This window comes from Frondihabitans sp. PhB161, assembly GCF_003814635.1.
Lineage (GTDB): Bacteria > Actinomycetota > Actinomycetes > Actinomycetales > Microbacteriaceae > Frondihabitans.
On sequence record NZ_RKQW01000001.1, the window covers coordinates 1 to 112113 of the forward strand.

The window sequence follows — 112113 nt, forward strand, 5'->3', positions numbered from 1 at the left end:
GGTGGGGGGGGGGGGGGGGGCGGGCGGGGGGGGGGGGGGGGGGGGGGGGGGGGGGTTTTTTTGGGGGGGGGGGGGGGCCCCCCCCCCCCCCGACTCCTCACAACACCCGCCCACTCCTCACGACACCCGCCCACTCCTCACAGCACCCGCCCACCCCGGCCACCGGCACGGAACACGGCGCCCAGAATTCGCCCCGCAGCGGAGAGCTAGCGCGGGCCGGCCAGACGCCTCGCCTCGCGCGCCGCCCGCCGAACCGTCTTGCGGCGCCGATCCAGGCGCACGAGCGCGATGTTCGAGACCACGGTCACCACGAGCATCACGACGGCGATGACGATGTACAGCCGCGGCAGGGCGTCGAGCCCCACGCCCGACAGCACCAGTCCGCCGAGCAGGGCGCCGGCGCCGATGCCCGCGTTGAACGACGACGTGTAGAACGAGCTCGCGATGTCGCGGATGCGGGCCGGGGCCACCTGCAACAGACGCGTCTGCAAAAGGGGCGGCAGAGCGCCGAACGTCACACCGAGGATCACGAAGACCACGAACGACGGCACCGGCTGACCCTCGAAGACGAGCAAGCCGACGACGGCGACCGCGACGAGTGCCATGACGACCGGGATGCTCAGGTCGGGGCGCCTGCCGAGCACGAGGCCGACGAGGAGGAGGCCGACGGCTCCGGCGATTCCGTAGGCGAAGAGGGTGATGCTCAGGATGTCGGGCGGGAGCTCGCTCGACCGGGTGAGGAAGGGCGCGACGTAGGTGTACAGCGAGTAGTGGCCGACCATGAAGAACCCGGTGACGATGCAGGCCATGACCACGCCGAGCACGCTCGGATCGATCTCTTCGCGCGGCGGGCGACCACCGGCGCGCGAGCCCGACCGGATGATCGGAATCGACCCGGTCGCCAGGGCACCGGGGCCGATCGGGGTCGCGCCGGTCATCGCGTCGCTGTATTCCTGGCGAAGCGTCGCGGCATCGGACGCCCCCGAGCCGACGTCGGGCAGCAGCCGCCAGACCAGAACGGCGCCGATCACCATCAGCACCGCGAGGAGGCCGAACGCCAGACGCCACCCGACCGCCTGCCCGACCGCGGTTCCGAGCGGCACGCCGAGCACGAACGCGAGCGTGCCACCGCTCGACGACACGGCGAGCGCCCTGCCCACCTGGTCGCGCGGAACGAGGTGCGCGGCGTAGGCGCCGGTGATGGCCCAGAACACCCCGTGGGCCAGGCCCCCGACGACGCGGGCGACGACCAACGTCGAGTAGCTCGGCGCGAGGGCGGTGCCGGCGGCACCGATCGCGATCACGAGGATGAGGCCGACGAGGAGGCGGTGGCGAGGGATCCGGGAGGTGAAGTGGGTGAGGATCGGCGACGTCAGCACGACGGTGAAGGCGAACACCGAGACCAGCAGCCCAACCGACGATTCGCTGACCCGAAGCTCGTCGCCCATCTCGGGGAGCAGGCCGGTCGGGAGCATCTCGCCCGAGATCGAGAGGAACGACGCGATCGCCAGCGCGATCAACCCGGCCCAGGGAAAACGGAGTGCGGTTGTCGTCGTCACCGGAAAAGCCTAGCGACCAGGGCCGACGGAGTAGAACGGAGATATGACCCTCGACGAGAAGACCTGCCGCTCTTGCGGTCGGCGTATCGAGCGGCGCGCGAAGTGGGCGAAGAACTGGGATGAAGTGGCGTACTGCAGCGACGCGTGCCGCCGCCACAAGATCAAGCCCGTTGACCGGGCTCTCGAGGCGAGCATCCAGCGCCTACTCGCGAGTCGTGCCGCCACCTCCACCATCTGCCCGTCCGATGCCGCCCGCGACGTCTACGAGGGCGACGACGACGGCTGGCGCGAGCTGATGGAGCCGGCCCGTCGCGCTGCCCGGCGGCTCGTGGCCGCGGGCGAGGTCGACATCACGCAGGGCGGCAGCGTCGTCGATCCCTCGACCGCGAAGGGCCCCATCAGGATCCGGCGCCACCGCTCCTGACTCAGCGTCACCCCGCCGCCCACCCCGACCGAGGCACCGCCGACTAGGTTTGTCGGGTGCCCGCCCTCCTCGCCCGACGCCCGTGGGTCGCGGTGCTGGTGGTCTACCTGCTGTCGCGGGTGCTCTCGACCGGACTCCTCGGATCCTTGTTCGCCCTCGCCACCTCGCAGGGCTGGTCGTTCGCGAGCGACCGGGCCGACCCTACGTTCTTTACCTTCTCTGGGTCGTGGGATGCCAGCTTCTACAAGACGATCGCCGAGCAGGGCTACCCGACGACTCTGCCGAAAGGCGACGACGGGTACGTGCAGTCGAACCCGTGGGCTTTCTTGCCGGTGTTTCCGGGCATCGTCAAGGCGATCGTCGCGGTCACGGGCCTGCCGTTCTACACGGCCGGTGTTCTGGTCGCGACCGTGTTCGGATTCGGTGCCGCGCTGATGCTTTACCGACTGCTAGCCCTCCGGGTGCCGCGGGAGCGTGCGCTCTTCGCGGTCGCGGTGTTCTGCGTCGGGCCGATGGGGTTCCTCTTGCAGTGCGCCTATGCCGAGAGCGCCTTCCTGTTCTTCTTCTTCACGGCGCTCTGGTGCCTGATGACGAGGCGCTACCTGCTGCTGATCCCCTTCGCCGTGGTCGCGGCCTTCACACGCCCCGGCATGCTGGCGTTCGCCCTCACCCTCGGCATCCACCTCGTCGTCCGGTGGCGAGAATCGAGGATCCGAGGCGGTCGCCTCCCGGTGCGCGACACGCTCCAGATCGTCTTCGCCGGCGCCGTCGTGACTGTCGCCGGCTTGGCGTGGCCCTGGGTCGCCACCGGCGTGACCGGCGAGCGCGACGCCTACCTCGACACGGAGCTGTCGTGGTGGGTGGGCTATGTCGGCCACCAGGCCTTCCGTCCGCTGACGCCGTGGTTCACGATGGCGGCGACCTGGCTGTCGTGGCCCGGCGTCCTGCTCGTGCTCCTGGCACTCGCCGCGGGGGCGTTCTGGCTCACTCGGCGGTCGACGCGCGAGCTCGGGCACGAGATCGTCGGTTTCACGACCTCGTACTGGCTGTATCTCGTCGCGGTCTTTTTGCCGCAGCAGAGTCTGTTCCGGTTGATGATGCCGGTCGCGCCGCTGCTCGGCAGCTGGCTGTTCTCGGAGACGCGGCGGCGGCGGGTGGTCGTGCTCGTCGTGGCGGTGGTGCTGCAGGCGGTGGCGCTGATTCCGCTGTGGTTCCTCGGGTACCCCTGACCCAAACCAACATATGCAGGTAGACTGCATAAGTTCCCGATCGACGCCGCCGTCGACCAGCCCGTCGACGACCTGAGTAGGCGACCACCACGACCACCACGACCACCACGAGCCCCCGCACCCGCAACACCCGCAGCACCCGCACCGAGACCGGCTTCGGCCCCCGCTTCGTCATCCCGATCCTGTTCGGCCCTCTGCTCAACCCGATCAACACCACGATGATCGCGGTCGCACTCGCCCCGATCTCTCGCGACCTCGGTATCGGCAGCGACCAGGCCATCTGGCTCGTCTCGTCGCTCTACCTCGCCTCGGCGATCGCGCAGCCGACGATGGGCAAGCTCGCCGATCGGTTCGGTCCGAAGAAGATCTTCCTCTTAGGGCTGGTCGTGGTGATCGTGGCAGGGATCCTGCCCGCGCTCGTCCCGACGTTCGGCGGCGCCCTGGTCTCGCGCGTGCTCATCGGCATCGGCACGTCCTCGGCCTACCCGGCGGCGATGAGCGCGATCCGCAACCAGAGTGACCGCCTCTCGATCGCCACCCCGCCGCTCGTGCTCGGCGGCCTGTCGATCTCGTCGCTCGTCTCGGCCGCAGCCGGCCCGCCCCTCGCGGGCGCGCTGATCGGCGCCTTCAGCTGGCACGCGATCTTCCTCGTCAACGTGCCTCTCGCGGGCATCGGGCTCATGTTGGCGGCACTGTGGCTTCCGTCGGACAGGATCCGGCCGATCCGCTCGGCGCCGCTCCCGATCGTCCAGGCCATCGACCCGCTCGGCCTCGGCCTCTTCGCCGTGACCATCGGCAGCCTGCTGGTGTTCCTCCTCGACCTCGGGGCGGGCCTGTGGTGGCTGCTAATCGTGACGGCAGTGGCTCTCGTCGCCCTCATCGTCTGGGAGCGTCGCGCCGTCGCACCGTTCATCGACGTGCGCATGCTCGCCTCCAACGGTCCGTTGACCCGCACCTACCTCCGACTGTTCCTGGTCTACGGCATCGCCTACACGATGACCTACGGGTTCTCGCAGTGGGTGCAAGAGGTCGCCGGCATCTCGTCTCAGACGGCCGGCCTGATCCAGCTGCCCGGTGCGATCCTCGCGGGCGTCGCGTCCTTCTGGTTCGCACGCAAGGCCGGCGTGCGCCTGCCGCTGATCGCGGCCGCCCTGATCCCGCTGGTCGGCGGATTCTTCGTGGTGTCGCTCACCTCGGGATCCCCGGTCTGGTTGTTCGTCGTCGCCACGATCTTCTTCACGATCCCGCAGGGGCTCGCCTCGGTATCGAACCAGGCCGCGCTCTACCGCCAGGTCGACCCCGCCGGGATCGGAGCGGCCGCCGGGCTGTCGCGCACGAGCATCTACATCGGCGCGATCGCGTCGACGAGCCTCATCGGCGTCGCGTACGGCGACCGGCCGACGACGGGCGCTCTTCACGAGCTCGGCTGGGTGATCGTCGCGATAGGTGTCGTGCTCAGCGCCCTGACGATCTTCGACCGGCGACTGAAGGCCGCGCGGCCGGCGACGTCGACGCCTGCCGATGACAGCGCCGCAGCGCGCGCCGACACGGAGCCCATCAGCGTCGCCTGAGCCGCCGCCGCTCCCCTCCTCCTTCTCCTCCCCCTCCTCCGCTCCTCCGAATTCGAAGGAAAAACCCGCGAGGCCGGACGCATTCATCCCGATCGCGGCCTGCCCGGGCGACAAATCTCCTTCCAATTCGGGAGGGGACGGGTCACCTAGGATTGACCGCGTGACCGAGACCCACTGGACCCTCACGCTCGTCTGCCAAGACAAGCCCGGCATCGTCCACGCGATCAGTGGCGCCGTCGTCGACGCGGGCGGCAACATTACCGAGTCGCAGCAGTTCTCGAGCATCGACACCGGCACCTTCTTCATGCGCCTGCAGGTCGTCTCCGACACCGGCCGCGACGCCTTCGCCGGGGCACTCGCGCCAGTCGCCGAGCGCTACGACATGGAGTGGAAGCTCGACGTCGTCGGCCGCCCCCTCCGCACGCTCGTGCTCGCGAGCAAGGCCGCGCACTGCCTCAACGACCTCCTCTTCCGCCAGCGGGCCGGGCAGCTGCCGATCGAGATCCCGCTCGTGCTGGCCAACCATGCCGATCTCGCCGAACTGGCCGAGTTCTACGGCGTGCCGTTCGAACACCGCGCCGTCGTCGGCCCCGAGCTCAAGGCCGACTTCGAGCGCCGCGTGCTCGAGGCGGTCGAAGAGCACGACATCGAGCTGGTCGTCCTGGCCCGCTACATGCAGATCCTCAGCCCCGAGCTCTGCGCCGCTCTCGAGGGCCGCGCCATCAACATCCACCACTCGTTCCTGCCCGGCTTCAAGGGCGCGAATCCCTACCGACAGGCGCATGCCCGCGGCGTGAAGCTGATCGGCGCGACCGCCCACTTCGTCACGAGCGACCTCGACGAGGGCCCGATCATCGAGCAGAACGTGGTCCGAGTCGATCACAGCCGCACTCCGGGCGACCTGGTGGCGATTGGCCAAGACGAAGAGAGCCGCACCCTCACGCAGGCTGTCCGCTGGTTCGCCGAAGACCGCGTGCTCCTCGACGGCGCTCGCACGATCGTCTTCCGCTGACGCCTCACCCCGACACACGAGCAGAGCAGACACCAGGATCCATGTTCGACACTCCCAAGAGACGCCCCGGTCGCGGAGGCGGAGACGACGGCACCGGCCACCCGATCTCGCCGAACACCGTCGTGCGCATCGTCCTCCAGGTCTTCGCGCTGTTCAGCCTGGGCCTCTGGGGATACCTGGCCTGGCCGTTCCCCTTTCCCTCGCTGTTCTTCGTCATCGGGGCTCCGCTCTTCGCCGCCGTGGTGTGGTGGCTGTTCCGGTCGCCTCGCGGCCCGCTGAAGACCGATCCGCTCGGCCGCGCCATCGTCGAGATCGCCGTGATGGGCTCTGCGGCGTACGCGTGGTTCAGCCTCGGCTATCCCCTGGTCTCGGCGGTGTTCGCCGTGGTCGCCCTCGGGTCGGGAATCATTCACTTCCGACACGAGCTTCGCGCCGCCGAGTGACGGCGCCGCTCACCCCGGCGACGGTGCCGGGCGGGCGGCGCGCGCGTCTGACATGATCGACGGATGACAACGACGTCTCTCCTCTTCATCGGCGGCACCGGCCAGATCAGTGCGGCATGCGTCCGCGAGGCGGTGCGCAACGGCCTCGCCGTGACCGTCCTCAACCGCGGCACGACGACGGCACGGAGCATTCCCGACGGCGTCGAAGTGCTCACCGCCGATGCGCATGACGAAGCGGACGTGTCTCGGATCCTCGGCGACCGCCGCTTCGACAGCATCGCCGACTTTCTCACCTTCACTCCCGATCAGGCCGCCGCCGCGGTCCGCCTCTACGGCGATCGCACCGACCAGTACCTCTTTGTCAGCTCCGCCTCGGCGTACCAGAAGCCCCCGGCCCGGCTGCCGATCGACGAGACCGTCCCCCTCTTCAACCCCTTCTGGCAGTACAGCCGCGACAAGATCGCTTGCGAGCGGTTGCTGCGCGACGAGCATGCGGCGGGCAGGATCCGCGTCACCGTCGTTCGCCCCTCCCACACCTACGACCGCACCCAGGTGCCTCTGCTCGGCGGGTGGACCGTCATCGACCGCCTGCGTCGCGGACTGCCGATCGTCCTCCACGGCGACGGCACCTCGCCCTGGGCGATCACCCACTCGGATGACTTCGCCACCGCTTTCCAGTCGTTGCTCGGCGCCCCCGAAGCGATCGGCGAGGCGTTCAACATCATGTCGCCCGAACTGCTGACCTGGAACGCGATCGCCCTCGACCTGGCCGACGCCGCCGGGGTGGAGACGCCGCAGATCGTGCACCGTACGACTCACGACCTCGTCGTCGAGGCCCCGGAGTGGGACGAGTCGCTTCGCGGCGACCGCAGCCACCCGGCCATCTTCGACACGACCAAGATCCGGTCGCTAGCCACCGGATGGGAGCCGCGCATCCCCTTCGCCGAGGGTGCCCGGCAGATCATCGCCTGGCACGACGCCGACGCCTCTCGTCGCGTCGTGGATCCGGAGGTCGATGCGCTCATTGATCGGCTGACCGGTCGGGTCGCCGTCGTCTGAGGGCTTCGCCGTGTCCTCTGCCCGTGTCCTCTGAAGAGACGACTGCGCGCGGAGGCGGCGCGCTCTAGGGTTCGGGTATGAAGTCAGAGCGTCGTCGGATCACAGAGCGCATCGCCATCGTCTCGGGGCTGGTGGGCGGCTTCTTCCTGGTCGTCGCCTTCACGCTGATGCTCACGACCGCGCCGATCGTCGCGTCGGCCATCTGCCTGCCCGTCGGCCTCGCCGGCCTCGTGCTCGGGATCGGCTTGGCCCTGCTGCTGCGCCGCGGCGTAGCGGCCGACACCTGGCCCCGGTCGGGTCGCAACGCTCCTCGCTAGGTTCCGGTCGGCGAGACCTCAAAATCGACAACCGCACGACTCGTTCAGGCGTCGTTTTTGAGGTCTCAAACCTCCATCTGCTAGAAGCGAGTTCGAATGACCCCCGACACCGCGGGCAGCGCGCGCGGCTGGCCCCGGCCCTCGTCGATCGTCGCGATGTCGGTCCACTTGTCGATGGTCGTGCACGGGTGCGAGATGCCGAGACGGACGAGGTCGCCGATCGCCAGCGATGACTCGGGCGGGAGCTCGACGAACGCGTGCTGGTCGTTGAGGCCCGTCACGCGAGCGGCCTCGACGGCGCCGGGCACACGCCTCACACCCTGGGCCGAGGTGCGGTACGCCTCGATGAGAATCGGCAGCCCCTCGTCGTCGGCGGTGTCGCGCCGGCCGACGTTGAGCAGCGCCAGCGTCGCCTCCGGTTTCGAGATGACGCTCGCCCACAGGTCGAGCGCCGGCAGGAAGCGGTCGGCATTCTCGATGCGCTCGAACGGGGTGAGTCGTCGATACAGGTCGTGGTCGTGCGTGACGTAGGCCCCCGATCGGAGGACGACGCGGGTTCGCACCCCGCGCACCCCGTCGGGGTCGTGCCGGAATCCGAGCGCCTCGACCACGCGATCGAAGTAGACGCTGCCGCCGGCCGTGAGCACGACGTCTCCGCCGAGGTCGAGCCACTGGGTGAACGATTCGCCGTCGAGCCGATCGCGGAACTCAATGAGCGTGGCCAGGTAGTCGTCAACGAGCTGGAGCGACTCGGCGTCGATACCGTGGGTCAGAGCCCCCTCGTAGCCGGCGACTCCGGCCAGCACGAGGTGGTCGGCGTCACGGACGGCCGCGGCCACGGCGAGCGCCGCGTCGAGGGTGCGAGCCCCGGTCCGACCACCGCGCGCGCCGAGCTCGACGAGCACGGGGAGCGGCCTGATCGCGCCGCCCCGATCGAGCGCCGCGTCGACGAGATGGACGGTCGAGACCGAGTCGACCCACATGAGCACGTCGCTGCCGGGCTCGACCAGAAGCAGAAGCGCGTCGGTCGAGAACGTGGTGCCGGCGAAGACGATGTTGCGAACGCCGGCCCGACGCGCGATCTCGGCCTGGTACGCGGTCGCGACGGTGATCCCCCAGGCGCCCGCATCGAGTTGGCGCTGCCAGACCTCGGGGGCCATCGTGGTCTTGCCGTGCGGGGCGAGATCGACCCCGGCCTCGGAGCACCACCGGGCCATCGTGTCGATGTTGTGGTCGAGCACGGCTGTGTCGATGGTGAGCACCGGCGTCGGCAGCTCGTCGAGCGGAATTGGCCAGGGCCGCGGGGTGAATGCGACCTTCGACGAGGACGGGAGCGTCGCCGACGGGTCTGTGCGGGGAGTCATCATCGTCCTCTTTCGGGTGGTGGCCGATGCAGAAGCGCCGTCGACGACTGCCGGGCAATCGGCGACGCGGTGAGACACAGAATGGACCCCGCAACGAGCGACGGCAAGCCCCCGTCACGACGACCGATCCCCGATCAGTGTGGGGCCGGGATCCTCGCGTTCGATTGCAACCACCGCGCGACACCGTCGTCGGCGTTCGAGTCGATGACCCCCGTTGCCCGCGCCTTCACCTCGTCGCTCGCGTTGGCCATGGCATAGGCCTCGTCGGCCACGTCGAACATCGGCAGGTCGTTGAGGTTGTCACCGAAGCAGACCACCCGATCGGCTCCCCAGGCCCTGGCCAGTTCGCGAACGCCAGCACCCTTGTCCGACCCGAGCGCGGCCACCTCGAGCCAGTGGATACCCTCGAGATACGTCTCGGGCTGCAGCGTGACCGTCAGCCGATCGCCGTAGCGGGAGTCAAGGATCCTTCGCACCGGCTCGAGATCGGCCTCCGGTGCGAGAGCGACGATCGAGAACGTGCCGTCGCGCGTCAGCTCGCTCGGGTGCGCCACGGGCCGGAATCGCGGATCCGCGCCGCGCTCCGCGAGGTACCACTCAATGCCCGGCCCTTCGGCACCGCGCACCCAGCCGACCGTGTCGGCGTGCGCCTCGGCCTCGGGCGACGAGTCGAGCGAGTAGACGAGCGGGGCGGCGCCGTTCTCGGCGAAGACGCCGAGGACCTCATCGACGAGCTCCGGGTCGATGACGTGATCGACGAGGGTCTCGCCGGTTGTGAGGTCGACGATGAACGCCCCGCCGTAGACGCACGCGGGCCCTTCGAGGTGGAGCCCCTCGGTCACCCGCCGCAGCGAGACGACGGAGCGGGCCGTCGCGATGGCGATCGGGAGGCCCTGCGCGACGAGCGAGTTGACCGTATCGACGGTGAAGGCGCTCGGGCTCGCGTCGGGCGAGAGCAGGGTGCCGTCGAGGTCGCAGACGTAGAGGGTGGTCACGCGTTCATTCTCGCGGAGGCTGCTGGGGGCTCTCGACCCCAATGCGGGGTGGACGGCGGGTCAGACGGCCAGCTGCCCGTCGCGGGCGAGCCACTCCAGGCCCTCTTCGACGGCCTGCAGCGTCGTGTAGCGGGGTTCGTAGCCGAGGATCCGGCGCCCCTTCTCGATCGACATCGAGTGGCTGCGCGAGATGTGGGCCTCGCTCGCCTCCGCCGACTCCGCGCTCACGCCCCGCCTCCATTCGGCGAACGGCTCGAACTCGAGCTGCGCCTCCTGCCCGTACCAGCGGGCGATGCCCTCGGCGAGACCGCGCAGGGTGACGGCCCGGTCGGAGACGACGTGGAAGCTGTTGCCGACCGCCTCGGTCGACCGCTCGATGGCCTTCATGAACGCCTGTGCAACATCGTCGGCGTGCACGTGGTGGAGCGTCTCGAGGCCGAACCCCGGGAGCGTGACGGGCCGCCCGTGCGCCAGGTCTTCCCAGACCGACAGGTCGAGGTTGCCCTGCGGGTTGATCATGGCCCAGCCCGGGCCGGTGATGTGCCCGGGGTGCAGCACGACCGAGCGAAGCCCGCCGGGCCGCTGCGATTCGCGCAGCAGAAGCTCTTCGATCTCGGCCTTGCCGGTGCCGTACTCGCCGAACGGGGTGCGGATCGCACTCTCGGTGATCGGGACCTCGGTCGCCGGGCCGTGCACCCAGACCGTGCCGCAGTGCAGGAGAAGAGGCGAAGCGGGCCGGAGTGCGTCGACGAGCTGCTCGGCGGAGGAGCGAGTGAAACACACCATGTCGATCACGACGTCGGCCTCGAGGGCCGCGATGGCCGGCGCGAAGGTGCGGTCGGCGTCGCCTTGCTCGCGGTCGAGCTGGATCCTGGTGACTTTCTCCCAGGCCGGGTCGTCGCGATAGGGAGCGCTCGTGCCCCGGCTCACCGCCACGACCTCGTGTCCGGCAGCGATGAGGCGGGGAACGAGGTAACCGCCGACGTGCCCGGTTGCTCCGATGATGACGATCTTTGACATGGGGGCGACGTTACGCGCGGGGCGGCGTCGGCGGTTGGTCGCGTCTCGTGCGGCGCCGCTCAGCCCGCGGCCAGCTCCCGCCCCTAGTGCCGGCGAGATGGCCTCATCGACGCCCAGCCCGGCCTGTCGCCGTCGATCAGGCCACCTCGCGAGCCTCGCCTCGCCCCATTGAGGCCACCCCGCCGAGATCGCACTACCGGTCGCCTACACCCGACACCAATTGCGATCTCGGCGCCGCCGATGCCGGCCCGCGGCCCGGCAGCGCGGCAGCCCGGGCACGCGAAACACCGCCTTCCGGGGAAGGCACCGCCCATGGGCGGTGCCGCGCCCGAAAGGCGGTGTTGTTACGCCGGGCGCCGCCTAGAGGGCAGCCAGCGCGGCGTTCAGCGTCGCCGACGGGCGCATCACGGCCGAGGCCTTCGCGTCGTCGGGCTGGTAGTAGCCGCCGATGTCGACCGCGTGGCCCTGCGCCCCGTTGAGCTCGCCGGTGATGGTCTCTTCGCCGTCGCCGAGCGCCTTCGCGAGCGTCGCGAAGTCGTCGGCGAGAGCCGAGTCGTGGGTCTGCGCGGCGAGCTCGTTCGCCCAGTAGAGCGCGAGGTAGAAGTGGCTGCCGCGGTTGTCGATCGAGCCGATGGCGCGTGCCGGCGACTTGTTCTCGTCGAGGAAGGTGGCCGTGGCCCGGTCGAGGGTGTCGGCGAGGATCTGCGCTCGGGCATTGCCGGTCGTCGCCGCGAGGTGCTCGAAGCTGGCCGCGAGTGCGAGGAACTCGCCGAGGCTGTCCCAGCGGAGGTAGTTCTGCTGCACGAGCTGCGAGACCTGCTTCGGGGCCGAGCCGCCGGCACCGGTCTCGAAAAGACCGCCGCCGTTGAGCAGAGGCACGACCGACAGCATCTTGGCCGAGGTGCCGAGCTCCATGATCGGGAACAGGTCGGTCAGGTAGTCGCGCAGCACATTGCCGGTGACCGAGATCGTGTCTTCGCCGCGACGGATGCGCTCGAGCGAGAACTTCATGGCGTCGACGGGCGACATGATCTCGATCTGCAGGCCGTCGGTGTCGTGGTCGGCGAGATAGGTCGTGACCAGTGCGGCGAGCTGGGCGTCGTGCGCGCGAGTCCGGTCGAGCCAGAAGATCGCGGGGGCTCCGGTGGCACGGGCACGAGTGACCGCGAGCTTGACCCAGTCGCGGATGACGACGTCTTTGGTCTGGCACATGCGCCAGATGTCGCCCGCCTCGACGGACTGTTCGAGGAGCACCTCGCCCGATGCAGTGGACACCGTGACGGTGCCCGCGGCTGCCAGCTGGAACGTCTTGTCGTGCGAGCCGTACTCTTCGGCGGCCTGGGCCATCAGGCCGACGTTCGGCACGGACCCCATCGTGGTCGGGTCGAAGGCGCCGTTGGCACGGCAGTCGTCGATCGTCGCCTGGTAGATGCCGGCGTAGCTCGAATCAGGGATGACCGCGAGGGTTTCGTGCTCGGCCCCGTCGGCACCCCACATGTGGCCCGACGTGCGGATCATCGCGGGCATCGACGCGTCGACGATCACGTCGCTCGGCACGTGCAGGTTGGTGATGCCTTTGTCGGAGTCGACCATGGCGAGCTCGGGGCCAGCGGTGAGGCCGGCTTCGAAGGCCGCTTTGATCTCGGCGCCGTTCGCGACCGAGTCGAGGCCGTTGAGGATCGCGCCCAGGCCGTCGTTGGGGTTAAGGCCCGCGGCGGCGAGGTCGTCGCCGTACTTCGCGAACACGTCGGCGAAGAAGACGCGGATGACCTGGCCGAAGATGATCGGGTCGGAGACCTTCATCATTGTGGCCTTGAGGTGCACCGAGAACAGAACACCCTCGTCTTCGGCGCGTTGCATCTGCTCGTGGAGGAACGTGCGGAGGGCGGCGACGTGCATGACGGTCGCGTCGAGCACCTCCCCCTCGAGCACGGGCACCGACTCGCGGAGGACGCTCTTCGTTCCGTCGGCGCCAGTGAACTCGATCTTCACCGAGCCGGCGGCTGTGACGACGGTGGTCTTCTCGTTCGAGCGGAAGTCGTCGTGGCCCATGGTGGCGACGTTCGTCTTCGAGTCGGCGCTCCAGGCACCCATGCGGTGCGGGTGCTTGCGGGCGTACTGCTTGACCGAGAGCGGTGCCCGGCGGTCGGAGTTGCCCTCGCGGAGCACCGGGTTGACGGCCGACCCCTTGACCCTGTCGTAGCGCGCCCGGATGTCGCGCTGTTCGGCAGACGCGGCATCGTCGTCGCTCGACGGCTCGTCGGGGTAGTCGGGAAGGTCGTAGCCCTGCGAGCGGAGCTCGGCGATGGCCGCCTTCAGCTGCGGCACCGAGGCCGAGATGTTGGGCAGCTTGATGATGTTGGCCTCGGGCGTCTTCGCCAGGTCGCCGAGCTCGCCGAGGGTGTCGGGAACGCGCTGCGCCTCGGAGAGCCGGTCGGAGAACTGGGCGAGGATTCGGGCCGCGAGCGAGATGTCGCGCGACTCGACCTCGACGCCGGCCTTGGCCGCATAGGCCTCGACGATGGGCAAGAAGGAGAAGGTCGCCAACCGGGGTGACTCGTCGGTCAAGGTGTAGATGATCGTGCTCATGCGAGTGGCGACTCCTTCGTTGGCGGCGATGCCTCGAGCTGCGGCCCAGGTGCATCGGACTGTCTCGATATCAAGATACCTCGCCGACCCCTGAGCCCGCTGGCATCTTCCTCCAGACTAGTGAGTGCCTCCGACGCCGCGCGATCAGCCCTCCACAGGCGACGACGCCACAGGCCGCCCGGTCAGTCGAAGAGTCACCGCGTCGCCGAACTCGAAGCGTTCCTCGACCGAGTGCTGCACCGAAACAATGGTGTCGTCGTCGAGGCGAACGGTCGTGCGGCGGAGCGATCCGAGGAAGCTCGTCGAGGCCACCGTCCCCGAGAAGTCGCCAGGGGCAGTCGACGACGCCGGCACGAACACGATGTCCTCCGGCCGCACGAACGCGAGCACCTCGCCGTTCGGCAGGGCCGGGTCGATCGACGGCAGTCGCGAGCCGCGCACGGTGACGACCCCCGACACCAAGGATCCGCGCATCCGGTTGCTCACCCCCACGAAGTCGGCGACGAACGGTGTTGCCGGGGTGAGGTACAGCTCCTCGGGCGTGCCGATCTGCTCGATGTCGCCGGAGCGCATCACGGCGACCCGGTCAGCGACCGCGAGGGCCTCTTCCTGGTCGTGCGTGACGAAGACGGTGGTGATGCCGAGTTCGGTCTGGATCCTTCGGATCTCTTCGCGGAGCGACACCCGCACCTTGGCGTCGAGAGCCGACAGCGGCTCGTCGAGCAGGAGCACGCGCGGCCGGGTCACGAGCGCGCGGGCGAGGGCGACGCGTTGCTGCTGGCCGCCCGACATCTGGTGCGCGTACCGCTCGGAGAGGTGGTCGAGCGAGACCATCTCGAGTGCTTCGCGAGCGCGGGTCGCCCGGTCCGATGCCGACACCCGGCGCATCTGCAGGCCGAATTCGACGTTCTGCTGCACGGTGAGGTGCGGAAACAGGGAGTACTGCTGAAACACCATGCCGATGTCGCGTCGGTTGACGGGCACGCCCGCCACGTCGACCCCGTCGATCCGGATGGCGCCGGCCGTGATCTGCTCGAGGCCCGCGAGCGCGCGGAGGGCCGTCGTCTTGCCGCAGCCGGAGGGGCCGAGCAGTGCGACGAACTCGCCGGGGCGGATCGTCAGCGACAGCTCGTCGAGGGCGCGGACTCCCGAGTACTCCTTGACGACGCCGAGGAGCTCGACGGTCGCGCCCTCGCCGAGGCGCTCGAGGGTGGGGGCAGGGCTGGTGGACGTCATGAGGCACTCCGGGCGGGTGTCGGTGTCGGGAGGGGCATCCTCGGCTCCGTGCCGCGAGGGCGACGGGTCTTCTTGACGCGACCGCCGGGGCGGACAGCACCGAAGCGGCCGATGATGACGAGCAGGACGAAGGCGAACACGAGGGCGGTGAGCGCGAAGATCGTCGCCACGTACGAGTCGGTCTGACTGATCAGCAACAGGGCCGTCTGGAACGTGTTCTGGCTGAGGAACGACGCGATCGTGTACTCGCCGAGCACGACAGCCACGGTGAGGAACACCGCCGAGATGACCCCGCGCCGCATGTTCGGCAGGATCACCCGGGCGATCGCCGTCGGCCAGGAAGCGCCGAGAGACCGCGCCGCCTCGGTCAGCGTGACGAGGTCGAAGGCCTGGATGTTCGTGGCGATCGGCCGGTAGGCGTACGGCAGCACGATGATGCCGACCGCGAACGCGAGAGTCCAGGGTGCACTGCCGAAGACGGCCGCCACCCGCTGGTAGACGGGCACGTAGCCGACCACGAGCACGATCGACGGGATCGTGATGGGCAGGATGCAGACGAACTCCAGGATCCGACGGAACCGGGGATACCGCAGCTCCACCAGCAGCATGGTCGGCAGCAGCACCAGCATCACGATCGCGACGGTGATGACGCAGATCACCAGCGAGTTCTGGATGCCCTGCCAGATCGGCGAGTAGTCGGTGCCGAGCGCGGGGTCGGGGTGAAAGATCGAAACGTAGTGGATGAACGAGTAGCCGCTCTTGCCCGCCAGGCGCAGCGTGAACTGGAACATCGCCGCCAGCGGCACGATGAAGACCAGCCCGACCACGATCAAGATGACGAGGCGTGCGGTGCGGCTCGGCTCGGCGCCGATGCGGGGCGCGCTCATCGCTGCCACCTCGCTGCCCGACGCTGCAGGAGCGAGTAGAAGAACATGATCACGACCATGATCACCAGCATTCCGAGGGCGAGGACGCCGGCGGAGTTCGCGACCCCGACGATCGTCTCGCTGGTGAGCTGCTGCTTGATGGCGAGCGGCACGATTCCGCCCTGGCTGAGCAGGGCCGCAGCCGTCGCGAACGACGAGAACGAGTTCGCGAAGAGAAGGAGGACGGAGCCGAAGAACGCGGGGGCGAGCACCGGCATGGCGATCTTCGTCCAGTACTGGAATCGGGTCGCGCCGAGAGTGGCCGCGGCCTCGCCCCAGGTGGCTTTGAGCCCCTCCATCGCCGGCATGAAGGTGAGCACCATGAGCGGTACCGAGAAGTAGGTATAGGGGATGATCAGGCCGGACGTCTGGTAGAGCAGCGCACCGTTCGCGTTGACGTCGAGGCCGAAGGTGTCTTTCAGCCAGAGCGTCACGACCCCCTGGAAACCGATCGTCGCGATGAACGCGAAGGCGAGCATGACGCCGCCGAACTGGGCGAGCACGCTCGAGGCGGCATCGACGACGGTGCGGAGCATGCCCTCCGCCTTCGTGCCGAGGAGCGCGAAGCAGACGAGCGCGCCGATGACGGCGCCGAGCAGGGCGCTGACGATCGAGACCAGCAGCGACCCCTGGAACGCCTTGACGATCGTGGGGTCGGTGAGAGCGGAGAGGTTCGCCAGGGTGAAGGCGCCGTCGGCGGTGAAGAAGCCGCTCGCGACCGCGATCACCGCGGGGATCGCGAGGAAGAGCACGACGTAGGCAGCGAACGGGGTGAAGCCGAGCCAGGCCGCACTGCGGCGACGAGGCCGCGAGCCCCCGGTGCCGCCGCTGTCGCCGGGCGCCGGGGCACGCCCTGCGGGGGTGCGCGGAGCGGGTGAACGCCGAGCACTCCCCGCACGCAGCTCCGACGACACGACCGATCCCACCGTGGGGGATGCCGTTTCGGGGATCGATCGTGTCGTCATGAGGTGTCTTTCTCCGGTACTAGTTGACTGCCTTGGCCCAGCCGGCGGTCAGGAGCTTGGCTGCGGCCGTGGCCTGGTCGCTGGTGAGCTGGACGAAGTCGCTGGGCGCCTCGCCGACGGTCTTCAGCGTGTCCTTGTCGACGGTGCCGGCCTTCTCCATGGCGGCGAGGGTCGCGGGGTACGCGCCGGCGGCCAGGTACAGGTTCTGCACCTCGGGGCTGTAGAGGTACTCCTCCCAGAGGCGCGCCGCAGCGGGGTGCGGTGCGTCCTTGTTGATGGCCTGGTTGTAGTACGAGCCGAGGGCGGTACCCGGGAGCACGACCGTCTTCCAGTTCGGGTTGCCGGCGGATCCTCCGGCAGGGCCCCACGCGAGGTTGTTGTAGCTCCACTGGATCACAACGGGAGTCTCACCCGAGTTGACCGTGGCCTGGGTGGGCAGCGTCGAGTTGAAGTTGCCGTCGCCCTTCAGCTTCTTGAAGAAGTCGATGCCGGGCTGGATGTTGTCGGCCGAGCCGCCGTTGCCGAGGGCCGCGAGGTAGACGGCCGAGGCGGCCTCGTTGGCCTGCGTCGGGTCGCCCTTGATCGAGACCTTGTTCTTGTAGTCCGACGAGAGCAGGTCGGTGATCGACGTCGGGGCCGTCTTGATGACGCTGGAGTCGTAGCCGACCGACATGAGGCCGGTGTAGTCGTAGTACCAGGTGCCGTCGGCGTCTTTGAAGTCGGCGGGGATGTCCGACCAGTTCGAGACCTTGTACTTCGCGAGCAGGTCGGTGTTCTCGTTGAGCACGGCCGTGCCGAGGTCGAACACGTCGGGGGCGGTCGACTGGCCCTTGAGCGACTTCGCCGCGGCAACCTCGTCAGCCGACGAGCCGTTCGGGTTCGCCGAGGTGATCTTGATGTCGGGGTACTTCTTCTCGAAGCCGGCGATGATCTTGCCGTAGTTGGCCCACGACGGGGGCAGCGTGATGACGTTGAGCGCACCCTCGGCGTTGGCGGCCTTGACGAGGGCGTCCATGCCGCCCAAGTCGGCGGCGCTGGTGGCGGTGGCGGCTTTCGAGTCGCTGGCGTTTCCGCCGGCGCTCGAACCCGTCGAGCAGCCGGTCAGCACGATGGCCACGGCCGCGGAGAACGCAAGTCCGGCGACGATGCGCTTCGCCGGCTTCGAGAACGATGTCTGCACTGTGTTTCCTCCAGGACGCCTGCGGTGGTCCGTGGTGCCGGACGGGGGGAATCCGCAGGTCGATCGGGGGCCATGGTTGCCGTCCCCCGTTACGGGGACACGCTGGCTCGGTGAATGGCTTGCGAACTCTCGGCGACCAACGGCTTGACCGTCGCCCTCGGGTTTTCGGCCCCACCTACGCTCGGAGGATGATCGAATTGGCAGTCTTTGACATGGCGGGAACCACCATCGACGACGGGGGCGCCGTCTACCGTGCGCTCTCGGAGGCCGTCACCGGAGCCGGCGCGACCCTCTCGGACAGCGACCTGCAGGCGTGGATGGGCACCGACAAGGTGCAGGCGATCACCGCCCTCCTCGATCTCGGCGGTATCTCCCCCACCGACGAGCTGGTCGCGAGCCGATTCGCCGCATTCAAGGTCGCCCTCGCCGAGGCCTACCGCACCGACCCGCCGACCGCCTTCGACGGCGTGCCCGAGGCTCTCGCTTCGCTGCGCACCCGCGGCATCCGGGTGGCACTCTCGACCGGGTTCGATCGGCCGGTCGTCGAGGGGCTGCTGACATCGCTCGGATGGACGGTGGCCGAGGATCCTGCGGCTCCGATCTCGTCCTCCACCACCGTCGACGCGGTTGTAACGACCTCGGACGTCGCCGCCGGGCGCCCGGCGCCGTACCTGATCCACCACGCGATGGAGCTCACCGGAGTGCACGACGTCGCGCGCGTGCTCGCCGCTGGCGACACTCTCGTCGACCTGCAGGCCGCGCGCAATGCCGGGGCGATCTCGGTCGGCGTGCTCACCGGGGCGCTGTCGCGGGAGGCCCTCACGGAGGGGCCGCATCACTACATCGTCGGCGGCGTGGTCGACATCCCGGCGCTGGCGGAGTGCCGGCCCGCCTGATCGGTCGCACGCTGGACCGTGTGATCGGCACAGACCCGCCTGATCGGCTCAGACCCGCACGGCCGGCGTAAACATCCCGCCTAGGGCAGGTGTCGAGGCCGGTCGTGCGGGTCTATGCCGCAGAAGCGGGTCTATGCCGCAAGCGAGGGCCTAGCCCACCTTCACCCGGAGCGTAACGATCTGGAACGGCCGAAGCTCCAGCTCGATGGCGTCGTGGGCACCCCACCTCGCGGCGGCATCGTCCGAAAGCTCCCGCTCGATCAGGTCGGTGGTCCACGCCGACGCCACCGGCACGCCGAGCCCGATCGTCGCCCGCGCGCGACCGCCCTGGGCCTCGTACAGGCGCACGATCAGGTCGCCCGAGCGGTCCTCGGCGAGTTTGACCGACTCGACGAGCACCGCCGGCGACGAGACAGTGAGGATGGGGGCCACGCCGTCGGATCCTGCGCCCGAAATGGTTCGCGCCGGCAGGTTCAGGCGGTAGCCGTAGGCGGCCGCATCGAGAACCGTGTCGGCCACGGCGAGCGCGGTCCGCAGCACGTGCACGCCCTGGTCGGCCTCGGGGTCGGGGAACCGCGGGGCCCGCAGCAGCGACTCGCGCACCAGCGTGGTCGTGCCACCGTCGTCGCGAGTCGAGCGGGTGATGTCGTGGCCGTACGTCGAGCCGTTCGCCACCGCGATACCGAAGCCGGGTTCACCGACGTGCACCCAGCGGTGCGCGATCGTCTCGAAGCGGGCGTAGTCCCACGACGTGTTGACGGCGGTCGGCCGGTTGATGTGGCCGAACTGGATCTCGGACGACGCCTGCTCGGCCCGCACGTCGAGCGGGAATGCGAGCTTCAGGAGCTTCTCGGTCTCGTGCCAGTCGATCTCGGTCTCGAGCTGCACGGCCGCCTCGCCCTCGACGAGCCAGTAGCGCTGGGTGAACGTCGACTGTCCGTGCGTGTGCACGACCTCGACGACGTCGCCCGCGATCGAGACCGAGTCGGGGGTGTCGAGTTCGAACCGGTTGTTCTTGTAGTGGCGGTCGATGTCCCACGCATCCCACTGGTTCGGGGTGTCGCGGAAGATCTGCAGGCGCGCGGCCACCTCGCCGGGGGCGACGAGCTCGCGGCCGGAGGCCAGGTGACGGACCGACACCAAGGATCCGGCGGCGTCCAGTCGCACGCTCACCAGCCCGTTCTCGAGGGTGATCCCGTCGCTCGTCTCGACCGGGCGCACGGTGCGCGCGCGTCCGTCCGCACCGGCGCCGAGCGGCGCCACCTCCCCCGCGGCCACGGGGCTCGCGTTGAAGACGAGCTCGGTGTCGCCCGACCCGGCGAGCGCGCGCTGCGCCGCTCCGATGAGCGTCTCGAGCTCCCCCGCGATGCGGGCGTAGTTCTCTTCGGCCTGCTGGTGCACCCAGGCGATCGACGAACCGGGCAGGATGTCGTGGAACTGCTGCAGCAGCACGGTCTGCCAGACATCGGTCAGCTCGTCGTAGGGGTAGTCGAGCAGGCCGCGGGCGGCGGCTGTCGCACTCCAGAGCTCGGCTTCGCGGAGCAGGTGCTCGCTGACCCGGGTGCCCTGCTTGGTGTTCGCCTGCGACGTGTAGGTGCCGCGGTGCAGTTCGAGGTACATCTCGCCCGACCAGACCGACGGGTGGGGCAGCGTCGCCTTGGCCTCGTCGAAGAACTGCTGGGGCGAGCCGATCGTCACCTTGGGCGATCCCTCGAGGTCGTGAGTGCGCTTGGCTGCGGCGAGCATCTCGCGGGTCGGCCCGCCGCCGCCGTCGCCCCAGCCGAAGAGGCCCATCGAGATGTTCGACGCGCCCTTCTCGGCGTACTGCCTCTGGGCGCGGGCCAGATCGGAGGCCGCGAGGTCGGAGTTGTAGGTGTCGCTCGGCGGGAAGTGCGTGAAGACCTGCGACCCGTCGATTCCCTCCCAGAGGAACGAGTGGTGGGGCATCCTGTTGGTGTCGTTCCAGGAGATCTTCTGCGTGAGGAAGGAGTCGGATCCTGACGCCCTGACGATCTGGGGCAGCGCGGCCGTGTAGCCGAACGAGTCGGGCAGCCAGACCTCTTTCGGCTCGTAGCCGAACTCGCGGAGGAAGAAGCCCTTGCCGTGCACGAACTGACGCACGAGCGCCTCGCCGCCCGGCATGTTGGTGTCGCTCTCGACCCACATGCCGCCGACCGGCACGAAGCGGCCCTCGGCGACTCGCTCGCGGATGCGCTCGAAGAGCTCGGGGTAGAACTGCTTCATCCAGGAGAACTGCTGGGCACTCGAGCAGGCGAAGACGAAGTCGGGGTCGACGTCCATCAGCTGCAGCACGTTCGAGAACGTGCGCGCGCACTTGCGGACGGTTTCGCGGGTCGGCCAGAGCCAGGCCGAGTCGATGTGCGCGTGGCCGACGGCTGTGATGGCGTGCGCGCTGGCGTAGGCCGGCGAGGCGAGAACCGCCTCGAGTTCCGCTCGACCCCGGCCCGCGGTGGAGGCGACGTCGTCGGGGTCGACCACGTCGCAGACCCGCTCGAGGGCCCGCAGGATTTCGGCGCGACGCGGCAGGGTGGGCTCGAGCTCGCGCATCAGACCGAGCAGGCTCCACACGTCGCGCTCCAGCTCGTACACGTCGACGTCGCGTTCGACGAGGTCGATCTGCCGCAGCGTGTAGATCGACTCGGTGCCGGCGGTCGCCTTGTCGCCGAGGGGCGTCGGAATGTAGAAGAAGTTGCCGCCGACATCGGGGTTCGACGCCGCCTCGATGTAGAAGTCGAGACGGTCGCCGGGGGCGACGTCGATCGGCACGTAGCCGTTGTAGGGCTCGATCGCCTTGACGATGGTTCCGTCCGGGCGGAAGACGAGGCCTTCCGCCTGGAAGCCGGGCTGCCGCGTGCTGAACCCCAGGTCGACGAGGAGCTCGAGAGCCGTTCCGGCGCTGCCCCACCCCGCGGGCACCTCGCCGGTCACGTGGAACCAGGTGGTCCCCCACGGCTTGCTCCACGGGGTGCCGACGGCGAAGGGCGTGAATTCCTGCGCCACCGCCTCGGCGAATGGCACGGGTTCGTCGGGGACGTCCCACGCCTCGACGGTGAGGTGGTGGGAGCGGCGGTACAGGGCCGGGATGAGCCGCTCCAAGACGAAACGGTCGACGCGGACTTCGACGGAGGCAGAGTTGTCGTGCATGGGGTGGTGCTCCTTGCAGAATTCGCGGCCGCCGGAGGGGCGACGCGAGGGCGAGAGGTGGAACGGGATCGAGGGGTTCTGCCTACCGGCCTACCCCTTCACGGCACCGGCCAGTGCGTTCGAGCCACCGAGCACGCGCGAGATGAAGACATACAGGGCGATCACCGGCACCGAGTAGACGAGCGAGAAGGCGGCGAGCTGCCCGTAGGCGACGGAGCCGTACTGCCCGAAGAAGTTGAAGATGCTCACGGCGGCCGGCTGGTTGCCCGGGCTCAGCAGCAGGATGAAGGGAACGAAGAAGTTTCCCCAGGCCTGGATGAACACGAAGATGAAGACGACTGCGATGCCCGGTCGCATCAGCGGCACGACCACCCGGGTCAGGGTGGTGAACATCGAGGCGCCGTCGGTCCAGGCGGCCTCCTCGAGCGAGATCGGCACGGAGTCCATGAAGTTCTTCGACATCCAGATCGCCATCGGCAGGCTGGAGGCGGCGAGGAAGAACACGGTGCCGGCCACCGAGTCGATCAGGTTGAGCGACACGAACAGGCTGTAGACGGGCACCATGATCGCGGTGATCGGCAGGCAGGTGCCGAACAGGATCCCGTACAGGAACGGCTTGTTGATCCTCATCCGGTAGCGCGACAGCGGGTACGCCGCGAGGATCGCCACGACGACCGTCACGATCGCGCACCCGCCCGACAGGATGAGGCTGTTCATCAGCGGAATGAACGAGATGTCGGGCGTCAGCACCTTCTGGAAGTTCTCCAGGGTGAACTCGGTCGGGATCTTCACCGACAGCGTCGCCGAGGAGTCGAACGAGGCCAGCACGAGCCAGACGAGTGGCACGGCGAAGCAGACGGCGATGATGACGAGCACGCCGTTCGAGACGAACCGCAGGTTGCGGCCGCTGGGAGAGGTCATGGCCATGGTCAGTCGACCTCCGGCTTGAGGGCCCGGATGTAGACGATCGAGAAGATCGCGCCGATGAGCAGCATGATCGTCGCGATCGCGGTTCCGAAGCCGAGTTGCGAGAACTTGAACGCCTCCTGGTAGGCGAGGATCGGCAGGGTCGAGCTGTTGGTGCCGGGCCCGCCTCCCGTCATCACGAAGATGAGCGTGAAGACCGACAGGGTCTGCAGCGTCGTCAGCATCAGGTTGGTCGAGATGCTGCGTCGGATCACGGGCAGCGTGATGTAGACGAGGCGCTTGAATCCGCCCGCTCCGTCGACCTCGGCCGACTCGGTGATCTCGGGCGGCACCTCTTGCACGGCCGCCGCGTAGACCAGCATCGAGAAGGCCGTGCCGCGCCAGATGTTCGCCAGGATCACGGCGATCATCGGGAACGTGTAGAGCCAGTTCGCGCCCTCGATGCCGAACCACGCGAGCACCGTGTTGAGAGTGCCCGTCTGATTGAAGAACGCGTACGCGGCGAACGCGGCGACGATCTCGGGCAGCACCCAGGCCGCGACGACGAACGTGCCGACGAGCGAGCGGACGACGGGGTTCGCCGAACGCATCAGGAGGGCGAGGCCGAGACCCAGGACGTTCTGGCCGATGACCGCCGACGCGAACAGGAACACCAGGGTCAGCACGATCGACTTGGGGAAGTCGGGTGAGTTGAAGAGCTTGACGTAGTTGTCGAGCCCGATGAATGACGACTTCTGCGCCGCGGCCCCGGTGAGCGAGGCGTTGGTCAGTGACCCATAGAACGACGAGACGATGGGCCCGAGCAGGAACAGCGCCAGGAGCACCATCGATGGCACGAGGGGGATCGTGCGACCGGCGGTGCGGATGTTCCGCGCTCGCGCCGACCCCGGCCGGGGCCCCTGCGACGGTGTGCCGCTGGAGCCCCGACCTCCGGCCGGATCAGTGTCTTTGCCGAGAGGGGTCGGCGCGATCGTTGCCATCAGCCCTACTTCGAGACCGTCTTGTCGGCGCCGACGATGCCGGTGAGGGCGGTGTCGTAGGCCTTCGCGGCTTCCTCGGGCGTCTGCTGGCCCGTCATGACCGCTTCCATCGCCACGGTGATCTGGTTCGAGATCTGGCTGTAGTCGGTGGTCGCGGGTCGGAAGTGCGTGTCTTTCACGAGCGACGAGAAGAACTTAAAGCTCGGGTTCGAGTCGGCGTAGTCGGGGTCGGTCGCGACGTCGCTGCGCACCGCGATCTGGCTGGCGGCGATGTCGTACGACATCGAGCCGTCTTTATCGAGTGCGTCGGCGATGAAGTCGAACGCCTTGTCGGGGTTCTTGCTGGTCGCGCCGACCGCGAGGGTCCAGCCGCCCGACATGCTGTTCACGCCGGGAGCCTCGCCGTTCTGGGTCGGCATTCCGACCTGGCCCATGACCTTGCTCCACTCGGGCCACGGGTTCGTGCCCGTCGAGAGCCAGGTGCCACTGAGCCACGAGCCGTCGAGGTCGATGGCGAGCTTGCCCTTGGGCAGCCACTCGCCGCCGACGACGGTCGAGATGTTGGTGTCGAGGGCCTGCTCGGGTGTCGGGCCCACTCCGCCCTGGTAGACGTCTTTGATGAAGCCGAGCGAGTCGGTGAAGTTCGACGACCCGGTGATCCACTTCTTCGACGCGTCGTCGTAGAGGGTGCCGTTCGGGGTGCCGTACAGGAGCATCTCGAAGCCCTGCATGGTCGAGCCCTCGCCCTGCGGCTTGCCCGAGTAGACGTTGAGCGGCACGACGTCGGGCAGCTTCGACTTGATCGTCTTGGCCGCACTCAGCACGTCGTCCCAGGTCTTGGGCTCCCACGGCACGGTCAGACCGGCCTTCTTGAAGAGGTCTTTGTTGTACCAGAGGGCCCTGGTGTCGGTGCCCATCGGGATCCCGTAGGTCTTGCCGTCGGTGCCGACGCCCGCCTCTTTGGCGTTGTCGTAGAACTTGCTCCAATCGGCCCACTTCGCGGTGTACTTGTCGAGGGGCAGCAGGTAGCCGGCCTCGGCGTCCGCCTTCACCTTGAACGTGTCTTCGTAGATGACGTCGGGGGCCGTCGAGGGCGCGCGCTCCATCAGGGCGAGCTTCGTGTAGTAGTCGTCGTTCTGGGCGGCGATCGGCTCGAGCTGCACCGTCATGCCGGGGTTGGCCTTTTCGAACGTCTTCTTCACCTCTTTGAGGTGGGCGTCGAGCTGCGTGAACGTGCCGAACTTTTGGTACGCGATCTTGATCGTGTTCGAATCGCCACCGCCGCCGGCGCTGCACCCGGTCGCGACCAAAGCTGTAGTCATGACGGTGGCCGCGATGGCGAGGATGCGGGCGGCTCGCCGCCCCCTGCGAGAAGTGGTGGTGCCGGTGCTGCTCATCATGGTGCTCCCTTGCTCCATAAGACGCCGTCTCGGCAACTCCGCCGATCCGCTCGGCATTACTCAATCGTCTTTACTAACCTCTGTCAAGACTCATTTTCGTAACGCTCCGGTTGGGATCCTGCGTTCGCTTGTGCCGTCGCCGCTCGTGCAAATTCGAAGGAGAAACCGGCGCCGGGCGACGAGAAATTAAGGATCCGACGGGGTCACCCACGCGAATCTCCTTCGAATTCGACGTCGTACCGCGAGCCGCGAGCGGGTCAGACCGAGATCAGCATCCCCGACGGCCGCGGCGAGAATGCATGGTCGAGCACCAGGCACGCGGCACCGACAGCGGCGACGTCTTCGCCGATCGCCGAACCGACGAACCCGAGCCCGCGCCGCGGGATGAGCGCGGCCGACTGCTCCACCGCCTCGGGAAGCACCTCGAGCACGACATCGCCGATCTCGTCCCAGAACGGGCCTCCGAAGACGAGCTCGTCGAGGTCCAGCAGGTTGACCAGCACGACGATCGCCCGGGCGAGGTGCAGCCCGGCCCCGTGGAGGATGCGCCGAGCGGAGTCACGCTGAGCGGAGGACGGCGTCGCCTGGGCATCGGCCGGGCCGGATCCTTCGATTTCGGTCACGTCGACGGGAGCACCGCCCGCGATGGCCGCGAGCCGGTGGAAGGCCCCGCTGACCGTCTCCATGTCGGCGCCGTCGTCGAGCGCGGGAAGCAGTCCCGCCTCGACCGCCTGGCACACCAGCGCGCGCGGCGTGATGAGGTCGCCCACGCAGCCGGCCCGCCCGCACACGCAGATCGCCCCCGCGGGATCGACCGTGATGTGCCCCGCGTCGCCGGCATTCGAGCTCGAGCCCCGGACGACGTCGCGCCCGACGACCAGCCCGGTGCCGAATCCGGTCCCGTAGTAGACGAACGCGAAATTGGCGCGCTCGGAGGCCGTCGAGAACCAGAGCTCGGCGACCGCGGCGGCCGTGACGTCTTTCTCGAGCAGCACCGGCAACCCCGTCGCCTCGCTGAGTGCTGCCCGAAGCGGCACATGACGCCAGAGCGGCAGCATCGGCGGGTCGAGGACGATGCCCTGCTCCGCGTCGATGGGGCCGGGCGAGGCGATTCCGACACCGATCACGAGCCGAGGATCCACGCCCGAGTCGCCGATCAACCGGTCGATCGAGCGCGCCATCAGGTCGATCAGCTGAACGGGCTCCGACGCGGAGGGCGTGCGGGTGCGGGAGTGCGACACGACGACCCCGCGCAGATCGAGGACGACGTAGGTGATGACGGCCGGGTCGATATGGACGCCGACCGCGTAGCTGCCGCGAGCTTCGAGCTGCAGGATGGTGCGCGGCTTGCCCGGGCCGTTGACGATCTTGCCCGTCTCGCGCACGAGGCCCGCCTCGAGGAGGCGCCTCGACACGTTCCCGATCGTCTGGGCGCTGAGCCCCGTCTGCACGGCCAGCTCGACCCGACTCAGCCCCTCGGATGCGCGCCGGATCGCGTCGAGCACGACGGCCTGGTTGTAGCCGCCGATCGCCGGGAGGTTTGTGCCGGTTCGCATGGCGTCGAGAGTAGCGGTCATCCGGCTGACCAAGGGTTCTCCACAAGGGCCGAAGGGATCCTGTTGCACCCCGGAGCCGCACGCTAGCCTGGGCACATGAGTGACCTCCGCCTCGAAGAGCTGTCGGCCAAGACCATCGTCGCGGCCAATACCCTGACCCTCAAGCCGGGCCAAGAGCAGTACGTGGCGCCCGTGTCGCACTCCATCGCCGAGGCCTACGTCAACCCGACGTCGGCGTGGCCGCGCGTCGTGCTCGACGGCGACGAGGTGGTCGGCTTCATCATGGGGCAGTTCGACCCCGACAACGATCACGAAGAGCTCCGCAGCTGCATCTGGCGCATCAACGTGTCGGCCGACGCGCAGGGCCAGGGGGTGGGCCGCTTCGCCGTGCACTCGCTGGCCACCGAGGCGCGCAACCGGGGCTTCGAGCGACTCACCGTCATCTACGAGCCCGGCGACGACGGCCCCGAGAGCTTCTTCACGCACGTCGGCTTCGAAGTGATCGGCGAGACCCCCTACGGCGAGCACCTGGCCGCACTGACCATCGCGCCGTCGCCGCACGACGACGAGGCCTGAGCCCCGACGACGCCTGAGCCGCAGCGTTCCATGCGTTCGTCCGAGCCCGGCGCCGACCTCGCGAGTCCGGCAGACGCCGACGACTGGGTCTCCCGCGTTGTCGCAGTCGTCGAGTCCATTCCCGCCGGGTGCGCGCTCAGCTACGGCGGGGTCGCGGCACTGCTCGGCTCTCGCTCCTCACGCGGCGTCGGCAAAGTGATGGCCCAGGCCGGCCGCGACCTGCCGTGGTGGCGGGTGATCCGCGCGTCGGGTCATCCACCCGAAGGCCACGAACAGCGCGCCCTCGAGATGTACCGCGTCGAGGGCACGCCGCTCCGCTGGAGCCGCACGGGCACCTGGCGCGTCGATCTCGACGCTGCCGAGTGGCGCCCCTGAGCCGCGAGCGCTCGTGGCACCACGTTTCGGGCCAAGCACCGCCGAAAGACGGTGCCCTCCCCGAAACGTGGTGTCGGCGCTCAGACCAGCGACTCCCGCCACGCCGCGTGCAACTGCGCGAAGCGACCCGTCCCAGCGATGAGGTCATCGGGCGTGCCGTCTTCGACGATGCGTCCGTACTCCATCACGAGCACCCGGTCGGCGATCGCGACCGTCGAGAGCCGGTGCGCGATGATCAGCGCTGTCCGGTCGCTCAGCAGCGTCTGCAGCGCCTCTTGCACGAGCCGCTCCGACGGAATGTCGAGCGACGCCGTCGCCTCGTCGAGAATCAGCACCGCCGGGTCGGCGATGAACGCCCGCGCGAACGAGAGCAGCTGACGCTGACCCGCTGAGACACGACCGCCGCGCTTGTTCACGTCGGTGTCGTAGCCGTCCGGCAGCGCCATGATGAACTCGTGCGCGCCGACCGCCCGCGCGGACCGCTCGATCTCCTCGCGCGTCGCGTCGGGCTTGCCGAGCGCGATGTTGTCGGCGACGGATCCCGAGAAGAGATACGCCTCCTGGGTGACCATGACGATCGCCCGGCGCAGGTCTTTCGGGTGCAGGTTGCGCAGGTCGACGCCGTCGAGTCGAATGCTGCCGCGCGAGGGGTCGTAGAAGCGCGCGATCAGCTTCGCGAGTGTCGACTTGCCGGCGCCGGTCGATCCGACGAGGGCGATGGTCTGGCCGGCCGGCACGTGCAGGTCGAACTCGGGAAGCACGACCGCGTCGCTGTTGTACGCGAACTCGACGTCGTCGAAGTCGACGGCGCCCTTCGCGTCGTAGAGGTCGGTCGGGCGCACCGGATCGGGCACACTCGGCTCCTCCTCGAGCACGCCCGAGATCTTCTCGAGCGCGGCCGACGCCGACTGGTAGCCGTTGTAGAACATCGCCAGCTCCTCGGCCGGATCGAAGAAGCGTTTCGCGTAGAGGGCGACGGCCAGCAGCGCGCCGATCTCGAGCGAACCGTCGATGACGCGGAACCCGCCGAACAGCACGACCGCGGCGAGGGTCGCGTTGCCGATCATCACGAGGCCGGGGTCGAACGTTCCGAACAGGCGGAAGACCTTCGCGTTGGCCTGCCGGTAGCTCTCGACGTACTCGCCGTAGGTGTCTTCGTTGCGCTTCTCCTTGCGGAACGCCTGCACGGCACGAATGCCCGTCATCGTCTCGACGAAGTGCACGATCACGCGCGCACTGGTCGTGCGGGTGGCACGGAACAGTCGCTGCGACCGCACCTGGAACCACCGGGTGAGGGCGAACAGCGGAATCAGCGCCACCCCGAGGATCAACCCCGACGGAGCATCGAGACTGACGAGCGCGATGGCCGTGAAGACCATGTACAGCAGACCCTGCACCAGCTGGTTGATACCCGAGTCGAACAGCTCGCGGATCGAGTCGAGGTCGCTCGTCTGGCGCGAGATGATCCGACCCGACGTGTAGCTCTCGTGGAACTCCAGGCTGAGTCGCTGCGTGTGCAAGAAGAGCCGCTTGCGCAGGTCGAACAGCACGCTCTGGCTGATCCGGGCGAAGAGCACCGTGTACTGCGCCATCATGACGGCGCCGATGATGCCGGTCACCAGATACAGGCCGACCACGACGAAGGTCGGAGCCCAGTTCTGATCGTCGAGCAGCGCCGGCAGCGCGTTGTCGATGCCGTACGCGATGAGGGTGGGTCCGGCGACCTGGGCAGCGGTCGAGAGCACCACGATGATCGCGGTGACGAGGATCCTGCGCTTCAAAGGGGACAACAAGGATCCGAGGAGACGCCGCGAACGCAACTGCAGTCGCCTGCTCTCGTCACGCGTGAAGTCGTTGCGCTCTTCGCCCTTGACGCCCTGGGTGCTTGCAGTGGTGCTCACGCCAGCACGTCCTCTCGGGTGGTCCGATCGTCGTCGTCGAGCGACGAGATCACATAGCGGTAGTGGTCGTTGGTGGCGATCAGGTCGGAGTGCCGACCGACCGCGGTGACGCGTCCGTTTTCGAGGAGCGCCACGCGATCCGCGAGGTTCACGGTCGACGGGCGGTGCGCCACGATCAGTGACGTCGTCTCGGAGAGGACCCGCCGGAGCCCCGCCTCGACGCGGGCCTCGGTGTCGACGTCGAGCGCCGACAGCGGGTCGTCGAGCACCAGCACCGACGGCCGCGCCGCGATGGCCCGGGCCAGGGCGAGGCGCTGACGCTGCCCTCCCGAGAGGCTGAGCCCCTCTTCGCCGACGGTCGTGTCGACACCCTCGGGCAGATCGTGCACGAACCCGGCCTGAGCGATGTCGAGGGCCTCGCGCATCACCCGGTCGGCCTCGTCGCCCGACAGGTCGGGTCGTCCGAGCAGCACGTTGTCGCGCACCGTGGTGCTGAACAGCGTCGCGTCTTCGAAGGCCATGCCGATGTGGCGGCGGAGCTCTTCGCGCGTCAGATCGCGCACGTCGACACCGTCGAGCAGCACTTCGCCGCCGGTGACGTCGTACAGGCGCGGCACGAGAGCCAGGAGCGTGGTCTTGCCGGATCCTGTGAGCCCGACCAGGGCCATCGTCTCACCCGGCTGGAGCTCGAGATCGACGCCGTCGACGAGGTCGGCGAACTGCGCCGGGCTGTCTTGGTAGCGGAAGTGCGTCGCCCGGAACTCGAGGTGACCGCGGGGGTTCGTTATCGTCTTCGGCTCGACCGGGTCGGTCACCGTGTTGACGCTGTCGAGCACCTCGAAGAAGCGGTCGACCGCTGTGCGGGTATCGAACGTCATCGACAGGAGGAACCCGATCGACTCGACCGGAAAGCGCAGCACGGTCGCCGTAGCGAAGAACGCGAAGAGCTCGCCGACCGTCAACTGACCTTCGGAGGCCAGCCAGATGCCCGCCAGCAGACACAGCGCGAACGCCACGTCGGGCACGAGCAGCAGCCACAGCCACAGTTGTGCGATCGCCCTCGACTTCTCGATCTCGGTTCCGCGCAGCTCTTCGGCACGCTTCGCGAAGTCGCGCAGCGAATGCTTGCCGCGACCGAACGCCTTGAGCACCCGGATGCCGTGCACCGACTCTTCGACGCTCGTCGCGAGGTCGCCGACCTGGTCTTGGCTCCGTCGCGCGATGACCGAGTAGCGGTTCTCGAACCGCAGGCCGACGACCCAAATCGGAATCGACGCGACCACGAAGATCAGGCCGAGCAGCCAGCTGTAGAAGAACAGCACCACGAAGCCGACGACGATCGTCAAGAAGTTGACGATCAGCAGAACGATTCCGAACGCGAGCCACCGGCGGATGAGGCTGAGGTCGCTGACCGAACGGCTGAGCAACTGGCCGCTCTGCCACCGGTCGTGGAAGGCCACGGGCAGGTCTTGGAGCTTCTTGTAGAGGCCGTTGCGCATGCTCGTCTCGACGTGCGTGCTCGGCGTGAGCACCAGCCAGCGACGGCCCATGATCATGACCGCCTCGACGACGCCGAGCCCGAGGACGATCCAGAACGCCGGCCACACCTGCCGTGAATCACCGCTCGACAGCGGTCCGTCGACGAGCTGCTGGAGCACGAACGGGATCAGCAGGGCGACGACGGAGGCCAGAAGCGCGGCCACCATGCCGAGGACGATGCGGGGGAAGGCGGGCTTGACGAAGGGATAGAGGCGCTTCAGCGTTCCGAACGTCGAGAGGCGGTCGGCCGTGTCGGTGCTCGTGGTGTTGCCGGTGCTCTTGTTCGTGTTCGTGTTCGTCTTCGTGTTCGTGTTCGTGTTCGTGTTCGTGGGAGGGGGATGCTGAGACATGAAGGATCCAAGTCGTGGGGCAGGGTCGACGCGGCGATCCTGAAAGTTGCGATGTGATGGGCGTGACCGTGAAGGAGGTCACGTGAACGGCGCCACGCGGGCGCGGATGGTGCTGCGGAGGCGATCGCTGGTCAGGCGGCCGAGGCAGAGTGTCGGCGAGCGCGCGGGGAAGAGGCGGCGCTGATAGCCACCGTCCGGAACGAGGTGTGGGCTGTCTTCGTCATTGTGTCCTCCCGAGGCATTCGCTTCTGCATATAGTCACGTGGCTTCATGCCGCCACTTCGAAGGTGACTGCAAGCAGCCTTACAGGATAAACCGACGCCGACGTAAACCGCAATGAAAAGTTCGGTTCTCGCGCTGCCGCCGAATTCGAAGGAGAAACGCCCGGCCGACCCCGCCCGATCGGCATGAAGTCGTCGGCGCGCTCGTGTTTCTCCTTCGAATTCGGACCCGACGCCGCGCTCCGGCAGGAGAGCCCGAAATCGGCGGAGAGGACTCGCCTAGAAGACGCCCTGCTTAGTGGAAGAAGTGACGCTCTCCGGTGAAGTACATCGAGACACCGGCGGCCTGGGCGGCGGCGATGACCTCGTTGTCGCGGATAGACCCGCCCGGCTGCACCACGGCGCGAACGCCCGCGGCGAGAAGCACCTCGAGCCCGTCGGCGAACGGGAAGAACGCGTCGGAGGCAGCTACGGAGCCCAGAGCCCGGTCGCCGGCACGCTGTACGGCCAGGTGGCAGGAGTCGACCCGGTTGACCTGCCCCATGCCGACGCCGACCGAGGCACCGCCCGAAGCCAGCAGGATCGCGTTCGATTTGACCGACCGCGACGCGATCCAGGCGAACTCCAGGTCGGCGCGCGTGGCCTCGTCGACCTCCTCGCCCGCCACTAAGCTCCAGCCCGACGACGAGAAGCCCGTGAAGCGGTCGCTGTCTTGCACGAGCACGCCGCCCGAGATCTGCTTGTACTCGCGGTCGGCGAGGGCGAACCCGTCGGGAAGCTGCAGCAGGCGGATGTTCTTCTTCGCCGTCAGGATCGCGAGCGCCTCCGGCTCGAAGCCCGGTGCGACGACGACCTCGGTGAAGATGTCTTTGACCGTCTCGGCCATGGCGACGGTGACGGTGCGGTTCGCCGCGATCACTCCCCCGAAGGCCGACAGAGGGTCGCAGGCGTGCGCGCGGGCGTGCGCGTCGGCGATGGGGTCAGCCTCATCGAGACCTCCGACGGCGATCCCGCACGGGTTGGCGTGCTTGATGATGGCGACGGCCGGACGGTCGAAGTCGTATGCCGCCCGCACCGCCGCGTCGGCGTCGACGAAGTTGTTGTACGACATCTCTTTGCCGTGCAGCTGGATCGCTTGGGCGATGCCGGTTCCGTCCGTCTCGGCGTACAGCGCGGCTGCCTGGTGCGAGTTCTCGCCGTAGCGGAGGGTGTGCTCCTGTTCGGCCGAGACGGCGAAGGTCTGATCGAACGTGGCCGAGGATCCTGCCGCCGCCGCTGGGGCATCCGTGCCGGCATCGTGCTCGGCCCGCACCCCGACACTCGCCGCGAAATACGCCGCGACCGCGGTGTCGTAGGAGGCGGTGTGGGCGAAGGCCTCGCCCGCGAGACGCTGCCGCTGAGCCAGAGTCGTGCCGCCGAGGGTGAGCGCCTTCGTGATCTGGGGGTACGACGCCGGTGAGACGGCGATCGCCACGTTGGCGTGGTTCTTCGCCGCCGCCCGAACGAGCGCCGGGCCGCCGATGTCGATGTTCTCGATCACGGTCGGGGCATCGGCGCCCGAGGCCACCGTCTCGACGAACGGGTAGAGGTTGACCACGACGAGCTGGAACGGCTTGATGTCGAGGTCGCGGAGCTGGTCTTCGTGCGTCTCGAGTCGCAGGTCGGCGAGCACGCCGGCGTGGATGGCCGGGTGCAGCGTCTTGACGCGGCCATCGAGGGACTCGGGGAAGTCGGTCACCGCACTCACGTCGGTGACCGCGAACCCGGCGTCGCGGATCGTCTGCGCGGTCGAACCCGTCGACACGATCTCGACGCCCGCCTTCGCGAGGGCCGTCGCGAGTTCGACCAGCCCGGTCTTGTCGCTCACGGAGATCAGCGCGCGCGCGATCTCGATGGCGTCGCGGTCGCGGTAAAGGCTGGGGTCGATTGCGTGGCCGCTCATGCGGGAGTCTTCTCCGTCAGGTCGATTGTTCCGTTGGCGATGTCGAGGATGCTCTGAACGAGCAACCGGCGCTCGACGACCTTGATGCGGTCGTGGAGCGTGTCTTCGGTGTCGCCGGGGTGCACGGGAATGCGCTCCTGCGACAGGATGGGGCCCGAGTCGACGCCGTTGTCGACGACGATGACGCTCGCCCCGGTCTGGCTCACTCCGGCCGCGATCGCATCACGGACCCCGTGCGCGCCGGGAAACTCGGGCAGGTAGGCGGGGTGCGTGTTGATCAGCCTCGGGCTGAACGCCTCGACGACTCGGGGCGGCACGAGCCGCATAAAACCGCTGAGCACCACGAGGTCGGGCTGCCACTGCCGAATCTGGTCGAGCAACTCGTCGCCCCAGGCCTCACGGTCGGGAAAACTCGTGAACGGCACCGAGAACGTGGCGATGCCGAATGCCTCGGCGTGCTCGAAACCGTCGGCCGCACGATCGGCCCCGACGGCTACGACCCGGGCCGGATATTCGACGTCGCTCGCGGCTTCGAGGAGGGCCCGGAGATTGGAGCCCCCGCCGGAGATGAGCACGACGAGCCTTAGCACCCGGCAAGCCTAGCGTGCGGCTCACGGCGGCCCGGGCGGTTCTCCACAGGGCTATCCGGCCCGGGAAAGCTGCTCGGAAGCGGGCCCACCAGTCGGCCCGAAATGCGGACAGCACACCAAGGCCCACCATGGTGTCGAGTCTGCGTCGTGGGCGTCAGCGGGTGAACCCGTCGAGGCGCTCGGTCGGAACGTCGTCGGGCGAGCGCGTGTCGGACGAGCGGCCGTTCGACGACCGCTTGTCGCGCGGCAGCACCGTGTCGAGGCTCGGCAGCCCGTCGGCTGTCTCGGGCGCGCCGGGCCCGCCGGCGTCACGGTCACCGGCACCACGCGAGCGATCAGGATCCGACACAGCTGACTCCGACTTCGGCTTGTCGCGAGCAGCGGACGCACGCTCCGGCAGCCTCTCGCCCACCACCTGCGCGAGGTCGCCGATCGCCTCGGCCCCCGACTTCACCACGAGGGCGAGAACGGCCGGGATGCCGACCTCCAGTGCAGCGAACAGCCCCACGACCCAGGCGTCGGGCCCCACCGACGCAAGCCGCCCCGGGCCGGCGGAGCCGGCCGAGACGCCGGCCACCCCGCCGATGATCAGACCGGCGACGACGCCCGTCGAGACGCCGACGACGGCGCGGAAGAGCAGGGAGTCGCGGGCGCCCAGAGCCCGCTCGATGCGGCCGCGCATCAACGTGACGACAACGAACGAGGCAACGACGGGAACGAGGAGGCCGACGAACGCGAAAGCCGGGGTCGACGTCGGCAGGGCGCCGAGGAACGGCACGGCCGGCATCGGGCCGAGGGTGGTGCCGAGCGGCGAGACCGAGGATCCTTCGCCGAGTGCGAAGCCCGGGCCAACGAGCCAGGACGCCACCCAGGCGACGGCGTTGGGCACCAGTGCGATCTGGCCAATCGTGAGAGCGAGGCCGCCGAGCACCCCGGCGTGTGCCCCCTCGTACAGCGAGATGATCGACGCGTAGTTCGTGAGCAGGAGGAGTGCGAGGATCGCCCCGGCGACGGCGAAGACGATGACCGCGACGGCGGCGCCCGCGCGAAGCGACACCAGGCCGATCGACCGACCGAGTGACGGGATGGCTTCTGCCCCGCGCAGAAGGAGGGCCGTGAGCGGGTCGGGTGTCGCGTCGCGGCGACGCCGGTTGACCTCGGCCGACGCGAGCAGGGGAATGGCGAAGACGAGCGTGGGCAGGACGATGCCCTGCGCGAGGGAGACTGTCGCCCCGGGACGGCTGGCCGTGGCTGTCACGATGGCCGAGGCGAGGGCGAACGCGACGACGGCGACGCCGGAGCCGATCGCGCGATGGCTCGTCTCGGCGATTCGCCGGCCCGCACGCGCACCGAGCAGCACGGTGGTGAGCGCAAAACCCAGAGCCGCTATCGAGATGACGATCGGAGCACCCGCGCCGCTGATGCCGGTCGCCGCCGCAGCCGATTTCGACAGCGTCAGGGTGAGATCGGCCCCGTGGCCCACCAGCCAGACGTCGACGCCGGCCTGCCAGAAGACGACCCAGTCGATCTGGAGCCCGTACTGGAAGGCCCAGAGGAAGGTGAGCGACACCACGGGGATGCCCACGCCGATGCCCACGACGAGCAGAGACTCGAGCGCGGCGAAGACGGCGGTGAGAGGGCGATTCATACGGCCATGACTGTACCGGGGGCCACCGACGCTGAAGGGCCGCCCCGCCGAAAGCGGAGCGGCCCTTCAGCAAGCAAGCCGCAGCCCGTGACACCGCAATCCAGCGCCGACACCGCCGATGGGCGGTCGTGCCACCAAAATGCAGTGTCAGCACCGAAATGCAGTGCCAGGCCCGAAACGCGGTGCCAGGCCCGAACAGCGGCGTCAGAGCGAGCTGTAGACCTCGCGCAGCAAGGCAGCCGTCTCGCTGGGCGTCTTGCCGACCTTGACGCCGGCAGCCTCGAGGGCCTCTTTCTTGGCCTGCGCCGTGCCGGCCGACCCGGAGACGATTGCACCGGCGTGGCCCATGGTCTTTCCCTCGGGAGCGGTGAAACCGGCCACGTAGCCGACGACCGGCTTCGTGACATTCGCCTTGATGTAGTCGGCAGCGCGCTCTTCGGCGTCGCCACCGATCTCGCCGATCATCACAATCGCCTTCGTCTCGGGGTCGGCCTCGAAGGCGGCGAGCGCGTCGATGTGCGTCGTGCCGATGACGGGGTCGCCGCCGATGCCGATCGCAGTCGAGAAACCGAGATCGCGGAGCTCGAACATCATCTGGTAGGTGAGCGTGCCCGACTTCGAGACGAGGCCGATCGGACCCTTGCCGGTGATGTTGTTGGGGGTGATGCCGACGAGCGACTCGCCGGGCGTGATGATGCCGGGGCAGTTCGGGCCGATGATGCGGGTCGCGCCACCCTTCGATTTGGCGAGCGCCCAGAACTCGGCGGCGTCTTGCGCCGGGATGCCCTCGGTGATGACGACGACGAGCGGGATGCCCGCTTCGATGGCCTCGACGACGGCGTCTTTGGCGAACGCCGGCGGAACGAAGACGATCGACACGTCGGCGCCGGTCGTCTCGATTGCCTCGGTGACGGTGCCGAACACGGGCAGCGTGACGTCGCCGTGCGAGACGGTGGTGCCGGCTTTTCGGGCGTTGACGCCACCCACGACCTGCGTGCCCGCCTTCAGCATGAGAGCGGTGTGCTTGGTGCCCTCGCCGCCGGTGATGCCCTGGACGATGACCTTGGAGTCTTTGGTGAGGAAGATCGACATTGTTCTGATCCTTTACTTCTCGTCGGCAGCGGCGAAGGCCAGCTCGGCGGCTTTGTCGGCGGCTTCGTCCATCGTCGCGACGACGGTGACGAGGGGGTGAGCGGCTTCGGCCAAGATCTTTCGGCCCTCGTCGACGTTGTTGCCGTCGAGACGCACGACCAGGGGCTTCGTCGCGGCGTCGCCCAGGATGCCGAGCGCGGCGACGATTCCGTTGGCGACGGCGTCACACGCCGTGATGCCGCCGAAGACGTTGACAAAGACGCTCTTGACCTGCTCGTCGCCCAAAATGACGTCGAGGCCGTTCGCCATGACCTCGGCGCTCGCTCCGCCGCCGATGTCGAGGAAGTTGGCCGGCTTGACCCCGCCATGCTTCTCTCCGGCGTAGGCAACGACGTCGAGGGTCGACATGACGAGACCCGCGCCGTTGCCGATGATCCCGACCTGGCCGTCGAGTTTGACGTAGTTGAGACCAGCAGCCTTGGCCTTGGCCTCGAGCGGGTCGGCGGCCTCCGCGTCTTCGAGGGACGCGTGGCCGGGGTGACGGAAGTCGGCGTTCTCGTCGACCGAGACCTTGCCGTCGAGTGCCACGATGTCGCCCTGCTCGGTGAGCACGAGCGGGTTGACCTCGACGAGAGAGGCGTCTTCGCCCTTGTAGACGTCGTAGAGCTTCACGAGCACCGGCGCGACCTTCTCGATCAGGTCGTCAGGGAATCCGCCCGCCTTGGCGATCTCGGTGGCCTTCGCGAGATCGATGCCCGTCAGCGGGTCGACTTCGACTCGGGCGAGAGCTTCGGGACGCTCGACGGCGAGCTCCTCGATCTCCATGCCGCCCTCGACGCTGCAGAGCGAGAGGTACGAGCGGTTGGCCCGGTCGAGGAGCACGGAGAAGTAGAACTCCTGCTTGATCTGGGCCCCGCCCGCGACCATGACGCGCTTGACCGTGTGGCCCTTGATGTCGAGCCCCAGAATCGCTTCCGCAGCGGCCTCGGCATCGGCGGCTGTCTTTGCGACCTTGACGCCGCCGGCCTTGCCTCGGCCGCCTACCTTGACCTGGGCCTTCACCACGGTCACGCCGCCGATCTTCTCCGCCGCAGCCCGCACCTCGGCGGGAGTATCGGCGATGATGCCGGGGAGGACTGGTACGCCGTAGGCCTCGAAGAGGTCTCTGGCCTGGTACTCGAAAAGATCCACGCTGTTCTTCCAATCCGCATCGCTGCGTCTCACCACACGGTGTCGTTCCTCTTCCAGCCTGGATAACCGGCGGGAAGGGCGTCTCGAACTCTCTCGACATCGAGACTATGGGCCGTCCATCAGCCTAGCGCGCACCCCCAACACGCTTCTGGCTCTGTCCACAGGTCCGTTCCCCTGGGAGCGCCCGCAGAGCGGCCCGTACCCCGCGGCGTAGACCGGAGGCATGGCTAAAGACACGAACGTCAAGACGCAAGAGAAGCTCGGCGAGATCCTCACCGCCCGTGAGGTGTCACGCCTCGGCGAGGGATTCCACGCCGACGTCGTCGACCACGACCCGGTTCCGGGTGCGCCCGCGGGCCTTGCCGGCATCCAGGAGTTCTGGTCCTCCTTCTTCGAGGCTTTCCCCGACGTCGACCTCAAGGTAGAGACGCTGGTCGCCGACGACGAGTATGTCACCGCGGTCTTCACGATCTCGGGCACCCACACCGGTCCGTTCGAGGGCAACGAGCCGACCGGCAAGAGCTTCCAGGTGCGAGGCATCCAGGTCGGCAAGTTCAACGACGAAGGCCTGATCGTCGAGCGCTGGGGCGCCACCGACCAGGCGACCCTGATGCAGCAACTCGGATTGGACTCCTGACATGAGCGACGCACCATTCACCGACGCGAGCGACCCCGACGAATCGTTCGCCGAGTCGGAGCAGATCGTCACCAACGATGCCGTGGCGGGCGAGACCGTCGAGCCCGGCATCGGTGAAGGCAACGACGGACCGACGGGCGGCGCACCCTCCGAAGGCGAGCCGGAGTACGCCGAGAACGACCTCGCCGGCGCTGACATCGACCTCAGCGACGACGCCGACAACTGATCGTCCACACCTGAAGACCCCCTCTCCACAGAGGGGGTCTTCGTGGTTTCCGGAGCACCCCTGTGGAAAGCGGCGGCGAAGCCGGCCGAGGATCCGAGAGGGTCATCGGCATGAATCGACGAACGTCTCCCCCTCTCCCACCGCCGCGCGCGGGTTCGACCCGGCCACGGCGGATCCTGCTCGCCCTCCTGGCTCTGCTGGCCACCTGTCTTCTGTTCGCTCCGCCGCCTCCCGCCTCCGCCCTCCAGTCGACCGGTCACGGTCGCGGATTCCTGTGGGACGGCGACGGGGTCTCCTGGCTCGGCACGTACCGCCTCGCCGACGGGCGGTCGGCGTTCTGCCTCGAGGTCGGCAGATCGTCGCCGGTGGGCAACGACTACGACCTGAGTTCCTCGGCGACAGGGCTCGGCCTGACTTCGACCGAGGTAGCCCGTCTCGCATATATCGCGCGCACCTGGTCGGGCACCACCGATCCAGTGACGGCGGCGGCGGCCCAGCTCTCGGTCTGGTCGATCACCGGTCTCGACGGGCACACCCTCGAGTACTACGCCGGCCGGGCCAACGAGAAGCGCGATGCGGTGCTGAAGAAGGCGGCCACGTTCAGCGCCAGGGCTGCTGCGCAGGCGACGAACGGGGTCACGGCCGATGTGAGCCTGACCCTCGACGGCACCGGGGCGGGGCGAGTGCGCGCCGATCTCAGCGCCCGGCTCGAATCGGGCGGAGGCACGACGGTGGCAGCGGGTGCATTCGCCGGCACGATCACCCTTCGAGGAGGCACCTTCCCCGACGGTTCCTCGACCAAGGCCCTGCGTAACGGCCGCAATCAGTCGTTCCGCGCGACCGGTACGACGCCGATCAACCACGTCAGCGCCACGGCGTCGTTCTCCGGTCTTCCCTACCGCGCCGTGATCACGGTCGGCTCGAGCGCCGCCGGATCTCAGCGATTGCTCTTCGACACCGCACCCACCGGCACTGCGACGACGACCGAGACGGTCGAGGCCGTGTCGCCCCGTCCGTTCCAGCCGCGCGTCACAACGTCGACGAGCATGACCCGGGCTGCGGCCGGCGCGGCCATCACCGACGAGCTGAAGCTGTCCGTCCGACCGGGCGCGGGTCTGCTGTCGAGGTGGGGCGTCTACCGGGTCTCCGGCACCTCGCATCCCGTGCCGGTAACGATCCGCAGCAGACTCCTCGGACCATTCGCGAAAAAACCGGCGACGTCGTCTGCGTGGCCGGCGAAGGCCCCCGAGGTCTGCCGCGTTGCGACGGTCGTGAAAACGGGGCCGGGTACCTACCGGACGAAACCCTGCACGCTCCCCTCGGAGGGCTACTTCGTCTGGGTCGAGACCATCGATCCGAAAGACACCCCCGTCGCTCAGGGTCGCTCCCGAGTCAAGGCCTGGAAGTCGCCGTTCGCGTCCGCGACCGAGGTGACGTTCTCGCCACCGAAATCCCCGTCCCCGCTCCCGTCGATAGCTACGTCGGTGGAGCACGACGAGGTCGTTCCCGGCGAATGCACGCCCGATCGTCTCGTCGCGACCGGATTCCCCACCGACGCGGGCGATGTCGTCGTCGAATCCGTCCTTCTCGGCCCCTTCGCCGATGCGCCCGCCGACGGCCACGACTTCGGGCCCGACAAGACCCTCGACGATCTACCGGTCGCAGGCCGAGTCAAGACCGTCGTGACGAGCGACGGCGAGTACGAATCACCCTGCGTCGAGGCCCGAAAGCCGGGGCACTACATCTGGGTCTTCCTCTCCGAGGGGTCGAAGCCGATCGGCGCCGCCCAGGCGGTGGCCCCCTTCGCCGATCTCATCGCTCACGCGAGCGAGCGATTCGTCGTGTCGAAACACGACGTGCCGACCCCGACGCCGACGCCATCCGTCCCGCCCACAACCCCGCCGACGCCCCAGCGAACGACGCCACCGACCCCCTCGGCGAGCACTCCTCCGACGACTACGCCCGTGCCTCCCGCACCTGACGAGCCCCGGCCTCCGCGCCTGCTCGCCTTCACCGGGTCCGGGCCTCTCAGGCCCATCGCGATCGCCGCCGGGAGCAGCCTCGGACTCGGCCTGCTGGCAGTTCTCACCGGTGTGGTCGCTCGCCGCCTCCGAGCTCGGCGCGAACCTGCATCCACTCCAGGATCCGCCGCACCCCCGCTCGACGACACCGTCTAGCCGGCCCACAACGATAGTGCCCAAAACGGTGCTTGCCAGCTCGGTGAGCGCCGTTTTGGTCACTCTCGTGCCGCGCCCACGATCCGGCCGGACCACCCGGCAGCGCCGCTGGCCGGCAGCCCCGCTACCCGGCAGCCGGACCCACCCGGCAGCCGGCAGCCCGGCAGCCCGCCTAGATCTTTTCGATCGGCGCGACCTTGATCAGCAGTTTCTTTCGGCCCGCGGTGTCGAACTGCACCTCGGCGATGCGTCGCGGACCGATGCCGGTGACGGCGACGACCCGGCCCTCGCCAAAGTCGACGTGGGAGATGCGGTCGTCGGCCGCGAGCTCGAGGTCGCCGTTGTCGCGCACGGTGCCGGTGACCCGGTTGGCCCATTCGGTCTTGGGTTTCGTCTTGGCCGCGGCTGCCGCCCGGTCGTAGCTGCCGCCGCCCATACCGCCGCCGCCGCGTAGTCCACCAGCGCGGGGAGCGCCACCAAAGCCGCGATCGGTGAAGCCGCTGTCTCGGCGGGCGTTGAGCGCGCGCGGTTCTGTGCCCCCGCGGCTGTTGGCCATGCCGGGCGATTGCTTCCAGTCGATCAGCTCGACGGGGATCTCCTGCAGGTAGCGCGAGGGCATCGCGACGTTGACCTCACCGAACTGCGCCCGCGTCATCGCGAGCGACAGGAACAGCTTCTGACGCGCCCGCGTGATGCCGACGTAGAACAACCGTCGCTCTTCAGCGGGGCCACCCGGCTCCGACGCCGACATGCGGTGCGGCAGCAGGTCTTCTTCGACGCCGGTGAGGAACACCGCCTCGTATTCGAGCCCCTTCGCCGTGTGGAGCGTCATCAGCGACACCGTGCCGCTGGTGTCGTCGAGGTCGTCGGCCGCAGCGACGAGAGTCACCTCGGTGAGGAAGTCGAGGAGGACCCCGTCGGGGTTGTTCTTCTGGAACTCGCGGGTGACGGCGACGAGCTCATCGATGTTCTCGGCGCGGGCCTCGTCTTGAGGATCGCGCGACGCGCGGAGAGCGGCCACGAGCCCGCTGCCCTCGATCAGCGCCGTGAGGATCTCGGAGACCGGAGCGGTCGCCGCGGTGGCTGTCACGTCGTCGAGCAGCTGAGCCAGGCCGGTGATCGCACCGGTCACCTTCGGCCCCAGGCCGAGAGCCGCGGCGTTGCGCATTGCGTCGCGTAGGCCCACCTCGTTGGTGTCGGCATACCGCTGCAGCGCCGTCTCGGTCGCCGGACCGATGCCGCGCTTCGGCGTGTTCATGATCCGCCGGAGCGCCATGGGGTCTGCCGGGTTAGCCACGGCGATCAGGTACGCCATCGCGTCTTTGATCTCGGCGCGCTCGTAGAACTTCGTGCCGCCGAGCACGCGATACGGGATGGCGGAGCGGATGAAGATCTCTTCGAGGGCTCGCGTCTGCGAGTTGGTGCGGTAGAAGACGGCCACGTCTTTGTAGGCCATGCCGGCCTCGTGCAGGGACGCGATCTCGTCGGCGACGAACTGCGCCTCGTCGTGCCCGGTGTAGCCCGTGAACCCGACGATCTTGTCGCCCGACCCCACTGTCGTGAAGAGGCTCTTCGCCTGGCGGTCGAAGTTGTTCGAGATGACGGCGTTCGCCGCGTCGAGGATGTTCTGCGTCGAGCGGTAGTTCTGCTCGAGCAGAATCACCTTCGAGTTCGGGAAGTCGTGCTCGAACTCGGTGATGTTGCGGATGTCGGCGCCACGGAACGCGTAGATCGACTGGTCGGAGTCGCCGACGACTGTGAGCGATGCCCCCGGGATCCGCCCGCTGCCGTCTTTCAGCGAGGCGACGTACTGGCCGCCGCGCTCGAGCTCTTCGACGAGGGGTGTCTCGACCGGGCGCGTGAGCTCGCGGATCAGGGCGTACTGCGCGTGGTTGGTGTCTTGGTACTCGTCGACCAGGATGTGCCGGAACCGTCGCTGATAGACCGCCGCCACGTGCGGGAACGCGCGGAACAGGTAGACCGTCTGGGCAATGAGGTCGTCGAAGTCGAAGGCGTTGGCGCGCTGGAGCTCGCGGGTGTACTGCCGGAAGATCTCGAGGAACATGACCTCCTGCGGGTCGCCCATGTTGATCTGGCGGGAGTAGGTCTCGACGTCGCTGAGCTCGTTCTTGAGCTTGGAGATCTTGCCGGAGGCCTGGCTCACCGTGAACCCGAGCGAGTCGGCGTCGAGCTCTTTCAGGATTCGCTTGAGCAGCGCCCTTGAATCGGCGCTGTCGTAGATCGTGAAGCTCTTGGTGAAGCCGAACTGTTCGGCCTCGCGCCGAAGAATGCGCACGCACGCCGAGTGGAACGTCGAGATCCACATCCCCTCGGCCGACTGCCCGACGAGCTGAGCGACGCGCTCACGCATCTCGGCGGCTGCCTTGTTGGTGAAGGTGATGGCGAGGATCTGGCTGGGCCAGGCCTCACGTGAGTCGAGGAACCCCGCGATGCGTCGGGTGAGCACGCTCGTCTTACCGGAGCCGGCGCCCGCCACGATCAGCAGCGACTGGCCGCGGTATTCAACCGCTTCTTTCTGCTGCGGATTCAGGCCGGCGGTCAGCCGATCGTTCGGCGTGCCGCCGGTGCTGTCGAAGGGCTCGAGGACGATCGTCATGATCCCCCAAGCCTACGGCCGCCCACCGACACCGCCACCCGCGGCGTGCGCCTCAGCTGTTGGCCGACACCCTCGGAAGAACCTCCAGCAACAGCTCGGGAAAGTCGGTGAAGACCCCGTCGACGCCGGTCGCGGCGATCTCGTGGAATTCGGTGCGCCAAGCGCCGTGATCGGCCTTCGTCGACCCAATTCGGTTCGGCTTCGCGAGGAACGCGTTCTCCGGTCGCAGGGTCCAGGTGAAAGCCTCGAGCCCGAGCCCGTGCGCCCGCTCGACCAGGGTCGCGTCGCCGCGACCGCCCTCGCCGAGTAGCAGGCCCTTGGGCACGCTGACCCCGTCGAGACCTCCGTCGCGGTTCAGGGTGGCCATGCCCTCCGCAGTCAGCTGTTCGGCGTACGTCGTCGCCGCCGCGCCATCGCGCGCCACCAGGTCGAACGCCGCGCCCGCCGCTTCCAGCAGGTAGACGAAGCGCCCTCCGACACCGCGCCGGCGCAAGTCGTCGAGGACGCCCCGCTCGAAGCTCTCCACCGTCAGCCGGGGGTCGTCGATCCAGCCGGTCTCGGCCAGTTCCGTCGCAACCATCTCGCCGAGCGGCAGCCCGATCGAGGTGAAATAGGTGGCGTGCTTCACCTCGGCGACGAGCGAGACGGCGGCCTCGACGGCCTCGTCTGCGTCGAGGAGGTCGAGCAGATCGCGGAACCGCAGGATCCTGCCCTCGCCGTCGTGGCCCGCACTTTCGGGTCGCAGCAGCGGCAATCGCTCCCGGATGCGCAGGCGCTGCAGCTCGGGCCAGGTGAAGTCTTCGGTGAACCAGCCGGTGACCTGCTGGCCGTCGACCTCTTTGGTCGTGCGGCGATCTTCGAAGTCGGGGTGCTCGGCGACGTCGGTCGTTCCCGAGATCTCGTTCTCGTGCCGCAGCACCAGCACTCCGTCTTTCGACGCCACGATGTCGGGCTCGATGGCGTCGGCTCCGAGCTCGATGGCCAGCTGATACGCGTCGGCGCCGTGCTCGGGGCGGTGGCCGCTGGCTCCGCGATGGGCGATGACGAGGGGTTCGAGGGTCACGAGAACACGGTAACCGCAGGATCCGACAGCCCGGCTCACGACCCTCTCCCCACGCCGCTCTCAGTCGGGTGCAAACGTGCACGCCCTGCACGTTCTCCCGTGGCGAAACCGCCTCTCATCAGGTGAATTCTCAGCACGTGCCGTACAGCAGACACGTAGACTCGAGTTCAACAAAAGCAGTGTCGGCCGACCCCACCAACCATCGCCGACGCGGATCCCCTGGAGGACCAATTGGCTCACTCGAATCCCGGCTTCAGTCAGTCGCCGGCCTTTTCGAACAACAGCAACGACCTGGTGAACTGGCAGGCCGCGCAGTCGGCTCAGGGCAAGGCTGGTCAGCAGCCGGTCGTGAACGGCGGCATGACTGCCGAGCAGCTCAACGACCTGTACAGCAAGCCCAGCGCCACGCCGGTCGACACCGACCGGATGACGTACGAAGACGTCGTCGCCAAGACCGTCGGCGCCTTCGCTGTGCTCCTCGTCGGTGCCGCGATCGGCTGGTTCGTTCCCGCTCTCGCCGTCGTCGGCGGAATCGTCGGCTTGGTCCTCGCCTTCGTCAACATCTTCAAGAAGCGCCCGTCGGGCGCGCTCGTCCTGGCTTATGCCGGCTTCGAAGGTCTTCTCGTCGGTGGGCTCTCGAGCTACTTCGAGGCCGCCTACGACGGCATCGTCGTTCAGGCCATCCTCGGCACGCTCGGTGTGTTCGCGGTGACGCTGGCACTCTTCAAGTCGGGCAAGGTCCGCGAGTCGAAGCGCGCTACCCAGATCTTCCTCGTCGCCATGCTCGGCTACCTGGCCTTCTCATTGATCAGCTTCGTTCTGCAGCTCACCGGCGTGACCTCGGGTCAGTTCGGCCTCCGCAGCATCGAGCTCCTCGGCATTCCGCTCGGCTTTTGGATCGGCATCATCGTCGTGCTCCTCGCCGCCTACTCGCTCGTGATGGACTTCACGCAGATCAAGGTCGGCGTCGAGCGGGGTGTCCCGCGCGTCTTCGGATGGCAGGCCGCTTTCGGCCTCGTCGTCACGATCGTGTGGCTGTACACCGAGATCCTGCGCATGCTCGCGATCCTGCGCGGCAACAACTAGCTTCTGCCTCAGCAAACGGGCCGCTCTCCTCACGGAGGGCGGCCCGTTTTGTGTCCGCCGCCGTTCGGGCCGGGCATGAGCTCGACCCCGGTCGGTGGGCTGCCGAGGCCGCCGAGATCGCACTTGGGGTCGCCCTCACCCGACCATTACTGCGATCTCGGCGCCCGGGCGTCGTCGCCCGGCCCGCGAGATGGCCCGATCTCCCGCGCTACGCCGGCATTCCCGTAGTTCAGGCCACCTCGCGCTCTCCGCCCGCCCCGCGCCGAGATCGCACTAGTGGTCACCCCCACCCGACCACAACTGCGATCTCGGCGATGGCGCCCTCCGCACCCCGGAACCGCAAACGGCCCACGACACCGCCGAAAGGCGGTGTCGCGGGCCGAGCGGTGCGACTCGGAGCCAGGCAGCCGGTTAGTTGCGCGCCACTACTCCCACTCGATGGTGCCCGGCGGCTTCGACGTGACGTCAAGCACGACGCGGTTGACGCCGGCGACCTCGTTCGTGATGCGGTTTGAGATCTTGGCGAGCACGTCGTAGGGCAGGCGAGTCCAGTCGGCGGTCATCGCGTCTTCGGAGGAGACGGGGCGAAGCACGATGGGGTGACCGTAGGTGCGCCCGTCGCCCTGGACACCGACCGAGCGGACGTCGGCGAGCAGCACCACCGGGCACTGCCAGATCTCGTCGTCGAGGCCCGCTGCGGTGAGCTCGGCCCGGGCGATCTTGTCGGCAGCACGAAGCAGCTCGAGACGCTCGTGCGTGACCTCGCCGACGATGCGGATACCCAGGCCGGGCCCGGGGAACGGCTGGCGGCCGACGATGACCTCGGGAAGCCCGAGCTCGCGACCGATGGCGCGGACCTCGTCTTTGAACAAGGTGCGGAGCGGCTCGACGAGCTCGAACTGCAGGTCTTCGGGGAGGCCGCCGACATTGTGGTGGCTCTTGATGTTCGCGGTGCCGGTGCCGCCGCCCGACTCGACCACGTCGGGGTAGAGCGTGCCCTGCACGAGGAACTTGACCGGCTCGCCAGCACCCGAGGCGTCGGCTTCAAGGACGAGGGCCGTGGCCGCCTCCTCGAAGGACCGGATGAACTCGCGACCAATGATCTTACGCTTCTGCTCGGGGTCGGAGACTCCGGCGAGAGCGTCGAGGAACTGCTGCTCGGCGTCGACCGTGATGAGACGGATACCGGTGGCGGCGACGTAGTCGTTCTCGACCTGAGTGCGCTCATCGGCGCGCAACAGGCCGTGATCGACGAAGATGCAGGTGAGCTGGTCACCGACGGCCTTGTGCACGATGGCCGCGGCCACGGCCGAGTCAACCCCGCCCGAGAGACCGCAGATAACGCGCCCCGCACCGATCTGCTCCTGGATGCGTGCCACCTGCTCGGCGATGACGTTGCCGCTGTTCCAGTCGGCGGGAATGCCTGCCGCGCGGTGCAGGAAGTTTTCGAGCACAGCCTGCCCGTGGGCGGAGTGCTTGACCTCGGGGTGCCACTGCACGCCGTAGAGACGTCGGGCGTCGGAGGCGAACGCGGCCACGGGAGTCGACGCACTCGAGGCGAGCACCTCGAAGCCCTCGGGCGCCTTCGAAACGGAGTCGCCGTGGCTCATCCACGCCGTCTGTGCCGCGGGTTGACCATCGAGCAGTGTCGACTCGGTGCCCGAGACAGTCACGTCGGTGGCGCCGTATTCACGCGCGCCCGTCTTCGCCACCTCGCCGCCCAGGGCGACGGCCATGGCCTGGAAGCCGTAGCAGATGCCCAGCACGGGCACTTCGAGGTCGAGGATGCCGGCGTCCAAGGCCGGCGCACCCTCTTCGTAGACGCTCGACGGACCGCCACTGAGGACGATACCGACCGGGCTCTTCGCCGCGACCTCGGCCGCGGTGATGGTGTGCGGCACGATCTCGGAGTACACGCCGGCCTCGCGAACGCGTCGGGCGATCAACTGGGCGTACTGCGCACCGAAGTCGACGACGAGGACGGGCTTCTGCACGGTCTCGTCGCTCATGCGGTGGCCTTCGCCGTCTCGCGCTCTGCTTGCAGCGCCTCGTATTCGGTCAGGGCGATCTTGGCCATGTGGCGCTCCACGAAGAATGACATCAGAGGGATGACTCCGCCGAGAGCGATGAGGATGAACCGAGAGAACGGCCACCGCATGATGCTCCACAGGCGGAAGTCGGTGAACAGGTAGACGACGTACAGCCAGCCGTGGGCGATGAGGATGCCGAGCGACAGGTCGAGCGCGGGGCTGCGGATGGTGCCCTCGCGCACGAAGAAGCCGCGAGGATCGCCGATGGCCATCTCGGTCTGGAGACCGGTGTACTTCAACAGCATCTCGAAGCAGAGCAACAGCAGCATCACACCGGTGACGTAGGCGGAGATCTTGTACAGGCGCACCGCCCCCGGGATCTTGGGGATATTGCGCGGCCGAGGCTTCAGGGGCATGGGAGCCAGTCTAATCGAGGCGGATCAGGGGTCAGTCGGCGTGAAGCGATGCCTGGGGAGAACCACCCTCGAGCAGCGCACGGGCCTCTTCGGCCTCCTCGACCTCGCGCTCGAAGGCGTCTCGCACGAGACGGAACCAGAGGAAGATCGCGAAGCCGGCGAAGACCACCCACTCGATCGCGTAGAAGAGGTTCAAGAAGTTGATCGAGGTCTTGTCGATCGGAGGCGGCGAGTAGATCGCCGTCAGGTCGCCCCAAGAGCGATCGGCCACGACATAGCCGTTGTAGACGTCGCCCGAGAAGTCGCTCCACTGATTGATGAGCTGCGGTACGGCGACGACCGTCTCCCGGCCCTCCTGGAACTTGCCCTCGGATGCGGCCTCACTCGGCAGGTACCGCCCGGCGAGCGCGGTCGTCGTCGGGGCCACCGGCACCGACGAGATCGTGGACCTGGCGTCGGCGGCAGTCGCACCCCAGCCGAGCGCGACGGCGAGCGAGCCGCCCGTCGAGGAGTCGACGAAGCGGCCGACGAGCCAGTAGCCACTGTCGGAGTGGTTGAGGCGGCCGCTGATGACGCGGAAGTCGTCTTTGTCGAACGCGCCCGTGACCGTCACCTTCTGGCCGGTGAACTTATCGAGGTATTTGCTCTGGGGCGACGTGAGGTCGGAGAGGGGGGTGCTGGTCTCGGATCCTGTGCTGACGGGCTTGAGGCTGTCGACGCTGCGATCGAGCTGCCAGTGCCCGAGCCAGGCGAAGAGTGCGGCGACAGCGAGGGCGAGGGCGAGCATGCCGATCCAGCGCGGTCGTCGCGCGACCTCCCACATGCTGTCGGGAAGAGGTCTCGCCTGGTCGTCGCGCATCAGTATTCGGGGTCTCTCTGCCGTGTTGCTCGGTGGTCGGACTGCTGGCTGGCCTGCTCGGCCGCAGCGTCGACCTCGTCGTCGTCGGTGCCGTAGAGGTATTCGTCGGTATCGACGGGGACCGCGAGCGCCACCGCCTCGAGGTCGTCGTCGAGATCGGCACTCTGCCGGGGTGTCTCGCCGGCGAGGGCCGCCTCCATCAGCGCGATCTCTTCGCTGCCCCGCGGCACGACCTGCTGCTTCGCGTTCGCCCGGGCGGCCTTCTTCTTCTTGCGCAAGAGTACGCCTCCGATCTTCTCGGAATTGGCGGCGAGCAGCGGCCCGATGACGGCCATGATGAGCACGTAGAGACCGGCAAACGGTTGGATGCGGTCGTCGAGCCCTGCCCCCAGCGAGAGCGTCGCGAGGATCAGCGCGAACTCGCCCCGGTTGTGCAGAATCGCCGCCGCGTTGATTCCGGCCTGGGGCCCGAGCTTGTTGAGCCACGCGACGAACTGACCGGCACCCGCGTTGAGCACGATCGTCATGACGACGGCCGCGATTACGGGCCAGACCACCGCGGGGAAGGTGCCGGGGTTCAGCGCGAGGCCGAAGTTCAAGAAGAAGAATGCCGCGAAGACGTCGCGCATCGGGAGCGCGAAGGTCTCGATGCGATTGCGGAACCGCGTGGCCCCGCAGACCAGACCGATCAGGAACGCCCCGATCGCGTCGGTGACGCCGAGAATTTCGCCGATCCCCGCGAACATGACGGCGAGCCCGAAGAAGAGGATCGTGAAGAGCTCGTCGTCTTTGGTGCGCATGAGTTTAGAGACCCATTTGCCGCCCCATCTCGCGATGGTGAACATCACTATGAGGAACAGGAACGCAATCGCGAGTTTGCCGATCACCGGCCACGGCGCGGTCTCGCCGCTGAGCACGACCGAGACGATCGCGAGGTAGATCGCGATGAAGATGTCTTCGACGACAGTGATGCCGAGGATCATCGGCGTCTCGCGGTTCGCCAGACGGCCGAGTTCGATCAGCAGCTTGGTGACGATCGCCGACGACGACGTGGCCGTGATGCCCGCGATTACGAGCGCCTCGCGCGTGCCCCAGCCGACCCAGAAGCCGAAGGCCAGGCCGACGACCATATTGACGGCTATGTAGCTGCCACCGGACAACACCAGCTTGCCGACGTTGCCGAAGAACTCGTCTTGATCGAACTCGAGCCCGAGGTTGAACAGCAGGAGGATCAACCCGAAGATCGCGATCAGCTCGATCTTGTCGGACTCGAAGTCGAGGGGGAACCAGCCGACGTGCGGGCTCGCGAGCAGGCCGACGACCATGTAGACGGGAATCGTCGGGAGGCCGATCAGCTTCGCCAGCCGGCCGAGGATGTACGCCAGGACGAGGAGGATCCCTAAGACGAGGAGCTCTTGACCCAGGTGCATACGGCTTAGACCCCCGGCGGGGAGTCGAGCGACGAACCGCCGTCGACGAGCGTGCTGCCACCCGCGGGCACGCCGGCCGCCGACTTGATGCCGCCGCTGCGGTAGAAGTGGAACGCCTTCGCGACCTTTTCGGGCGAACCCGCGACCACGAGCGTGTCGCCCGGGAACACCTTGAAGTCGCCCGAGGGCGCCGGGTTGGCGGTCTCACCGCGCACGACCGCGACGACGGTCAGACCGACGACGCCTTTGGCCGCGAGGTCACCGAGCGGCTGCCCGGCGATGTGATCGTCGTAGTCGACCGTGAACCAGTCGATGCTGAGGCCCGGCATCTGCTCGAGCGCCGACAGCGACTCGGTGATGCGGGTGCCGCCGAGCAACTCGGCGAGGGTGTGCGCTTCGTCTTCGCTCAGACGCAGCGACACCTTCGTGACGTTGTCGCCGTCGGCATCGTCGCTGAACGTGATGAGGTCGCTGTGGCCGGAGCGATGCGTGATCACTCCGCACTTGCCACCGTCGTCGGTGATGAAGGTGTGAAGCACTCCCACACCGGGGAGTTTCACACGACGCACGTCAACCATGGGCTGGTCTCCAGAAGCTCGGGGGCAGTCGTCTCAGCTTACCGTCGCGAAAATCGAGGCGAGCCGGGCTGTCCACAGGGTCAACAAGGATCCGGCGGCGGCGCTTCCCGGCACCGGGTCGCCCCGCGCACGCTGTCAGCGAACCCGGCCCGCGGGATCCTGCGCTTCTCGTCGGTGCGAGCCGAACGGCCTCAAGACGCGCTCGGCCTGACCTGCCCGGCTAGTGCGGGTGGTACGGCGCGACGACCACTTCGACGCGCTGGAACTCTTTGAGGTCGCTGTAGCCGGTCGTCGCCATGGAGCGGCGGAGGGCTCCCATGAGGTTCGCCGTGCCGTTGGTCGTCGGCGCCGGGCCGAACAGGATGTTCTCGAGCGTGCCCGTCGATCCGACGTGCATGCGTCGGCCACGGGGCAGTTCGGGGTGGTGCGCTTCGGCTCCCCAGTGGAAACCGCCACCCGGCACGTCGGTCGCACGGGCGAGGGCGGCACCGAGCATGACGGCGTCGGCCCCCATCGCGATGGCCTTGACGATATCGCCCGAGGTGCCGAGACCGCCGTCGGCGATGACGTGCACGTACCGACCGCCCGACTCGTCGAGGTAGTCGCGGCGTGCTCCGGCGACGTCCGCAACCGCCGACGCCATGGGTGCGTGAATGCCGAGCGAGGCGCGGGTGGTCGAGGCTGCTCCCCCGCCGAACCCGACGAGGACGCCGGCCGCACCCGTTCGCATGAGGTGCAGCGCCGCCGTGTAGGTGGAGGCACCGCCCACGATCACGGGCACGTCGAGTTCGTAGATGAACTTCTTGAGGTTGAGCGGCTCGGCGTTCTTCGACACGTGCTCGGCCGAGACCGTCGTGCCACGGATCACGAAGAGGTCGACACCGGCGTCGACCACCGTCTGGTAGAGGTCTTGGGTGCGCTGCGGGCTGAGGGCGCCGGCGACCGGGACCCCGGCTGCGCGGATCTCGGCGAGCCTCGCCGTGACGAGCTCGGGCCTGATGGGTGCCGCATAGATCTCTTGCATGCGGGCGGTGGCGATCTCGTCGGGCAGGCCGCGGATCTCGGCGAGCACCGCCTCGGGGTCGTCGTAGCGAGTCCAGACGCCCTCGAGGTCGAGCACGCCCAAGCCGCCGAGCTGACCGATGCGGATGGCCGTCGCGGGGCTCACCACGGAGTCCATGGGGGCCGCGATGATCGGCGTCTCGAAGTGGAACGCGTCGATCGACCAGCCGAGGTTGACGTCGCGGGGGTCACGGGTGCGGCGGCTCGGAACGATCGCGATGTCGTCGAACGCGTATGCGCGGCGGGCGCGCTTGGCGACGCCGATCTCTACCTCAGTCACTCGTCAACCCTACCGGCCTGCCGCCCCACGTATCGCGGACTCCGCAACCTGCCGCGGCCGGGCTCCAGGTCCGCAACGCGTCGTCACCATGGGTCGCCGGGCCGACGCCGCGGGCCGAAGGGGACGCCCACCTGCGCGAGGCGCCGCGACAGGAGCTCAGGATCCGAGGCTTCGCGCCAGCCCCAGCGCACCAACCGTCGCACCTCGGGAAGCGCTTGCAGCCAATCGCCGCGCCTCTTCTCCTCGAGCAGAGCCTGTTCCACCGAGCGCTCCGGCCGGAACTTCGGTTGGAGGTATTTCTGATCGCCGTCGCATTCGCCGAGCACTCCCACCTGCTCCCAGAAGAGATCGCCAAAGGCCGTTGCTCCGTGGGAACCGTGAAACTTCTTCTGCAGCAGTGGGCGGGGTGCGCCGCGGGCGTGAACGCCGACGCGACTAAGAGACTCCGCCGCGGACCCTGCGAGCCTGTCGGCGAACCGGACGACGTGCGTCGCCGACACGAAGCGCCGAGCGGCGCTCCGAGAGTCGAGGGCTGCCGTGAACTGGCCCTCGACCACGTGGCCGGAATTCAAGGCTGCGTCCGCGACGACCACCCCGAGCGAAAACGGCACGGTCAATGCGACGTCGATGACGGTCCGTGCCAGCGACGTCAGCAGGAAGCCATCGAACGAGACCGTCTCCGACTCCTCGAGGGCCGCCGCGTGACACCGTGTCACCGTGGTCGATCGAGTGGTGCTGCGCTCCGGGTCGGTGACATCGACGAGGCGAGGCCAGTCGCCGACCCAGGGCAGACCCCAGGCATATGCTGCTGCCGCGTGCGAGAGTACGAACCGGCCGCGCGTCACCAGCCGTGCCGCCTGGATCCTCAACCGGAATCGCTCATCTCGATCGGCCGCGCTCCAGTCGACGGCCCGGACGTGGCAGCCCCGTGCGAGCCGCACCAGAAGCCCTCGCTCGACGGCGCGCCTGGTTGCGCGGTCGTCGACGCCGCTCCGGACGATTTCGGTGGCACCCTCGAGTCGATTCATAACCCAAGCCTGGCTCCACGCCGTACCTTCCGGCGGGGCTCGACACCGCCCCTGTGGATAACCCCTGGCAGACACGAAACGGACAACTCGACCTGCCGCGGCAGGTCGGGTTGTCCGTCAGACGTATTGCGGCGCAGGCGCGGCGACTACCGACGGTAGTTCGGCGCCTCCACGACCATCTGCAGGTCGTGCGGGTGGCTCTCCTTGAGCCCAGCAGCGGTGATGCGCACGAACTTGCCGCGGGCCTTCAGCTCGGGGATCGTGCGGCCTCCGACGTAGAACATCGACTGGCGGAGCCCGCCGGCGAGCTGGTAGACGACGTTGGCGAGCGCGCCACGGTAGGGCACCTGGCCCTCGACGCCCTCGGGAATGAGCTTGTCGTCGCTCGGCACATCGGCCTGGAAGTAGCGGTCTTTGGAGTACGAGGTGTTCTTGCCGCGGGTCTGCATGGCTCCGAGGGATCCCATGCCGCGGTAGGCCTTGAACTGCTTGCCACCTACGAACACCATCTCGCCGGGGCTCTCGTCGCAGCCGGCGAGGAGCGAGCCGAGCATGACGGTGTCGGCGCCGGCCACGAGGGCCTTGGCGATGTCACCGGAGTACTGCAGGCCGCCGTCGGCGATGACCGGAACGCCGGCCTCGCGTGCGGCGAGCGACGCCTCGTAGACGGCGGTGACCTGGGGCACGCCGACGCCCGAGACGACCCGAGTGGTGCAGATCGAGCCGGGGCCCACGCCGACCTTGATCGCGTCGGCGCCGGCGTCGATGAGGGCCTGGGCACCCGAGCGCGTTGCGACGTTGCCGCCGATCACGTCGATGTCGGCGAAGGTCGGGTCGGCCTTTATGCGCTTGATCATGTCGAGCTCGCCAAAGCTCTCGCCGTTGGCGGTGTCGACGACGAGGACGTCGACGCCCGCGTCGCGGAGCGCCTGGGCGCGCTGCCACGCATCGCCGAAGAAGCCGATCGCCGCACCGACGCGAAGTCGACCCGCGTCGTCTTTGGTCGCGTTCGGGTACTGCTCGGTCTTGTCGAAGTCTTTGACCGTGATGAGGCCGCGGAGACGCCCGGCTTCGTCGACGAGGGGCAGCTTCTCGATCTTGTGCTGCGCGAAGATCGCGATCGCCGAGTCGGGATCGACGCCCTCGGCCGCGGTGATGAGCGGCGCCTTGGTCATGACGTCGCGCACGAGCGTGCTGGCCATCTCGAACTTCGAGACGAAGCGCATGTCTCGGTTCGTGATGATGCCGACGAGCGTGCCGTCTTGTTCGATGACCGGGAGGCCGGAGACACGGAACTGACCGCACAGGGCGTCGACGTCGGCGACGGTGGCGTCGGGCGTCGTGGTGACCGGGTTGGTGATCATGCCCGACTCGCTGCGCTTGACCTTGTCGACATGGGCCGCCTGGTCGGCGATCGACAGGTTGCGGTGGATGATGCCGAGACCGCCCTGGCGCGCCATAGCGATGGCCATGCGGGATTCGGTGACGGTGTCCATTGCCGCGGACAGGAGCGGCGTCGCCACCCGGATCCTTTTCGTCAATTGCGACGAGGTGTCTGCCTCGGACGGGATGACGTCGGTGTGCCCGGGCAGGAGCATGACGTCGTCGTACGTGAGTCCGATGAAACCGAAGGGATCCGGCTGGTCCATGAGCCACCTTTTGAGTGAATGAAGCTGCGACAGTGGGGGCCGGTTTCGCCGTCGAGCACCGGTGATACATCTTAACCCGCGAGGCACGCGATCATTCCCGAGACCGGAGCGGAGCAGGCCCGCCCCCGACCCGCAACAGCGCCGACACGAGCCGCCTGTACCGCAATGAGCCTAGGAACCATTTAGACTCCTGTGTCTCTACCGTGTTTTCGCGGAAACACAGCCGACACATAGGGAAAGTACTGTCAACGACGACGGCGAGCCAGACCCTCGGGGAAATGTCCGACTGGGCCGTCCAGGAGGTTCTGTGATTCTCGTGCCCACGAACACACCACCGCTCCGGAGTTCCCGCTCCCTGCGAACGCGTTCTGATACCCGATCGGGCTCCCGCTCCCGCATCCCCACCCGCCACTCGCTGGTCGTCGTGGCATCACTGCTGATGCTCGGGCTGCTGGCCAGCCTCGCCTCGCTCGTGCTCGCGCCGACCTCGGCGCAGGCGGCGACCACGACCTGTGTGGCCGATGCAACGACCGCGTGCATCCAGGGCACGCTGAAGACCAGCGACGGCAAGCCCGCCGAGGGCGTCACCATCTCGGCGAAGCCCGAGTCGGGCGATGCCCTCACCGGCACGACGAATGCGGTCGGCCGCTGGGTGATTCCGGCCAAGACGGCGGGCACCTACACCGTGTCGCTCGACGAGTCGACCCTGCCGAGCGGGCAGTTCCTGGCGAACGCCGGCACGAACGACCGCAAGGTCCAGGTGAGTCTCGGCTCGTCGGCCGGAACGCTCTTCCAGCTGACGACCACGAAGGGCGCAACGATCGACAACGCCGCGACCAACGACGTCACCTGGCAGCGCTTCGCCCAGCAGGCGGTCTCCGGGATCCGGCTCGGCCTCCTTCTGGCCCTCGCTGCCATCGGCCTCTCGCTGGTCTACGGCACCACCGGCCTCCAGAGCTTCGCCCACGGCGAGCAGGTGACGCTCGGCGGGTTGCTCGCCTACACGTTCGCGAACGTGCTGGGGCTCAACCTCATCCTCGCCGCGGTCGTCACGGTGGTGATCTCGGCGGCCACCGGGTTCTTCCAAGACGCCCTGATCTGGAAGCCGCTGCGCAAGAAGCGGCTCAGCCTGACGCAGCTCATGATCGTCACCATCGGTCTCTCGATCGCCCTGCAGTACGCGTTCCAGTACTTCTACGGCGCGGCCACGGTGCGCATCTCGACCGCCAACCCCGAGACGGTGACGATCGGCGGCGTGACGCTGACCATCCAGTCGTACGTCGCAATGGGCATCTCGATCGTCGTGCTCGCCGGCGCCGGCTTCTTCCTCCTGAAGACCCGCACCGGCCGTGCCACCCGCGCGGTCTCGGACAACCCGTCGCTCGCCGCCGCCTCCGGCATCGACGTCGACCGGATCATCCGCCTCGTGTGGACTGTCGCCGCCGGTCTCGCCGGCCTCTCGGGCGTCATGCTCGGCCTCGTGCTGAACGGTGTCAACTGGCAGACCGGTCTGCAGATCCTTCTGCTGATCTTCGCCGCGGTGACCCTCGGCGGCCTCGGCACGGCGTTCGGTGCCCTGGTCGGCTCCATGATCGTCGGCATCATCGTCGAGCTCACGAACCTCGTGCTCCCCGGTGACTTCAAGTACGCGACGGCCCTCCTCATCCTCATCCTCATCCTGCTGTTCCGGCCGCAGGGCATCTTCGGCCGCCGCGAGCGCATCGGTTAAGGGAGACAACTCATGGACTACATCGTCAATCTCTTCCAATCCCTGACCGTCCAGGCGCTTGCGCCGACGACGGCCGCCTTCGCCATCGCGGCGATCGGCCTCAACGTGCACTTCGGTTTCGCGGGTCTGCTCAACATCGGCCAGGCGGCGTTCCTGCTGCTGGGCGCCTACGGCTTCGCCATCGCGGTCGAGCGGGGTCTGCCGATCTTCGCGGCCGTCCTGGTCGCCATGCTCTGCGCGCTCGTCTTCGCGTTCATCCTCGGTCTGCCGACGCTCAAACTGCGGGGCGACTATCTCGCGATAGTCACGATCTCGGCCGCCGAGATCATCCGCATGGTCGGCCGCTCGAGCATCCTCACCGATCTCACCGGCGGGTCGAACGGCATCACGGGCAACTCGTACAACGGCGCCTTCACCGCCCTCTCGCCCCTGCCGAACGGCACCACCACCATCCTGTGGTTCACGTACGACAACAACGGCGTCAACGGCTGGTGGATCCGCATCGTCGGCTGGAGCCTCGTCGCCCTCTTCCTCCTGCTGATCTGGGCTCTCGCCCGCAGCCCGTGGGGTCGCCTGCTCAAGGGCATCCGCGAAGACGAAGACGCGGTGCGCAGCCTGGGCAAGAACGTCTACAGCTACAAGCTGCAGGCACTGGTGCTCGGCGGTGTGATCGGCGCGATCGCCGGAATCATCTACGTGCTGCCGTCGTCGGTGCAGCCGGACGGCCTCGGTCGTTCGACGACGTTCTTCATCTACACGGCGCTGCTGCTGGGTGGTGCGGCGACCGTCTTTGGCCCCGTGCTCGGCGCGATCCTGTTCTTCGTCATGCGTCTTCTCATCCAGACGCTGGCGCAGGATTTCATCCCCGACTCGATCATGGGAGCCCAGCAGACCGTGCAGTTCTCGTACGTTCTCGTCGGAATCGCACTTATGTGCCTGATCATCTTCAGACCACAGGGAATCCTGGGTAATAAGAGGGAGCTGTCGTTCAGTGTCTGAGACCACAACCAACCTGAAGCCCGGTTACGACTACGACCGCGTCGAACTTCGCAAGAAGCTCGCGACCGTCTCCGAAGAACCAGGATCCGCCAAACCGAACCCGATCCTCACCGTCGACAATGTGATCCGTAAATTCGGGGGCATGACGGCCGTCGATGTGCAGCACGTCGAGGTGCAGCGCGGCGCCATCACCGCGCTGATCGGCCCGAACGGCGCCGGTAAGACCACGTTCTTCAACCTCCTCACCGGTTTCGACAAGCCGAACTCGGCTCCGTCGCTCACCAACCGGGGCGAGGGCACCGCCCGCTGGGTCTTCGACGGCAAGGCGATGGGCGCGGTCGGCGCCGCGAAGGTCGCCAAGAGCGGCATGGTTCGCACGTTCCAGCTGACAAAGGCGCTCTCGCGCCTGACGGTGATGCAGAACATGCTCCTCGGAGCGCGCGACCAGCCGGGCGAGAACTTCTTCATCGCGATCGTCAAGCCGCTCTGGAAGAAGCGCGAGGCCGAGATCGAGGCGAAGGCCGAAGACCTGCTGCAGCGCTTCAAGCTCTACGAGAAGAAGGACGACTACGCGGGCAGCCTCTCGGGCGGCCAGCGCAAGCTCCTCGAGATGGCTCGGGCGCTCATGAGCGACCCCGAGATGATCATGCTCGACGAGCCCATGGCCGGCGTGAACCCCGCGCTGACGCAGTCGCTGCTCGGGCACATCCAGAGCCTCCGCGACGAGGGCACCACCGTCCTCTTCGTCGAGCACGACATGCACATGGTTCGGCACATCTCGGACTGGGTCATCGTCATGGCCGAGGGCAAGATCGTCGCCGAGGGGCCCGCCGACACGGTGATGGACAACCAGGCCGTGATCGACGCCTACCTCGGCGCCCACCACGACACCGACCTCGGTGACGACTCCCTCCTCACCGACGACTCACTCGAAGAGCTCGAGGCCGAGGTCAAAGAAGAGGACGCCGCCCGGGCCGAGACCGAGCACGGCGCAGACGGCAAGGCATCGGAAGGCAAAGCATGAGCATCCTCGACACCAGCACCCACAAGGGCACGGAGAAGTTCGCCGGCCAGGAGCCGATCATGCGCGCTGAGCACCTCGTCGCCGGCTACCTCCCAGGCGTCAACATCCTGAACGACTGCGACCTCGTCTGCTATCCGGGCGAGCTCATCGGCATCATCGGGCCGAACGGCGCGGGCAAGTCGACGCTGCTCAAGGCGCTGTTCGGCGGCGTCAAGATCCACTCCGGGTCGGTCACGCTTGCGGGCCGCGACATCACCAATCTGAAGGCCAACAAGCTGGTCCAGGCCGGTGTCGGGTTCGTTCCGCAGACGAACAATGTGTTCCCGTCGCTCACTATCGTCGAGAACCTCCAGATGGGCATGTTCCTCCGCCCGAAGAAGTTCGAGGAGCGCCTCGACGTCATCTTCGATCTCTTCCCCGTGCTCCGGGACCGTCGCGACCAGCGCGCCGGCTCGCTGTCGGGTGGCGAGCGTCAGAGTGTCGCGATGGCACGAGCCCTGATGATGGACCCGAAGGTGCTGCTGCTCGATGAGCCGAGCGCCGGGCTCTCCCCCGTGCGTCAAGACGAGACGTTCATCCGCACGCGTCGCATCAACAAGGCCGGCGTCTCGGTGATCATGGTCGAGCAGAACGCCCGCCGCTGCCTGCAGATCTGCGACCGCGGCTACGTGCTCGACCAGGGCCGCAACGCCTACTCGGGCACGGGTCGCGAGCTGGCCGACGACCCGAAGGTGATCGAGCTCTACCTCGGCACCCTGGCGAAAGACGTCGACGGCGAGTAACCCCGCCCGCCTGCCCCGAGTGGCGGCATCTGCGACTTCGGCTTCGGCCAAAGCGGCAGATGCCGCCACTCGGCAGTTAAGGCGCCGCGAGGGCTGGCTGAGCGGCGGACCGCAGGATCCTGCCCCCGCCGCTCTGAAACCCCCACGACCGGCACGAACGCTCGCCGATCGGCACGGACGCCGCGGCTAGGCGTGCTGTTCATGCCGGCTGTGCGGGTTTCTGACGGCCAGGCGGGTCTCAGCCAGCCGCGCAGCGCAGCCCGCAGCCCGCAGCCCGCAGCCGATCCCCGCAGCACACGCCAAAGGGCCCGGCAGGATCGCTCCCGCCGGGCCCTCTGTGTCAGGGGTGGTGAATTACTTCACGTCACCCTGGATGCTGCTCTGGTAAACCGGCTTGTTGTCTTTGTCGAACTTGTAGATGCCGATGTAGGCGCTCGACGGGTCGTTGTTCTTGTTGAACGGTCCGATACCCGAGGGGCCCGTGTACTGGATGTCCGTGCCCGCGTCGAGGAGCTTCTTGCACTCGGCGTAGGTGGTGCACTTCGTACCACCGTCGGCACCCGAGACAGCGGCCATCTTCGACTGGATCGTCGGAGCGTCGGTGCCCTTGCCGGCTTCGGCGGCGAGAGCGGTCAGGATGATCGCGTCGTACGACTCAGCCGCGTACGAGTAGTCACTGAGCGCCTTGCCGTTGTTCGTCTTGTACCAGGTGTTGAGGCGCTTCTTGAGGCTGTCGTTCGGCTGCGCGCCGGGGATGGTGCCCTGGGCGCCCGAGAGGGTCTTGGCCTTGAAGTCTTTCGAGTAGTCGGCCGTGTTGCCGTCCGACATGTAGACGGTCGACAGGTTGGCGCCCTGCGAGACGAGCTCGGGAACGATCGACTTGGTCTCGTCGAAGGCCAGGATGACGATCGCGTCGGGCTTCGCGGCGAGCGCCGCGGTCACCTCGGACGAGAAGGTCGTCTGACCGGGAGGGAACTCCTGGCTCTTGCCCTTGCCGCCGTAGACGACCGAGCCGCCGGCTGCCTCGATGGCGGCCTGGGTCGAGTCGCGGAGGCCGGTGCCGTACGAGTCGTTGAAGACGAGGAACGCGACCTTGGCGGCGCCATCGTTGACGATGAGCTGGCCGAGAGCCGAACCCTGGACCGAGTCCGGCGGTGCGGTGCGGTAGTAGTACGACGAGTAGCCCGAGAGAGTCGACGCCGTGTTGGCGGGCGAGATCTCGATGGTGCAGCTGCCGGTGATCTGGTCGACCACGTTCAGCGTGACGCTGGACGACTCGGCGCCGAGCACGACGGAGACCTTGGCGGCCTTGAGCTTGGCGGCAGCCGCGCTCGAGACGGTGAGGTCGGTCGAGTCGCCGGAGTCGGTGGCGGTCGAGATCTCGGCGGGCTTGCCGACGACGCCGCCGGCCTTGTTGATGTCTTCGAGAGCGAGCCCGGCGCCGGCGATGGCGGGCGGTCCGAGGTACGCGAGCGAACCCGTGAGCGGCAGCATGGTGCCGATCTTCATCGCGTCAGTGCTGGGGGCCGACGGCTTTTTGCAGCTGGCGGCCGGATCGGCCTTCGCGGTCGACGACGCTGACGACGTGTTGGAAGGCGTTGCCCCTGTCGAGGAACAGCCCACGAGGAGCATGGAGGCTGCCCCCATGACGGCTAGTCCCTTGAGGGCGGTGATGGATCGGATCATCCGTGAACCCTTTCTTGACGGTGGTGATGCGGCCGCGCGATGGTGCGCGGCCCAACCGTGTGAATGGGTTAGAACCTATGTGCAGATTGTTTCGACCGTGTGTTGCGGGCGTCACCTTGCGGTTTCGTTAGCAATTCGTGATGAATCACCTGCGTGGTTCTGCGGTTCGTCGGCGGCGGTACCGACCGCGGGCTCGGGTCGACCGCGTCGGGCCGCACGGACGGCATCGGTGCTGAGCACGACGAGGGCCACCCAGATGAGCGCGAATCCGATCCACCGAGCGGTCGTCATCGGTTCGTGCAGGAGGGCGACGCCGACGATCAGCTGGAGGATGGGCGCGATGTACTGCGTCAACCCCAGCGTCGAAAGGGGTAGCCGCCGTGCCGCGCTCGCGAAGAGCAGCAGCGGAACAGCCGTGATCACGCCCGTGCCGACCACCGCCACGGTCTGCAGCGTGCCCGACGAGCCGAACGCGAGGCCGCCGGTCTGCGAGGTGAAGCCGGTCGCACTCACGACGATAAGTGCGACGGCAGCGGGCACTGCCAGCGCGAGCGTCTCGATGCTCAGGCCGCTGACCGCGTCGACCCGGCCTCCGACCCTCTTCTTGATCAGCCCGTAGAAGCCGAACGAGAACGCCAGGATCAGCGAGATCCACGGGAACCGGCCGTAGCCGATGGCGATCACCAGGATCGCGACGAGCGAGATGCCGACGGCCACCCACTGGAGCACCCGCAGGCGTTCGCGCAGCAGCAGCACGCCCAGCAGCACCGTCACCACCGGATTGATGAAGTAGCCGAGGGCCGCCTCGACGACGTGCCCGGAGAGCGTCGCGAAGATGAAGGTGGTCCAGTTGACGACGATGAACGCCCCGGCGAGCCCTAATGTGCCGGCGATGCTGCGATCGCGCAGCAGGGCGACGAATCGGCCGAACGAGCGCGTGACGGCAAGGAGCACCCCGCAGAAGACGAGAGACCAGAGGATCCGCCACGCCACGATCTCGACGGCGCCTGCGGGCCGCAGAAGCAGGAAGTACACCGGCAGCACACCCCAGAGGCCGTAGGCGATGACCGCGTAGATCAGGCCGGAACGGGCGGTGCCGATGTCGTCTTTCACTGGGAAAGACTATCGACGACCTCCGTCATCGGAGGGGTTCCGGACTGCCACACCCCGGCACGGGAGCGCCAACGACGAAGGGCCCCGTCTCCAGTGAGACGGGGCCCTTCGCAGGGGGCTTCGACCTAGTGGACGATGACCGCCAGCACGTCGCGGGCCGAGAGCACCAGCAGGTCTTCACCCGAGTACTTCACCTCGGTTCCGCCGTACTTCGAGTAGATGACCTTGTCGCCGACGGCGACGTCGAGGGGAACGCGGTTTCCGTTGTCGTCGATGCGACCCGGTCCGACAGCCACAACCTCGCCCTCCTGGGGCTTCTCCTTGGCAGTGTCGGGGATCACGAGGCCGGAAGCAGTGGTCTGCTCGGCGTCGACCTGACGAATGACGATGCGATCTTCGAGCGGCTTGATGTTGACCGACACGGTTGACCTCTTCTTTCTCACAAGCGGCGTGACTCTGGAAATCTCTGGTTGGCACTTCACGCGTGTGAGTGCCAGAACAAACTCTAGAGCGTGGCTGGCACTCGGTCAATCCGAGTGCCAGGTGCGACGATGAACTCATGGAATCCTCCGAGCTCCGCGAGCTCCTCACGCCCGACGGGCTGCGGCTGCTCGATTCGCTGCCCGCCTTCGACCAGAAAGCGGACGTGGTGTCGCAGGTCGCACGCCTCCGAAAAGCCGGCCACTCCCCCGAGCTCGTCGCCGCGGTGCTCGGCCAGTCGCGGCTGCGCGCCAAGGGTCGTACCAAGTTCGGCGACTTCGCCGAGCGCATGCTCTTCACCGAGGCCGGGCTCGAGCAGGCCACACGCCTCGCGGTCGCCTCCACCCACGCGGGCCGCTTCCGCCGGGCGGGTGTTACCCGGGTGGCCGACCTCGGCTGCGGCATCGGCGGCGACGCCCTGGCGTTCGCGGCGCTCGAGCTGGGAGTGCTGGCCGTCGACCGCGACGAGGTGACCGCGGCCGTCGCGACCTACAACCTCGCCCCGTGGAGCGGCGCCGAGGTGCAGCTGGGTGACGCCGAACAGGTGGATCTGGCGGGGGTGGACGGCGTGTTCCTGGATCCTGCGCGCCGGACGGCCGGCCACGCCAACACGTCACGAATTCAGGATCCGAGTCAGTGGTCTCCGACACTCGACACCGCGTTCGCCTTCGCTTCGCGTTTTCCGACCGGAGTGAAGCTCGGCCCCGGCGTCGACCGCGATCTGCTTCCGACCGATGCCGAATGCCAGTGGATCTCGGTCGACCGCTCGGTGGTGGAGGTCGGCGTCTGGTTCGGCGCTTTGGCTCGCCCGGGCGTCGGCCGCGCGGCACTCGTCTTCGGCCCGGACGGGCCCTCCGAGATGACGGCCCCCGGAGACTCGAACGACGTCGACGTGGCCGAACTCGCGGAGTACGTCTACGAGCCCGACGGCGCCGTGATCCGGGCACGCCTGATCGGCGATCTGGCCCGGACCCTCGACGCTCATACGATCAGCCGCGACATCGCCTACCTGTCGTCGGCGACCGCTCGGGCCACTCCGTTCGCGCAGTGCTTCCGCGTGATCGAGACGTTCCCGCTCGACGAGAAGCGCCTGCGCCAGGAGCTCAAGACACGTGGCATCGGCCGGGTCGAGATCAAGAAGCGCGGGGTCGACGTCGACCCGGCGGCGTTCCGCAAGAAGCTGCAGCTGAAGGGCGCAAACGAGGCCACACTGATCTTGACGCGAGTGGCGGGCCGACACACGGCGCTGCTCTGCGAGCGCGTGGTCGCGGCTGATCTCGGCACCGGCGCCTAGCTCAGACGCCGCGTGAGATGGCCCGATCTCCCGCCAATCGACACCACAGCCGCAGATACGGCCATCTCGCGGCACTGCCACTCGAGGCGCCTTCGCTCGCGGCGCGACACTCAGGCCCGGACGACAACCCAGACGAGCAGGGCGACGCACGCCACGACGACGAGCGCCGCCACGGCCAGCGCAGCGATCCAGACACCGAGGATGACGCGTGTCGCCGTGGCCGGCAGGGTGCCCGGCGCGCCCGGACGCACCCTGGAGCGGAGGGCGAGGAGCAGCCCGAGCCTCCAGAGTGTCGGGATCACGTGTTCGGGTAGGTGGATGGGTCGAATCCGTCTGCTCCCTGGGGCAGCGAGACGGCGAGCACGATGAACAGGATGATCAGGCCGATCCACACCACCAGCCCCACGATGCCGAGGATGATGCCCGTGAGGGCGAGACCGCTGCCGGTCTGCCGACGCGCCTTGATCTGGCCGCGTCCGATCAGACCGAGGATGATCGCCGCGATGCTCGGCAGAATCGGGATGAAGACGAGCCCTGCGATGCCCGTGATCAGCGAGGCGATCGCAAGCCCGTTGGTGGTCGGACGGTCGTAACCGGGCTGGCCGTATGGCTGGTACGGGTTCGGCTGCTGCTGGCCATACGCCTGCTGGCCGTACTGCTGCTGGCCGTAAGTCGGCTGCTGACCGTACGCCGGCGGCTGCGCGTTCTGCTGGCCGTAGGTCGGCTGCTGGCCATACGTCGGCTGCTGCCCGCTCGGCTGCTGCCCGTAGGTCGGGTTCGGCTCGTACCTCGGCGGCTGCTCCGAGTCTTTCCGCGCCTGGTCGTCGGCGGAAGGACGGTCGTGTGAGTTGTTGTCGGTCATGGTGACTAGCTCCGGTCTGTGATCGCGGCCGTGGGTCGTTCATCCCCGACAGTACCCGCCGCCAGGCAGAGGGTGGAGGCCCCAAAAGGAGTCTCCGCCACCGCCGACAGCTCCGGTCTGACTCGCCCCGGCCTCACCTGGCCCGATCGTCAACAATTTGAGAGCGATCCGTTCGGCGCCTCCCACAAGCACGGAGAAAAACGGGGCGACGACCAGAAATCACTCTCAAATTGCCGAGACGACCCCGAGCTCCCTAGCCGCCCCACACGCACGCACGCACGCACGCACGCAACACAACGCAACGCGCGTCAGCTCGCCTGCGCGCTCGTCACCGGCAACGTCGAGTCGGCACCGAAGCCGAGGGGGCTGGGCGCCCGCCCGCGCGACGCCAGCTCAGCGCCGAGAGCCGCGATCATGGCGCCGTTGTCGGTGCAGAGGGCGAGCGGTGGGATCCTGAGTTCGATTCCCGCCGCAGCGCACCGCTCAGCCGCGACCTGGCGCACGCGCGCGTTGGCGACGACACCGCCGCCGAGCAGGAGGCGCGGCACGCCGAGCTCGGTGCATGCGGCGAGCGCCTTCGTTAGCAGCACGTCGACGACGGCCTCTCGGAAACTGGCGGCGACGTCGGCGGTCGGCACGTCGGATCCTGCGTTCTGAAGCTTTTCGACGTGCCTTGCGACCGCCGTCTTGAGGCCCGAGAACGAGAAGTCGTAGCGGTGCTGAGCCAGGTCTTTCGGCAGGGTGAGCCCGCGCGGAAACCGGATCGCCTTAGGGTCGCCATCGGCCGCCACCCGATCGATCTGCGGCCCTCCGGGGTAGGGCAGCCCGAGCAGGCGCGCGACCTTGTCGAAGGCCTCGCCGGCAGCGTCGTCGATCGTCTCGCCGAGCAGTTCGACGTCGTCGAGCAGGTCGCGCACGTGCAGCAGCGACGTGTGTCCGCCGCTGACCAGCAGGGCGATGGTGGGGAGTTCGATCTCGCTGCCGTCGTCTCGCAGCACATCGGCGCCGACGTGTCCGACGAGATGGTTGACGGCGTACAGGGGCTTGCCTGCGCCGAGGGCCAGCGCTTTCGCCGCTCCGACGCCGACCATGAGCGCTCCGGCGAGGCCCGGGCCGCTCGTCACCGCGATGGCGTCGAGGTCGTCCAGTGTGACGCCGGCTTCGGCGAGCGCGGCCTCGAGCGTCGGTTGCAGTGCTTCGAGGTGGGCCCTCGCAGCGATCTCGGGCACGACTCCGCCATAGCGCGCGTGCTCGTCCATCGACGACGCGATCACGTTGGCCAGCAGGGAGCGGCCGCGCACGATGCCGATTCCGGTCTCGTCGCAGCTCGTCTCGATGCCGAGCACGAGGGGGTCGGTGGCGCTCATTCGGGTTGCTCCAGGTCTTTCTTCATCACGAGGGCGTCGACGCCGTCGGGCATGTAATAGCGGGGGCGGACGGCGATCCCCTCGAAGCCGAGCGACTCGTAGAGGGCCTGCGCGCCGGGGTTGTCGACGCGCACCTCGAGGAACGTCTCGCGGGCGCCGCGCTCCACCGCCTCGGCGAGGAGACGGTTCATCAGGGCGCGAGCGATCCCCTGTCGCCGGGCCTCGGGCGCCACCGCGATCGTCTGCACGTCCGACTCCGGTGCGCCCCGCGGCGAGAGCAGCCCGGCGTAGCCGACCACACTCCCGCCCTGCTCGGCGATCAGATAGAAGCCCTGCGGATTCGCCAGCTCGGCAGCCATCAGCTCGGGGCTCCAGGCGTCGTTCACGAACAGCGCCGTCTCGAGCGCCATGATCGCGTCGAGGTCGTCGGCCACAGCCCGCCGGTAGACCGGTTCGGTGTTCGTCACGAGACCCTCTTGGGCGCACCCGGAACGGTGACGTCGGGCGAGCGGAGGTAGAGCGGCTCGTCGCGGGCAAACGGACGCCCCGCGGCGAACAGCACCTCGCCGAGCATGCCAAGGGCGGCGGCCGACACGGGAGTGGAGGTCGGGTCGGTTCGCGTCGCCTCGGCGACAAAGGCCGAACCGCAGGATCCGGCGACGACGTCGAAGATCTCAGCGGGGCGGGCCAGCCCGGGTGCTGCCAGCCGCGCCGGCAGCCCGGCGCCGTCGAGTCCGCTGAACGCGCTCCAGTACAGCTCGCGGCGTCTCGCGTCGGTGATCACGAGGAGGGGGGCGGCGGGCTCGGGTGCTGCGCCGCTGATCGCCCGGGCCAGCCCTCCGAGCCGCTCGAACGCGATGGCGTCGTGGCTGATGAGCGGCAGGCAGGGCTTGCCCGCTCCGAACGCGAATGCTCGCGCGGCCGCGATGCCGACCCGCAGCCCGGTGAAGGGCCCCGGGCCCATGCCTGCGACGACGGCGCTGAGCTCGTCCGGAGCGACGCCAGCCGCATCGAGGCAGAACGCGATCGACTCGCCAATGACCTCGGCGTGGCGGCGCGTATCGAGCTCGGTCACCTCGGCGAGCACGCCGCCGTCGCGGTCGACCACCGCCACCGAGGTTCCTGACGACGTGTCGATGGCGAGAAGCATCCTTCAACCCTAGCCATTCCTTCGAACCCCACCGCGAGAGACATGAGGTGCGGAATGGCCACCAGAGGAGATACATTCGAAATGTCTTGCAAAAAATGTCAATGATCATTATCGTCGGTTCGACCGGGGCGGTCGCCTCGGCTCGAAAGGAAAGAGGAACCACGATATGAACACCCTCGACGCGACAACTACGACTGAGATGACCGTCGCATCGCCCGACGGCGCTCTCTTCATTCCCACTTACGTTCCGACTATCGAGGAGACAGTGAAGGCCAGCGGCGCCCACCGCACGGTCATGAACTGAGACTGGCGAACGAAAGGATGCGCATTCCACGCGAGGACATTCGCGTCCCCGATGCCGAAGCCGATCTTTATCTGATCGGCCTCGGCATTGGCGGTTTTGATACTCGCACGGTGGAAGTCGACGAACTGCTCAAGGGAAGCGCGGCCACCTTTCACCTAACCGCGTTCGACAGCGACCTTCGCCGCATTTGCGGCGGGGAGGTGATTGACCTCAAATCCATCTACGAGAGCGACGACGACCCCCGCGCCGTCTATCGATCCATGAGCAACGCGGTCGTCGACCGTTCCATGAACCAGGCGGGGTCCGGAGCTGTACTTTTCCTCACCTATGGGCACCCCCTCTTCCTGGTCGATTCCGGGTGGCAGCTTCTCCACGAGGCCGCTTCTATAGGCATCCGAGTCAAAGCGGTTGCGGCTTCCTCCTTCATCGATCAAGTTCTGGTCGACGTTCGACGCCGTTACGACTTGGCGGTTCAGAGTTACGAATCACACTTCTTCATCCGACACGAGGTGGTCATCGATGCGCGAATGCCTCTCCTCCTGAGCCAGGTCGGAGATTTCGGCAGCCTGACCTTGCGACCTTCGGGGCGCGTCCTTGAACGCCTTGAGCCGCTCCTCGCTCGCATCGCCTCGATCTATCCAGCCGATCGAGAGTGCTGCCTCATCTTCTCGTCCTGGCGCCCCGACGTTGCACCCGAGTCGCTGTGGACGAGCGTGGGAGAACTGAGCACAATCGTGTCGTCTGTCCACGTGGGCTGCTCGCTTTACGTCCGGGGGCTGTTCGATGCTCCCCGATAAGAGCCAGCAAGACTTCGTGCTGCCACTCTCGTTCTGGGGTACGAAGGTTGATGTGCAGGTGCAAACGCTCCTCGATGCGCGACACATGCGCTACTACTTCCAGGACTACCTCCTTCGCAGCGAGGGCCGGACGCCATCTGCGATCAAAGTCGAATTGGTAGCTCCGAACGGGCCTTATGTGGCAGCTGAGCCAGGCGAGCGAGCCCTTCGAGTGAAGACAGCAAAGTCGAATGACTGGGTCTTGGTCGGGGAAAATGATCCCAGCCCCATTCCCCCATTCACTTACGACGGCCTGCGCACCCGGTTCCGGACTTTTCACGGGAGCTGCATCGCACCGCCCCATCGCCCCGATCGCGGCTTGGTGATTCACGGCCAGTCAACCGCCGGCAAATCAACTTTGCTCCTGCATCTCTTGGACCGTGGCTGGACCTTCGTCGCCGACGACACGTGCGTCGTTGCATCTGACGGCGGCATCGTGCCCTACACCCGACCGATAGGCGTCCGGGACGTGGCTAGCAAGTCCATTCCTCTCGTCGAAAAGGCTCGGGGGAAGGGCATCTCCTTCGCTACTCGAACGGGAACAACTCGGGCCATTCACGTCCGCGATCTCAGCCTCAGCCCCTCCAAAGGACCCGTGTTGTGGACATGGACGGCCGAGCTCGTCCGCTCGCCGCATTTCACGGTGGACCAGGTCTCCCCACAGTCGTGGCGTGTCAGTTTGGACGTAGACGCCCATGCCATCTCCGCCGTGACTGCCCTTGAAGACCTTTGTGGACTGGGGCGGGACGGTGCATCGTGAATAGCGCTCATCAGACAGCCAGCTTTGACTTCTACGGAGTGACCGTTGAAGTGCGTGGCGTGGCGAGCGACATGGCGGACCTGCACTTCCTATACGGAGCATTCGCAAGCGAGCCAAAAAGACCTGATCTGCACCTGGAGTTATCCTGCGACGAGTGGCCAGAGCGAGGATTCTTCACTAGCCTCCTCGCGAAAGATCGGCTTCTCAAGAGAATGTCGATCCGTCCACGCGACTCCTCCCACGGGATTCCGGACGAGACGCATTTCCGGGACTGGTCAAACGTTCCGTCGCCCCTTCCGCCCCTTTTTCATTCCCGTCTGCATGCGACGACAGCAACTACCTCCGGCGCGGCAGTCAGGATGGGCGACGGCCGTGTCCTGGCAATCGTCGGCTCCAACTACTCAGGTAAGACATCGACAGCGATGGCCTTGTGCTCGCTAGGAGCACGACTCATCAGCGACAACATGTTGATCATCGACTGCCCGTCTGGTCACCTACTCCGCTACGAGACTCCCCTCGGTCTACGACGGAATTCCCTGCTGTCACGGCTGGATTTATTGAATGCATACGAGCACAGGACGACCGTTTCGCCCGACACGGGTCTCGTTGCTCTCCTCGCACCGACAATTCTTCTGGGGCAGCCAAATGCTTGTGGCGGCCGCATAACGACGCTGGTGCACATCGAGAAGCAAAGCAGCCTCAGTAGTCAGGTAGGCGCGACGCCGTCATTGAGTTGGTTCACCGGAAACCCCGACTTCGATCCTTCAGACGTACTGCCGGCCGAAACCCTCTATGTCTCCCGGCCTGACGAAACGACTCCGCATGACATCGCGAACCTCATCACAGCCAATGCAGTCTGAGAGGCGAATCCTGGCCCAGGCGCACGGAATATCCCGGTCGTATTCGGGTAGGTCAGAGCCAGCTCTCCATGAGTGCTCCCTGACAATTCGTCAAAGCGAGATCATCGCCATCGTTGGCCATAACGGTGCCGGTAAATCCACGCTCCTCGACATCCTGGGATGCCTCACCCGACCTACAACTGGCGCCATAACTCTCCGGATTCCCCAACCCGACGTCGGCTGGTGCCCGCAGCGAGAGATCATCGATTGGTCATTGACGGTGCGTCAGAACATTGCGTTGGGACTCGACCTTCGCCGAGCGATATCGAGCCGCCACCGCAATTCCTCCGCCGAGGCGGTTGCCGAACTCCTGGCGCTTACGCCTTACCTCGATAAAACGGCCGAGTGCCTCTCGGGCGGAGAACTCCGCCGCACCCAGATAGCCAGAGCCCTTGTCGGGGAACCCCGCTTGCTGATTATGGATGAGCCCACGGCCGGCCTTGATCCGCGGGGGATCGAAACGGTCTTCCACTACCTCGAGAAGAGACGGCGAGAAGGGGTCACCTCCCTCATCAGCACTCACGAGACTTCTCGGTTTGCAGACTTCTGCACACGGGTTGTCGCCTTGGACCGCGGAGTGATCATCGCCGACACCTCTGCTGCGGCTTTCGTTGCAGCAGGCGATGACAGCGGCGATCTTTGGCCCGCTTATGAACGGCTCCGGAGTCGATCGGCCGATAAATGAAGTCTCTGACACTGGCGCGGTATCACTTTCTCTCCCTGTGGAATTGGCGTTCCTCCTACCTCGGACGTTTCCTGGAACCCATTGCCTACCTGGTTTTTCTCACGGCTGGCCTCAGTGCCGGTCGATTAGAAGGGAGCTCCAGCTTCCTGGAATACGCGATGCCCGGCATCATCTGCTTCGTGGCGTTCCGCTCTGCCACAAGCACCGTTTCGGATGTCGCGAACGACCGGAAGTGGGGTGTGCTCGCGATGTACACGATGCACGGCGGCAGCGTTCGGGGCTACCTTGCGAGCATCCTGCTCTTCACCAGCGCAGTGTTCGTCGGACAGGTAGCTCTCCTCATTGCAATTGGAACCGCCCTTTTCGGGTTTGGTCAACTGGGCGGATTGACCCTTGTTCCCATGAGCTGCTTGGCCCTCGTCATCGTCATCGGTTGGGCAAGCATCGGAGCGGCTGTGGGGGCGCGCGTCGATTCCTACGCCGTGAGGGATCTCGTCGTCACGGTGACGGCACTGCCCGTCGTCTTGTCCGCTCCGCTGTTCTATTCCCTCGACTTCGCACCGGAATACCTGCGGATCATCGCCTCCGCAAATCCGTTGACCTACCAGGTCGCGTGGCTGCGGTCGGTCACAGAATCTCCCCTGACGGCCTCGTTCTGGGCCGCGGCGTGGGCCGTTGCCGCGGCCACAACCGCCCTTATGGCTCTTCGGTTCTCCGAGCGCCTCTCGCGAGAGCGCTGAGAGAAACGCGCCACTCTTGTGGGGTTGACCCGGCAGCGCAGCCGACCTGCGGTTCGGCCCACAAGCGGCTCAGCCCAGCGAAACTCCGTGCCAGCGGGGCCCGTGCGCTTCGACGACCACGTGACGCGGCTCGTCGGGCACCTCAGAGGCGTCGATCGCATCGGGGCCCGCAGAACCCGCGTCACCGGCACCAGCACCGTCCCCAGCACCCACAGGCCGCGAGATCTTCACGTCGAGCCACGACGACGCCACGCCGTCGAGCAGCCCGGCACCCCACTCCACGACCACCACTGACGCGTCGTAGTCGATGTCGAGGTCGTCTAGCTCGGCCGCCGAACCCAGGCGGTACGCGTCGACGTGCACGAGCGGTACTCCGCCCGCGGTGAGCGACGGGTGAGTCCGCGCGAGCACGAACGTCGGCGAGGCCACCTGACCCCGCACCCCGAGACCGCGGCCGAGACCACGCGTCATCGTCGTCTTCCCGGCTCCAAGCGGCCCGGTCAGCACGAGCAGGTCTCCGGCCCGAAGCAGCGCGGCCAGGCGCAGGCCGAAACCCTCTATGGCGGTTGCATCGGCCACAGGGCCGTCGAACAGGATCACACGTACACCCGTGGCACCCGCGCCCCGATCGAGCAGCACACCTCTTCGCCGATCGTTCCGATCAGGTCGGCCCACTCCCCCACCGTCAGTTCGTTCTGCGAGCCCGAGCCGAACAGCGTGACCTCGTCGCCGACCGACACCTCGTCGTCGCCGACGTCGATCAAGAACTGGTCCATGGCGACCCGGCCCACGATCGGGTACCGCTTGCCGTTGAGCGCGATCGTGACCCCGTGCTGCGCCCGCCGTGAGATGCCGTCGGCGTACCCGACCGGCACGAGAGCGAGCGTCGTGTCTTTCGGAGCGACGAACGTGTAGTCGTACGAGACGCCCGTCCCAGCGGCCACGCGCTTCACCCGCGCGACCCGAGCCTGCAGCGTCATCACCGGGGTGAGCCCACGGTCGGAGGCCGAGACGCCATCCGTCACCGGGATCCCATACGTGTTCGACCCCATCCGCACCATGTCGAGCCGCAGTTCGGGGCGCTCCATCCCCGCGCTCGACGCCGTCAGATGCCTCAGTTCGAAACGCGCACCGAGCTCGTGAGCCCGCTCGATCGACTCGGACAGCAGCAGGGCCGAGTCGGTGTCTTCGTCGTCGGAGGCCTCCGCCAGGTGCGAGTACACCCCTCGAAGCTCCAGGATCCCCCGGCCCGCCAGTTCGACAGCGCGCGTCACGACGGCGTCCCAGTCGTTCAGCAGCACTCCGTCGCGGTGCAGGCCGGTGTCGACGTTCAAGTGCACCCGGGCGGGCTCGACCGAGCGCCCCTCGGTGGCGTCGGGCGCGGCAGCCTCGGCGATCGCCTCGACGGCCCGCGCCACCGCATCGAGCTGCGCGACCGACGACAGCCCCAGGTCGATCTTCTCGGCGACGGCTCGCTCGAAGGTCTCCGACGCGGCGAACTGCCACGCGAAGACGGCGATCTCGGGGCCGATCCCCGAGGCACGCAACTCGTGCGCGTTCTCGAGACTCAAGGATCCGAGCCACGTCACCCCGGCAGCCACGGCCGCCGCCGCGACGTGTGTCGCGCCGTGTCCGTATCCGTCCGCCTTCACCACGGCCATCAGCTCGGCCGGCGCTACGAGCTCGCGCAGGCGCGCGACGTTGCTCCGGTAGGCGCCGAGGTCGATGGTCGCGCGTCGCAGCCACGGTGTCTCGGCGGGTGAGACCTCGCTCATCGGTAGCTCCTCGGCAGTCGCGGCGACAGTCGCGCCACGACCTCGTAGTTGATGGTTCCCGTCGATTCGGCCCAATCGAATGCGGTGGGGTGCCCGACCGTCGCGTCGCCGATCAGGATCGCCTCGTCGCCGAGGTGCACGGCCGCACCGGCATCCGTCGGCTCGGGCCCGATGTCGACCGTCATTGAGTTCATGGCGATGCGGCCCACCACGGGTCGCAGTTCGCCGCCGATCAGGGCGAACGCACGGTTGCCCGCGTGCCGCTCGATGCCGTCGGCGTAACCGAGCGGAAGGAGCGCGAGTCGCGTGTCGCGCTCGGCACGCCAGGTGTAGCCGTACGAGGTGCCCTCGCCGGCCGCCACCTCTTTGATGCCGATCACCGGGGCCGACAGGGTCAGTGCCGAGCGGAGGCCGAGGTCGCCGGGTGAACGGTCGGCGAAGGGTGACAGGCCATATGACGCGAGGCCGATGCGCACCATCGTGATCCGCGACGCCCCGTACGACACGGAGGCCGCGGAGGCGGCGAGGTGCTGCAGCGGCGGCGTGATGCCTCGCTCGCCGAGCATGCCGGCGGCGGTGACGAACGACGCCATCTGGTGCCCGTCTTCCTGCGGCGAGGTGTTCGACAGGTGGCTCATGACGCCCTCGACCGTGATGCGGTCGCGGAGTTCGGCCGCCCGGTCGAAGAGCGCCGGCCATTCCGACTCCACCGCGCCGTTGCGACTCAACCCGGTGTCGAGGCACAGGTGCACGCGGGGCACGCCAGCCGCGACGCAGGCTTCGAGCTGCGCGAGGTCGGAGATGCCCGGGGTGATGTCGTGCTGCACGGCGCGCTCGAACGTCTCGCCGGGGGCGTGCAGCCAGGCGAGTATCGGCAGTTTCACCCCGCCGGCACGAAGCGCTGTGGCCTCGTCGAGGTCGACCACGCCGAGCCAGTCGACGCCGGCGTCTTCGAAGGCGAGCGCGCATGCGACGGCGCCATGCCCGTAGGCATTGGCCTTCACGACCGTCATCACCTTGGCCGGAGCGACCGCCGCACGGAGCACCTGGACGTTCTGGCGCAGAGCCGCTGTATCGATCGAGACGAGTGGGCCACGCATCAGCCGTCGGATCCTTGTCGTGTTGTCTGCTCGGCCACCACGAAGGCGGTCGCGATACCGGCGTCGTGACTGAGCGAGAGGTGGATTTCGTCGGCTCCGCGGGAGGCGGCGAGCGCCGCAGCCCCGCCGCTGAGCTGGAGGGAGGGAGCCCGCTGGTCGTCGGCCCCCACGACCATGTCGTGCCAGAAGACTCCCGCCGAACCGCCAAGTGCCTTGATGAGTGCTTCCTTCGCCGCGAACCGGGCCGCGAGAGACTCGATCGCCCGCGGCTCGCCGTTTCGCACCAGTTCGGAGTCGCTGAAGAGTCGCCACCGCAGTTTCGGGGTCCGCTCGAGTGCACGCCCGAAGCGTGCGACGTCGACCACGTCGACCCCGATCCCGACGATGGCCACCGCTTACTCGACCGTGACGCTCTTGGCCAGGTTGCGGGGCTGGTCGACGTCGAGCCCCTTGGCGGCTGCGAGCTCCATGCCGAAGATGTGCAGGGGCACCACGGCGAGAAGCGACTCGAACAGCGGGGCCGCGAGCGGAATGTGCAGCACCTCGTCGGCGAAGGGCAGCACGGCGGCGTCGCCCTCTTCGGCGATGGCGATGACGCGAGCACCGCGGGCCCGGATCTCTTGGATGTTCGAGACGACCTTGGGGTGCAGCGAGCGCGGGTCGCGGGGCGAGGGGACGATCACGAAGACGATCTGGCCCGGCTCGATCAGCGCGATGGGGCCGTGCTTCAGCTCACCGGCCGCGAAGCCCTCGGCGTGGATGTACGCCAGCTCTTTGAGCTTGAGGGCTCCCTCGAGAGCGATGGGGTAGCCGACGTGACGGCCGAGGAAGAGCACGGAGCGGGTATCCGCCATCCAGCCGGCCAGCGTCTTGATCCGCTCGCCGGTCTCGAGCACGCGCGAGATCTTCTCCGGGATCGCCTTAAGGTCGTCGACCTGCTCGGCGATCTCGGCGCTCGTCATCGTGCCGCGGATCGTCGCGAGGTGGAGGCCGAGCAGGAACAGCGCGGTGCCCTGGGCGACGAAGGCCTTGGTCGACGCCACCGCGACCTCCGGGCCGGCGTGCGTGTAGATGACGGCGTCGCTCTCGCGCGGGATCGTCGCGCCCTGGGTATTGCAGATCGACAGCACCTGGGCGCCCTGCTCGCGGGCGTACTTGACGGCCATCAGGGTGTCCATCGTCTCGCCGGACTGGCTGATCGAGACGACGAGGGTCTGCGCGTCGAGCACGGGGTCGCGGTAGCGGAATTCGTGCGCGAGCTCGACCTCAACGGGGAGGCGCGACCACTGCTCGATGGCGTACTTGCCGAGGATCCCGGCATACGCCGCAGTACCGCACGCGATGATGATCAAACGGTTCACGGTCAGCAGGCGGTCTTTGATCGCGTCGAGGTCGTCGAGGTGAACGGCGCCGTCGACGGCGCGTCCGAGCAGCGTGTTCGCCACGGCTTCGGGCTCTTCGCTGATCTCTTTCGCCATGAAGCTCGACCAGCCGCCCTTTTCGGCCGCCTTGGCGTCCCAGGTGATCTCGAACTCGCTCGCTTCGACGGGGTTGCCCTCGAAGTCGATGACGTTGACGGCCTCGGACGAGATCGTCACGATCTGGTCTTGCCCGATCGCCATGGCGCGGTGAGTGAACTCGACGAACGCGGCCACGTCGGAGCCGAGGAAGTTCTCGCCGTCGCCGAGCCCGATCACGAGCGGCGAGTTGCGGCGGGCACCGACGACGACGCCGGGCTGGTCGGCGTGCACGACGAGGAGCGTGAACGCGCCCTCGAGCCGCTGCACGACCGCGCGGAGAGCCTCGGTGAGGTCGCCCGAACGGCGGTACTCCCGGGCGACGAGGTGCGCCGCGACCTCGGAGTCGGTCTCGCTGGCGAACTGGACACCCTCGAGCAGCAGCTCTTCTTTCAGCTCGGAGAAATTCTCGATGATCCCGTTGTGGATCAACGCGAGCCGGCCCCCGTCGGAGAGGTGCGGGTGCGCGTTCTCATCGGTCGGGCCGCCGTGGGTGGCCCAGCGCGTGTGCCCGATTCCGGTGGTGCCGTCTCGGAGCGGAGCCGCCTCGAGGTCGTCCACCAGCATCTGCAGCTTGCCGGCTTTCTTGCGCATGCCGAGCTCTCCGTCGGCGTCGACGATGGCGATTCCTGCCGAGTCGTACCCGCGGTACTCAAGCCGCTTCAATCCGCCGAGAAGTACCTCGACGCTCTTGTCCGTTCCGACGTAACCCACGATGCCACACATGCGAGCCAGCCTATTCGACCGTGCCCGTGCACCTCGTCCGCCTCGCGATGGATAGCCTGTACCGCATGGCCGATGCGACCACCGCCGCTCCTCCCACCCATCCCACGCCGTTTGTCGAGATCGACCGTGCGGACTGGGCTGCCCTCGCGCCCGTGGCGAAGAATCCGCTGACAGAGACGGAGCTCGTGCAGCTCCGGGGGCTCGGTGACCGGCTCGATCTGCAGGAGGTCAGCGACGTCTACGTTCCGCTGAGCCGCCTGCTCAACCTCTACGCCGGCGGTGCGCGCAACCTGCACCGGGCCACCAGCGACTTCCTCGGCGAGCGCGCGCAGCGCACCCCCTTCGTCATCGGGGTCGCCGGCTCCGTCGCCGTCGGCAAGTCGACGGTCGCGCGCCTGCTCCGCGAACTGCTGTCGCGGTGGAGCGACACCCCCCGCGTCGAGCTGATCACCACCGACGGGTTCCTCTACCCCAACGCCGAGCTCGAGCGCCGCGGCATCATGGACCGCAAGGGCTTCCCGGAGTCGTACGACCGCCGCGCACTCCTGAAGTTCGTGACCAACGTTAAGAGCGGGGCCGAAGAGGTGCGGGCGCCGTTCTACTCGCACATCGAGTACGACATCGTGCCGGGGGCCGAGGTGGTCGTCCGCCGCCCCGACATCCTCATCGTCGAGGGCCTCAACGTGCTCCAGCCGCCGATCGGCGGTCGCCTCGCGCTCTCCGACCTGTTCGACTTCACGGTCTACGTCGACGCTCGCACGCACGACATCGAGAACTGGTTCGTCGAACGCTTCCGATCACTGCGCGAGGGCGCGTTCAGCCAGGAAGACTCGTTCTTCCACCGGTTCGCGGCCATCCCCGAGGCGGAGGCCCTCGAATTCGCACGCCAGGTGTGGCGCAGCGTCAACGAGCCGAACCTCAAGCAGAACGTTCAGCCGACGAGATCTCGTGCGACACTCGTGCTCCGCAAGGGCGCCGACCACAAGGTGTCGAGCGTGCTCCTGCGCAAGATCTGACGACAGAACCGAAGGATCCGGCGGCACGCCCTACGCGGCCGCAGTAGCCAGGCGCTCCCGCACGACCTCCGCGAGCGAGTGCGCGATCCGGTCGGCGTCGTCTTGGGATGCCGCCTCGACCATCACGCGCACGAGCTGCTCGGTGCCGGACGGGCGCAGCAGCACGCGTCCGGAGTCGCCGAGTTCGCGCTCCGCGGCCACGACGGCCTCGTCGATGACCTCGTCGCCGGTGAGGCGGGTCCGGTCGACGCCGCGCACGTTGATGAGAATCTGCGGGAACACGGTCATGACCGAGGCCAGCTCGGCGAGTGACTTGCCGGTGCGAGCCATCTCGGCCACGATCGAGAGCCCGGTCAGGATCCCGTCACCCGTCGTCGCGTGATCGGCGAACACGATATGCCCCGACTGCTCGCCGCCGAGGTTGTAGCCGTGCTCGTTCATCGCCTCGAGCACGTAGCGGTCGCCCACTCCGGTCTCGACCATCGCAATGCCGTTGGCGGCCATGGCGCGTTTCAGACCCAGGTTCGACATGACCGTCGCGACGAGCGTGTCGTGAACGAGGTCGCCGCGCTCTTTCATCGCGACGGCGAGGATCGCCATGATCTGGTCACCGTCGACCACGTTGCCGTCGGCGTCGACCGCGAGGCAGCGATCGGCGTCGCCGTCGTGCGCGATGCCGACGTCGGCCCCGTGCTCGAGGACTGCGGCCGCCAGGTTGTCGAGGTGGGTGGAGCCCACACCGTCGTTGATGTTCATGCCGTCAGGGTCTGCCCCGATGACGGTGACTTTGGCGCCCAAATCGTGGAAGACCTCGGGCGAGACGCCGGCTGCGGCGCCGTGGGCGCAGTCAAGCACGACGTGGATGCCGTCGAGCCGGTTCTTCACAGCTCCGAGCAGATGCACGACGTAGCGGTCTTCGGCGTCCGCGAAGCGGCGGATCCTGCCCACGTCGCCACCCACCGGCATCAGCCGCGGGGCGTCCATGGTCGCTTCGATCCGGTCTTCGACCTCGTCGGGAAGCTTGGTGCCTCCGAACGCGAAGAACTTGATGCCGTTGTCGGGTGCGGGATTGTGCGAGGCACTGATCATCACACCGAAATCGGCCCTCGCGTCGTCGACGAGGAACGCCGCGGCTGGGGTGGTGATCACTCCGGCGTCGAGCACGTCGACGCCCGAGGAAGCAAGGCCGGCAGCAACCGCAGCGGCCAAGAATTCGCCCGAGACACGGGGATCACGCGCGAGGACGGCCGTGGGGCGGCGGCCCTCCGCGCGGCGGGCATCGGCGTGATGCCCGCGAGTGAGCACGACCGCGCTCGCCTGGGCAAGACCCAGGGCGAGCGCGGCCGTCAGCTCACGGTTGGCAAGGCCCCGAACTCCGTCGGTTCCGAAAAGTCGCGTCATCGCGAAGCCTCGCCAGGTGTTAGCGCTTGGAGAACTGAGGAGCCTTACGGGCCTTCTTGAGACCAGCCTTCTTGCGCTCCTTGACGCGAGCGTCGCGGCTGAGGAAGCCCGCCTTCTTCAGCTCGGCGCGGTTGTTCTCTTCGTCGATCTCGTTCAGCGTGCGGCTGATGCCGAGGCGGAGGGCGCCGGCCTGACCCGAGGGGCCACCACCGGAGATCTTCGCGACGACGTCGTACGAGCCGAGCAGGTCGAGGACCTTGAACGGGTCGTTGATCAGCTGCTGGTGCAGCTTGTTGGGGAAGTACTCCTCGAGCGTACGGCCGTTGACGGTGATGACACCGGTGCCGGGCGTGAGGCGCACGCGGGCGATGGCCTGCTTGCGACGACCGACGGCGCCGCCGCCGACGGTGAGGACGGGGCGAGGGGCGGCCGCGGCAACCGGGGCTGCGCTCTCGGTCGTGAAGCTCTCGGGGGTGGATTCGATGGAATCGGCGATGCTTGCCACTGTAGGGATCCTTAAGTCTTCAGCGGTCGCTACTGGGCGACCTGGTCGAGGGTGTACACCGTGGGCTTCTGAGCGGCGTGAGGGTGCTCAGGGCCCGCGTACACCTTCAGCTTCGAGATCTGGGCACGGCCCAGCGAGTTCTTCGGCAGCATGCCGCGGATCGCCTTCTCGACGGCGCGAGTCGGGTGCTTCTCGAGCATCTCGGCGTAGGTCTGAGCGCGGAGGCCGCCCGGGTAACCCGAGTGGCGGTAGGCGAGCTTCGTCTGAAGCTTGGAGCCGGTCAGTGCGACCTTCTCGGCGTTGATGACGATGACGAAGTCGCCCATGTCCATGTGCGGAGCAAAGGTCGGCTTGTGCTTGCCGCGGAGGAGTGCGGCGACGTGGCTGGCGAGACGGCCGAGAACGATGTCGTTCGCGTCGATGATCAGCCACTCCGGCTGAACATCAGCCGGCTTGGGGGAGAAAGTGCGCGTCACAGTAGTGCTGCTTTCTGGTCGAGGTGAGAGGTTCGTGAATCCCGCTCCGTTGCCATTCACTCGCGATGCGAGACGAATGAGTCAGGTGGAGGGCTCAACTTCGGGTGAAGCGCGCAGTTGCGCAGACACCAAGGCGTTACGTTACAGGATCCGACAACACCCGGCAAGCGAACCGGTCGCGTCCGTCACATGGCCTCGCGCTTCGAGCGGGTGAGGGCCGCTCGCGAGGCGAACTCCGCTTCGTCGGGGTAGGCGACGTGCATCAGAGTGAGGCCGTTGGCCGCGGCGACCTTGAACTGGCCCTTGCGGGCGCGGGAGTCTCGGATCCTGACCACGTCGTCGACCTCCAGGCGGCCCTCGCCGACGGCGAGCGTCGCACCGACCAGCGACCGCACCATGCTGTGGCAGAAGGCGTCGGCTCGCACGCGGGCGACGAGGATCCCATCCGGGTCGCGTCGCCAGTGGAATGCCTCCAGTGTGCGGATGGTCGTCGCGCCATCGCGCTGCTGACAGTACGCCGCCCAGTCTTCCAAGCCGAGGAGCGAGAGGGCTGCTGCGTTCATCCGGTCGACGTCGACCGTCGCGTCGAACCACAGTGTGTCGAGGCGGCGGATCGGATGTCGGGGGCCTGAGAGATCCGACACCCGGTACTCGTATTCGCGCCAGAGGGCCGAGTAGCGCGCGTCGAAGGTGCGGGGCACGATCGTGGCGTCCGTGACGTGGAGGTCGCCCTCCGCGCCCGCCAGACCGTTGATCCGTCGACCGAGTCGCATGGCAGGCGGATACGGGGGGTACTTCGTGCGGTTGCGATGCGCCACCGACAGAAAGGCGAACTGCTCGGGTGTGAGATCGAGGTGCACGACCTGGCCGATGGCGTGGACACCCGTGTCGGTGCGACCGGCCACGATCAGTCGAGGCGCCGGCAGGTAGCGCTGGAGCGTGATCTCGAGAGCCCGGGTGAGCTCGCCCTCGACCGTGCGGAGGCCCGGCTGGGTGCTCCAGCCATTGAAGGCGGTCCCGTCGTAAGAGACGTCGAGGCGGATCCTTGTCATCTCGTCGCTCACGGTCGACGAGTCTACCGACCTGCCGCCCCTCCGAATTTGAAGGAGATTCTCGTCGCACCGGGCCCGGATCGGCATGTTCTCGTCGCCGCCGGCGGGTTTTTCCTTCGAATTTGCAAGCCAGGTGGCGCTGGAGACGGCAGGGGCGCGAGACGGCAGAAGGCCCACCCTCCTGAGGAGGGTGGGCCTTCTGGGTGGCGCGAGTTGCTAGTTACTTCTTGGCCTCGTCAGCAGCGGCGTCGTCGGCCGGAGCCTCGTCGCTGAAGGCGGCCTCGGCGTCAGCCTCGGTCGTCTCGGCGGCGTTGTCGGCGTCGAGAGCCTCGGTCGTGGCCTCGATGATCGCCTCGTCGGAGGTGGTCAGCTCTTCAGCCGGCTCCTCCAGCAGGGCCTCGGTCGAGGCGGGAGCGGCAGCAGCAGCCTTCGACGACGACTTCTTGGTCTTCGGGGTCACGGGCTCGAGAACGAGCTCGATCTGCACCATCGACGCGTTGTCGCCTTTGCGGAAGCCGAGCTTAGTGATGCGGGTGTAGCCGCCCTCACGCAGCTCGACCAGCGGCGCGACCTCGGAGAACAGGACGTGCGTGGTCTCTTTGTTGCGGAGGATGCTCAGGACGCGACGACGCGAGTGCAGGTCACCGCGCTTGGCGAAGGTGACGAGGCGCTCGGCGACGGGGCGGAGGCGCTTGGCCTTCGTCTCGGTCGTCTTGATGCTCTTGTACGTGAACAGCTGGCCGGCCATGTTGGCGAGGAGAAGACGCTCGTGAGCGGGTCCGCCTCCGAGGCGGGCACCCTTGGTGGGCTTTGGCATGGTGGATTCCTAAAGGTGTGTAAGTGGATACGGCGAGAAGAGCTAGGAGACCTAGTTGGTCTCCTCCTCGTCGTAGCCGCTGTAGAAGTGAGCGCCGTCGAAACCGGGCACGGTGTCTTTCAGCGAAAGGCCGAGCTCGACGAGCTTGTCCTTCACCTCATCAACCGACTTCTGTCCGAAGTTACGGATGTTCATGAGCTGCGTCTCCGAGAGAGCGACCAGTTCGGAAACCGTGTTGATGCCCTCGCGCTTGAGGCAGTTGTAGCTGCGCACGGAGAGGTCGAGGTCTTCGATCGGCGTCTGGAGCTCCGACGAGAGGACGGCGTCGACCGGCGCGGGGCCGATCTCGATGCCCTCGGCCGCGTTGTTGAGCTCGCGAGCGAGTCCGAACAGCTCGGTCAGGGTGCGGCCGGCCGAAGCGATGGCGTCGCGCGGGCTGATCGCGGGCTTGGTCTCGACGTCGACGACCAGGCGGTCGAAGTCGGTGCGCTCACCGGCACGAGTCGCCTCGACGCGGTAGGTCACCTTGAGGACGGGCGAGTAGATCGAGTCGATCGGGATCTGACCGGCCTCGGAGAACTCCGAGCGGTTCTGCACGGCCGACACGTAGCCACGGCCACGCTCGATCGTGAGCTCGAGCTCGAACTTCGCCTTGTCGTTCAGCGTCGCGATGACCAGGTCGGGGTTGTGCACCTCGACACCGGCGGGAACCGAGATGTCAGCGGCGGTGACCTGACCGGCGCCCTGCTTGCGCAGGTAGGCCGTGATCGGCTCGTCGTGCTCGCTCGCGACGACCAGGCTCTTGATGTTCAGGATGATCTCGGTGACGTCTTCTTTCACACCGGGAACAGTCGTGAACTCGTGAAGCACGCCGTCGATGCGGATGCTGGTGACAGCTGCTCCGGGGATCGACGAAAGGAGGGTGCGACGCATCGAGTTGCCGAGCGTGTAGCCGAAGCCAGGCTCGAGGGGCTCGATCACGAAGCGGGAGCGGAACTCCGAGATGTTCTCCTCGGTGAGAGTGGGGCGCTGTGCAATGAGCACTGTGGATTCCTTTCGGCGAAGAGTCCGCTATATGACTCTTGGCGGTACGACTGGTGGCTGTCAGTCGGTCTGTTGAGTTGTGAAGCACCTCGGCGACCGGACGCGAGCGGCGTCGGAGCCGGGTGACGAGAGAACGAGCGGAACGCCGCGACCCCGGAGCCCCCGCGAGGAGGGCACCGGAGGCACGGCGAAACGGCTAACTCAGACGCGGCGACGCTTCGGCGGGCGGCACCCGTTGTGCGCCTGCGGCGTGACGTCGTTGATGGAACCCACCTCGAGGCCAGCGGCCTGGAGCGAGCGGATGGCGGTCTCGCGACCCGATCCCGGGCCCTTCACGAACACGTCGACCTTCTTGACGCCGTGCTCCTGAGCCTGGCGCGCGGCCGACTCGGCTGCGAGCTGTGCGGCGAACGGGGTCGACTTGCGCGAGCCCTTGAAGCCGACGGCGCCGGACGAAGCCCAGCTCAGCACGGCACCCGAGGGATCGGTGATCGAAACGATGGTGTTGTTGAAGGTCGACTTGATGTGGGCCTGGCCCACTGCGACGTTCTTCTTCTCTTTACGGCGGGGCTTACGCGCGGCCGACTTCGGTGCTGCCAATTTTTTCTCCTACAACCTAGATGGCTACGGCGGGCGCCGGGCCTATCGAGCCTTCTTCTTGCCGGCGACGGTGCGCTTCGGGCCCTTGCGGGTACGAGCGTTCGTCTTGGTGCGCTGGCCGCGAACGGGCAGACCGCGACGGTGGCGGATGCCCTCGTAGCTTCCGATCTCGACCTTGCGGCGGATATCGGCGGCGACCTCGCGACGAAGGTCACCCTCCACCTTGAAGTTGCCTTCGATGAAGTCGCGGAGGAGGACGAGCTGGTCGTCGGTGAGGTCTTTCACGCGGATGTTGCCGTCGACCGAGGTCTCGGCAAGAGCCTTGAGAGCGCGTGTCCGCCCGACTCCGTAGATGTAGGTCAGTGCGACTTCCACGCGCTTGTCGCGCGGGATGTCAACGCCTGCTAGACGTGCCATTGTGGCTTCTCCTTGAGAGATGGTGGAGGTATGTCACAGCATCGGTGCCAGGGCCTCCGCCCTGGGTGTCCGCCAAGGATCCGGAACCACGAGTGGTCGTGGATCCTTAGCTTCTGATGCTGCTTGAAGTGGTGCTGTTGGTACTGCGTGCTGGTGGCACTGCGTGGAGATGGTGCAGAGCACCGCCCCACAGAGACAGGCTTATTAGCCCTGACGCTGCTTGTGACGCGGGTTGCTGTTGCAGATCACCATGACGCGACCGTTGCGGCGAATCACCTTGCAGTGCTCGCAGATGCGCTTGACGCTGGGCTTGACCTTCATGTTGCTTCCTTTTGACTCGCTGGCCTCGTGCTCGACGGATGCGTCGAGCCGTTCCTTTCCAGCACCAGCCCTTGCCGGGGGTAAACCCTCGGAGAGGAGCTGGCCTACTTGTAGCGGTAGACGATCCGGCCGCGGGTCAAGTCGTAGGGGCTCAGCTCGACGATCACACGGTCTTCGGGGAGGATGCGGATGTAGTGCTGCCGCATCTTGCCGGAGATGTGCGCGAGAACCTTGTGCCCGTTGCTCAGCTCAACACGAAACATCGCGTTGGGCAGCGCTTCGACCACTGCGCCTTCGATTTCGATGACACCGTCTTTTTTGGCCATAGCCTCACTGTCGCTAAAAATTGGTTTGCTGGTCTTGCGGGGATTGGTGCCGCACGTCTCGCAGACGAGACCGAAGTCTTGCCAAGCTGAGAGCCCATGGATTCGACTCATAGGAATCGATCCGAAGATTGCACGCGGAGAGCGGCCCACGGCACCAAGGGTCGATCTTATTCGATTGCGCTACAGTTTTTCAACCTGGCGGGTCAACTCGACACGCCGATCGCCGCGCCAGTCCAGCGATGTCGCAGCCCTACGAAACGAGGAAACGTGCCCGGAGAACGCACGAGCCGTCGCCATACGGGCGCGAACCCCATCGCCCGCCACGGTCAGCTCCGCCGCCCGCACCCCTTCCGCTTCACGGCAATGCTCCTCGCAGTCGCGCTCGGCGTCGGTGTGATGAGCGTCGGCAGCGTGGCGGCCATCGCCGCCTTCAACCTCAAGTCGCAGATCAAGAGCGTGTCGATCGGCGCCGCCGAAGACAAGATCGCCGAGAACACCTCGATCGGCGCCATCGAGGGAGGCGCGAACATCCTCCTCGTCGGCAGCGACACCCGCGTCGGTCAGACCGAGGTGCAGGCCGGAGTCGCCGACGGCAGCCGAAACGACGTCACGATCCTGATCCACCTGTCGGCCGACCACAAGCAGATGACCGCCATCAGCTTTCCTCGCGACCTGATGGTCGACCTCCCCGCCTGCACGGGCACGGGCGGCGCCACGTTCCCCGCACTCAGCTACCAGCAGTTCAACACCAGCCTCGGCCAGGGTCTCGGTTGCACCGTCGCCACCGTCGAGTCGCTGACGGGTCTCTCCATCCCCTATGCCGCCGAGATCACCTTCGACGGCGTCATCTCGATGTCGAACGCCGTCGGCGGAATCGACGTCTGCGTCGCCCAGGCCATCAGCGACACCGACTCGGGCCTGCAGCTCTCGGCCGGTACGCACACGCTCAAGGGTCTCCAAGCGCTCGAGTTCCTCCGCACGCGCCATGGTGTGGGCGACGGCAGCGACCTCGCGCGAATCTCGTCCCAGCAGGTGTTCCTCTCCGCCATGATGCGCAAGATCGCCTCGGCCGGCACCCTCAGCAATCCCGTGAAGCTCTACGGCCTCGCCTCCGCCGCCGTCAAGAACATGACGCTCTCCAGGAGCCTCAGCAACACTGACACCATGATCGAGCTCGGCACAGCGCTCAAAGACATCGACCTCTCCAGCGTCCTCTTCGTCCAGTACCCGACGGCCGAAGACCCGCAGAACTCCAACCGCGTCGTTCCGGCCGCAGCAGACGCCGCGATCCTCAATGCCGACCTGCAGAGCGACACCAAGTTCACGCTCGGAGACGACAGCACCGGACGGGCATCACAGGCGGAAAGCTCGACGGGCTCTGGCGGCTCTTCGGGCAGCAGCTCCTCCGGCAGCAGCAGCTCAGCCGGCGGCGGGACAGCGGCGGGCAGCGGATCCTCGTCCGGAACGACGGCGACACCGAAGTCCTCGGCGACACCGAGCTCGACGGCGACGGCACTTCCGTCGACCATCACTGGTCAGGCGGCCTCCGAGAAGACCTGCTCCGTCGGCAACGGCTGACCTCCCGAGGGTGGCATCCATCGCCGTGCCCCCTTGGGAGCGGGTGCTACGGGATCGGAACCGGCTTGACCCCGAGCGGAGCCAACCCGGAGGCGCCACCGTCTGGCGCGGTCAGCACCCAGATGCCGTCGGCATGGACCGCCACCGAGTGCTCCCAGTGCGCAGAGTCAGATGAGTCGGTCGTCGTGACAGTCCAGTCGTCGCCCTGGGTGAAGGTCTCAATTCCGCCAGCGGTGATCATCGGCTCGATGGCCACGACCAGGCCGGGCTTGACCGTCGGGCCGCGACCCTTGACGCGGTAGTTGAACACCGGGGGCTCTTCGTGCATCGAGCGTCCGATGCCGTGACCGACGTAGTCCTCGAGAATTCCGAATTCGCCCTGCGACTCGATGTACTCCTCGATCGCTTCGCCCACCTCATTCAGGTGCGAAGCCGCCGCCAGGGCGGCGATGCCGTGCCAGAGCGACTGCTCGGTCACGTGGTTGAGGCGCTCGCGCTCAGCAAAACGCTCAGGATCCGACGGGTCGGCAAGCACGAACGTCCGGGCCGAATCGCCGTTCCACTCGTCGAGCTGAGCTCCGCTGTCGATCGACACGATGTCACCCGCAGCCAGCACCCGGTCGCCCGGAATGCCGTGCACGACGTCGGCATTCACCGATGCGCACACCGTGTGCCGATAGCCAGGGACGAGCATGAAGTTCGGCTCGCCGCCGCCGGCACGGATCGTCCGCTCGGCGATCGCATCCAGCTCGCCGGTCGTGATGCCGGGACGAATCGCCTCGCCGACGGCCTCGAGCGAGGCCGCGGTCAAGAGCCCCGGGGCGACCATCCGCCGGAGTTCTTCGGGGGTCTTGTGGATGCCGGGACGGCGAAAAGCCACGCGGTGCCTTCGTTTCTGAGAGCGGAAAGAGGTCAGGCTGCGGCGGTGGGCCGGATGCCCCGTGACGCGAGAGCATCGTCGAGGCGCGAGGCAACCTCGTCGATCGAACCGAGTCCGTCGACCTCGAGTACGAGGCCCTTCTCGCCATACGCGGCGATCAGCGGACCGGTCTCGCGGAGATAGACGTCTTGACGGTGCCGAATGGCCTCTTCGGTGTCGTCACTGCGACCCTGCTCAACGGCGCGACGGCGGAGTCGCTCCACGATCTCATCGCGATCCGCGACGAGTTGCACGACTGCTGTGAGCTGCTCGCCCTTGCCCTGCAACAGGCTCTCCAGGTAGTCGACCTGATCGGCCGTGCGCGGGTAACCATCGAGCAAGAAGCCCTGCTCGGCATCGGACTGGGCCAGGCGGTCTTCGATCAGCTCGTTGGTCAGCGTGTCGGGAACATAGTCGCCCGCGTCGAGAATGGTCTTCACCTTGAGACCCAACGGTGTCTCGTTCTTCACGTTCGCTCGGAAGATGTCTCCGGTCGAAATCGCGGGGATCCCGTAGGTCTCAGCAATGCGCACTGCCTGAGTGCCCTTGCCCGCGCCGGGCGGACCGACGATGAGCAGTCGAGTGCCCTGGGCCTCTACAGCCGGGGTCATCGAAGAAGACCCTCGTAGTGGCGCTGCTGGAGCTGGGAGTCGACCTGCTTCACCGTTTCGAGACCGACACCGACGATGATCAGAATGCTCGCGCCGCCGAAGGGGAAGTTCTGATTCGCGCCCACTGTGGCGAGAGCGATCAGCGGGATGAGGGCGACCAGGCCCAGATACAACGACCCGGGCAGGGTGACGCGGGTGAGCACGTAGTCGAGGTAGTCGGCGGTGGGACGACCGGCACGGATGCCGGGGATGAACCCGCCGTACTTCTTCATGTTGTCGGCAACCTCTTCGGGGTTGAACGTGATCGCCACGTAGAAGTAGGTGAACCCGATGATGAGCATGAAGTAAAGGAGCATGTAGAGCGGCTTGTCGCCCGACGTGAGGTTCGTCTGGACCCAGCTGACCCACGCGGCCGGAGCCGTGCCGTTGGTCGGCGTGTTGAACTGAGCTACCAGGGCCGGCAGGTACAGGAGCGACGAGGCGAAGATGACCGGCACGACGCCCGCCATATTGACCTTGATAGGGATGTACGTGTTGTTGCCACCGTAGGTTCGCCGCCCGACCATTCGTTTGGCGTACTGCACGGGAATCCGTCGTTGCGATTGCTCGACGAACACGACAAGGCCCATGATGACGACGCCGACGACGATCACCATCAGGAAGATCTCGAAGCCCTTCGCCTGCTGGATGGCCCAGAGCGCCGTCGGAAACTTGGCCGCGATCGACGTGAAGATGAGCAGTGACATTCCGTTGCCGATGCCGCGCTCGGTGATCAGCTCACCCATCCACATGATGAGGCCGGTACCGGCGGTCATGGTGATGACCATGAGGAGGATCGCGTACCAGGCGTTGTTCGTGATGAGCTGGCTGCACTCGGACACGGTCGACGAGCCGAAGAGGGCACCGGAGCGGGCCACCGTGATCAGGGTCGTGGACTGGAGGATTCCGAGGGCGATGGTGAGGTAACGCGTGTACTGCGTCAGCTTGGCCTGACCGGTCTGGCCCTCTTTGTACAGCGCGTCGAAGTGCGGGATGACCACGCGGAGCAACTGCACGATGATCGACGACGTGATGTAGGGCATGATGCCCAGCGCGAAGATCGAAAGTTGAAGAAGCGCGCCACCGGAGAAGAGGTTGACGAGCTCGTAGAGACCCGAGGTCGATTGGTTGCCAGCAAGGCAGACCTGCACGTTGCTGTAGTCGACGAAGGGCGAGGGGATGAAGCTGCCCAACCGGAAGAGCGCGATGATGCCGAGCGTGAACCCGATCTTTCGGCGAAGGTCGGGTGTGCGGAATATCCGCGAAATAGCTCTGAACATGGTGGCCTCCCGGTATGAGGATAAACGACTGATGGGGGTGGCCCTTACGGACCACCCCCTCAGGTACTACTTGGTGACTGTTCCGCCCGCGGCGACAATCTTCTCTTCGGCAGAGCCGGAGACCTTGTCGACACTCACGGTCAGCTTGACGGCGAGATCGCCCTGGCCGAGCACCTTGACCTTCTCGTTCTTGCGAACGGCACCCTTAGCCACGAGGTCACTCACGGTGACCTCACCGCCGGCGGGGTAGAGGTCGGTCAGCTTGTCGAGGTTGACAACCTGGTACTCGACGCGGAACGGGTTCTTGAACCCGCGGAGCTTCGGGGTGCGCATGTGCAGAGGCATCTGCCCACCCTCGAAGCCGACACGGACCGTGTAGCGAGCCTTGGTTCCCTTGGTACCGCGACCAGCGGTCTTACCCTTCGAACCCTCACCGCGACCCACGCGAGTCTTCGCCTTCTTGGCACCGGGAGCCGGACGAAGGTGGTGGACCTTGAGGATCTGCGGACGAGCGACGTCGGAAGACTCCGACTTCGTTGCGGCCTGAGTGGTTGCTGCCTTGGTGGCAGGCTTCTTGGTCGCAGCCTTAGGAGCTGCGGCCTTCGTGGTGGCTTCGTCTTTCGAAGTGTCAGCCATTAGTCAATCTCCTCGACCTTGACGAGGTGAGCGACCGTTACGACGTAACCGCGGTTCTGCTTGTCGTCAGGGCGAACGACCGTCTGGCCGATTCGCTTGAGACCCAAGCTGCGCAGCGTGTCGCGCTGGTTCTGCTTCTCGCTAATTTTGGACTTGATCTGAGTCACGCGGAGCTGAGCCATCAGGCACCTGCCTTCTCAGTTGCGGCAGCACGAGCGTCGGCCTCGATGCGAAGCAGACGAGCGGGAGCGACCTGGTCGATGTCGAGACCACGACGAGCTGCGACGGCGCGCGGCTCTTCCAGCTGCTGCAGCGCGGCGACAGTCGCGTGCACGATGTTGATGGTGTTCGACGAACCGAGCGACTTGCTCAGAACGTCGTGGATGCCAGCGCACTCGAGAACGGCGCGAACCGGACCACCGGCGATAACACCGGTACCCGCAGCGGCGGGGCGGAGCAGGACGACGCCGGCTGCAGCCTCACCCTGGACGGGGTGCGGAATGGTGTTCGCGATACGAGGGACGCGGAAGAAGTTCTTCTTCGCCTCCTCGACACCCTTCGAGATGGCGGTGGGGACCTCACGGGCCTTGCCGTAGCCGACACCGACGAGACCGTTACCGTCACCGACGACGACGAGAGCGGTGAAGCTGAAGCGACGACCACCCTTGACGACCTTGGACACGCGGTTGATGGTGACGACGCGCTCGAGGAACTGGCTCTTGTCGCGGTCGTCACGACCACCGCGACCCTGGTTCCGGTCGCCGCGACCGGCGCCACGGCGGTCGGTACGACCACTGTTGCCACCCTCGCGGTTGTTCGACTCGGAGCCGGCAGCCGTCTCCACGGGGCGCTCGACGACGGCCTCGGCCGTCGGCTCGGGCGTCTTGTTCGTTGCGTCGCTCACAGGTCCAACCCACCTTCCCGGGCGCCGTCGGCGATTGCCGCCACGCGTCCGGCGTACTTGTTACCACCGCGGTCGAAGACGACCGCTTCGATTCCGGCAGCCTTGGCGCGCTCGGCGACGAGCTCGCCGACCTTCTTGGCCTTAGCCGTCTTGTCACCGTCGAACGTGCGCATGTCGGCCTCGAGGGTCGATGCGCTGGCGACGGTGTAGCCCTTGCTGTCGTCGACGACCTGCACGAATACGTGACGGGCCGAGCGATTGACGACGAGACGGGGGCGAACTTCCGTGCCCACGATCTTCTTGCGCAGGCGAATGTGGCGTCGGCTCGTAGCGGCCGACTTGCTCTTACCTCTGGTTCCGAGACCCATGATTACTTACCTGACTTTCCGGCCTTGCGGCGGACGACCTCGCCGGCGTAGCGAACACCCTTGCCCTTGTAGGGCTCGGGCTTGCGCAGCTTGCGGATGTTGGCGGCCACTTCGCCGACGGCCTGCTTGTCGATGCCGGTGACGGTGAGCTTGTTGTTGCCCTCGACCGTGAAGCTGATGCCCTGGGGCGGCTCGACGGTGATCGGGTGCGAGTAGCCGAGGGCGAACTCGATGTTCTGGCCCTTGGCCTGCACGCGGTAGCCGGTACCGACGATCTCGAGGCCCTTGGAGTAGCCCTGAGTGACGCCGGTGATCTGGTTCGCGATGAGAGTGCGGGTCAGGCCGTGGAGCGAACGCGATGAGCGCTCGTCATCCGGGCGGGTGACCAGAACGGTGCCCTCTTCGAGCTTGGCTTCAATGGGGCTGGCGACGACGAGCGACAGCTCGCCCTTCGGGCCCTTGACGGTGACGGCCTGGCCGTCGATCTTCACGTCGACCCCGGTGGGGATCGGAATGGGAAGGCGTCCGATTCGTGACATAGCGGGTTACCACACGTAGGCGAGGACTTCCCCACCCACGCCCTTCTTCTCGGCCTCACGGTCGGTCAGCAGACCGGAGGAAGTCGACAGGATGGCCACGCCGAGACCGCCGAGAACCTGAGGGATCTCGGTCGACTTTGCGTAGACGCGGAGGCCCGGCTTGGAAACGCGCTTGATGCCCACGATGGAGCGCTCGCGTGCGGGGCCGTACTTGAGGTCGATGGTGAGGGTCTGTCCGACGCGAGCGTCTTCGACCTTCCAGGACTCGATGAAACCCTCTTTTTTGAGGATCTCAGCGATGTGGGACTTGAGCTTGGAGCTCGGCAGCGACACGGTCTCGTGGAATGCCGAGTTCGCGTTGCGCAGTCTGGTCAGCAGGTCTGCGACCGGATCTGTCATCGTCATGCGAATTGATCTCTTTCTCGAGCGGTTTCGACTTCCGGTACACCGGGAGCCGACCTACGCGATCGGGTGGCCTGGAGCGATTCTCCAGACACGGAAGTGCGGCCGGACACTTCGAAACCGAAGTGTCCGACCGAACGATCTTAGTTGGCCGAGTCGGCCGAGCGGAACGGGAAGCCGAGTGCCTTGAGCAGAGCCCGGCCCTCGTCGTCGTTCTTCGCGGTGGTCACGACAGTAATGTCGAAGCCGCGAACTCGGTCGATGCGGTCCTGATCGATCTCGTGGAACATGCTCTGCTCGTTGAGACCGAAGGTGTAGTTGCCGTTGCCGTCGAACTGGCGGTCGCTCAAACCGCGGAAGTCGCGGATGCGAGGAAGCGCAAGCGAGAGCAAACGGTCGAGGAACTCCCAAGCGCGGTCGCCACGAAGCGTGACGTGAGCACCGATCGGCTGACCCTCACGCAGTTTGAACTGCGCGATGGACTTGCGGGCCTTGGTGACCAGCGGCTTCTGTCCGGTGATGGCCGTGAGGTCTTTGACCGCACCGTCCATGACCTTCGAGTCGCGAGCTGCCTCGCCGACACCGGTGTTGACGACGATCTTCACGAGACCGGGCACCTGGTGCACGTTCGTGAATCCGAAGTCGCTCTTCAGCTGCGGCAGGATCTCGGCCTGGTACTTGGCCTTGAGGCGAGGCTGAGCGCTGGGCTCGACCGTCGCGGTAGTGGTGTCACTCATCAGAGATCCTCCCCCGACTTCTTGGCGTAGCGGACACGGACGGTCTTGGTGACTCCGTCTTTCGTGACCTTGTCTTCGCGGAAGCCGACGCGGGTCGGCTTCTTGCTCTTAGGGTCGACCAGCGCGACGTTCGACACGTGGATGGAAGCCTCGTGCGTCTCGATGCCGCCGGTCTTGGTGCCCCGCTGGGTCTGGCCGACACGGACGTGCTTGGTGACAAAGTTGACACCCTCCACGACCACGCGGTTCTTCTCCACGAGGACCTCGATGACCTTGCCCTGCTTGCCGCGGTCTCCGCCGCGGGCCTGCGTGGCTCCGGTGATGACCTGAACCAGGTCACCCTTCTTGATGTTTGCCATGACTTAGATAACCTCCGGCGCCAGCGAGATGATCTTCATGAACTTCTTGTCGCGGAGTTCGCGACCGACCGGTCCGAAGATGCGGGTACCACGGGGGTCTCCGTCAGCCTTCAGGATCACTGCGGCGTTCTCGTCGAACTTGATGTAGGAGCCGTCGTTACGACGGGTCTCCTTCTTGGTGCGAACGATGACCGCCTTGACGACGTCACCCTTCTTCACGTTGCCGCCGGGAATGGCGTCCTTCACCGTGGCGACGATGACGTCACCGAGGCCGGCGTAACGACGACCCGAGCCACCGAGAACGCGGATGGTGAGGATCTCTTTGGCACCGGTGTTGTCGGCGACCTTGAGGCGGGATTCCTGCTGAATCACTTCTGTCTCCTATCGAGCAGGCCGAGGCCTACTTCGCCTTCTCGAGGATCTCGACCAGGCGCCAGCGCTTGGAGGCGCTGAGCGGACGGGTCTCGCTGATGACGACCAGGTCACCGACGCCGGCCGAGTTGGCCTCGTCGTGAACCTTGACCTTGGAGGTACGGCGGATGACCTTGCCGTACAGGGGGTGCTTCACGCGGTCTTCGACCTCGACGACGATGGTCTTCTCCATCTTGTCGCTCGTGACGTAGCCACGACGCGTCTTGCGGTAGCCGCGGACGAGGGTGTCCGACTCGACAGTGTCTGTCGAGGCCGCAGCAGCCTTCTTCTCGGTAGCCATTACTTGGTCTCCTCGGTCTCAGCGGCCTCGACGGTCTCGTCGGCCGTCTTTGCAGCGGCCTTCTTCGTCGACTTCTTGGCAGCAGCCTTGGGGGCAGCCGCGGCCGGGGCGGGGGTGGCACGAATGCCGAGCTCGCGCTCACGGAGCACCGTGTAGATACGAGCGATGTCGCGCTTGACGGCACGAACGCGGCCGTGGTTCTCGAGCTGGCCGGTAGCCGACTGGAAGCGCAGGTTGAACAGCTCTTCCTTGGCCTTCTTGAGCTCGTCGACAAGACGCTCGTCTTCGAATGTGTCGAGCTCGGTCGGAGCGAGCTCCTTGGATCCGATCGCCATTATGCGTCGCCCTCCTCGCGCTTGATGATGCGTGCCTTCAGGGGCAGCTTGTGAATTGCACGAGTGAGCGCCTCTTTGGCGACTTCCTCGCTGACGCCGCTGAGCTCGAAGAGCACGCGACCCGGCTTGACGTTGGCGACCCACCACTCGGGCGAACCCTTACCGGAACCCATGCGGGTTTCGGCCGGCTTCTTGGTCAGCGGGCGGTCGGGGTAGATGTTGATCCACACCTTTCCACCACGCTTGATGTGACGGGTCATGGCGATACGAGCGGACTCGATCTGACGGTTGGTGACGTAGGCAGGCGTGAGAGCCTGGATGCCGTACTCACCGAAGCTCACGCGAGTGCCACCGGTCGCCTGGCCACTACGGCCGGGGTGGTGCTGCTTGCGGTGCTTGACACGACGGGGAATCAACATGGTTATGCCTCAGCTCCTGCGGTGACCGGGGCGTCCTGCGTCTGCGGAGCACGGGTGTTGCCACCACGGGATCCACGGTCGCGGTCGCCACCACGGTCGTTACGACGCTCGGGGCGCGACGACTTCTGGTTCGCCTGCTCACGCGCGAGCTCTTTGTTGGTGATGTCGCCCTTGTAGATCCAGACCTTGACACCGATGCGACCGAACGTGGTCTTGGCTTCGTAGAAGCCGTAGTCGATGTTGGCGCGGAGCGTGTGCAGGGGCACGCGGCCCTCGCGGTAGAACTCCGAACGGCTCATCTCGGCGCCGCCGAGACGGCCCGAGACCTGGATGCGAACACCCTTGGCGCCGGCGCGCTGAGCACCCTGCAGACCCTTGCGCATTGCGCGGCGGAAAGCCACGCGAGCGCTGAGCTGCTCGGCGATGCCCTGGGCGACGAGCTGAGCTTCGGCCTCGGGGTTCTTGACCTCGAGGATGTTCAGCTGGATCTGCTTGCCCGTGAGCTTCTCGAGGTCGGCGCGGATGCGCTCGGCCTCGGCGCCACGGCGACCGATCACAATGCCCGGGCGGGCCGTGTGAATGTCGACGCGAACGCGGTCGCGGGTGCGCTCGATCTCGATCTTGGCCACGCCAGCGCGGTCGAGGGAGGTCTTGAGCAGGTTGCGGATCTTGATGTCTTCAGCGACGTAGTCGCTGTAGCGCTGGCCGGCCTTCGTGCTGTCGGAGAACCAACGCGACACGTGGTCGGTGGTGATTCCGAGACGGAAGCCGTACGGGTTTACTTTCTGGCCCATTACTTGCTCGCCTTCTTCGACGTCGTGGCCGCTTCGGCCTCTTCGGGCGTCGCGAGGACGACCGTGATGTGGCTGGTGCGCTTCAGGATCTGGAACGCACGGCCCTGAGCACGAGGCTGGAACCGCTTGAGGGTTGCTCCCTCGTCGACGTAGGCACTCGAGATGTAGAGGTCTTCGTCGTTGAGGTAGCTGTTCTGAGCGTCGGCCTTCACTCGGGCGTTGGCCATGGCCGACGCGACGAGCTTGTAGACCGGCTCCGATGCGCCCTGCGGCGCGAACTTCAGAATGGCCAGGGCCTCGAGGGCCTGCTTGCCGCGGATCAGGTTGACAACGCGACGGGCCTTCATGGGGGTGACGCGGATGTGACGCACGCGTGCGATCGACTCCACCATTTCTCTCCTCCTTCTCGCCGCCGCGTTAGCGACGACGACCCTTCTTGTCGTCCTTCACGTGGCCGCGGAAGGTGCGGGTGGGCGCGAACTCGCCGAGCTTGTGGCCGATCATGGATTCGGTCACGAAAACGGGGATGTGCTTGCGTCCGTCATGCACGGCGATGGTGTGGCCGAGCATGTTCGGGATGATCATCGAGCGACGCGACCAGGTACGGATCACGTTCTTCGTGTTGGCTTCGTTCTGAACAACAACCTTGCGGAGCAGGTGGTCGTCGACGAAGGGGCCCTTCTTCAGACTGCGTGGCATCTTCTACAACTCCTACTTGCGCTTGTTGCCAGCGTTGCGGCGGCGGACGATGAGCTTGTCGCTCTCGAGCTTGGGGTGACGAGTGCGGCCCTCTTTCTGGCCCCACGGCGAGACCGGGTGGCGTCCACCGGAGGTCTTGCCCTCACCACCACCGTGCGGGTGGTCGACGGGGTTCATGGCGACACCACGCACGGTCGGGCGAACGCCCTTCCAGCGCATACGGCCGGCCTTTCCCCAGTTGATGTTCGACTGCTCGGCGTTGCCGACCTCGCCGATCGTGGCGCGGCAGCGCGCGTCGACGTTGCGGACCTCGCCCGAGGGGAGACGCAGCTGCGCGTAGGGGCCGTCTTTGGCGACGAGACGAACCGAGGCACCGGCGGAGCGGGCCATCTTGGCACCGCCACCGGGCTTGAGCTCGATCGCGTGGATGACGGTACCGACCGGGATGTTCTTCAGCGGAAGGTTGTTACCCGGCTTGATGTCCGCGCCAGCGCCCGACTCGACGATGTCGCCCTGCGACAGCTTGTTCGGAGCGATGATGTAGCGCTTGGTGCCGTCCACGAAGTGGAGCAGCGCGATGCGCGCCGTGCGGTTGGGGTCGTACTCGATGTGAGCGACCTTGGCGTTCACGCCGTCTTTGTCGTTGCGACGGAAGTCGATGACGCGGTACTGGCGCTTGTGGCCACCACCGATGTGACGGGTCGTGATGCGGCCGGCGTTGTTACGACCACCGGTCTTCGACAGGGGACGAAGCAGCGACTTCTCAGGAGTCGAGCGCGTGATCTCAGCGAAGTCGGCGACGGATGAACCGCGGCGACCCGGAGTCGTGGGCTTGTATTTGCGAATAGCCATTATTTATCCCTCCGCGCCCTAGCCGACAGCCGTGAAGATGTCGATGGAGCCCGACTTGAGTGTCACGATGGCGCGCTTGGTGCTCTTGCGCTTGCCGATCCCGAACTTGGTACGACGCGTCTTACCCGGACGGTTCAGCGTGTTGATGCTGTCGACCTTGACGTCGAAGATCTTCTCGATGGCGAGCTTGATCTCGGTCTTGTTCGAGCGCGGGTCGACCAGGAAGGTGTACTTGCCCTGATCAATCAGGGAGTACGACTTCTCGGAGACGACCGGCGAGATCACGACGTCGCGGGGGTCTTTGTGGATGCCGCTCATGCGGTGGCCTCCTTGTTGGTCTTCTTGGCCACGAAGGCCTCGAAAGCGCTCTTGGTGAAGACGATGTCGTCGGAGACGAGGACGTCGTAGGCGTTGAGCTGGTCCCACGAGATGACGTGGACCTCGTCGACGTTGCGGACGCTCTTCTGCGTCAGCAGGTCATCGCGCTCGATGACGACCAGGACGTGCTTGCTCGTGGAGATGCTCGCAAGCAGCTCGAGAGCGGTCTTGGTCGAGACGACGTCGGCCACGAAGGACTCGACGACGTGGACGCGGGCGCCGCGAGCGCGGTCGGAGAGAGCACCGAGCAGAGCTGCGGCGATCATCTTCTTGGGGGTGCGCTGCGAGTAGTTGCGGGGCGTCGGGCCGTGGACGATGCCACCGCCGGTCATCTGAGGAGCGCGGATGGAGCCCTGGCGAGCGCGACCCGTTCCCTTCTGCTTGAACGGCTTGCGGCCGGCACCGGAGACCTCGCCGCGGCCTTTGACCTTGTGCGTGCCCTGGCGTGCGGCAGCGAGCTGCGCGACGACGACCTGGTGGATCAGCGGGACGTTTGCGACGACGTCGAAGATCTCAGCGGGGAGGTCGACGGAGCCGGACTTGGCGCCCTTGGCGTCGAGGACATCGACGGCGGTGGAAGCAGTGGTGATAGCCATGCGCTAGTTCCCCTTCACGGCGGTGCGGACGAAGACGGTGCGGCCACGAGCGCCGGGGACGGCGCCCTTGACGAGCAGCAGACCCTTCTCGACGTCGACGGCGTGAACCGTGAGGTTGAGGACGGTGACGCGCTCCCCACCCATGCGACCGGCCATGCGCATGCCCTTGAAGACACGGCTGGGGGTCGACGAAGCACCGATCGAACCGGGCTTGCGGTGGTTACGGTGCGAACCGTGGGATGCCGAGACACCCTTGAAGTTGTGACGCTTCATGACACCGGCGAAGCCCTTGCCCTTGGAAGTGCCGACGACGTCGACCTTCTGGCCGGCCTCGAAGGAATCGACCGCGAGCTCCTGGCCGAGTGCGTACTCGGCGGCGTCGGCGGTGCGAACCTCGGTGAGGGTGCGGCGAGGCGTGACGCCCGCCTTGTCGAAGTGACCGGTGCGGGGCTTGTTGGCCTTGCGCGGGTCGATTGCTCCGGCAGCGATCTGGACGGCTACGTAGCCGTCGACCTCTTCGGTGCGGATCTGAGTCACGACGTTCGGAGAGATCTCGACGACGGTGACGGGGATCAGCTTGTTGTCGGCGTCCCAGACCTGGGTCATGCCGAGCTTCTTGCCGAGGAGACCCTTGACGTTCTTGGTGGTGATAGCCATTAGTTCGTCGCCCCCTACAGCTTGATCTCGATGTTGACGTCGGCGGGGAGGTCGAGACGCATGAGCGAGTCGACGGCCTTCGGCGTCGGGTCGATGATGTCGATGAGACGCTTGTGCGTGCGCTTCTCGAAGTGCTCGCGCGAGTCTTTGTACTTGTGGGGCGAACGGATGACTGCGATCACGTTCTTCTCCGTGGGAAGCGGCACGGGGCCGACCACGGTCGCGCCGGCACGGGTCACCGTGTCGACGATCTTGCGGGCTGACGTGTCGATGACCTCGTGGTCGTACGACTTCAGCCGGATGCGGATCTTTTGTCCCGCCATGTGTGACTCTCTCTCGATATAAACGTCGCGCACCTTCACGGGGCCGCCTGACGCGCCTTCGCAGTCGTATCGCTTTCGCGAACTCCCACTCGGGCTGGGTCTTGTTCAGACTCGGGTCACTCCGGATGCCGCAGTTGCCTGCACACACGACCGTCGCACCACTGTTGATGTGTCAATCCGTCTTCGACCGCATGCCGAAGGCCTGCGCTCGTAACCGCTCCGCTGATTTCGTAGCCGATTCAGCGTGATGGCCACCGTGGGGAGGTCATCTCTCGGGTTTCGATTGAAGAGGTGTCCTGCTACCCGCGGCCCAGTCGATACGACTGTGCACTGCCTGGCAGTGATTCGAACCGCACGCAGCGGCCGAAGTGTTGAACCAGACAAGCTTGCCACAGCCCGGCATTTGCTGCAACCCGGGCGTGTCGGAATTGTTGCGACTCAGCTCGAGTCGAGCTATTCCGCCTCGGAGGGGCGGAACCACGGCGGGTAGACGGCGACTCGCGGCGCCCGCCCCTCCACATCGCGGAGCAGGCTCTTGACCTCGTCACGCGTGCGATCGTTCGGCACTCCGATGAGGGTGACCAAGGAGAGATCGAAGGAGTCTGGCACCAGGATCTCGACCTCGAGCAGGTCGGGATCAGCGATCGAGGCGCGACGCGCGAGCGTAGCCGCCTCGGCCTGCCCGACCCCGAAACGCGCGAGCGGCCCGGTAGGGTCGCCGTCGGCGAGCACGAAGTCGTCGGGGAGGGCAGCTACGGGTGCCACGAGCACGACGAAGTCGGTGGGGCGGGTGGCTCGTGCTGCAGGTGACCACCGGGATCCTTCGGCGCCGCTGCGCACCTCGTTCCAGGTGGCCGCGTCGGGCGAGAGGGCGAACGGCACGTGACCGGCGACAGTGGAACCGGTCGGGAGAGCCGCAGCGGCACGCCGCTCGCGCGCCTCGGGCGACGCGACGTCAAGCTCGGGGACCGCGTCGGCTCGAAGGCGACCGTCGGAGAAGATGTCGGCAAGGTTCGACAGGTGGGTCCAGTGGTGGACACGCATCGTGGCGAGGTCGATGTCGGGGAGAGCTGCCGCCGCGGGGGCGGCCCGCTTGGCACCCGGAGCGCGGACGACTGCCGGCATCCGGATCGCCGAGCCGCCGACGGGGGCACGTCGAGCAGCCGTCGGCCGAGCGACGGGCGCAACCACCGGCTCTTCTCGCTTGCGGGGCGTGCAGAGGTCGCAAAGCTCAGCATCGAGGCCGTGGATGCATTCGGTCACAGCAGTTGTTCCTCTCGGGCGCAACACGAAAGTCGCACAAACTTCAAGATTACGCGACCCGAGGGCATCACCGGTACAGAAGCGAACGAACCTCCGACTCCACGGCATGCACCCGGGCCGGATCGATCGTCTCGCCCTGACGGAAGAGGTCGACGAGACGCGGGTCGACATAGCTGGCGCGGGCGACCGACGGCGTATTGCCGAGCACCGCCGACGCATCGCGCATCGCCTGGGCCACAGCGCGCTTGCGCCCGGTCTCGGAAGCCTTCGGCCCGGATCTCGCCAGGCTGATGGCCGCCGCAGCCGTTCCGTGGAGCGTGCGGAAGTCTTTCGCCGTGAACTCCCCGCCCGTCCGCTCGTGCACGTAGGCGTTGATGTCGACGGCGTGCAGCGGCCTCCACGCCGCGCCTTGCTCGGGCCGGTAGGCGAGGAGCCGAGCACGCCCACCTCGAGACTTGAGGCCGCGGATGATCGCGGCGAGCTCGGGATCCTCGATTTCGCTCTCCCACTCCTGACCACTCTTCGCCGGAAAGGCCAGCCTGATGCTGTCGCCGCTGACAGTCGCGTGCGAGCAGAGCAGGGTGGACAGCCCGTGGCTGCCGTGGGCGGTCGCGTACTGCTCTGAGCCGACGCGCAGCGAGCCCGTGTCGAGCATGCGGAATGCCGCCGCCAGAGCCCGGAGGCGATCCGGCTCGTCTCGCCGGAGGTCGAGTGTGACGAACCGCCGCGCGGTCGGAAGCGCCTCGGCGAGAGAGAGCGCCCGGTCGAACTTGATGCGGTCTTTCTGCTCGCGCCAGGTGGGGTGGTAGATGTACTGGCGCCGACCGACACCGTCGATACCGGTCGCCTGAATGTGCCCGTTGGGGTAGGGCGCGATCCACACGTCTTTCCACGCGGGCGGAATGGCGAGGGATTCGAACCGAGCACGCAATTCAGGATCCGAGACGGTCACGCCCGCATCGTCACGGTACGTGAACCCGCGGCCGGCCTTGACCCGGGTGACACCCGGTCGGGAGGAGTCGGTTCGGCGCAGTCGAGGCATGCCGACGAGTCAACTCCCCCGCGCCGGAGAACAGCTGCGGGAGCACGACACCCGAGCGAACGACGAAGGCCTCCGACGGACATCGTCGGAGGCCTTTGGCGGCTATGCGCCGTCGTTGCCGATCTTCTTGTCGGCCGCGTCGCGCGCTTGCTGGATCTTGTCGTGGTGCTTACCGCCTGTGGCCTTGTCGGCTGCACTGGCCACGGCATCCAGGATGCTGTCGCTGATGCCCTCCGCCTTGTCGCTCTTCAGCGCGTCGGTGACCTTGTTGTCTTTCAGAAACTCCTGCGCCTTCTTGGTGACGTCGTCGAACCCAGCCATATGCGTCCCTCCCTGAACCGGTCGGCACCTCCGACCCGTGCCGACAATCCTGCACCGACCTGACGCGCGGGTCTAGGCCGACAACTCTTCTCTCAGGCGATGGTCCGGGTACGCCAAAGCGGGCCGGACCCGAAGGCCCGACCCGCTCAGGGTGATGCGTGTCTACGACGCGTCAGAGAATCTCGAAGAAGTCGGAAGGACTACTTGTTGATCTTCGTGACGGTGCCGGCGCCGACGGTACGGCCACCCTCGCGGATAGCGAAGCGGAGGCCCTCCTCCATGGCGATCGGCTGGATCAGCTCAACGCTGATCTCAGTCGTGTCGCCGGGCATGACCATCTCGGTGCCCTCGGGCAGCGTGATGACGCCGGTGACGTCGGTGGTGCGGAAGTAGAACTGGGGACGGTAGTTCGCGTAGAACGGGTTGTGACGGCCGCCCTCATCCTTCGAGAGGATGTAGACGTTCGCGTCGAAACCGGTGTGCGGCGTAACCGAACCGGGCTTGACGATGACCTGGCCGCGCTCGACGTCTTCGCGCTTGGTGCCACGAAGAAGAAGACCGGTGTTGTCGCCGGCCACAGCCTGGTCGAGCAGCTTGCGGAACATCTCGATGCCGGTGACGGTGGTCTTGGTCGTCGGGCGGATACCGACGATCTCGATCTCCTCGTTGACGTTGAGCTGACCACGCTCGACACGACCGGTGACGACGGTGCCACGACCGGTGATCGTGAAGACGTCCTCGATGGGCATGAGGAAGGGCTGGTCGAGTGCACGGATGGGGTCGGGGACGTTCTCGTCCACGGCCTCCATGAGGTCGGCAACCGACTTGGCCCACTTCTCGTCGCCCTCGAGCGCCTGAAGCGCCGAGACCTGAACGACGGGGGCGTTGTCGCCATCGAAGTCCTGGCTGGAGAGCAGCTCGCGAACCTCGAGCTCGACGAGCTCCAGGATCTCTTCGTCATCGACCATGTCGGACTTGTTCAGCGCGACGACGATGTAGGGCACGCCGACCTGGCGAGCAAGCAGCACGTGCTCACGCGTCTGGGGCATGGGGCCGTCGGTAGCGGCAACCACGAGGATCGCGCCGTCCATCTGAGCCGCACCGGTGATCATGTTCTTCACGTAGTCGGCGTGGCCGGGAGCGTCGACGTGAGCGTAGTGACGCTTCTCAGTCTGGTACTCGACGTGCGAGATGTTGATCGTGATACCACGAGCCTTCTCTTCGGGCGCGTTGTCGATCTGGTCGAACGCGGACGCCGTGTTGAGGTCGGGGTACTTGTCGTGCAGAACCTTGGTGATCGCCGCGGTGAGCGTCGTCTTGCCGTGGTCAACGTGACCGATGGTTCCGATGTTTACGTGCGGCTTGGTCCGCTCGAACTTGGCCTTCGCCACTGTGGGTCCTCCTCAGGACTCGGGAGCAGTTGCCCGGCCGGGCCCGTGAAGGCCCGTCTCCGGGGAACTGCGCTTTGGTGTATTCACATGCTACGCGGTCGAGGCTCGACCCCGCATTTCGGGCGGTGCGCTCTGTGGAGAACGCACCACCCTGGGGTGGGCTACTCGCCCTTGTTCTTCGCGATGATCTCGTCGGCGACAGCCCGGGGGACCTCCGCGTACGACTCGAACGTCATCGAGTAGACGGCACGACCCGAGGTCTTCGACCGCAGGTCACCGACGTAACCGAACATCTCCGACAGCGGAACGCTGGCCCGAACGACCTTCACACCACTGGCGTCTTCCATCGAGGCGATCTGGCCGCGACGAGAGTTGAGGTCGCCGATGACGTCGCCCATGTACTCCTCGGGCGTACGGACCTCGACGGCCATGATCGGCTCGAGCAGCACGGGGCTGGACTTGCGTGCAGCCTCCTTGTACGCGATCGATCCGGCAATCTTGAACGCCATTTCAGACGAGTCGACATCGTGAGCAGCACCGTCGAGGAGCAGCGCACGAACACCTACGGTGGGGTAACCGGCGAGGACACCGACCTGCATGGCGTCCTGGATGCCGGCGTCGACCGAACCGATGTACTCGCGGGGAACGCGACCACCGGTGACCTTGTTGACGAATTCGTACGTCGACTCGGCCGTGACCTCGAAGGGCTCGAGAGCGATCTGGACCTTAGCGAACTGACCCGAACCACCCGTCTGCTTCTTGTGGGTGTAGTCGTAGCGCTCGATGCCCTTTTTGAGCGTCTCGCGGTAGGCGACCTGGGGCTTGCCCACGTTCGCCTCGACGTTGAACTCGCGCTTCATGCGGTCGACCAGGATGTCGAGGTGAAGCTCGCCCATTCCCTTGATGACCGTCTGACCAGTCTCGGCGTTGAGCTCGACGCGGAACGTCGGGTCTTCTTCGGCGAGCTTCTGGATGGCGATGGAGAGCTTCTCCTGGTCTTGCTTCGTCTTCGGCTCGATAGCAACCTCGATGACGGGCTCAGGGAAAGTCATCGACTCTAGGACGATCTGCTCGCTCGGGTCGCACAGGGTGTCACCCGTGGTCGTGAACTTGAGACCGATGACCGCATAGATGTGACCAGCGGTCACGCCATCGACGGGGTTCTCCTTGTTGGAGTGCATCTGGAAGATCTTGCCGATGCGCTCCTTCTTGTCTTTCGTCGAGTTGATCACCTGGGCGCCGGACTCGATGGAACCCGAGTAGACGCGGACGTAGGTGAGGCGACCGAAGAAGGGGTGCACCGCAACTTTGAAGGCAAGAGCCGAGAACGGCTCCGACGACTCGGGCTTGCGGATGATGATCTTCTCGGCGTCGCGGACGTCGTGGCCCTCCATGGGAGGCACGTCGAGCGGCGAAGGCAGGTAGTCGATGACGGCATCGAGCATCGGCTGGACTCCGCGGTTCTTGAACGCGGAACCACAGAAGATCGGGTAGAGCTCGGAGTTGACGGTCATCTTGCGGACCGCACCCTTGATCTCGTCGACCGTCAGCTCTTCGCCGGCGAAGTACTTCTCGAGGAGAGCATCGTCGGACTCGGCGACGGTCTCGAGCAGCTTCGCGCGGTACTCGTCAGCCTTCTCTTTGAGGTCTTCCGGGATGGGCTCGATCTCGTACTTCGCGCCCATCTCGACGTCACCCTTGGCGTCGCCGCGCCAGGTCAGTGCGCGCATCTCGACCAGGTCGACGACGCCCTCGAACGAGGACTCCGCACCGATCGGGAGCTGCATGACCAGGGGCTTGGCGCCGAGGCGGTTGATGATCGTGTCGACCGTGAAGTAGAAGTCGGCACCGAGCTTGTCCATCTTGTTGACGAAGCAGATGCGCGGCACGTCGTACTTGTCGGCCTGACGCCAGACGGTCTCGGACTGGGGCTCGACGCCCTCCTTGCCGTCGAAGACGGCGACGGCACCGTCGAGGACGCGGAGCGAACGCTCCACCTCGACCGTGAAGTCGACGTGACCCGGGGTGTCGATGATGTTGATCTGGTTCTTGTTCCAGAAGCACGTCGTAGCAGCCGACGTGATCGTGATGCCACGCTCCTGCTCCTGAGCCATCCAGTCCATCGTCGCAGCGCCGTCGTGGACTTCGCCGATCTTGTGGGTGATGCCCGTGTAGAACAGGATGCGCTCGGTGGTCGTCGTCTTGCCGGCATCGATGTGCGCCATGATGCCGATGTTGCGGACCTTGTTCAGGTCGGTGAGCACGTCCTGTGCCACGGGTTCCTCCGATTGGGGGGTTAGAGAGTGTGGTTACTGCGGGGCGGCGACCCGGTGCCGATCGGCACTGAGTCGCCACCCGCAGAGGTGGTGCCAGCGGTGCAGCACTACCAGCTGTGAAGTCTTACCAGCGGTAGTGAGCGAACGCCTTGTTCGACTCGGCCATCTTGTGCGTGTCTTCGCGACGCTTGACAGCAGCGCCGAGACCGTTCGACGCGTCGAGGATCTCGTTCATGAGACGCTCGGTCATCGTCTTCTCGCGACGGGCCTTGGCGTAGCTGGTGAGCCAGCGGAGAGCCAGGGTGTTGGCACGGTGAGGCTTGACCTCGACGGGCACCTGGTAGGTGGAGCCACCGACGCGACGCGAACGGACCTCGAGGGTCGGACGCACGTTGTCGAGAGCCTTCTTCAGCGTGGCGACGGCATCCTGGCCGTTCTTCGCGGAAACACCGGCGAGCGCGCCGTAGACGATGCGCTCGGCGAGGCCCTTCTTGCCATCAAGAAGGATCTTGTTGACGAGCTGGCTGACGATGGGGGCGCCGTAGACGGGGTCTGCGACGACGGGACGCTTGGGAGCGGGACCCTTACGAGGCATTACTTCTTCTCCATCTTCGCGCCGTAGCGGCTGCGAGCCTGCTTGCGGTTCTTGACGGCCTGGGTGTCGAGGGCGCCACGAACGATCTTGTAACGGACACCGGGGAGGTCTTTCACACGACCGCCGCGAACGAGCACCATCGAGTGCTCCTGAAGGTTGTGGCCTTCACCGGGAATGTACGCGGTCACCTCGGTGCCGTTGGAGAGCTTCACACGGGCGACCTTGCGGAGCGCGGAGTTCGGCTTCTTGGGGGTGGTGGTGTACACACGGGTGCACACGCCACGCTGCTGGGGGTTGGCCTTCAGGGCGGGGGCCTTGGTCTTGACGACCTTCGGCGTGCGTCCCTTTCGGACCAGCTGCTGAATAGTTGGCACTGGTTCTCCTTGACTTGGTACTTCTCGGTGTTCTGGCCGGCCCGGTCGGACGGCTTCCTCATCTCTGGAGCACGACAGTCACACTTCGAAATAACGAAGAGTGGTCGTCGCGCGTCTCCCCCAACCAGCGCACTATGAGTGCACAGCACCTATGACACACGGTGGGGCCCGATCGGTTCGGCGAGAAGTTCGCCACTCCGAAGAGACGGTTAAACGGGCGCGCCGCTAAGCGCACACCCGAGCAAGACTATCCCGTCGCCAGGGCAAGATCAAACGGGCTCAGCTGCGCTGCCGGCGAACCCGTGCTGCGCCTCGGCCTGACGGGCCTCGGTCGCACGAGCATCGACCTCGTGCTGAACGGCGGCGAGCGCCACGATGGCGAGAGCCGCGGTGACGACGGGGACGGAGTCGGCGAGGGTCGGGGCGGCGACGTGCTGGAGTTCGTCGGCGCGGATCCTGCGCTCTGTCTCTTCGAGGCGGGCGGCTTCGGCGGCCCGACGGGCTGCGGCACGGACACGCAGCATGCGCGTGAGGACGACGGCGGCGATGATCGCCCACACGCCGTTCACGACCGCGGAAGGCCAGGCGCCGTGGGCTGCGACGTTGAGGGAGATGAACAGGGCTCCCACCAGATTGCTGAGCTGATACACCGGCCCGTTCGACAGTCGTCCGAGTGAGAAGAGGCCGTAGCCGCTGAGGATGACGGCAGCGCCGACCCAGCCCAGGATGGAGAGAAACACGCTCAGATACTCCTTGTCGTGCGAGCGCGACGAAGCAGCCAGGAGATCTCTGGCGCCTCGGGGGAAGGTGCCCGGACGAGAGCCGAGCGACCAATTGTAGGCACGCTCGCAGCGACGTTTCGACACCCCGAGAGAGGGTGTTTCGACGTGTATCTCAGCGACCCTCTCGATGGCGTTCGGCACGGTCGAGGAGCAGGGTTCCGGCGACCACGATCGCCGCCCAGACGGTGGTCGCGATGACGAAGGTCGACAGGGCATACCGGCCGGTGAACAGCACGAGCCAGACCGCTTCGCTGCGCCTTAGCGAGTAGAGCACCGCCCCGACGGCGAGCATGGCGACGTAGCTGGTGGCCAGTGTGATCAGTGCGGAAGCGAGGATCCTGGGCTGTCGCCTTTCGGGCTCACGCTCGGCGACCCCGAAGCTCCGCGCCAGCACGAAGAAGACGGTCGCCATCGAGGCGAGCACCATGGTCGGCCCGAGCGTCGTGCCCGCATCGGATTCGACGATGAGGTCGCGGCCGGTGACGTAGAAGATCAGGCCGGCGGTGAGGACGGCGAGCGCCAGGTGCGTGACCGTGGCCAGGAAGGCGAGGAGGCCGCGGGACATGAGGTCAGGGTACGCGGGGGTTGGGCGGGTCGTCTGGTCGGCGGGGCCGGTGATCGTCCACGATGTGCTGATGTTCGGGCTGCGCCACCAGCAGATCGGGGACACTCACGCGCAACGGCGGCAGAGAAATGCCACGGGTCGGTCGATCGGGACCTCCGACCGACCCGTGGCGGCTTGTGCCCCTACTTTCCGGCGGCGGTGTCGGTGGAGGAGCTGGCTGAGGCCGCGTCGGCCGCGGTGGAGGTGGTGGACTGCTGCGTCTCTTGGACGGAGTCGGCGTCGGCGAGGGCGTAGATGTATCCCGCAACAGTCCAAGTGCCCGACGTGCCATCGGCGCTCGAATCGGCGCTGCCGCTGAATGCCGTCACGAGGAAGAGGCGGTCACCCGTGTGGACGGCGTCGAGGAAGCTGAGCGCCTGGGCGTAGGTGCCGCCCACCGTGATGCTCACCGGGATGACGGAGAAATTCTTTCCTGAAATGGCGGCATTCGTGACCGAGGCGGGAGCCACGGGAAGCGCACTCCCAGAAGCCGAGCTGGTAGTTGACTCGGCGGCGACAGGAGCCACGTAGGCCTGAGCGTCACTCAAAGTCAGCGTCGTCACCGCGACGCCGGTCTTACTTGCGAGATCGTTGATCTCAGTGATGAACGCGGGAGAGTCGGCGTCGGACGGCACCGACTTCTGGCTAGTCGCAAGCTGGGTCGTCAAGCTGTCCATCTTGCTGAATTTGGACTTGAGAGTGAGGATGCCCGCTCGCAGCGTCTCGTTTTGCTGCGCGACCGACGAGTTCTGGGCTCGAGCGTCGGCCGCGGCCGTCAGTTGAGGGTTGACGCCGACAACGAAGCCGAGCGCTACGACGACCACCGTGGCGAGCACGGCGGCAATCATGAGGAGGCGATTACGGTCCATGGTTATTTGCCCTTCTTGGTATAGAGACCTGAGAAGGCGTCTTGATTGATGTGAATCACGATGTTCGCCGTATAAGCGCTATCAACCGCGGTAACGGTGCCCGGCGTCGCGTCGACGTAACCGGGAAGGCTCACGAGGCCGTTCAGCAACTTCGGCACAGATGGGAGGGTTGGGCTCGAGACCGTCACAGTGACTGTGCCGATTCGAGCGCCCTGCAGGGCCGCCGTCGATTGCGTGTAGGGAGTGAGGGGTGTGGCGGAATCGACGCTGACGCTCTGAATGGTGGTGTCGGCCGGCAGTGTCGCCTGCAGCTTGGTGAGGTACGAATTCCAGTCAATGTCAGTCGAGCCGCCGACCTCGCGGGCGGCATCAATCAAGGTGGTCTTGCTCTCGATAGTGCGAACCTTCGAGTACTTCGCCTGTTGGGCGGTGAGCGCGGACGTTTCACCCTGTGTGGATGCCAGCTCGTCTTTCGCCTGCATGGATGTCAGAGTCGCGGCACCCGTGGCGATACCCGCGACGACGGCCACGCCGATGACGCCGAGCCAGGCACGACGGACATTCTGAGCACCGCGCCGCTCAGCCCGCACCTCGAGAGGAAGGAGGTCGACTCGTGGAACGCCGCCGATGGTGGCGATTCCCTTCGTCTGGAGGGGAGCAGCGGCGGCAACAGTCGGACCTCCGGGCGAGGACCCCGGCACTCCCATCCCTGCACTAGGCGACAGTGGAGCCGCCTCCTCGACCGCACGCTTTGCTAGCGGCGGCTTCGCGGCTTGTAACCGACCCTGGGCCTCGAGCTGAGCCTTCTTGGTCAGGTAGAACTTCATGCTGCGCTCCCCAATGCCAGTCCGAGGGCGACAGTGTAGATGGGTGCCATAGCCCTGAGATTGTTCTCGGAGACGGAGCGCCCGAGGGCGAAGCTCTTCAACGGATCCGCGGCTACGACGGGCATGCGAGTGACCTCCTGGAGCGCCTCAGGAAGCCCGGGGAGCTGCGCGCCGCCACCGGTCAGAACGATGTGGCTGACCGTTTCCGCCGGGCGGGTGTTCGCGTAGTAGCTGACGGTGTTGCGGAGGCTTCCAAGCAGCTCGTTCACCGTCTCGAAGATGACGGCCGACGCCGTTTTGTCTTCTTTCGTGGCCGAACTGGAGATGAGTCCGAGAGTTCGCTTCGCCCCTTCTGCGAGTGCACGCGGAATCTCGAGTCGTGAAGCGAGGTCGGCGGTGATGTCGTCTCCCCCGGACGGGATGATTCGAACGAATTGTGGTACACCGTCCGACACGAGGACGACCGACGTTGTCGTGGCACCGATCTCGATGAGAGCGACAGTTCCATTGACTTGGGTGCGATTCACAAGCAGCCGCGACACGGCGAACGGGATCAGGTCGACGCCCACGGTCGTGAGTCCTGCGAGCTTCGAGGCGCGCACGTTGCCGAGAACTGCGTCTTTAACTGCGGCGATCAGGAGACCGTTGATCACCGGGCCGTGTTCGCCGATCCCCTCGGAAACCGGATAGAAGTCGAGGAGCGCGTCAGCGACGGGAACCGGCAACATGTCTTGGACTTGGAAAGGCAAAGACTCCTTGATCCGCGCCTTCGATGCCTTGGCGACCGTGAGGTCGCGGGCGAGGACGCGTTGATTGCCCATGCCCAGAACGACCTGCTTGCTTTTAAAGCCGGCCTCCGCCCAGAGGGTCTTGAGCGCGGCCGCGACTGCGTGGGGTTCGAGCACCTCTCCGCGACTGACAGTGCCTTCGGAAAGCGGCACCTCGCCGTATCGGACGATGGTGGGCTTGGCCGACGTCGCACCAGCGATCTCGACCGCCCGGAGGCTGCTGGTGCCGATGTCGACACCGACGATATTTCTGCTCATTCGGGGGAACTCGCTTCCTGGAACGATGTGTTCTCGCGCATGGTCACACCAGGCCGAGGAGGGTGAGGTAGCCGTGCCAGACGGCCGGGCCGACGAAGATGCCGATCCACGCACCCGCAAGCATCCAGGGACCGAAGGGGATCCCGCCCTTCCTCCCGATTCGCTTGAGGGCGATCAACGCGATGGAGATGAGTCCACCGAGGAGGAAGGCGGAGAAGGCGCCCACTGCGAGTGGGCCCCATCCCAACCATCCGAGAAAGAGTCCGAGAGCTCCCGCAAGTTTGACGTCGCCGAAGCCCATGCCCGCCGGGTAGACGAACCAGACGATGAAGTAGAAGAGGCCGAGAATGGCGAGCCCGGCCGCAGCGCGACCGAGGGCCGCCCAGTCACCGGTCACAGCGGATGCCGCACCAAGCAGTGTTGCGCCGACGGCGTAGGCGGGCAGCACGATGGCATCGGGGAGCCGGTGCACGTCGACGTCGATGAGCCCGAGTGCGATGCTGATCGAGGCCAGGTAGAGGAACGCGACCAGGGTCAGCAGATGCGCGACCATTTGCGCGGGAGCCTCGGTGAGGAGCGCGCCCGGAAGAAAGCGAATGGCGGCGACGACGAAGAAGACCGCGGTCGTGATCTCAACAAGCGGATAGCGCTTCGAAATGGGTTCCCTGCACGTCCGGCATTTGCCTCGAAGGGCCAGCCACGACAGCACGGGCACGTTGTCGTAGGCCTTGATCTCGGTCTGGCAGCCGGGGCAGGCACTGGGCGGCGACACGATCGAGAGGCCGTCCGGCACGCGGTGGACGACGACATTGAGGAACGAGCCGATGAGCAGGCCGAAACCACCGCCCAAGACGGTCAGGGCGAGAGCCCAGGGCAGCGAAGCGGCGATCATTTGCTAGAGCCGTCCGCGTTGTAAGCCGATTTGACCTCGGACAGGGTGGTGACGCCGTAACTGGTTGTAACCGGGCTGACGAACTTCGGCGGCGCCACATACCGGAGCCGGCCGTCGTAGCCGTAAGCCTTTTTGTAACCGTTAGTCCCGCTCCGCACGATTCCACGAAAATACTGGGCGATCGATCCTGACACTGTGAGTGTTCCACGGTCTCCGCCCCGGTCGAAGTTCTGCACCGTGAATGAGTGCGAACTCGACAAGATCGCGGCGTCGATCTCACGACCAGTTCCCCCGAGCATCGAAACGTACGCGTTACCGGAGACCTTTACGGGGTTGTAGACGAACGACGTGTTCGCGGAGACGAGACCCAGCACGTCGGCACTGGGGTCGACATAAGTGACATCACCCGTGACGTACATGTAGTTATCGGCAGCAACCGTGAGCTGCCCATGGAACTTACCCTTCACGAACGCGTCGCCGTTTCGAGCGCCATATGCACACGGGGAGCTGTTTGT

Annotated in this window: 118 protein-coding genes (1 of these 118 only partly in view); 27 read left to right on the forward strand and 91 right to left on the reverse strand. The window is 66.9% G+C overall.

From position 1 onward, the window contains the following. Positions 1-206: 206 nt before the first annotated feature. Positions 207-1559, reverse strand: coding sequence for an MFS transporter (locus tag EDF39_RS00010; RefSeq protein WP_233572910.1), 1353 nt, complete (start codon positions 1557-1559; stop codon positions 207-209). A gap of 43 nt (positions 1560-1602) precedes the next feature. Here EDF39_RS00010 and EDF39_RS00015 point away from each other — a divergent pair, with 43 nt between their 5' ends. The 7 genes from EDF39_RS00015 (at position 1603) to EDF39_RS00045 (ending at position 7614) form a co-directional block, all read left to right on the forward strand. Further along, complete coding sequence (locus tag EDF39_RS00015; RefSeq protein WP_055965190.1) at positions 1603-1983, forward strand: DUF3253 domain-containing protein; 381 nt, start codon at positions 1603-1605, stop codon at positions 1981-1983. A 56-nt stretch (positions 1984-2039) separates the two neighbouring features. Continuing rightward, positions 2040-3212, forward strand: a complete 1173-nt coding sequence (locus EDF39_RS00020) for a hypothetical protein (RefSeq protein ID WP_123939485.1) — start codon at positions 2040-2042, stop codon at positions 3210-3212. Positions 3213-3406: 194 nt separating this feature from the next. Then, positions 3407-4783, forward strand: a complete 1377-nt coding sequence (locus EDF39_RS00025; protein WP_255410113.1) for an MFS transporter — start codon at positions 3407-3409, stop codon at positions 4781-4783. 160 nt (positions 4784-4943) lie between these two features. Further along, the gene (purU, locus tag EDF39_RS00030; protein ID WP_055965181.1) at positions 4944-5795 is read left to right on the forward strand and encodes a formyltetrahydrofolate deformylase; all 852 of its coding nucleotides are present in this window, start codon (positions 4944-4946) and stop codon (positions 5793-5795) included. 41 nt (positions 5796-5836) lie between these two features. Continuing rightward, positions 5837-6238: a YrdB family protein gene (locus tag EDF39_RS00035; protein WP_123939489.1), complete on the forward strand. Its 402-nt coding sequence runs from the start codon at positions 5837-5839 to the stop codon at positions 6236-6238. A gap of 63 nt (positions 6239-6301) precedes the next feature. Further along, a complete protein-coding gene (locus EDF39_RS00040) occupies positions 6302-7297 on the forward strand; it encodes an NAD-dependent epimerase/dehydratase family protein (protein ID WP_123939490.1) in 996 nt (331 codons plus the stop codon). Positions 7298-7374: 77 nt separating this feature from the next. Then, the gene (locus EDF39_RS00045; RefSeq protein WP_055965175.1) at positions 7375-7614 is read left to right on the forward strand and encodes a hypothetical protein; all 240 of its coding nucleotides are present in this window, start codon (positions 7375-7377) and stop codon (positions 7612-7614) included. A gap of 80 nt (positions 7615-7694) precedes the next feature. Here the strand turns inward: EDF39_RS00045 and EDF39_RS00050 are convergent, their stop codons facing one another. The 8 genes from EDF39_RS00050 to EDF39_RS00085 all read right to left on the reverse strand — a co-directional run bounded on the left by EDF39_RS00050 (position 7695) and on the right by EDF39_RS00085 (position 17889). After that, positions 7695-8978: an alanine racemase gene (locus EDF39_RS00050; protein WP_158613096.1), complete on the reverse strand. Its 1284-nt coding sequence runs from the start codon at positions 8976-8978 to the stop codon at positions 7695-7697. A gap of 134 nt (positions 8979-9112) precedes the next feature. Next, entirely contained in the window at positions 9113-9973 is an 861-nt protein-coding gene (locus EDF39_RS00055; RefSeq protein ID WP_158613097.1) for an HAD family hydrolase, read from the reverse strand. Between the two features lie 60 nt (positions 9974-10033). Then, positions 10034-10993 carry an NAD(P)-dependent oxidoreductase gene (locus tag EDF39_RS00060; protein WP_123939496.1) on the reverse strand — a complete coding sequence of 320 codons (960 nt, stop codon included), beginning with the start codon at positions 10991-10993 and terminating at the stop codon, positions 10034-10036. Between the two features lie 360 nt (positions 10994-11353). Further along, positions 11354-13582, reverse strand: coding sequence for an NADP-dependent isocitrate dehydrogenase (locus EDF39_RS00065; RefSeq protein ID WP_123939498.1), 2229 nt, complete (start codon positions 13580-13582; stop codon positions 11354-11356). 144 nt (positions 13583-13726) lie between these two features. Beyond that, complete coding sequence (locus tag EDF39_RS00070; RefSeq protein ID WP_123939500.1) at positions 13727-14818, reverse strand: ABC transporter ATP-binding protein; 1092 nt, start codon at positions 14816-14818, stop codon at positions 13727-13729. Continuing rightward, positions 14815-15705 (reverse strand): ABC transporter permease, encoded by an 891-nt coding sequence (locus tag EDF39_RS00075; RefSeq protein ID WP_123939502.1) that lies wholly within the window; start codon positions 15703-15705, stop codon positions 14815-14817. The genes EDF39_RS00070 and EDF39_RS00075 overlap by 4 nt, the downstream gene beginning before the upstream one ends. Further along, positions 15702-16709, reverse strand: coding sequence for an ABC transporter permease subunit (locus tag EDF39_RS00080; RefSeq protein WP_123939504.1), 1008 nt, complete (start codon positions 16707-16709; stop codon positions 15702-15704). Before EDF39_RS00080 ends, EDF39_RS00075 begins: the two co-directional genes overlap by 4 nt. A gap of 19 nt (positions 16710-16728) precedes the next feature. Then, positions 16729-17889, reverse strand: a complete 1161-nt coding sequence (locus EDF39_RS00085) for an ABC transporter substrate-binding protein (protein ID WP_199726110.1) — start codon at positions 17887-17889, stop codon at positions 16729-16731. A gap of 188 nt (positions 17890-18077) precedes the next feature. On the opposite strand from EDF39_RS00085, the gene EDF39_RS00090 reads away from it, so the two are divergent. Further along, complete coding sequence (locus EDF39_RS00090) at positions 18078-18785, forward strand: phosphonatase-like hydrolase (RefSeq protein ID WP_123939506.1); 708 nt, start codon at positions 18078-18080, stop codon at positions 18783-18785. Positions 18786-18935: 150 nt separating this feature from the next. On the opposite strand, the gene EDF39_RS00095 is transcribed toward EDF39_RS00090, so the two are convergent. The 5 genes from EDF39_RS00095 to EDF39_RS00115 form a co-directional block, all read right to left on the reverse strand. Continuing rightward, positions 18936-21950, reverse strand: a complete 3015-nt coding sequence (locus EDF39_RS00095; protein WP_123939508.1) for a glycoside hydrolase family 38 C-terminal domain-containing protein — start codon at positions 21948-21950, stop codon at positions 18936-18938. Positions 21951-22040: 90 nt separating this feature from the next. Continuing rightward, the gene (locus EDF39_RS00100; RefSeq protein WP_055965146.1) at positions 22041-22877 is read right to left on the reverse strand and encodes a carbohydrate ABC transporter permease; all 837 of its coding nucleotides are present in this window, start codon (positions 22875-22877) and stop codon (positions 22041-22043) included. 2 nt (positions 22878-22879) lie between these two features. Continuing rightward, a complete protein-coding gene (locus EDF39_RS00105; RefSeq protein WP_123939510.1) occupies positions 22880-23857 on the reverse strand; it encodes a carbohydrate ABC transporter permease in 978 nt (325 codons plus the stop codon). Positions 23858-23862: 5 nt separating this feature from the next. Then, positions 23863-25254 carry an extracellular solute-binding protein gene (locus EDF39_RS00110; protein WP_370275165.1) on the reverse strand — a complete coding sequence of 464 codons (1392 nt, stop codon included), beginning with the start codon at positions 25252-25254 and terminating at the stop codon, positions 23863-23865. Positions 25255-25514: 260 nt separating this feature from the next. Next, positions 25515-26813, reverse strand: coding sequence for an ROK family transcriptional regulator (locus tag EDF39_RS00115; RefSeq protein WP_123939514.1), 1299 nt, complete (start codon positions 26811-26813; stop codon positions 25515-25517). Positions 26814-26909: 96 nt separating this feature from the next. Here EDF39_RS00115 and EDF39_RS00120 point away from each other — a divergent pair, with 96 nt between their 5' ends. Together EDF39_RS00120 and EDF39_RS00125 are read left to right on the forward strand one after the other, a co-directional pair. After that, positions 26910-27389 (forward strand): N-acetyltransferase, encoded by a 480-nt coding sequence (locus tag EDF39_RS00120; protein ID WP_055965141.1) that lies wholly within the window; start codon positions 26910-26912, stop codon positions 27387-27389. A gap of 30 nt (positions 27390-27419) precedes the next feature. Next, a complete protein-coding gene (locus tag EDF39_RS00125) occupies positions 27420-27764 on the forward strand; it encodes an MGMT family protein (RefSeq protein WP_123939516.1) in 345 nt (114 codons plus the stop codon). An 80-nt stretch (positions 27765-27844) separates the two neighbouring features. Here the strand turns inward: EDF39_RS00125 and EDF39_RS00130 are convergent, their stop codons facing one another. From EDF39_RS00130 to sucC, 7 genes are all read right to left on the reverse strand, one after another. Next, positions 27845-29665 carry an ABC transporter ATP-binding protein gene (locus EDF39_RS00130; protein WP_055965133.1) on the reverse strand — a complete coding sequence of 607 codons (1821 nt, stop codon included), beginning with the start codon at positions 29663-29665 and terminating at the stop codon, positions 27845-27847. Then, entirely contained in the window at positions 29662-31554 is a 1893-nt protein-coding gene (locus EDF39_RS00135; RefSeq protein ID WP_123939518.1) for an ABC transporter ATP-binding protein, read from the reverse strand. Before EDF39_RS00135 ends, EDF39_RS00130 begins: the two co-directional genes overlap by 4 nt. Before the next feature lie 516 nt (positions 31555-32070). Next, complete coding sequence (gene purH, locus EDF39_RS00140; protein WP_123939520.1) at positions 32071-33717, reverse strand: bifunctional phosphoribosylaminoimidazolecarboxamide formyltransferase/IMP cyclohydrolase; 1647 nt, start codon at positions 33715-33717, stop codon at positions 32071-32073. Continuing rightward, complete coding sequence (gene purN, locus EDF39_RS00145) at positions 33714-34307, reverse strand: phosphoribosylglycinamide formyltransferase (protein ID WP_123939522.1); 594 nt, start codon at positions 34305-34307, stop codon at positions 33714-33716. The genes purH and purN overlap by 4 nt, the downstream gene beginning before the upstream one ends. 154 nt (positions 34308-34461) lie before the next feature. Further along, a complete protein-coding gene (locus EDF39_RS00150) occupies positions 34462-35955 on the reverse strand; it encodes a DUF6350 family protein (protein WP_199726111.1) in 1494 nt (497 codons plus the stop codon). A gap of 204 nt (positions 35956-36159) precedes the next feature. Then, positions 36160-37047 carry a succinate--CoA ligase subunit alpha gene (gene sucD / locus EDF39_RS00155; RefSeq protein ID WP_123939524.1) on the reverse strand — a complete coding sequence of 296 codons (888 nt, stop codon included), beginning with the start codon at positions 37045-37047 and terminating at the stop codon, positions 36160-36162. A gap of 12 nt (positions 37048-37059) precedes the next feature. After that, complete coding sequence (gene sucC, locus EDF39_RS00160; RefSeq protein ID WP_123939526.1) at positions 37060-38238, reverse strand: ADP-forming succinate--CoA ligase subunit beta; 1179 nt, start codon at positions 38236-38238, stop codon at positions 37060-37062. Between the two features lie 223 nt (positions 38239-38461). On the opposite strand from sucC, the gene EDF39_RS00165 reads away from it, so the two are divergent. From EDF39_RS00165 to EDF39_RS00175, 3 genes are all read left to right on the forward strand, one after another. Next, the gene (locus EDF39_RS00165) at positions 38462-38875 is read left to right on the forward strand and encodes an ester cyclase (RefSeq protein ID WP_055965115.1); all 414 of its coding nucleotides are present in this window, start codon (positions 38462-38464) and stop codon (positions 38873-38875) included. 1 nt (position 38876) lies between these two features. Continuing rightward, complete coding sequence (locus EDF39_RS00170; protein ID WP_123939528.1) at positions 38877-39101, forward strand: hypothetical protein; 225 nt, start codon at positions 38877-38879, stop codon at positions 39099-39101. A 110-nt stretch (positions 39102-39211) separates the two neighbouring features. Further along, positions 39212-41278 (forward strand): hypothetical protein, encoded by a 2067-nt coding sequence (locus EDF39_RS00175; RefSeq protein ID WP_123939530.1) that lies wholly within the window; start codon positions 39212-39214, stop codon positions 41276-41278. A gap of 172 nt (positions 41279-41450) precedes the next feature. Here EDF39_RS00175 and EDF39_RS00180 read toward each other — a convergent pair whose 3' ends face one another. Then, the gene (locus EDF39_RS00180) at positions 41451-43895 is read right to left on the reverse strand and encodes an ATP-dependent helicase (RefSeq protein ID WP_123939532.1); all 2445 of its coding nucleotides are present in this window, start codon (positions 43893-43895) and stop codon (positions 41451-41453) included. Between the two features lie 52 nt (positions 43896-43947). After that, positions 43948-44958, reverse strand: a complete 1011-nt coding sequence (locus EDF39_RS00185; protein WP_123939534.1) for a glycerophosphodiester phosphodiesterase family protein — start codon at positions 44956-44958, stop codon at positions 43948-43950. Positions 44959-45189: 231 nt separating this feature from the next. Here EDF39_RS00185 and EDF39_RS00190 point away from each other — a divergent pair, with 231 nt between their 5' ends. Next, positions 45190-46044: a Bax inhibitor-1/YccA family protein gene (locus EDF39_RS00190; RefSeq protein WP_123939536.1), complete on the forward strand. Its 855-nt coding sequence runs from the start codon at positions 45190-45192 to the stop codon at positions 46042-46044. Positions 46045-46469: 425 nt separating this feature from the next. Here the strand turns inward: EDF39_RS00190 and guaA are convergent, their stop codons facing one another. The 8 genes from guaA to guaB all read right to left on the reverse strand — a co-directional run bounded on the left by guaA (position 46470) and on the right by guaB (position 55376). Then, complete coding sequence (guaA, locus tag EDF39_RS00195) at positions 46470-48053, reverse strand: glutamine-hydrolyzing GMP synthase (RefSeq protein ID WP_123939538.1); 1584 nt, start codon at positions 48051-48053, stop codon at positions 46470-46472. Then, a complete protein-coding gene (locus EDF39_RS00200; protein ID WP_055965098.1) occupies positions 48050-48490 on the reverse strand; it encodes a DUF3817 domain-containing protein in 441 nt (146 codons plus the stop codon). The genes guaA and EDF39_RS00200 overlap by 4 nt, the downstream gene beginning before the upstream one ends. A 31-nt stretch (positions 48491-48521) precedes the next feature. Next, positions 48522-49349 carry an SURF1 family cytochrome oxidase biogenesis protein gene (locus EDF39_RS00205; RefSeq protein WP_123939540.1) on the reverse strand — a complete coding sequence of 276 codons (828 nt, stop codon included), beginning with the start codon at positions 49347-49349 and terminating at the stop codon, positions 48522-48524. After that, positions 49349-50779, reverse strand: a complete 1431-nt coding sequence (locus EDF39_RS00210; RefSeq protein WP_123939542.1) for a cation:proton antiporter — start codon at positions 50777-50779, stop codon at positions 49349-49351. Before EDF39_RS00210 ends, EDF39_RS00205 begins: the two co-directional genes overlap by 1 nt. 5 nt (positions 50780-50784) lie before the next feature. After that, positions 50785-51324, reverse strand: coding sequence for a cation:proton antiporter regulatory subunit (locus EDF39_RS00215; RefSeq protein ID WP_233572912.1), 540 nt, complete (start codon positions 51322-51324; stop codon positions 50785-50787). Positions 51325-51577: 253 nt separating this feature from the next. Beyond that, positions 51578-52699: a GuaB3 family IMP dehydrogenase-related protein gene (locus EDF39_RS00220; RefSeq protein ID WP_055965089.1), complete on the reverse strand. Its 1122-nt coding sequence runs from the start codon at positions 52697-52699 to the stop codon at positions 51578-51580. 83 nt (positions 52700-52782) lie between these two features. Next, positions 52783-53727, reverse strand: coding sequence for a type IV toxin-antitoxin system AbiEi family antitoxin domain-containing protein (locus EDF39_RS00225; RefSeq protein ID WP_123939544.1), 945 nt, complete (start codon positions 53725-53727; stop codon positions 52783-52785). Positions 53728-53873: 146 nt separating this feature from the next. Continuing rightward, positions 53874-55376: an IMP dehydrogenase gene (guaB, locus tag EDF39_RS00230; protein WP_055965083.1), complete on the reverse strand. Its 1503-nt coding sequence runs from the start codon at positions 55374-55376 to the stop codon at positions 53874-53876. Between the two features lie 424 nt (positions 55377-55800). Between guaB and EDF39_RS00235 the strand changes: the two genes are divergently transcribed. From EDF39_RS00235 to EDF39_RS00250, 4 genes are read left to right on the forward strand one after another with little or no spacing between them, the layout of a single operon-like run. After that, positions 55801-57105, forward strand: coding sequence for a branched-chain amino acid ABC transporter permease (locus EDF39_RS00235; RefSeq protein WP_233572913.1), 1305 nt, complete (start codon positions 55801-55803; stop codon positions 57103-57105). Positions 57106-57117: 12 nt separating this feature from the next. Continuing rightward, on the forward strand, positions 57118-58104 hold the full coding sequence (locus EDF39_RS00240; RefSeq protein WP_055965080.1) for a branched-chain amino acid ABC transporter permease: 987 nt from the start codon (positions 57118-57120) through the stop codon (positions 58102-58104). Further along, the gene (locus EDF39_RS00245) at positions 58097-59128 is read left to right on the forward strand and encodes an ABC transporter ATP-binding protein (protein WP_123939546.1); all 1032 of its coding nucleotides are present in this window, start codon (positions 58097-58099) and stop codon (positions 59126-59128) included. The genes EDF39_RS00240 and EDF39_RS00245 overlap by 8 nt, the downstream gene beginning before the upstream one ends. 59 nt (positions 59129-59187) lie before the next feature. After that, positions 59188-59910 carry an ABC transporter ATP-binding protein gene (locus tag EDF39_RS00250; RefSeq protein WP_370275166.1) on the forward strand — a complete coding sequence of 241 codons (723 nt, stop codon included), beginning with the start codon at positions 59188-59190 and terminating at the stop codon, positions 59908-59910. Positions 59911-60264: 354 nt separating this feature from the next. On the opposite strand, the gene EDF39_RS00255 is transcribed toward EDF39_RS00250, so the two are convergent. The 3 genes from EDF39_RS00255 to groES all read right to left on the reverse strand — a co-directional run bounded on the left by EDF39_RS00255 (position 60265) and on the right by groES (position 63131). Beyond that, the gene (locus EDF39_RS00255) at positions 60265-61596 is read right to left on the reverse strand and encodes an ABC transporter substrate-binding protein (protein WP_123939548.1); all 1332 of its coding nucleotides are present in this window, start codon (positions 61594-61596) and stop codon (positions 60265-60267) included. A gap of 111 nt (positions 61597-61707) precedes the next feature. Further along, the gene (gene rarD / locus EDF39_RS00260) at positions 61708-62709 is read right to left on the reverse strand and encodes an EamA family transporter RarD (protein WP_123939550.1); all 1002 of its coding nucleotides are present in this window, start codon (positions 62707-62709) and stop codon (positions 61708-61710) included. 125 nt (positions 62710-62834) lie between these two features. Next, positions 62835-63131, reverse strand: a complete 297-nt coding sequence (gene groES / locus EDF39_RS00265; protein WP_055965070.1) for a co-chaperone GroES — start codon at positions 63129-63131, stop codon at positions 62835-62837. Positions 63132-63268: 137 nt separating this feature from the next. Between groES and EDF39_RS00270 the strand changes: the two genes are divergently transcribed. Continuing rightward, entirely contained in the window at positions 63269-64483 is a 1215-nt protein-coding gene (locus EDF39_RS00270) for a class I SAM-dependent methyltransferase (RefSeq protein ID WP_123939552.1), read from the forward strand. A 110-nt stretch (positions 64484-64593) separates the two neighbouring features. Here the strand turns inward: EDF39_RS00270 and EDF39_RS00275 are convergent, their stop codons facing one another. The 5 genes from EDF39_RS00275 to tsaB form a co-directional block, all read right to left on the reverse strand. Next, positions 64594-64785: a hypothetical protein gene (locus EDF39_RS00275; RefSeq protein WP_123939554.1), complete on the reverse strand. Its 192-nt coding sequence runs from the start codon at positions 64783-64785 to the stop codon at positions 64594-64596. Then, the gene (locus EDF39_RS17815) at positions 64782-65345 is read right to left on the reverse strand and encodes a DUF4190 domain-containing protein (RefSeq protein ID WP_123939556.1); all 564 of its coding nucleotides are present in this window, start codon (positions 65343-65345) and stop codon (positions 64782-64784) included. The genes EDF39_RS00275 and EDF39_RS17815 overlap by 4 nt, the downstream gene beginning before the upstream one ends. A gap of 308 nt (positions 65346-65653) precedes the next feature. After that, complete coding sequence (tsaD, locus tag EDF39_RS00285; protein WP_123939558.1) at positions 65654-66712, reverse strand: tRNA (adenosine(37)-N6)-threonylcarbamoyltransferase complex transferase subunit TsaD; 1059 nt, start codon at positions 66710-66712, stop codon at positions 65654-65656. After that, positions 66709-67179 carry a ribosomal protein S18-alanine N-acetyltransferase gene (rimI, locus tag EDF39_RS00290; protein ID WP_370275124.1) on the reverse strand — a complete coding sequence of 157 codons (471 nt, stop codon included), beginning with the start codon at positions 67177-67179 and terminating at the stop codon, positions 66709-66711. The genes tsaD and rimI overlap by 4 nt, the downstream gene beginning before the upstream one ends. Next, positions 67176-67862 carry a tRNA (adenosine(37)-N6)-threonylcarbamoyltransferase complex dimerization subunit type 1 TsaB gene (gene tsaB, locus EDF39_RS00295; protein WP_123939560.1) on the reverse strand — a complete coding sequence of 229 codons (687 nt, stop codon included), beginning with the start codon at positions 67860-67862 and terminating at the stop codon, positions 67176-67178. Before tsaB ends, rimI begins: the two co-directional genes overlap by 4 nt. Positions 67863-68028: 166 nt before the next feature. Here tsaB and EDF39_RS17390 point away from each other — a divergent pair, with 166 nt between their 5' ends. Genes EDF39_RS17390 through EDF39_RS00320 form a run of 6 tightly spaced genes read left to right on the forward strand, consistent with a single transcriptional unit; the run spans position 68029 to position 72086 of the window. Next, positions 68029-68166, forward strand: a complete 138-nt coding sequence (locus EDF39_RS17390) for a hypothetical protein (RefSeq protein WP_158613098.1) — start codon at positions 68029-68031, stop codon at positions 68164-68166. A gap of 17 nt (positions 68167-68183) precedes the next feature. Beyond that, complete coding sequence (locus EDF39_RS00300) at positions 68184-68963, forward strand: SAM-dependent methyltransferase (RefSeq protein WP_123939562.1); 780 nt, start codon at positions 68184-68186, stop codon at positions 68961-68963. Continuing rightward, on the forward strand, positions 68950-69762 hold the full coding sequence (locus EDF39_RS00305) for a hypothetical protein (RefSeq protein WP_123939564.1): 813 nt from the start codon (positions 68950-68952) through the stop codon (positions 69760-69762). The genes EDF39_RS00300 and EDF39_RS00305 overlap by 14 nt, the downstream gene beginning before the upstream one ends. Positions 69763-69800: 38 nt before the next feature. Next, positions 69801-70622: a hypothetical protein gene (locus EDF39_RS00310; protein WP_123939566.1), complete on the forward strand. Its 822-nt coding sequence runs from the start codon at positions 69801-69803 to the stop codon at positions 70620-70622. Then, positions 70612-71346, forward strand: coding sequence for an ABC transporter ATP-binding protein (locus EDF39_RS17850; protein ID WP_158613099.1), 735 nt, complete (start codon positions 70612-70614; stop codon positions 71344-71346). The genes EDF39_RS00310 and EDF39_RS17850 overlap by 11 nt, the downstream gene beginning before the upstream one ends. Continuing rightward, positions 71343-72086, forward strand: coding sequence for an ABC transporter permease (locus EDF39_RS00320; protein WP_123939570.1), 744 nt, complete (start codon positions 71343-71345; stop codon positions 72084-72086). Before EDF39_RS17850 ends, EDF39_RS00320 begins: the two co-directional genes overlap by 4 nt. A gap of 69 nt (positions 72087-72155) precedes the next feature. Here EDF39_RS00320 and tsaE read toward each other — a convergent pair whose 3' ends face one another. Genes tsaE through glmS form a run of 5 tightly spaced genes read right to left on the reverse strand, consistent with a single transcriptional unit; the run spans position 72156 to position 77204 of the window. Then, positions 72156-72686 (reverse strand): tRNA (adenosine(37)-N6)-threonylcarbamoyltransferase complex ATPase subunit type 1 TsaE, encoded by a 531-nt coding sequence (gene tsaE, locus EDF39_RS00325; RefSeq protein WP_123939572.1) that lies wholly within the window; start codon positions 72684-72686, stop codon positions 72156-72158. After that, positions 72683-73861 carry an alanine racemase gene (gene alr, locus EDF39_RS00330; RefSeq protein ID WP_123939574.1) on the reverse strand — a complete coding sequence of 393 codons (1179 nt, stop codon included), beginning with the start codon at positions 73859-73861 and terminating at the stop codon, positions 72683-72685. The genes tsaE and alr (EDF39_RS00330) overlap by 4 nt, the downstream gene beginning before the upstream one ends. Beyond that, positions 73858-74961, reverse strand: a complete 1104-nt coding sequence (alr, locus tag EDF39_RS00335; RefSeq protein ID WP_123939576.1) for an alanine racemase — start codon at positions 74959-74961, stop codon at positions 73858-73860. Before alr (EDF39_RS00335) ends, alr (EDF39_RS00330) begins: the two co-directional genes overlap by 4 nt. Further along, entirely contained in the window at positions 74961-75353 is a 393-nt protein-coding gene (locus EDF39_RS00340) for a holo-ACP synthase (RefSeq protein WP_233572915.1), read from the reverse strand. The genes alr (EDF39_RS00335) and EDF39_RS00340 overlap by 1 nt, the downstream gene beginning before the upstream one ends. A 3-nt stretch (positions 75354-75356) precedes the next feature. After that, on the reverse strand, positions 75357-77204 hold the full coding sequence (gene glmS, locus EDF39_RS00345) for a glutamine--fructose-6-phosphate transaminase (isomerizing) (protein ID WP_055965044.1): 1848 nt from the start codon (positions 77202-77204) through the stop codon (positions 75357-75359). A 65-nt stretch (positions 77205-77269) separates the two neighbouring features. On the opposite strand from glmS, the gene coaA reads away from it, so the two are divergent. Further along, a complete protein-coding gene (gene coaA / locus EDF39_RS00350; protein ID WP_055965469.1) occupies positions 77270-78220 on the forward strand; it encodes a type I pantothenate kinase in 951 nt (316 codons plus the stop codon). Positions 78221-78250: 30 nt separating this feature from the next. Here the strand turns inward: coaA and glmM are convergent, their stop codons facing one another. From glmM to infA, 10 genes are all read right to left on the reverse strand, one after another. Beyond that, a complete protein-coding gene (gene glmM / locus EDF39_RS00355) occupies positions 78251-79621 on the reverse strand; it encodes a phosphoglucosamine mutase (protein ID WP_055965041.1) in 1371 nt (456 codons plus the stop codon). A gap of 19 nt (positions 79622-79640) precedes the next feature. Beyond that, the gene (gene rpsI / locus EDF39_RS00360; RefSeq protein WP_055965039.1) at positions 79641-80126 is read right to left on the reverse strand and encodes a 30S ribosomal protein S9; all 486 of its coding nucleotides are present in this window, start codon (positions 80124-80126) and stop codon (positions 79641-79643) included. Between the two features lie 29 nt (positions 80127-80155). After that, positions 80156-80602, reverse strand: coding sequence for a 50S ribosomal protein L13 (gene rplM / locus EDF39_RS00365; protein WP_055965036.1), 447 nt, complete (start codon positions 80600-80602; stop codon positions 80156-80158). Between the two features lie 185 nt (positions 80603-80787). Next, positions 80788-81666, reverse strand: coding sequence for a tRNA pseudouridine(38-40) synthase TruA (locus EDF39_RS00370; protein WP_233572916.1), 879 nt, complete (start codon positions 81664-81666; stop codon positions 80788-80790). Between the two features lie 208 nt (positions 81667-81874). Continuing rightward, positions 81875-82471 (reverse strand): 50S ribosomal protein L17, encoded by a 597-nt coding sequence (gene rplQ, locus EDF39_RS00375; protein ID WP_123939578.1) that lies wholly within the window; start codon positions 82469-82471, stop codon positions 81875-81877. Between the two features lie 51 nt (positions 82472-82522). Continuing rightward, a complete protein-coding gene (locus EDF39_RS00380) occupies positions 82523-83515 on the reverse strand; it encodes a DNA-directed RNA polymerase subunit alpha (protein ID WP_055965031.1) in 993 nt (330 codons plus the stop codon). A 201-nt stretch (positions 83516-83716) separates the two neighbouring features. Further along, positions 83717-84115: a 30S ribosomal protein S11 gene (gene rpsK / locus EDF39_RS00385; protein ID WP_055799944.1), complete on the reverse strand. Its 399-nt coding sequence runs from the start codon at positions 84113-84115 to the stop codon at positions 83717-83719. A gap of 42 nt (positions 84116-84157) precedes the next feature. Then, a complete protein-coding gene (gene rpsM, locus EDF39_RS00390) occupies positions 84158-84532 on the reverse strand; it encodes a 30S ribosomal protein S13 (protein WP_055965028.1) in 375 nt (124 codons plus the stop codon). Between the two features lie 204 nt (positions 84533-84736). Further along, the gene (gene rpmJ, locus EDF39_RS00395; RefSeq protein WP_055965025.1) at positions 84737-84853 is read right to left on the reverse strand and encodes a 50S ribosomal protein L36; all 117 of its coding nucleotides are present in this window, start codon (positions 84851-84853) and stop codon (positions 84737-84739) included. A 104-nt stretch (positions 84854-84957) separates the two neighbouring features. Further along, positions 84958-85179 carry a translation initiation factor IF-1 gene (gene infA, locus EDF39_RS00400; RefSeq protein ID WP_055965022.1) on the reverse strand — a complete coding sequence of 74 codons (222 nt, stop codon included), beginning with the start codon at positions 85177-85179 and terminating at the stop codon, positions 84958-84960. Positions 85180-85446: 267 nt separating this feature from the next. Here infA and EDF39_RS00405 point away from each other — a divergent pair, with 267 nt between their 5' ends. After that, entirely contained in the window at positions 85447-86757 is a 1311-nt protein-coding gene (locus EDF39_RS00405; protein WP_158613100.1) for an LCP family protein, read from the forward strand. A 46-nt stretch (positions 86758-86803) separates the two neighbouring features. Here EDF39_RS00405 and map read toward each other — a convergent pair whose 3' ends face one another. The 37 genes from map to EDF39_RS00590 all read right to left on the reverse strand — a co-directional run. Continuing rightward, on the reverse strand, positions 86804-87637 hold the full coding sequence (map, locus tag EDF39_RS00410) for a type I methionyl aminopeptidase (RefSeq protein WP_123939582.1): 834 nt from the start codon (positions 87635-87637) through the stop codon (positions 86804-86806). A 32-nt stretch (positions 87638-87669) separates the two neighbouring features. After that, a complete protein-coding gene (locus EDF39_RS00415) occupies positions 87670-88287 on the reverse strand; it encodes an adenylate kinase (RefSeq protein WP_199726112.1) in 618 nt (205 codons plus the stop codon). Beyond that, positions 88284-89606 (reverse strand): preprotein translocase subunit SecY, encoded by a 1323-nt coding sequence (secY, locus tag EDF39_RS00420; RefSeq protein ID WP_055965016.1) that lies wholly within the window; start codon positions 89604-89606, stop codon positions 88284-88286. The genes EDF39_RS00415 and secY overlap by 4 nt, the downstream gene beginning before the upstream one ends. A gap of 66 nt (positions 89607-89672) precedes the next feature. Continuing rightward, positions 89673-90242 (reverse strand): 50S ribosomal protein L15, encoded by a 570-nt coding sequence (rplO, locus tag EDF39_RS00425; RefSeq protein WP_123939584.1) that lies wholly within the window; start codon positions 90240-90242, stop codon positions 89673-89675. Beyond that, positions 90242-90424, reverse strand: a complete 183-nt coding sequence (gene rpmD, locus EDF39_RS00430; RefSeq protein WP_194600685.1) for a 50S ribosomal protein L30 — start codon at positions 90422-90424, stop codon at positions 90242-90244. Before rpmD ends, rplO begins: the two co-directional genes overlap by 1 nt. Continuing rightward, on the reverse strand, positions 90424-91146 hold the full coding sequence (rpsE, locus tag EDF39_RS00435) for a 30S ribosomal protein S5 (RefSeq protein ID WP_084816339.1): 723 nt from the start codon (positions 91144-91146) through the stop codon (positions 90424-90426). Before rpsE ends, rpmD begins: the two co-directional genes overlap by 1 nt. After that, complete coding sequence (rplR, locus tag EDF39_RS00440) at positions 91143-91514, reverse strand: 50S ribosomal protein L18 (protein WP_123939587.1); 372 nt, start codon at positions 91512-91514, stop codon at positions 91143-91145. The genes rpsE and rplR overlap by 4 nt, the downstream gene beginning before the upstream one ends. A 2-nt stretch (positions 91515-91516) precedes the next feature. After that, positions 91517-92053 carry a 50S ribosomal protein L6 gene (rplF, locus tag EDF39_RS00445; protein WP_055965008.1) on the reverse strand — a complete coding sequence of 179 codons (537 nt, stop codon included), beginning with the start codon at positions 92051-92053 and terminating at the stop codon, positions 91517-91519. Positions 92054-92059: 6 nt separating this feature from the next. After that, positions 92060-92458, reverse strand: coding sequence for a 30S ribosomal protein S8 (gene rpsH / locus EDF39_RS00450; protein WP_055965006.1), 399 nt, complete (start codon positions 92456-92458; stop codon positions 92060-92062). A gap of 140 nt (positions 92459-92598) precedes the next feature. Beyond that, positions 92599-93192: a 50S ribosomal protein L5 gene (gene rplE / locus EDF39_RS00455; RefSeq protein ID WP_055965002.1), complete on the reverse strand. Its 594-nt coding sequence runs from the start codon at positions 93190-93192 to the stop codon at positions 92599-92601. Beyond that, positions 93192-93551, reverse strand: a complete 360-nt coding sequence (gene rplX / locus EDF39_RS00460; RefSeq protein WP_055964999.1) for a 50S ribosomal protein L24 — start codon at positions 93549-93551, stop codon at positions 93192-93194. Before rplX ends, rplE begins: the two co-directional genes overlap by 1 nt. Before the next feature lie 3 nt (positions 93552-93554). Then, positions 93555-93923, reverse strand: a complete 369-nt coding sequence (gene rplN / locus EDF39_RS00465) for a 50S ribosomal protein L14 (protein WP_055964996.1) — start codon at positions 93921-93923, stop codon at positions 93555-93557. A gap of 28 nt (positions 93924-93951) precedes the next feature. Next, positions 93952-94263 (reverse strand): 30S ribosomal protein S17, encoded by a 312-nt coding sequence (gene rpsQ / locus EDF39_RS00470; RefSeq protein WP_055964993.1) that lies wholly within the window; start codon positions 94261-94263, stop codon positions 93952-93954. Next, complete coding sequence (rpmC, locus tag EDF39_RS17820) at positions 94263-94598, reverse strand: 50S ribosomal protein L29 (RefSeq protein ID WP_123939589.1); 336 nt, start codon at positions 94596-94598, stop codon at positions 94263-94265. The genes rpsQ and rpmC overlap by 1 nt, the downstream gene beginning before the upstream one ends. Beyond that, positions 94598-95017: a 50S ribosomal protein L16 gene (gene rplP / locus EDF39_RS00480; protein ID WP_055964987.1), complete on the reverse strand. Its 420-nt coding sequence runs from the start codon at positions 95015-95017 to the stop codon at positions 94598-94600. Before rplP ends, rpmC begins: the two co-directional genes overlap by 1 nt. A 2-nt stretch (positions 95018-95019) precedes the next feature. Next, positions 95020-95811, reverse strand: a complete 792-nt coding sequence (gene rpsC, locus EDF39_RS00485) for a 30S ribosomal protein S3 (protein ID WP_055964984.1) — start codon at positions 95809-95811, stop codon at positions 95020-95022. After that, the gene (rplV, locus tag EDF39_RS00490) at positions 95811-96203 is read right to left on the reverse strand and encodes a 50S ribosomal protein L22 (protein WP_055964981.1); all 393 of its coding nucleotides are present in this window, start codon (positions 96201-96203) and stop codon (positions 95811-95813) included. Before rplV ends, rpsC begins: the two co-directional genes overlap by 1 nt. Before the next feature lie 25 nt (positions 96204-96228). Next, positions 96229-96510, reverse strand: a complete 282-nt coding sequence (rpsS, locus tag EDF39_RS00495) for a 30S ribosomal protein S19 (RefSeq protein WP_055964978.1) — start codon at positions 96508-96510, stop codon at positions 96229-96231. 12 nt (positions 96511-96522) lie between these two features. Then, on the reverse strand, positions 96523-97362 hold the full coding sequence (gene rplB, locus EDF39_RS00500; RefSeq protein WP_055964975.1) for a 50S ribosomal protein L2: 840 nt from the start codon (positions 97360-97362) through the stop codon (positions 96523-96525). A gap of 18 nt (positions 97363-97380) precedes the next feature. Further along, positions 97381-97680, reverse strand: a complete 300-nt coding sequence (rplW, locus tag EDF39_RS00505) for a 50S ribosomal protein L23 (protein ID WP_055964972.1) — start codon at positions 97678-97680, stop codon at positions 97381-97383. Next, positions 97677-98336, reverse strand: coding sequence for a 50S ribosomal protein L4 (gene rplD, locus EDF39_RS00510; protein ID WP_055964969.1), 660 nt, complete (start codon positions 98334-98336; stop codon positions 97677-97679). Before rplD ends, rplW begins: the two co-directional genes overlap by 4 nt. Before the next feature lie 3 nt (positions 98337-98339). Further along, complete coding sequence (gene rplC / locus EDF39_RS00515) at positions 98340-98993, reverse strand: 50S ribosomal protein L3 (protein ID WP_055964965.1); 654 nt, start codon at positions 98991-98993, stop codon at positions 98340-98342. Positions 98994-99007: 14 nt separating this feature from the next. Beyond that, a complete protein-coding gene (rpsJ, locus tag EDF39_RS00520) occupies positions 99008-99316 on the reverse strand; it encodes a 30S ribosomal protein S10 (RefSeq protein WP_055964962.1) in 309 nt (102 codons plus the stop codon). 453 nt (positions 99317-99769) lie between these two features. Further along, positions 99770-100579, reverse strand: coding sequence for a DarT ssDNA thymidine ADP-ribosyltransferase family protein (locus tag EDF39_RS00525; RefSeq protein WP_158613101.1), 810 nt, complete (start codon positions 100577-100579; stop codon positions 99770-99772). Positions 100580-100646: 67 nt separating this feature from the next. After that, positions 100647-101621: a DNA topoisomerase IB gene (locus tag EDF39_RS00530; RefSeq protein ID WP_123939593.1), complete on the reverse strand. Its 975-nt coding sequence runs from the start codon at positions 101619-101621 to the stop codon at positions 100647-100649. 102 nt (positions 101622-101723) lie between these two features. Beyond that, a complete protein-coding gene (locus EDF39_RS00535) occupies positions 101724-101942 on the reverse strand; it encodes an Rv0909 family putative TA system antitoxin (protein WP_123939595.1) in 219 nt (72 codons plus the stop codon). Positions 101943-102142: 200 nt separating this feature from the next. After that, positions 102143-103333, reverse strand: a complete 1191-nt coding sequence (gene tuf / locus EDF39_RS00540; RefSeq protein WP_055964949.1) for an elongation factor Tu — start codon at positions 103331-103333, stop codon at positions 102143-102145. Positions 103334-103494: 161 nt separating this feature from the next. Then, positions 103495-105609 (reverse strand): elongation factor G, encoded by a 2115-nt coding sequence (fusA, locus tag EDF39_RS00545; protein WP_055964947.1) that lies wholly within the window; start codon positions 105607-105609, stop codon positions 103495-103497. 124 nt (positions 105610-105733) lie between these two features. Next, the gene (gene rpsG, locus EDF39_RS00550) at positions 105734-106204 is read right to left on the reverse strand and encodes a 30S ribosomal protein S7 (RefSeq protein WP_055964944.1); all 471 of its coding nucleotides are present in this window, start codon (positions 106202-106204) and stop codon (positions 105734-105736) included. Next, entirely contained in the window at positions 106204-106578 is a 375-nt protein-coding gene (gene rpsL, locus EDF39_RS00555; RefSeq protein ID WP_055964941.1) for a 30S ribosomal protein S12, read from the reverse strand. Before rpsL ends, rpsG begins: the two co-directional genes overlap by 1 nt. A gap of 269 nt (positions 106579-106847) precedes the next feature. Then, positions 106848-107318: a hypothetical protein gene (locus EDF39_RS00560; protein WP_123939597.1), complete on the reverse strand. Its 471-nt coding sequence runs from the start codon at positions 107316-107318 to the stop codon at positions 106848-106850. 154 nt (positions 107319-107472) lie between these two features. Further along, positions 107473-107925 carry a DUF6121 family protein gene (locus tag EDF39_RS00565; protein WP_123939599.1) on the reverse strand — a complete coding sequence of 151 codons (453 nt, stop codon included), beginning with the start codon at positions 107923-107925 and terminating at the stop codon, positions 107473-107475. A 182-nt stretch (positions 107926-108107) separates the two neighbouring features. Next, positions 108108-108833 carry a hypothetical protein gene (locus EDF39_RS00570; RefSeq protein WP_123939601.1) on the reverse strand — a complete coding sequence of 242 codons (726 nt, stop codon included), beginning with the start codon at positions 108831-108833 and terminating at the stop codon, positions 108108-108110. A 2-nt stretch (positions 108834-108835) separates the two neighbouring features. Then, positions 108836-109660: a hypothetical protein gene (locus EDF39_RS00575; protein ID WP_123939603.1), complete on the reverse strand. Its 825-nt coding sequence runs from the start codon at positions 109658-109660 to the stop codon at positions 108836-108838. After that, positions 109657-110706, reverse strand: coding sequence for a type IV pilus assembly protein PilM (pilM, locus tag EDF39_RS00580; RefSeq protein ID WP_123939605.1), 1050 nt, complete (start codon positions 110704-110706; stop codon positions 109657-109659). Before pilM ends, EDF39_RS00575 begins: the two co-directional genes overlap by 4 nt. A 43-nt stretch (positions 110707-110749) precedes the next feature. After that, positions 110750-111598 carry an A24 family peptidase gene (locus EDF39_RS00585; protein WP_123939607.1) on the reverse strand — a complete coding sequence of 283 codons (849 nt, stop codon included), beginning with the start codon at positions 111596-111598 and terminating at the stop codon, positions 110750-110752. After that, positions 111595-112113, reverse strand: partial view of a pilus assembly PilX N-terminal domain-containing protein gene (locus EDF39_RS00590; protein WP_233572917.1) — the 3' end only. It continues 1251 nt past the right edge of the window; the window shows 519 of its 1770 coding nt (coding positions 1252-1770); its start codon lies off the right edge, out of view; its stop codon occupies positions 111595-111597. Before EDF39_RS00590 ends, EDF39_RS00585 begins: the two co-directional genes overlap by 4 nt.

What these genes read in the sequence shown, in the direction of transcription:
- EDF39_RS00015 (WP_055965190.1), top strand. Translation starts at nt 1,603, where the DNA reads ATGACCCTCGACGAGAAGACCTGCCGCTCTTGCGGTCGGCGTATCGAG.
- EDF39_RS00035 (WP_123939489.1), top strand. Translation starts at nt 5,837, where the DNA reads ATGTTCGACACTCCCAAGAGACGCCCCGGTCGCGGAGGCGGAGACGAC.
- EDF39_RS00040 (WP_123939490.1), top strand. Translation starts at nt 6,302, where the DNA reads ATGACAACGACGTCTCTCCTCTTCATCGGCGGCACCGGCCAGATCAGT.
- EDF39_RS00045 (WP_055965175.1), top strand. Translation starts at nt 7,375, where the DNA reads ATGAAGTCAGAGCGTCGTCGGATCACAGAGCGCATCGCCATCGTCTCG.
- EDF39_RS00050 (WP_158613096.1), bottom strand. Translation starts at nt 8,978, where the DNA reads ATGACTCCCCGCACAGACCCGTCGGCGACGCTCCCGTCCTCGTCGAAG.
- EDF39_RS00060 (WP_123939496.1), bottom strand. Translation starts at nt 10,993, where the DNA reads ATGTCAAAGATCGTCATCATCGGAGCAACCGGGCACGTCGGCGGTTAC.
- EDF39_RS00065 (WP_123939498.1), bottom strand. Translation starts at nt 13,582, where the DNA reads ATGAGCACGATCATCTACACCTTGACCGACGAGTCACCCCGGTTGGCG.
- EDF39_RS00070 (WP_123939500.1), bottom strand. Translation starts at nt 14,818, where the DNA reads ATGACGTCCACCAGCCCTGCCCCCACCCTCGAGCGCCTCGGCGAGGGC.
- EDF39_RS00075 (WP_123939502.1), bottom strand. Translation starts at nt 15,705, where the DNA reads ATGAGCGCGCCCCGCATCGGCGCCGAGCCGAGCCGCACCGCACGCCTC.
- EDF39_RS00080 (WP_123939504.1), bottom strand. Translation starts at nt 16,709, where the DNA reads ATGACGACACGATCGATCCCCGAAACGGCATCCCCCACGGTGGGATCG.
- EDF39_RS00090 (WP_123939506.1), top strand. Translation starts at nt 18,078, where the DNA reads ATGATCGAATTGGCAGTCTTTGACATGGCGGGAACCACCATCGACGAC.
- EDF39_RS00095 (WP_123939508.1), bottom strand. Translation starts at nt 21,950, where the DNA reads ATGCACGACAACTCTGCCTCCGTCGAAGTCCGCGTCGACCGTTTCGTC.
- EDF39_RS00100 (WP_055965146.1), bottom strand. Translation starts at nt 22,877, where the DNA reads ATGGCCATGACCTCTCCCAGCGGCCGCAACCTGCGGTTCGTCTCGAAC.
- EDF39_RS00105 (WP_123939510.1), bottom strand. Translation starts at nt 23,857, where the DNA reads ATGGCAACGATCGCGCCGACCCCTCTCGGCAAAGACACTGATCCGGCC.
- EDF39_RS00110 (WP_370275165.1), bottom strand. Translation starts at nt 25,254, where the DNA reads ATGAGCAGCACCGGCACCACCACTTCTCGCAGGGGGCGGCGAGCCGCC.
- EDF39_RS00115 (WP_123939514.1), bottom strand. Translation starts at nt 26,813, where the DNA reads ATGCGAACCGGCACAAACCTCCCGGCGATCGGCGGCTACAACCAGGCC.
- EDF39_RS00120 (WP_055965141.1), top strand. Translation starts at nt 26,910, where the DNA reads ATGAGTGACCTCCGCCTCGAAGAGCTGTCGGCCAAGACCATCGTCGCG.
- EDF39_RS00125 (WP_123939516.1), top strand. Translation starts at nt 27,420, where the DNA reads ATGCGTTCGTCCGAGCCCGGCGCCGACCTCGCGAGTCCGGCAGACGCC.
- EDF39_RS00135 (WP_123939518.1), bottom strand. Translation starts at nt 31,554, where the DNA reads ATGTCTCAGCATCCCCCTCCCACGAACACGAACACGAACACGAACACG.
- purH (WP_123939520.1), bottom strand. Translation starts at nt 33,717, where the DNA reads ATGAGCGGCCACGCAATCGACCCCAGCCTTTACCGCGACCGCGACGCC.
- EDF39_RS00150 (WP_199726111.1), bottom strand. Translation starts at nt 35,955, where the DNA reads ATGAATCGCCCTCTCACCGCCGTCTTCGCCGCGCTCGAGTCTCTGCTC.
- sucD (WP_123939524.1), bottom strand. Translation starts at nt 37,047, where the DNA reads ATGTCGATCTTCCTCACCAAAGACTCCAAGGTCATCGTCCAGGGCATC.
- EDF39_RS00165 (WP_055965115.1), top strand. Translation starts at nt 38,462, where the DNA reads ATGGCTAAAGACACGAACGTCAAGACGCAAGAGAAGCTCGGCGAGATC.
- EDF39_RS00170 (WP_123939528.1), top strand. Translation starts at nt 38,877, where the DNA reads ATGAGCGACGCACCATTCACCGACGCGAGCGACCCCGACGAATCGTTC.
- EDF39_RS00175 (WP_123939530.1), top strand. Translation starts at nt 39,212, where the DNA reads ATGAATCGACGAACGTCTCCCCCTCTCCCACCGCCGCGCGCGGGTTCG.
- EDF39_RS00180 (WP_123939532.1), bottom strand. Translation starts at nt 43,895, where the DNA reads ATGACGATCGTCCTCGAGCCCTTCGACAGCACCGGCGGCACGCCGAAC.
- guaA (WP_123939538.1), bottom strand. Translation starts at nt 48,053, where the DNA reads ATGAGCGACGAGACCGTGCAGAAGCCCGTCCTCGTCGTCGACTTCGGT.
- EDF39_RS00200 (WP_055965098.1), bottom strand. Translation starts at nt 48,490, where the DNA reads ATGCCCCTGAAGCCTCGGCCGCGCAATATCCCCAAGATCCCGGGGGCG.
- EDF39_RS00205 (WP_123939540.1), bottom strand. Translation starts at nt 49,349, where the DNA reads ATGCGCGACGACCAGGCGAGACCTCTTCCCGACAGCATGTGGGAGGTC.
- EDF39_RS00210 (WP_123939542.1), bottom strand. Translation starts at nt 50,779, where the DNA reads ATGCACCTGGGTCAAGAGCTCCTCGTCTTAGGGATCCTCCTCGTCCTG.
- EDF39_RS00225 (WP_123939544.1), bottom strand. Translation starts at nt 53,727, where the DNA reads ATGAATCGACTCGAGGGTGCCACCGAAATCGTCCGGAGCGGCGTCGAC.
- guaB (WP_055965083.1), bottom strand. Translation starts at nt 55,376, where the DNA reads ATGGACCAGCCGGATCCCTTCGGTTTCATCGGACTCACGTACGACGAC.
- EDF39_RS00240 (WP_055965080.1), top strand. Translation starts at nt 57,118, where the DNA reads ATGGACTACATCGTCAATCTCTTCCAATCCCTGACCGTCCAGGCGCTT.
- EDF39_RS00250 (WP_370275166.1), top strand. Translation starts at nt 59,188, where the DNA reads ATGCGCGCTGAGCACCTCGTCGCCGGCTACCTCCCAGGCGTCAACATC.
- EDF39_RS00255 (WP_123939548.1), bottom strand. Translation starts at nt 61,596, where the DNA reads ATGATCCGATCCATCACCGCCCTCAAGGGACTAGCCGTCATGGGGGCA.
- EDF39_RS00270 (WP_123939552.1), top strand. Translation starts at nt 63,269, where the DNA reads ATGGAATCCTCCGAGCTCCGCGAGCTCCTCACGCCCGACGGGCTGCGG.
- EDF39_RS17815 (WP_123939556.1), bottom strand. Translation starts at nt 65,345, where the DNA reads ATGACCGACAACAACTCACACGACCGTCCTTCCGCCGACGACCAGGCG.
- tsaD (WP_123939558.1), bottom strand. Translation starts at nt 66,712, where the DNA reads ATGAGCGCCACCGACCCCCTCGTGCTCGGCATCGAGACGAGCTGCGAC.
- tsaB (WP_123939560.1), bottom strand. Translation starts at nt 67,862, where the DNA reads ATGCTTCTCGCCATCGACACGTCGTCAGGAACCTCGGTGGCGGTGGTC.
- EDF39_RS17390 (WP_158613098.1), top strand. Translation starts at nt 68,029, where the DNA reads ATGAACACCCTCGACGCGACAACTACGACTGAGATGACCGTCGCATCG.
- EDF39_RS00300 (WP_123939562.1), top strand. Translation starts at nt 68,184, where the DNA reads ATGCGCATTCCACGCGAGGACATTCGCGTCCCCGATGCCGAAGCCGAT.
- EDF39_RS00305 (WP_123939564.1), top strand. Translation starts at nt 68,950, where the DNA reads ATGCTCCCCGATAAGAGCCAGCAAGACTTCGTGCTGCCACTCTCGTTC.
- EDF39_RS17850 (WP_158613099.1), top strand. Translation starts at nt 70,612, where the DNA reads ATGCAGTCTGAGAGGCGAATCCTGGCCCAGGCGCACGGAATATCCCGG.
- EDF39_RS00320 (WP_123939570.1), top strand. Translation starts at nt 71,343, where the DNA reads ATGAAGTCTCTGACACTGGCGCGGTATCACTTTCTCTCCCTGTGGAAT.
- alr (WP_123939574.1), bottom strand. Translation starts at nt 73,861, where the DNA reads ATGAGCGAGGTCTCACCCGCCGAGACACCGTGGCTGCGACGCGCGACC.
- alr (WP_123939576.1), bottom strand. Translation starts at nt 74,961, where the DNA reads ATGCGTGGCCCACTCGTCTCGATCGATACAGCGGCTCTGCGCCAGAAC.
- glmS (WP_055965044.1), bottom strand. Translation starts at nt 77,204, where the DNA reads ATGTGTGGCATCGTGGGTTACGTCGGAACGGACAAGAGCGTCGAGGTA.
- coaA (WP_055965469.1), top strand. Translation starts at nt 77,270, where the DNA reads ATGGCCGATGCGACCACCGCCGCTCCTCCCACCCATCCCACGCCGTTT.
- glmM (WP_055965041.1), bottom strand. Translation starts at nt 79,621, where the DNA reads ATGACGCGACTTTTCGGAACCGACGGAGTTCGGGGCCTTGCCAACCGT.
- rplQ (WP_123939578.1), bottom strand. Translation starts at nt 82,471, where the DNA reads ATGCCAAAGCCCACCAAGGGTGCCCGCCTCGGAGGCGGACCCGCTCAC.
- rpsM (WP_055965028.1), bottom strand. Translation starts at nt 84,532, where the DNA reads ATGGCACGTCTAGCAGGCGTTGACATCCCGCGCGACAAGCGCGTGGAA.
- rpmJ (WP_055965025.1), bottom strand. Translation starts at nt 84,853, where the DNA reads ATGAAGGTCAAGCCCAGCGTCAAGCGCATCTGCGAGCACTGCAAGGTG.
- infA (WP_055965022.1), bottom strand. Translation starts at nt 85,179, where the DNA reads ATGGCCAAAAAAGACGGTGTCATCGAAATCGAAGGCGCAGTGGTCGAA.
- EDF39_RS00415 (WP_199726112.1), bottom strand. Translation starts at nt 88,287, where the DNA reads ATGACCCCGGCTGTAGAGGCCCAGGGCACTCGACTGCTCATCGTCGGT.
- secY (WP_055965016.1), bottom strand. Translation starts at nt 89,606, where the DNA reads ATGTTCAGAGCTATTTCGCGGATATTCCGCACACCCGACCTTCGCCGA.
- rplO (WP_123939584.1), bottom strand. Translation starts at nt 90,242, where the DNA reads ATGGCTGACACTTCGAAAGACGAAGCCACCACGAAGGCCGCAGCTCCT.
- rpmD (WP_194600685.1), bottom strand. Translation starts at nt 90,424, where the DNA reads ATGGCTCAGCTCCGCGTGACTCAGATCAAGTCCAAAATTAGCGAGAAG.
- rplR (WP_123939587.1), bottom strand. Translation starts at nt 91,514, where the DNA reads ATGGGTCTCGGAACCAGAGGTAAGAGCAAGTCGGCCGCTACGAGCCGA.
- rplF (WP_055965008.1), bottom strand. Translation starts at nt 92,053, where the DNA reads ATGTCACGAATCGGACGCCTTCCCATTCCGATCCCCACCGGGGTCGAC.
- rpsH (WP_055965006.1), bottom strand. Translation starts at nt 92,458, where the DNA reads ATGACGATGACAGATCCGGTCGCAGACCTGCTGACCAGACTGCGCAAC.
- rplE (WP_055965002.1), bottom strand. Translation starts at nt 93,192, where the DNA reads ATGAGTGACACCACTACCGCGACGGTCGAGCCCAGCGCTCAGCCTCGC.
- rplX (WP_055964999.1), bottom strand. Translation starts at nt 93,551, where the DNA reads ATGGCAAACATCAAGAAGGGTGACCTGGTTCAGGTCATCACCGGAGCC.
- rpsQ (WP_055964993.1), bottom strand. Translation starts at nt 94,263, where the DNA reads ATGGCTACCGAGAAGAAGGCTGCTGCGGCCTCGACAGACACTGTCGAG.
- rpmC (WP_123939589.1), bottom strand. Translation starts at nt 94,598, where the DNA reads ATGGCGATCGGATCCAAGGAGCTCGCTCCGACCGAGCTCGACACATTC.
- rplP (WP_055964987.1), bottom strand. Translation starts at nt 95,017, where the DNA reads ATGTTGATTCCCCGTCGTGTCAAGCACCGCAAGCAGCACCACCCCGGC.
- rpsC (WP_055964984.1), bottom strand. Translation starts at nt 95,811, where the DNA reads ATGGGCCAGAAAGTAAACCCGTACGGCTTCCGTCTCGGAATCACCACC.
- rplV (WP_055964981.1), bottom strand. Translation starts at nt 96,203, where the DNA reads ATGGTGGAGTCGATCGCACGCGTGCGTCACATCCGCGTCACCCCCATG.
- rpsS (WP_055964978.1), bottom strand. Translation starts at nt 96,510, where the DNA reads ATGCCACGCAGTCTGAAGAAGGGCCCCTTCGTCGACGACCACCTGCTC.
- rplB (WP_055964975.1), bottom strand. Translation starts at nt 97,362, where the DNA reads ATGGCTATTCGCAAATACAAGCCCACGACTCCGGGTCGCCGCGGTTCA.
- rplW (WP_055964972.1), bottom strand. Translation starts at nt 97,680, where the DNA reads ATGAGCGGCATCCACAAAGACCCCCGCGACGTCGTGATCTCGCCGGTC.
- rplD (WP_055964969.1), bottom strand. Translation starts at nt 98,336, where the DNA reads ATGGCTATCACCACTGCTTCCACCGCCGTCGATGTCCTCGACGCCAAG.
- rplC (WP_055964965.1), bottom strand. Translation starts at nt 98,993, where the DNA reads ATGGCTATCACCACCAAGAACGTCAAGGGTCTCCTCGGCAAGAAGCTC.
- rpsJ (WP_055964962.1), bottom strand. Translation starts at nt 99,316, where the DNA reads ATGGCGGGACAAAAGATCCGCATCCGGCTGAAGTCGTACGACCACGAG.
- EDF39_RS00530 (WP_123939593.1), bottom strand. Translation starts at nt 101,621, where the DNA reads ATGCCTCGACTGCGCCGAACCGACTCCTCCCGACCGGGTGTCACCCGG.
- EDF39_RS00535 (WP_123939595.1), bottom strand. Translation starts at nt 101,942, where the DNA reads ATGGCTGGGTTCGACGACGTCACCAAGAAGGCGCAGGAGTTTCTGAAA.
- rpsG (WP_055964944.1), bottom strand. Translation starts at nt 106,204, where the DNA reads ATGCCTCGTAAGGGTCCCGCTCCCAAGCGTCCCGTCGTCGCAGACCCC.
- EDF39_RS00565 (WP_123939599.1), bottom strand. Translation starts at nt 107,925, where the DNA reads ATGTCCCGCGGCCTCCTCGCCTTCCTGGCCACGGTCACGCACCTGGCG.
- EDF39_RS00570 (WP_123939601.1), bottom strand. Translation starts at nt 108,833, where the DNA reads ATGGACCGTAATCGCCTCCTCATGATTGCCGCCGTGCTCGCCACGGTG.
- EDF39_RS00575 (WP_123939603.1), bottom strand. Translation starts at nt 109,660, where the DNA reads ATGAAGTTCTACCTGACCAAGAAGGCTCAGCTCGAGGCCCAGGGTCGG.
- pilM (WP_123939605.1), bottom strand. Translation starts at nt 110,706, where the DNA reads ATGAGCAGAAATATCGTCGGTGTCGACATCGGCACCAGCAGCCTCCGG.
- EDF39_RS00585 (WP_123939607.1), bottom strand. Translation starts at nt 111,598, where the DNA reads ATGATCGCCGCTTCGCTGCCCTGGGCTCTCGCCCTGACCGTCTTGGGC.